Origin of the sequence: Wenyingzhuangia sp. 2_MG-2023 (assembly GCF_030548295.1) — a bacterium.
In the GTDB taxonomy this organism is placed as follows: domain Bacteria; phylum Bacteroidota; class Bacteroidia; order Flavobacteriales; family Flavobacteriaceae; genus Wenyingzhuangia.
The window spans coordinates 1-115,343 of record NZ_JAUOSB010000003.1; the positions used below are offsets into that span (position 1 = coordinate 1).

Consider the following 115,343-nt stretch of genomic DNA (forward strand, 5'->3'; position numbering starts at 1 on the left):
ATATGATGATGGGTATAGAAGTGTTTTGGTAAGAAATTAATAAGTTTTTACTTGTTTTTTACCACAGTACTTTGTTGTACACTGGCTAATTCAGTTTTTTAATGATGAATTTCTTTAGTTTTATTCCATAATTAATTCTCAAAAACATTAATATTTCGAAAATACTAAATATTGAAATTACCCAAAAACCATATATAGGAATCCTTTTCGATTGATTTAATGAGTATAAAACTTTATTGTCGGTTGAAATAATTTTATAAACATAGGGTTCTTTTTCTTCAAGTTCATTGGTATTTATAAAAATAGAGATTTCTTTAATTTTATTTATTTGTCGGTTAATTGTTTCGTAGGTATAACTATAACATTTAGAAGTATTTTTCGGAAATTTCAAAGTAGATTTTTCGTTATAATTTAGTTCATTATACTCAATTTGTTGTGTGCTTTTAAAATCTGAACATTGTCCGATATTTTCTCTCATTGCATAGATTTTATTATCGTTTAAAAGACTAATTATTAAAGTTGCTCTTACTGATTCAGCACCATATTTATCTTTTACTTTTTCATAAAATACTTGTGAATTATTAACTGTTCCTTTTTTTCAATTAATGAGTTTTCTGATGTAAATATTTGAGATCCAAAAAAATAAAATGCAACTAAAGGAAATAAAACTCCAATAAATAAATGCTCTTTTTTTTTTATTTTTTGCTTGTGTACAACGGTCTCGGCTATGAGTGGTTGCGTGGTTTAGCACTTAACTTTGCAAGTACACACCAAGCTGAAAATCCGCGAGGATTTTCAGAAGTAGGCGAGAACAAGCAATTACTTATAGCCATTGTTAGCTTTAGTTTTTTAATTCATATGCATATTTAGCTCCTAATTCTCGTAAGTCAGATATAAGTGAGTTTAATTTTTTTTCAAATTCAGGAGTGACACCTTTATCTATTCTCAACTTAATAAAATCTAAAAGCGTTTCTGGTTTTCCATTTCTAATTTGAACCATATTTAATTCTACAGGATATTCATCATCTGTTAGAAGGTCATAGAAAATTTCAAAATTAATTTGAGAAACAGCCCGTTTGTAAAATTGCTCGTTGTCAAAAAGTGCAGTTGTGTCTGCTTTAGAGCATATTAATATCTCTCCATATTCGTTTAAAAAATCAATAACAATCTTTTCCCAAGGTTTGTAATCTTCAGGGTAACCTTTTAGTTTTAAAACAAATTTAGTCAATTCTTCTAGTGGATCTTTTCCTTGAATAGAAGCACCTCCATAAGCTCTACAAGCGCAGCTCACTATTTCTCTTTCGGATAATTTTGAATAATCAGTTTGTGCGTTTACAGATAAAGAAATTCCTAATATTAAAAGGACTAAAATATTTCTCATAGAACTTGTTTTTTAATTAAAGCTAACTCGTTATATACTCACCAAAAGTTACGTTATCCATTCACATTCACAGACAACATTACTTTATTAGTATTTTTATCAGTTCTAAAAGTATTGTTTTTTAAGGAATTCTAAGTGCTGTTTTAGAATAAAACTGAGGATTGTTATTTTATTTTCATTTTTTAAATGCTACTAAAGACAAGTCATGTGGCAGTTTAGATCCAAAATTCTTTAAAAATGTTGCTGTGTTGGCTATTGATTTTTAGGAATCAAAAAAGTAAAAATGAAAGAAGAATTCTATAGAAAATAGTATCTTTTACTCGTGATAAATCACAAACTATACAAGAATTGTATCAACTGTAAAAAAGAGAAAAAAATGATCATTACAACAACAGAAACCATTCCAAACAAAGAAGTAATAACCATTTTAGGAATTGCAAGAGGAAGCACTGTAAGAGCTAAAAGTGTGGCGAGTGATTTTGTGGCGGGACTGAAAAATTTTGTAGGTGGAGAATTGAATGAATACACCAAACTACAAGCTCAATCTAGAGAGCAAGCAATGCAAAGAATGGTAGACGATGCTGAGAAATTAGGAGCAGATGCAATTCTGAACGTAAGATTAACAACATCTACTATTACACAAGGAGCTTCGGAAATTTTAGCTTACGGAACTGCTGTTAAATTGAATTAAGTATGGAAAAGGGTATCGGTTTTTTTATGCTTTTTGTCTACGGTTCTTTCTTTTTGGTATCCTTAGTTATTGTTATTTATTTAATTGCCAAAAGATTGAAAAACGATGGAAAAGAAGGTTTTGAGGAACGAGACAATTAATTTTTAAGCGCAATACAAAATGACTATTTATCAGGTATATGCTTTTACTCAAGAACTTTTTAAGATTAATCCTGGGGGAGTTATGCTTTTAAAAGTGTTGCATGCAAAATTAAACGGAAATTATGTAGAGATTTCTAGGGAGTGTTGTTGTCTTTTTTAAATCAGAATTCAGTTTGTAACTATTTTTAGAACTAAGAAAATATAACAGATATTTCTGGAAAAATGTTTGTTAACACAGAATTGTGTAACAAAAAAAATACTCTTCATTTTTTTAATGATGAGTTTATACTTGATAAAAGGAATCAAAATAGTTAAATAAGATATAGAGTTATGGATAGAAACGTTATTTTTCCAATTCTAGAAACCGATAGATTGCGTTTAAGACAATTTTCTGAAAAGGATATCGATAATATTTTTAAAGGATTGTCTCATCCAGATGTGATTAAATATTACGGAATTAGTTTTTCTACTTTAGAAGCTACAAAAGAACAATTGGAGTGGTTTCAGAACTTAGAGAATGACCAAACGGGAATTTGGTGGGCAATTGAAATAAAAACTACAGGTGTTTTTTGTGGAGCAGGAGGTTTTAACAATTTAGACAATTTGCATAAAAAAGCTGAAATAGGCTTTTGGTTGCTTCCTGATTTTTGGGGTAGGGGATATATGAAAGAGGCAATGTCAGAAATTTGTGATTTTGGTTTCAAAAAACTCAAACTACATAGAATTGAAGGTTTTGTAGAAACAGAAAACTCCAACTGCAAATCGGGATTGAAAAAACTTGATTTTCAATACGAGGGAACTATGAGAGATTGTGAAATAAAAAAAGGAGGTTATATCAGTTTAGACCTATATTCCAAGCTTAATTTGAGAACGTAATTTTGTGAAATGTATTTATTTTTAGAATAACTCATCAAACAATAATTTATATCTTTCAAGAAAAAAAATGTATGAAGAATTTAATCTTAGCAAGTTCAGGAAGCGTTCATGGTTCTGAGTATTTAGAATATTTGTTGCCAAGTATAGATAAGTTGTACAAAGGAGTAGAAAAAGTATTGTTTATACCGTTTGCTCAACCCGGAGGTATTTCTTACGATGCATATACAGACCAGGTTCAAGCAGCTTTTAACGGTTTGGGAATTCAAGTAAAAGGGATTCATGAATATAAAAATTACCAAGAAGCCATTCAACAATCACAAGGGATTTTTGTAGGGGGAGGAAATACTTTTTTATTGGTTTCTAAGTTGTATGAATTTAAATTGTGGTCATTCTTAAAAACTGCAATTAATGAGGGAATTCCTTATTTGGGAACGAGTGCAGGAACTAATATTGTAGGATTGAATATGAAAACAACCAATGATATGCCCATTGTATTGCCTCCAAGCTTTGAAACTTTAGGAATTGTACCCTTCAATTTTAATGCACATTATATTGAGCCAGAAACAAATAGCAAACACAAAGGAGAAACTAGAGCTACTAGAATTAAAGAATTTCAAGCTTTGAACAATGTTTCTGTTATGGGGTTGAGAGAGGGGAGTTGGTTGCGAATTTATGGAGAAGATATTTTTTTAAGAGGAGGATTGCCTGCTGTTTGGTTTGTAGATGGAACCTCTAGAGTTGTAGATGCAAATACAGATTGTAAAGATTTATAATAGCTACATAAAAAACAAAAAAGACTGCTTTTTCAAGCAGTCTTTTTTGTGATGGGAGTATAGTTTTTTTAGTAGTTGATTCTCTCAATAACTTCCAAACCGTATCCTGTAATTCCTACACGTTTTTTACTAGCAGGAGAATTGGTTAATAATTTTAGTTTGGTAATATCAATATTGTGTAAAATTTGAGCTCCAATTCCAAAATCTTTTTCATCCATAGGAGCAGAAGAATCCTCTTTCGTAGCAATTCCTTTCTGCGTGTTTTTCAAATCTTGCAAACGTTTTGTCAAGTTAAAGGTTAACTGCTCTTGGTTGATAAAAACCACAGCTCCTTTTCCTTCTTCATTTATTTTGTCAAAAATTCTAGTCAACGTATCTCCTGGTTCTTTGGTCAATGTATTCAATACATCGTTTCCAAAGGCATTAGGTGTTACTTTACAAAGCACGGTTTCATCTTTGCTCCAAGATCCTTTGGTAAGTGCAATGTGAATTTGATTGTTGGTGGTTTGGTTGTAAGCTCTCAATCTGAATTTTCCAAAACGAGTATCTACATCAAAATCTTCAATTTTATGAATCAAAGAATCGTGTTGCATGCGGTAAGACACCAAATCTTCAATAGAAATCAATTTCAAATCAAATTTTTTGGCTACTTCGGTTAGCTGAGGCAAACGAGCCATGCTACCATCTTCGTTTAAAATTTCTACTAAAATCCCAGCAGGTTTTAATCCCGCCAAACGTGCTAGATCTACACTTGCTTCTGTGTGTCCAGTTCTTCTTAAAACTCCACCTTTTTTAGCTTTTAGAGGGAATATATGTCCAGGTCTTCCTAAGTCAGAAGGTTTGGTTTCTTTTTGTGTTAAAGAGTAAATGGTTTTAGCTCTATCTTGTGCAGAAATTCCTGTAGTACAACCGTTACCAATCAAATCTACAGAAACTGTAAACTGAGTATTGTGCAACACGGTATTGTTGTTCACCATCATGTTCAATCCTAATTCATCACAACGTTCTTCTATCAACGGAGCACAAATCAATCCACGACCGTATTGTGCCATAAAATTGATCATTTCTGGAGTTACTTTTTCTGCAGCAGCAATAAAATCTCCTTCATTTTCTCTGTCTTCATCATCTACTACAATCACCATTTTACCATTTCTAATGTCCTCAATGGCTTCGGGTATGCTATTCAATTGTATTTTATTTTGTTCTGTACTACTCATCTTTTTTTTTCAATCTGTTGATTAATTTTTTAAATGGGGTTAAAATTACACCAAAATTTAAGAACCCTCTATCTTTTGATGCGCTTATCGTAAAAAAGATCGCTAAAGGACTCATAATAAGTGTTCCTAACCATCCACCCATAATAGCGGTTATACTGCTTTCTTCTGCCATATTTTTCCCAAAGGTGTTGGTAAAATGATAAGCCACATAAATAACAATGGCAATCACCATTGGAAATCCAAAACCTCCTTTTCGAATGATAGATCCTAAAGAAGCTCCTACAAAGAACAACAAAAGACAAGAAATAGAACTGGTCAAGATAAAATGAAATTGATAATCGTGATTGTTGAGTTCTTTACGTTTTCTCTTAAAGTAGTCTTTATAGCTTTGAATGTTAGATAGTTTGCTGTTGGCTGTGTTTTCAGCTTGCTGCAAAATATTTATTTGCATAACAGTTTCAAAGTTTTCTAAAATGTTTGGGTTGATGGTTTTTACAATTGTACTGTCTATAGGTTCTGACATTTTATCGGCTAGAATTTGAGCCTTCATAGACTTGTATTTTAAATCTACATAATTGTCATAAGAAGCTTTCAAACTGTCTGAACTTGCTTGCAATTGTCCCATGTTTTTCATGGTGTAATGGTATTTGTATTTCTCTTCTTCTAAATCTGCACTGGTCAAATCTGAAATGTCAATATTTACCGTATATTTTTCAAACTTAGCCATAGAAGCTGGCATTTGTTCTTTGTCTTTTCTTTTTTGTTTGGCACTAGTATGGTCTTCAAAATAATAGCCATCTTCCAAAATTAAGGTCATGTATTTACTACCTTCTTCGGTGGTGATTTTTCCTCTTTTTGCAGTAATGTTAATGTGGTCATCTTTATTTCCATCGGTGTCAATAATCAAAACATCTTTTAACAAGTTGTTTTCTTCTCCGTATTTTTTAGCAAACTTGATGCTGTATCCTGGAATTTCATCGTTAAAACTACCTTCTATCAAAGCCATCGTAGGCTGTGTTTTTTTGATGTTTAGAATCAAATTCTTTTGTTTCAAACTAGCATAAGGATAGGTGTAGTTGATCAAAAAGAAATTGGCTATAGAAATAATTCCTACAGTAATCATTAAAGGTCTTAAAAATCGGAAAAAAGAGATTCCAGAAGATTTGATAGCAGCCAGTTCATAATTTTCACCAAGATTTCCCATGGTCATAATAGCAGACAATAGTACGGAAATTGGCAAAGCTTGTGGTGTTACAAACAAACACATGTACCACAAGAATTTAAAAATAATGACGATTTCTATTCCTTTACCCGCAATGTCGTCAAACACCAACCATAAAGCTTGCATAACCAATACAAACATTACAATAAGGAAAGAAGCTGAAAAAGGAATTAAGAAACTTTTGACTAAATATTTATCGAGTGTCTTCAAGGAAACGTGGTACTATTCGTTAATAATATAACCCAAAGCTTTGTATTTAGCTTTGTCAAAAACAAATGTATTTGCGGCTAAATCTTGATTGGTTTGGTAAGAAGTAATGGTAAAACTAGTATTGGTACCGTTGTTTCCAACTTCTAACAAAGACGTAATTTGGTATTTATTTGTGTCAATTCCTAACAGTATGTGAGAAACTTCATCAGATTCTTCAGTAGGAATCAATTTGATGTATTGAACAACTCCTTCTTTTTTGTCTAACTGATACGTATATCCTTTTTTGTAAAAAGAAAGCATTTTAGAAGGTGTTAAACTTTCATCATCTATATCTTTTACAGGAGTGATGTTTACTTCTTCATTTTCAGGAGAAATTACATAATTGTTCACTTTGTCAAACAGAATAACATTGTCTAAATAGTTGACCAAATAGTTATCTCCTTGAATAATTGCAGATCCTTTGCTAGATTGTTTGATGTTGACCATCTTGTTTTCTAGAGTATGGGTAAATTCTAAGCGAATGTTCTTTTGCTGTGCTAAGTTCTCGCTTACTTTGTTTAAAATGGTTTCTGCTTTGGCATTGTTTTGACCAAAACTAAAAGAGGTTACTGCCAAAGTAATGGCAAAAATTATTTTTTTCATCATGTTATTTGTTCTTTTCGTTGTCTAACAACTGTTCTAATGAGGTCAAATCGGTAATCAATACTTGTCTTGCTTTGCTTCCTTCAAAAGGTCCTACAATTCCTGCAGCTTCCATTTGATCAATCAATCTACCTGCTCTGTTGTATCCTAATTTTAATTTACGTTGTAATAAAGAAGCAGAACCTTGTTGCGCTATTACAATAGTTTCTGCGGCTTCTTTAAATAATTTATCTCTATCAGCAATGTTGTTATCAAGTTCTGTACCACTTCCATCTTCACCTATGTATTCAGGTAGTTGGTAAGCTTCTGGATACGCTCTTTGTGAGCCAATAAAGTCGGTAATTTTTTCTACTTCTGGAGTGTCTACAAAGGCACATTGTACACGAATCAAATCGTTACCACTAGAGATCAATAAATCTCCACGTCCAATCAATTGATCTGCTCCAGGAGCATCTAAAATGGTACGAGAATCTATTTTAGAGGTTACTCTAAAAGCAATTCTTAATGGGAAATTGGCTTTTATAATTCCCGTAATTACGTTTACGGATGGTCTTTGCGTAGCCACAATTAAGTGAATACCAATAGCACGAGCTAATTGTGCCAAACGTGCAATAGGTGTTTCTACTTCTTTACCCGCAGTCATAATCAAATCTGCAAACTCATCAATTACCAAAACAATGTATGGCAAAAATTTATGACCATCGTTCGGATTCAATTTACGAGCTTTGAATTTTTCGTTGTATTCTTTAATGTTACGAACCATGGCATCTTTTAACAGGTCGTAACGGTTGTCCATTTCTATACACAAAGAGTTTAAGGTATGCACAACTTTGGTGGTATCGGTAATAATGGCTTCGTCTGTATCTGGCAATTTTGCCAAGTAATGACGTTCTATTTTGTTGAACAAAGTCAATTCTACCTTTTTAGGATCGACCAGTACAAATTTTATTTCAGCGGGATGTTTTTTATAAAGTAGAGAAGTCAATATAGCATTCAAACCTACCGATTTTCCTTGTCCTGTAGCACCTGCCATCAATAGGTGAGGAGCTTTAGCCAAATCAAACACAAAGGTTTCGTTAGAAATGGTTTTTCCCATGGCAATAGGCAACTCCATTTTAGATTGTTGAAATCTGTTAGAAGCAATAACGGAATTCATAGAAACAATATTGGCATTCTGATTTGGAACTTCAATACCAATGGTTCCTTTTCCTGGAATAGGAGCAATGATACGAATACCCAAGGCCGACAAAGACAAGGCAATGTCATCTTCTAAATTTTTAATTTTAGAAATTCTAATACCCGCTTCTGGAACAATTTCATACAATGTAATGGTAGGCCCTACAGTTGCTTTTATTTGTGCAATTCCAATTTTGTAATTGTTTAAAGTATCAACAATTCGGTTTTTGTTGGCTTCTAATTCTGCTGAATCTACAGAAATACTCTCATCGTATTCTCTTAATAAGTTTAATGTAGGGAATTTAAAATTACCCAAATCTAATGTAGGATCAAACTCTCCAAAATCTTTGACCAATTTATCGGATAAATTTTGTGTGCTGGTTTCTTCCTTTTTAATTTGTTCAACGGTCAATTCTCCTGATTTTTCACTCTCTTTTATAGTATCTTCCTTAGAAGTTTCTTTTTTAATAGTTGAGTGATTTTTGATCGTAGGAGTTACATTTTTAACTGCCATTTCAAAAGAAGTCAGCGGTTTGTCGGTTTCTTCAAATTCATCCAAAGAAATAATTTTTTCTTCTACCAATTCCCCTTTGTCATCAATCGTGTTTTCTTCTTCAATAGGAGTGTTTTCTTCTATAGTTTTTGCAGTTTCTTTAACTGCCGTTTTAGGAGTAGTGCTTTGCAAATCAGATTGTAGATCTTCAAAAACTTTTTTCTCTGGCAACCAACTTTTTATTTTTTCTGGAGTGATTTTAAAACGGATGACTAAATAAGTTACGTAACCAAACAAGAGTATAATAATCAACCCAAAAGAAGCTAAGTAAGGAATTAAAAATTTGTTGAGTTCTACACCTACTACACCTGCAACAAGAGGATTTTTGTCTGCTAAAAAACCAAAGGATGTAGCGTTCCACAGCAAACCTAGTAATGCCCAATTCCAAGATTTCACTATTTTTTTAATAGGTTTTTTTACGAGTATATAGATTCCTGTAAAAAACAAAAGGATGGGAATGACAATGGCAGAAATTCCAAAACCACGATAAATAAAAAAGTGACTGATATTGGCACCTATTTTACCTAAAATGTTTTTAGCAATAACTGTTTTGTCTCCCAATTGGGAAAGTGTGCTTTGGTCTGCTTTCCAAGTAAAAAAGAAAGATAAAAAAGAGGTGAATAAATAAATACCCAACAAGCAAATAAACAAACCAACAACTGTTTGAGTTTGTCTGTTGTTGATAAACTCTTGTAGTTTCTCTTTTTTAGAAAGTTTCTTTTCGGTGGTTTTTGCGTTACTTTTTCTAGGCATCTAAACATTCAATTGGAGTGACCAAAGATACAGAATTACAGATTGAAGTAAAGTATAATTTTGGGGATATAAATAATTCCGACTACAATAGCTCCAAATACTCCCGAAAACAAAACTGCTCCCGCACTTACATCTTTGATAGTTCCTATTTTTTCATCAAAATTGGGTTGGATAAAATCAGCAATTTTTTCTACAGAAGTGTTCAATGCTTCTATACTAATAACCAAACCAAGGGTTAAGAATTGGAACATCCACTCGGTTGCGTTTAGCTGAAATATAAATCCTATTATGGTTAATAAAATAGTGCTGAATGCGTGTACTTTGATAGCGTTTTCGGTTTGTAATAAAAGCAATAGTCCTTTAATTGCATAGCCTAAACTGTAAATTCTATCAACAACAAGATTGTGTTTTTTTGTTTTCATAAGAAAAAAAGAAGACTTGCTAAGTAATTAGCAAGTCTTTAAGATAAGTTTTATTAAAGAGCATCCAAAGCTGATCCGTAATCAGGTTCATCTGCAGTTTCGCTAACTTGTTCAGTATAGACTACATTTCCTTCGGTATCTACAACAACTATAGCTCTAGACAACAACCCTTTTAAAGGACCGTTTGCAAAGGTAAGTTCGTAGTTTTTTCCAAAATCTCCAGAAATATCAGACAAGCTTAACACGTTTTCAATTCCTTCAGCACCACAAAAGCGTTTGTGGGCAAATGGTAAATCTTTAGAAATACATAAAACTTTTGTGTTGTCTAAAGACGCTGCTTTTTGGTTAAATTTTCTGATTGAAGTAGCACAGGTACTTGTATCTACACTAGGAAAAATATTTAAAATTAAATTGCTTCCTAACAAGTCTGTCGATTTAACTTCAGATAAATCTGTATTTGTCAATGTAAATTCAGGAGCTTTGGTCCCTATTTTAGGTAAATCTCCTATCGTTTCTATAGGATTTCCTTTTAAAGTGATATTTGCCATTTTGTTGTTTTTTTGAAAACTAAATATATAAAAAATGCCTTTAACAAGGTTAAAGGCATTCTAGTTTCTGTATTAAATTTTCTACAATTCTATCAATGAGTTTTCTGCATTTGCAAACTCATTAAAAACCAAAGCTTCAGGTTCTTCGTCGTTCACGTAAGTTCCGTCAGCAATGTATTTGTATTGATATGATTTTTCTATTTCTAAATCTACAACAACCTTAAATAATCCACTTTTTAATTTTTTAAGCGGTGTAGCAGTAGCATCCCACTCATTAAAGTCTCCAACCAAAAACACTTCTGTTGCCTCTGGAGCCATATGTGAAAATGTTACTTTACATACAGGTTTTGTTTTTAATTTTTTTTTCGTGATAGCCATAATTTTATTTATTTATTGTACAAAATTAATAATAATTACAATACAAATCCCTCTTTTTCTTGGGAACAGATTGATTTTTAATAATTTGATAATTTAGGTATGTTGACATTCGTTAATTGTTAAATCTGTATGTCTTTTTTTGGTTAATGAATAGAAATAAATAAGCCTTGAATCTTTATACAATGAACTGTTGTTATTTTTTTATCTTTAAACGACAAAACAGGAGTAAAATCGTGAAAAAAACATAAATGATTGAGGATATTGTAAAAAATTTAGAAAAAGGGAAATATTTATTAAACAACATTACAGACGATAAATATTCCAACAAAAGCATTCCGCCATATTACTCTAGTATTGGAGCTCACACCCGACATGTATTAGATATGTTTCAATGCATTTTTATAGGGGTAGACAAACAATATGTAGATTTTACCAAAAGAGAACGAAATTTAGAAGTAGAAACTTATACTTTAAGCGGTATTGAGTATTTTGATAAGATTATCAATTGTTTGAAAAAGTTGCAAGAAAGTGAATTAAAATTAACATTAGAAGTTGCAGATGATTTAGGAAGTGGAAAAGTAGTAGTGACAAGCACATTAGGAGCAATGTTGTCTCAAGCCCATTGTCATGCTATACATCATTATGCTTCTGTAGGTTACCTTATGCATATTTTAGAGATTTATTTGCCTATTGATGGTTTTGGAATAAACGCTACCACTCCTAAAGAAAAGCCTTGTTTGCATAAAGACAAGTAAAAGAACGTTTCCAAAATTGACTGAAAACGCTCTTTGTGTAATTTATTTTATTCGGATATAATTTTCTTTTTCTTTGGTTTCCATTTGTTTTATTTCACTGTATTTTTTGCCTTTGATGGATGTTTTGTCGTCAATTTCAAAATGCATGTTTTTAGAATTAAAAGTATTGATTCCTTTATTTTTTGATAAGATGGTGTTGTTTCCAAATATTTTAAAATAACCTTTTCCATAACCTACTGAGATAGCAGCATCTACATTTCCGGAGGTTATTGTGTTGTTGTCTAAAGTAATATTTCCTGAACCTGACTCTGTTTTTTCTGCTTCTGTCAAGCGTCTACCTGTTCCGTGACCAATTTTGTCGGTAGCATACAGTAATATTGCAACATCAGCCAAGCATTTTATTTTATTATGTACTACCCATACGTTTTTTGTTCTGTCTTCAAAATGCAAAGCCTGTGAGTAAGGTCCTGTTCCTCCTGCAAAATTACAATTAGAAATAGTAACATTTTGTGTGTTTGCCAAAGCAATGTTAAAACGTGTAGATAGGTTAAAAGTGGTGTTTTTTATCACAATGTTTTCATGCTCTAAATTGGTAGCATGTGGGTTGTCTAAACTGATTTGATGATCTCCTTTGTAGAATATACAGTGATCTACAGTAAAGTTTTTTAATATTCTACAATCCATAGTTTGCAAGCTGAATTTGCAATTTTCAAAAGAGGTGTTTTTAATTTCAGTGTTTTCAAAATTACCTCTAAAATCAACTCCAGTGTATTTTCCGTTTTTAAAATAACAGTTGATTATTTTACTATTTTTAATACTGATTTCTTCTTTTTTTCCAAAAACAACTTGTTGAGTTCCGTTTGTGAAAAGAAGGTTTTCTAAGGTAATATTAGAGCCTGTAATTCGTAAATGAATGTTTTTATTATTGGTTCTTTCTAGTTTGTACTTCCCCTTATTTTTTATCTTTCCTTTAAAGGTAAGGTTTGATTTGTTAATTGTAAGTGGATTGTCACTTTCTTCAAAAATAACATCAATATCAACTAAAATTACATCACCAGATTTAGCTTGATTGTATGCAGTAACTAGTTTTTCTTTGGATGAGTTTGCTTTTTGTTTGGATACATAAATATCTTTAGCAACTAAAGTTTGAATACCTAGAATCATCATTGCAAAAGCAATAGAAAATAGCGTTGTGTTTTTCATGGAGTTTTTTATTTATAGGTTCCATGCATAATTACGTTCTTTTGATTTTTAGTACAAAAAAAGAGGAGATAGTCTAGATTTAAAACACAACACAAATGTTTTAAAAACACTTATGTTTTTTGATTTTAGTTGGTTGTTTTTACTTTGTTGATGGTAAAAGTCAATTCATTAAAGCGTTCTTTGGTTTCGTTAATTCTAGAATTGGTGTAATACAATTCATCTTTGTAAATGCTAAAAGTATCTGCCCATTTTACGTTGTCTCCTTCTACAAAAACTTCTAAAACACGAGTTGAAATATTTAGTTTCATGATGCGATTGTTTTCCAAATCAGCAAAATAAAGATTGCCAAATTTGTCAAAAATCATTCCGTCTGGAGCAGCTGTTTTTTGTATAAATTGCACGTTTTTTTCAATTTCAGCATTAGTACCGTTGATAAGAGTTTTAGTAGGTATTGCGTACAAACTATATCCTGTTAAAGCATGGTAATAAAGCATGTCATTGGTAGTGTCTAATGCAATTCCGTCTGAATGAACGGTTGCATTCCATTTGCTTTCTCCAAAAGTTAGTCCATCTGTTTCAGCAAGGGTCGATGGATGATTGTCCAACACTCTTTTTGAATTTCCAGAATCTAAATCTAACACTAAAAGACCTGCATGTCCAGAATCTGTTAAGTAGGCTTTGTTATTTTTTGAATCAATTCTTAAATCGTTGATGTAAGAGTTGTTGTGATAGCTACTTTCGGAAAAAATATAAATTCTTTTTAAAGTATTTGTAACCAAGTCAAAAACAAAAATTCTAGGAGCATCTTTTACTCCTTTAAATAAAGGGTTTCGGGTGTCTAAAACGTACAAATTATTTTTAAAAGCAACTACAGATTGTACAGCAACAAAAACGGAATCATTAATAGAATTGTTTATTTCCCAAGAATTCCATTTTTCATTAGGATAAGATACTGATTTTCCATTTTCAGACACTTCTACAACAGAGTTTTTTACTCCTTCTCTCCATCTAGGAAAGTTTGCAAAAATTCTTCCATTACTACTAACGCTTACTCCCGTAACTTGCTGTTGATGGAAAGCAGCAACGGTCTTAATTTTTTGTTTGCTAGGAGTACAGCTAGCTATGGTAACGATGCAGAAAAGAGCAAATAGATTGTTCATGATTTGTGTTTGAAAGAGATTGAATTTATGGTTGTGAACAGTTGGTCTACAAGATTTTTTTCTTGCTTTTCATAACAGCGTTACCAATACGTTTGTAGGCTACTTTTTTACCATTTGCACAAAAGTGATACAAACCACGTTCTTTTTGTTCGGAAACAAATAGTAAAATAACCTCTTCTGGATTACAGTTTAGGTCTTTTGCCACACGTTTTTTAATGTAAGGTATGGAAGATTTTCCACGCTTTAGCTGATTCTGAATTTTACCATTCAACGCAGGTTCTTGGTAATTTGCACCCAAGTTGCAAGCATCTGTTTTTATCTCAGGAAGTTGAGATTCTGTTTCAGTTTTTACCTCTTCAAAATTTATATATTCCCAAGTGTGATCTGCTTTTAACAAAATAGATTTTCCATCAGCTGTTTTTATAATGGTGTTTTTTTGTGAAAAACCAACGACAGAAATCATAAAAAAGAAAAACCAAAAATAGTTAAACATAAGAGCAATGTTATTAAGTTCTCTTCAAAAATACAATTTATTTTAAGCAATGTGTGCTTGTGGCTTTTTGATTGTTGGAAGATTTATGAACGGATTGTGGACAAAAAAAAAGAAAAAATTTAATTTTTTAATTTCATCAAACCAAAGCAATAACATCTGGTAATTTGTAAATAGAAACAAAACTATAGGCAAGCACTAAAATCCGTATTAATTTTAGACATATTGGTCGTTTTTTAGAAACTTGAGGCAGTTAATATAGGAATAGAAATAATGACTGAAAACTTCTTTCTAAAAGAGGTATTAAAATAGGGGTCTATTTTACGTGTTATCTTAATCATTTTTATTTAGCAAGATATGGATTGATAACTATTTTTTACTAAGTTTTGGAATTTTTGATAAAATCCAGAACACTTTGAAAAGCCTAAAACCTGCATTAAACTAAATAAGGTGTTGTGTGGCTAATGTCGGTAATTAGATTAAATACTTGTAGAGCAAACCTATTAGTATTGAGAGTCCAAAACTAACTAATGATCCAATAAGCATGTATTCTGTTAATTTTCTGTCTTTTGCTCTAGAAAGATCACCAAATCTAAATACAGATTTAGCGGCAATCAGCAATCCAATAGCACTCCATTGATTTAGAATTATAAAACTAAAAACAAAAAGACGTTCTAAAATTCCAATATACATTCCTGCATTTTGTAGTGAGTCATCAGAATTATCTTCTTCTAGCTCCCACTTACTCATGATCATTTTCATGATGATTGATGATACGAACGTAACAGAGAGTAGTGCTAGTAGCAACAATAAAGACTCTTTAGAATATATCTTCTCTATGTTTATTCTGTACGGATGTTGTAGATAGACGACACTACTTATTATAATTAGGTGTACTATTTGGTCTATTACAAATAGTATTCTGTTATTAATCTTGTCAATAAGATTTAATTTGATCAGATCAATGATTAGATGACTAATAACAATAAATAATACATATGGCCAATAAGACCAATTAAATTTTAGGAATACAATTAGGGCTATAAAGTGAACTAAGCCGTGTATGTATAAAAATTTTGATTTATGTTTTTTCAAATTCTTGTCTGCAACCCATTTGTCTGGTTGTAGTACAAAATCACCAATTATGTGTGCTATTAACAATTGAACAATAAAAATAATCATAACTAAAATAATTGGTTTTTATAATAATTATTCATGTTCATAATCTCATCAAACCCTCCTCTTTTTAGAGCTTCACTAATACTACTTTGCGACTTATTTAGAAGGTGTGCAATTTCTTTTTGCGTAGTGTTAGAGTTTTCAATCATCTTTTTTACTACTTCCGAAACCGTATTGCTCCAATTATTTGCAGATAACAATGCCAAGCTTAGCATTAGATTTAATGTGGTGTCTAGTTCAGAATTGTGTGATTTTATTGCAAGAGTTTGTTTTTTTAACGATTCAAAACATTCTCCTGACCTTATGTAGGCGGAACCATTTGACTCTGTGGTTTTATTGGAGTTGTATTTTATTTTACCAATACCAATTCCCATTCGAACATCTTGTGATTTTGTTTGTTTGATTGCTGATTTAATATGAAAAGCTGCTAATATAGCCTCTTTGGGAGCAATTGATAATTGAAAACTATCACCTCTAAATATTTCCCAGTCTGCGGGTTCTTGTCCGTATTGGTTTAAAACTTCTTTTAGAAGTGGTAGCCATGTTTCAACTTCTCCTTTTCTAGAGTTTATAATGTCTCCTGTTATGATTGCTATCATTTCATCTTTTTAACAAATATATCGTATTTAAACCCGATAATCAATAATATCGGCTCTAAACCCGAATTTGGTTGTTATCGGCTCTATGTCCGAATTATCCTTTTTCACAATATTTCTTCAAATTTATTCTCTTTGCTTATTTCCTAATTCTACTGCTTTTTTAAAATCATTACAAGCTTTATTGGGTTCATTTAATTCAATATATGATTCCTCTGTAATTGTATGCATTAGAATGTTTACATGACAAAGAAATTACTTTAGTTAAATGTTGAACAGCCAAATCTAATCTGCTCATTTTCTTGTAAACAGTTGCTCTATGATAATAGTTAAAATAATAATTTGGCTTAGTTTTTATTAATGAATTCCATTCTTATAATGATTCATCAAGCTTAGTTTTTAGTTTTGAACTCTTGAATCATTTCTAATGCAGAAATGTGTTTTCTTCCAGTTGCTTTTTCAAAATCAGAAGAAATATCATTAGCTCCATTTTTAATTCCTTGATAAATTCCAGCAATTATAGTTCCAATAAAATCACCTAATTCGGTTTTTCTTTCAACTAAATAATCTTTTTCTGAAATTGAATTGAATTTTAATTCAGTACCATATACTTGGTTGATATAATCTGCCAGTTGTGCCTGTGTTATTGGTTTGCCCACTAAATTATAAGTTTGTCCATTGTGTTTATTTTCTATCAATATTTTAGCGTAAGCATAGCCTAATTCTTGACGACTAGTGTAGGTACATTTACCTTCGCCTGCACAATTTCTTATTTCTCCTTCTTTTTTATAAGTATCCAAATATTCTAAATCGGGTTCAATGTAAATTCCATTTCTACCAATAACATAATCTAATCCCGATTCAATAACGTCTCGTTCAGTTTGCCTATTGGTTTGTACTATCGGGCTAAATGCATTGCCTTCTTCAGCTCCCACAATACTAGTATATACAATTTTGGCAACTCCGTTATTTTTTGCTGCTTCTATTACATTTCTGTGTTGTTCAATCCTTTTTTGGGGTTCGTCCATTCCAGAAATCAATAAAACTTTGTCTATGCCTTGTAAAGCTAAATTAAAATCTTCACGACTGTTGTAGTCGCCTTTTCTAATTTCTACACCCAAGAATTGTGCTCGTTCTGGAGTTCGTGCAATTCCAATTACATTTTCTTTTCCAACTTCTTGAATTAAATGCTGTACAATGGAAGCTCCTAATTTTCCGCTTGCTGATGTTACTGCTATTTTCATTGAATGTTTTTGTATTTAATAGTATGTTTTAAAACCGTTTTTACGGCTTCTTTAATTTGTAATTCTACCATGTCTAATACATCTTTTTTGTTAGGTTTAAAGATGGATAATTCTGTACAAGCCAATATTACAGGATAATTTTCTGTGTATTTTTCTATGGTTGAATGGTATTTTTTGATCAATTCATTGGTTTGTTTTTCAGCATACACATCTTTCCTAACTTGATCTATAAATTGCATATCTTCTTCCGAAGGAAGTATTATTTCTATATTATTTTTAGCAAAATTATTTCGAATATAATGAGATTTCATTGTGTGAATAGAACCGAACAGAGTTACCTTGTTCCAGTTGTTTTCTTTCAACTTTGTAAGACAAATATCTAACGGATGAAGTATAGATGTATTCAATTTTAGTCTGTCAATTGTTTCGTGAAGTGTGATGTTTGGAATTAAAATATATTCAATTTCACTGTTTTCAATTTCTGAAATAGAAGCTTGAACGATTTCATTTAATTCTTCCGATACATTTGGTAAAAGGGAATTAATGGTGTCAAAATTGGTGTTTAATAAAACAAACGGACAAGTACTGTAACCACCTTTTATTTCATTAAAAACACGATTCAACTCTTTCAAATAAAAAGCTGTAGTTTGACTACCAAGTCCTAATATGCCAAGTGTTGTTTCTTTCATTGTTTAGTTTCTTTCTAGAATATAATCGGCAAAATATTCTTTTTCATCCGTTATTTTATGTTGCAATACAAAATCTGTGTTTTCAATGATTTTATTCAGAATTGCATCGTTATATTTTCTTGAAATCTCTGTATGAATTTTTTCTCCTTTAGTAAATGTATACGATTTTCCAGTTGCTTTTATAGTGACCGTTATATTGGCTGTACTCACAATATAACTTTTGGCAATTCCTTCTTTTTGGGTGTATTCAGGTTGATGCACAAAATTACTTAGATCAAAATTAGCTCCCAATTCATTGTTAATTCTATCCAGTAAATTTAAATTGAATTTTGCCGTAATTCCTTTGCTATCATTGTAGGCTGGCAATACAATGTCTTGCGTTTTAATCAAATCTACACCCAATAAAATTTTATCACCAGCTTGTAAGTTAACGCCTAAATTGTAAATAAACGTAGAGGCCAAACTATCATTCATATTTCCAATATTAGACCCTAAAAACAAAACCACTTTTGGTTGTTTGCTGTTTTTTAAAGATGCTAATATTTTAAAATAATCACCTTCTTGCGTTTGTACATTTAAATTAGGGATTTCAGTATTTAAATCTTCTTTTAAAAGTGCTAAAGCATTAGCCGAGATATCGATAGGGAAGTAGTCAAAATTGTAATTTTCTTGGTCTAGAACCTTCAGTAATTCTTTGGTTTTTGTGCCATCACCGGCTCCCAATTCTATCAATTCAAAATAGGAGTTTTTTTGTACACCAAAGGATTCAATTAATTCTTGGGTTTTATTCTGAAAAATATCTAACTCGCTACGCGTTAAGTAATATTCGGGTAAATTCATTATTTCTACAAAAAGAGCATCTCCTTTTTTGTCGTAAAAATATTTAGAGGGAAGCGTTTTTGGATCAGACGATAATCCTTGGTGAATTTCATTTTTAAAAGTACTATTCATATTATTTTGTTAATCGAATTCCAGTAAATTGCCATCTTTCTATAGGAGTGAAAAAATTTCTATAGGTGTTTCTACTATGATTTTTTGATGTGGCTACAGAAGCTCCCCGAAGCACCATTCGGTTGCTCATAAATTTGCCATTGTATTCGCCAACCGCTCCATTTTCTTTTTCAAAATTTGGATAAGCTAGATAGGCACTATTTGTCCATTCCCAACGTTTTCCCCAATTAAATTTTTGTGAAGCTACTTCCCATTCAAATTCAGTTGGTAATCTCATTCCTTTCCATTCGGCAAAGGCATTGGCTTCGTAATAATTGATGTGGCTCAATATGGCTGTTCTATCTACTTTTTGCAATCCTGCAAGGGTGTAATAATGCCATTCTCCTTTAATTTTATGCCAGTACATTGGTGCATTTATGTTGTTTTTATTCACCCAATTCCAACCATCATCTAACCAAAGGTTAAAATCTGAATAGCCACCAGCTTCCATAAATTCAAGGTATTCTCCATTAGTTACTAACTGTTTGTTTATTTCAAAATTAGGTACATAAACTTTGTGTACACCTAATTCATTATCGTAACAAAAATCAGTTCCTTGATAGCCAATTTTATATACTCCTTCCGCTATTTTTACGCTATCGGTTTCAGAATTGATAGCACTCACCAAGTTATAATCATGATGAAAAACAGGGAACAGCGGATTGTGTCCCAGCATATATTTCACGTCCGTAATCAGTAATTCTTGATGTTGTTGTTCGTGATTTAAACCTAAAACAACCAAATCTAAAATAGTTTTATCGTTTGTGACCGCTAAGAAATTTTGCATTTTCTCATCCACATATTTTCTGTAGGCAAAAATTTCATCGGTACTAGGACGAGACATATTTCCACGGTTGGCTTGCAGAATTCTATCGCCAACATTATTGTAGTAACTGTTAAACAAAAAGTTGAAATTTGCATCAAACTCCTTATAATTATCATTGTAATTTTTAAGAATAAACGTTTCAAAAAACCAAGTGGTGTGTGCTAAATGCCATTTGGCAGGACTTGCAAATTTCACCACTTGTATGGTATAATCTTCGGGCTGTAAATGTTTGCAAAAAGTAACTGTTTGCTGTCTTATTTGCTGATATTTTATGCTTAATGCCATTATTCTAATCCTTTTTTTAATGGATTCCAAAACGGATTAATTTTTAGTTGTTTTGGACTATAACCTAATACTTTTTTAAGATACTGATTTAAATTTACACAAACTCTGCTATCTCCTGATATGTATATTATTATGGAACCATTAAACTTTGATAATTTTTCTTTTACAATTATTTTTATTTCTTCTGAAGGATGCTCTTGAAATTCATAAAAACTCAACGGTTGCGTGTTATCAATATCATTAAACAAATTCGATGCATTATTACTATAAATGACACTTTCTACAGATTTGTTTTTAGGAAGATTTCTATTAATTACATACAAATGTGATAAGGCGGATAAATCACCAATCATTAGGTAATTGTCTGCAGAATTATCTAGCAAAAAATTACCTTTCTTCCATTTATAATATACCAAATCACCTAGATTGCAATTCATAACCCAATTAGCACCAACACCATTGCTTTCTGTAGCAATTGCTAGATCTAGCCAGCCTTCTTCTTTATTAATATTCCAAACTGAATAACTTCGTACTTTATCTTTAAAATCGAGATCTTCTTGACCAATACCTACACCTAATCTTAAAAAATATCCTGGTATAAATTCGGCTTTTTTAATGCTATCGCCTTTTAATCTAACTTTATAAACAAAAGCTGATAATTGCTCTTTTTTTATAATTGTGGCTTGATCTAAAACTACTTTTTTTAATACGTTTTCTAATAAACTCATACAGCTTTACGGTTTTGTCTCCATTGTAAAATATTATGCTTGATAAATGGAATTCTTATGATAAATCCAATCCCTACTATGATGGCATAAATCAACCAAGTCTTGTCTAAAATAGCAATATGCAATAAGCTCAAGAATATAATTAGGTAGGCAAAGCGTTGTAATTTTTTCCAATTAGTTTTTAAAAAACGCATGGATATTCTATTGGAGGTAAGTAGTAAAGGAATCAATAGCAGTACAGCCACAAAACCGGCTACGTAATTAAATTGTGTAAATGTTTCTAAAAAACCTTCTGCCCAAATAAACAAAATAAAATGTAGTAAACTCCATACGGCTGTGGCAATTCCCATAGCTTGTCTTACAAACAAATTAGTTACACCAAAAAGAATAAAAAATGGTGTACAGGTAAGTACAGCAGTCATCCATCTAATGGAAAATTCCCCTGAAATATGATACAACATATCTATATTTTCTTTACCTCCATCAAAACCAGTTTTTACTAATGGAATTAAAGGTAGTGTTGCTAAAACAGATACAATAAGCCATCCATAATTTTTTTTGAAAAATGCCATTTACGATTTGTTTTTCAATTCGTTCACTTCTTTTTCTAAGGCTTCGGCTTTCTCTTTAAACTTCTCCATCGCTTTTTTTAGTTGACTTACTTTTTTCAAGATTTCATCATCTTGAATGGCTTGGTAACTTATTTCACCATTTGTTTCTTTAATCTTTGATTTTCCGCCACATTTTGGGCAATTTGCTACTTTACTCATTTTATTTTATTTTTAAATGATCAATAACTCCTGTTTGAAATACAGTTTTTAAAGTTCTTTCAGGTTTGTTTTCGTAACCTACGATGATTGAGCTATGTACAATCATTTTTTCGAAATCTACAACAAGAGTTAAATAATCCTTTTTATCTGTCTCATGCCAATTTATTAGGAACAATTTTTTGCCTATTTTACGTGAACGATAGGGGATATCTGAATTGCCTCTACCTTTTCTAGGTCCTAGAATCCATTCGTAATTAGCTTTACCTTTGTCAAACTCCATATGAATGGCTTTACCATCTTGGTATTGAAAGTTGAACGAGTATCCGTCAAGAAAGTGCTCCGCTTCACCAAATTGAAATTTGTTGTTTTCTGCTTGATCTTGTGCAAAAAGATGACCAAGACTTAATAGTCCTAAACAAATAAATGCGATAAATTTTGATTTCATTTTTATTGATTTTTAAAGTCTGTTATTAAAAATTATATTTTCAGTTTTCTTTTTTATTTCTGATGGTTCTATAATGGTAATTCAATACTTATACCTCTTTAATTTTCCACCATATTTTGGGCAATTTGCTACTTTACTCATTATTGTTTTATTTTTATGATGGCTGTTTTTCCGTTAAACTTTGATTCAATTTGATATTTTTCTGTAGAAACAGAGGTTAAAAACTTTTGACTGTCTACAGCATTTGCATTATCTACATAAATAATGGTGTTGTTATTAAAATTAGGTTCAAGTATTTGAAATAAGGGATGGTACAAATCCATCCAGCCATCTAATAGTAATAAATCTATGTGGTTAGAGTGGCTTTTTAAGGTTTCTAAAGCATCACCTATTCTTACATCAATATGATTTTCTACACCAGCTTTTCTAAAGTTTTCGATAGCTATTTTGGCTTTAGACTCCAACAATTCGGTAGTAATGATATGTCCATTTGTTTCTAAAATTCCTTGAGCTAAAAACAGTGTTGAAATTCCGAATGATGTTCCAAATTCCACAATGTTTTTAAGATTGTTTTCTTTAATAATCTGCACCAAATCTTCTCCCTGTTCTTTTGATATAGCAAGATATGCTTCCTCAAAATTTTCGGGTTTAAAAGACTTGAAAAAACTTTTTGCAGCACCCTTTATCATTTTTAATTTGTCATATTTAGCATCTTCATAAAGTGCATGTGTTATTGCAGTAAGTTTCTTTTGTTGCTCAATTATCATTTTAGATTTATTTTATTTCAATACAAATTTGCACTGATTTTAATCTAAACAGGTAATACAAATGAAGTTAAAAATGGTAAATATGGGAATTACTGATTTTGTGTAGTTTTGAAAACCTTAGGACTAACACCCGTTTTCTTTTTAAAAAACTTAGTAAAATTGGTGACCTCGATAAAGCCCATTTCAAATGAAATTTCTTTGATGTTTTGGTTGCTTGTAATAATTCTTCGTTTGGCCTCTAACACCAAATAATTATCAACAAACATTTTGGAGGTGTTCAGGGTAAATTCTTTGACTATTTGGTTTAATAACTTTCTAGAAATAAGTAGCATTTCGGCATAGTCTTTTACATTTCTGGTGTTTGTATAATTTTTTTCTACCAGGTTTTTAAACTTGATAAAGATGTCAAAATGCCTTTGATTGTAATTTTTTAACGTTTTATTCTTAGTTTGTCTTTCTAGCTGTAACAAATAGATATTGATGAGGGAAGCAATGATGTTTTTTTGTGTGATTGTACTCTCTTCCGTCGTTTCTTTTTTTAATTGATTTAAAAATGATTCATTTAGGTCGGTTTCATTAGAAATAGGAGAGGTAAGGTGGTAGTTATACAAATGTGAAATTAAATTGATGGAAGACTTTGAAAAATAATGAATCACAAAATCTTCGGTAAAAATTATCAAATAACCTTCATAAGTTGGATTCTTTTGAAAAGCATGTACTTGACCTTTGGCAATTTTTAATACAGTTCCTGCCTTTAGTTCATAATTTTTTAAATCTATTTGATGGTATCCCGTTCCTTTGATAACAATTAATAATGAGAAAAACGAAATTCTATGAGGTTGAGTAGGGTTGTGGTCTTGTATGTTGGGCAATTTTGCAAATAAAGAACGAAGGTTCAACAACTCAAAATCTTTTGTATTTTCAGTGCTTTGAAACGATATGTTGGGAATGTTTTTCAAATGGTTAATTTGCTTCTCTAGTTTGGTTTCTTTGTTGGGAGTAGCGTTATTCGTCTTCCTCTACAATATCTTCATTTTCATCAATCCATTCTATTGAATTCATTAGAGAATCTATTTCTTTATGAGTTAATGATTCGAGACTTGCTGTTCTACCAGTTGCACAGATTACTACTTCTTCTATTTCAGGAATTTTAGCTTCCATTTTTATTTTTAAATCTTCAGGTAAGGGTTTGTAATTTATGGTATTAGATTTAAAACCCACAAAGTCAAAATGAATAAAGATAGCTGTTATGTTGTGTTTTTTAGTATCAATCTCTAATTTAAAATTACCATTAGAATCACTAGTTGTTGAATAAATAACTTTTTTATTTATTGTTGCTGTCACTTCAACGTGTGCCAGGTTTTTACCAGTTTTATTGTCTATTATTTTTCCTTCAATTGAAGTTGTCTTATTTTGATCAATGATATTTGATTGATTATAAATTTCATTTGGAATTTCAGCTTTTATATCCGTTACTACTAACCCCAGAAAAGCAAGCAACGTTATGGGTTTAGAATAAATGGACGTTTTGTGAATTCTTCTAATGTAGTCTAGTTGGCTCAAATTGTATCTTCCACAACCTGTTTCATTTATGATGTTTTTAGACCTTGTATAATCTTTAACATTTTCGTTGCATTGGGAACAAAATTTCATATCAATTCCTATGTTTGTCATTGAATCAAATGACTCAGAGCAGCAAAATGACAAAGATTTTTTTTTCGTTTTCATAGCAACAAACAACGGTTTTGGCAACTCATGTAAATATATACAAAACTTTGAGTAATAACTAAAATCCGTATTGAGTTTAGTTGTTTTTTCGTGTTATATTTCTGAGGGTAATTTCCCTTTTTTTTAACATTATCCAAATAAAACACTATATTTGCAAGGGTAAATTCTCTTTTATGGAAAATTCTAATATTGATGATATTTTAAAATCTATTTTTTCAGAAAGCAATTCTCTTAATGTACGAGAAATGTTCGATGAAAAATTGAAAACAATAAATGTAAGTAAAACTAAGGTTTTAAACTTATTAAAAATAGATAAAGATGTCTTTGAACAAATTATTAATGGAACTGCTAAACAGCCTAATTTAATTCACGTTATAAAGATAGCTGATTTTTTAAATTTATCTATTGACAGATTTATAGAGGCTGTATTAAAAAATCAAAGCGTAGAGAATATACGTTCAATAGAAAATGCTCAAAATGCTACTTTTTTACTGAATAATTTTGATGTTAAAACGTTAACAAAGTTTGGTTTTTTCGAAAGTAAAGCAGATACAAATGAATTAGTAAATAAAGTATTAACATTTTTTGGATTTGAATCAATACGTGATTATGAATCCGAATTAAATAGTCCTTTGTATAGTAGTTCAAAAAGAAATTTTTCAGATAAGATGAAAGATTTTTGGATTAAATCAGCATATCAAACTTTCAGAATAATTAATAACCCAAATGATTATAATAGGGCTAGATTAAAAGATCTGATAGTTAAAATTAAGCCTTATTCTCAAGATCTTAAAAATGGTCTTTTTACAGTATGTAAAGCTTTGTATAATGTAGGTGTTACTGTTGTTTTTCAAGATTATTTGTCTACAACTCAAGTAAGAGGAGGAACCTTTATAATTGATGATAAACCCTGTATTGTTCTAACAGATTTTAATAAAAGTTATCCTACTTTATGGTTTACATTATTACATGAATTACACCATGTTTTATTCGATTTTGATTTAATAAAAAGCAATAATTTTCATTTAACGGGTGATGCTGATTTATTTTTGATTGAAGAGAATGCTGATTCTTTTGCTAGAGATTTTTTTATGTCAGAAGAAAAATTTAACTACATAAAAATGTACATAAAAAATCCTTTTCTAGTTTCTAAGTTTGCTATTGAAAATGAAATACATGTTTCAATGGTTTATTCTTTTTTTACTTGGTATCAAGATAAATTATATGGTAAAAAATATTATGGAGCTTTTAAAGAGTTTTATCCTGACTACAAAACTTCAGTAAGTAAATTGAGTCCGTTATCGTGGAATGACGATAGTATTAAAACAGCAGGGTTAAGAATTAAGAAAATTTTAGAAATAAATTAAATAATAAAATATGTCTGAGAATAAGAAAATTAAGAAAAGTGTCGAGCTTTCTGAAGCAGATATTGAGAGATTAGAACTTTTGCAAAAGGCTAATGAAAAAGTAGGTAAACAATTATCTATTAATTCTGAGCTGGGAAGTTTAGAAGAGATTGATGAATTAAGAGAGATTGTAGGAAAAGAATTTGAGAATCCTGAAGAAAAATATAATATTTATTATAAAGGAATTAGAAAACTTTTAATGGATTTCTTACCTAAAGGAAAAGAATTTAAAGAAGTAAGAGATATAATATATGATGAAAAAAATATTTTTCTAAATCTAGGTAAACGTAAGTCTGATAATAATGGAATTAGGGGAGGAGATAGTAGAATGACTTTTCAACCTGTAATGAATGAAATATTAGATATAATAATTAAATGGGTTGCTGAGTCTCAAAATCCTTTTGATATTTATAGAGCTTTCTTTGATTTGAATGAAAAATATGGATACGGACATGAGGAATATGATAAATCTGCTTTAAGTATTTCTAAAGCGATGATGGAACTTAGTAAAAAATAATTTCCACAATTTTACTCAGCGGTTTTGACTAGGATTAGTGCAGGTAAAAATCGCCAGGATTTTCGGGCTGTTACTAAGCCGAAGCTTTTTGTTTGGATTTATTTCTTTTAATTTCACAAAACCAAATCAAAAAGGTTTTAGCGACCTAGTAAATATACACAAAACTTTGAGATAGCACAGAACCCGTATGAAGTTTAGCCAACTTAAGTTTACAAAATAATAATTTTAATATATAAACGAGAAAGCACATAAGAGAGGCCTAATTCATATTTGTTTTCAGGTTTTGAGTAAATAAATCTAATAATATTTAATATGTTCTGCTCAGAACTCTCCGTCTTTAATTTTAATATAAAAGTATATTACTCCAACAAGAACAACACCTTGCAAAATAAAATATAAAAAATATTCACCAAAACCATCTACGGATTTACTACCATACCATCTTGGCATGAACATAACAAGTGCTATTATAAAAATTATTAACGCAACAATTCCACAACCTTTATTACTTTTTTCTTTACTCATAGAATTAGACTATTTTTCCCAACTTTTTATCATATGTATTATTTAAATTATAATTTCAATGCTAAAATGTGTTCAATTCGTTTTCCAAAATTACAGTTAACTCGTTATATACTCACCAAAAGTAATGTTCTCCAATTAATCCTTAAGAGCAACACATCTTTAGCTGTTTTTATCAGTTTTAAAAGTATTGTTTTTTAGTCATTTAATAAGCTTGTTTAAATAATAAAAACTGAGTATTGTTATTAAAGAAAAGCAAAAAGAAAATAAACTCAACTAAAATGGAAAGGACATTATCAAAACAGCTATTTGTTTTTGATGACTTTGAGTATTATTTTGTTGAGAAAAAAAACTGTTTTCTCAATCTATATTGATTATAAAAAGGTTTATTTGATTGACCAACTTGGTTTCGTCCAGATCTGCTTGGGTTTTTAATGTACAAAAATCTTCTGTCCATTTAGAAGTTCTAATTCTTAACGGAGGGTTTTCATTTAGAGCTATATGTAAAAAACTCTTCCACTTATAGTCCTGTTTGATAAAATTGTTCATTTCCTTGGCTTGCTCTTTTTTGATTTCCTGTCATATAATTTTCAAAAATTGGTAGGTATTCTTCTGTAGAAAATTGTCCATTTATAGCAGTTTTTCCGATAGCAGAAGTCATAAACTCTGTAGCAATTCCAGCAGGTTCTACAATGAAATCATCATTCCAGATTTTTTGTTTTAAGTCTTAATGGCTTATTTATTAACAAGTTCGTATTGTTTTTCTAAAGGAACTCCATAGAGTCCTTCTAACTCAGACTTGTTCTTTTTGAAGAATTTAGTATCGGGCGGTGAACTCAAAGCTTGCCAAAATTCAGGATGATAAGGCAAGTCTAAAGACCCCATATCTTTATCTATACCATATTCATCGATACGACTTTTCTTTTTATCTGTTTCTACATTCAAAACAAATGCTTCAATTCTATAACTTAGAGTTTCTGCTGGAGTGTTTAAATATTCTTGTGGAATCATGTTTTTTGGATAGCTCCATTCATTTTTAAAATAGCTCAAATGCACTTTTCCACTTTTGTGTTTTTTATAGATGTATAATGTTGGACCACGCTCAATTCTATATATATTGTAACTATCTATACCTACATATAAGATTATTTTTTCCCATTTTTTCTTAGGATTTGCACCTTCCAAAATTAAAACATCTTCCCCTTCGTAAGAAGAGCTTTCTATTTTTTTCCAATCAAATTTTTTCAAATTTACTGCATGTTCAGAATCATTGGGGGTTAATGGGTTTACTTCAATCATATTGTTTATAGAATGTCTCCATTGGGTGTGTTTCCAGTATCTGTAGTCAGCAGATTTTCTCGCTTCTGTAATTTGAATTGTTCCCATCCAGTTTGCAGGACCTCGATCTCTTAGTTTGATGAAATTTTCAACAAAAAATTTTGCTTTTCCTTCTTCAGAGGCTGCTCTTCTGTACAGTATTTCTTTAACATGTGTTTTGCTCAGCGTGTTTTTTCGTAAGTTTTTAATCGCGTTTTCTACATAATCATTGGGACTTAAAAGGACCAATTCGTTTAGACTTACTACATTTTCTATCAATACAATTTTCCTGTTCTTTTTAGCTAAAAAATCTTGAATTTTTATTTTATAGGTATCAAAACCTAAGGAAGATACATAAAGCGTGTCTTGTAGCTCTTGTTGGGTAATGTAAAAAGAAAATTCACCATCTTCTGTACTAGCTGTACCAATGGTCTTGTTAACAACTCCTACGGTTACAAATGGTATGGTTTCGTTTGTTTCATCAATAACAACTCCTGAAACTTCTTTTCTTTGCTGTGCAACTAATGATATAGAAAGAAATAAGGAAAATAATACAATGTGTAGATTTTGAGCCTTAATAAGATTAAACAACATATGTTTTGTTTTAAATTTAATAATAAGAGTAAAACTATGTGTAAACGTTTTATTTTTGGAGCAAAATAAGACAGATTAGTATAACAAAAGGTGATGTATTGATTTATTGATAATTTTAAATATGCGTTAAAACAGAAACAATTAAAAGGATTATTGGTCTAGAAACAGGCTAGTAGTTGTCTATCTATTTTCAGAAGTTTCTTGAATACCTTCAGCAATTAATGTGTTGGTTTCTTTTAGAGTATCAGAATTTATAGAGTTGTTTTTAGAGTTACTTTTATTAGTTATAAAAAACTCAATATACAATGGTAAATGATCAGAACCTATAGGTTTTAATGTTTTAAGACAGCTAATGTTAATGTCTTTTGAGTGGTAAACAAGGTCTATAGGAATTCTAAAAATAGGATAATTGGCAGGAAATGTAGAAATAAATCCACGTCCAATTCGTCCGTCTTTTAAGCCAGATACTTTCGCAAATAATTTGGTAATTCTAGACCAAGCAACACTATTAAAATCACCCACAACAATAGTTGTTTTGTTTTGCTTACTGCTTTTTTTGGCTATTGACATCAATTCCCCATCTTGTTCCTTAGAATTTGGTTCTTCGGTTGGAGTAGCAGGAGGTGGATGAATTCCGTACAATACAAAATCATTTCCGTTGGCAGTTGTAAGATGTACTTCTATAGAAGGAATGTCATCAGCTACAAAAAAATGTGTCTTTAGATTGCTAACCTCTATGTTGGAATAAAAATGCATTCCGTACGTATTTTCTAAAGCTATTTTTTGATGGTATTTGTATTCATTGTCTAAAACAGAAAGTGCATCTTCCCAATCTTTATTACTTTCTATAGTTAAAAAAATATTAGGTTTTACGTTGTTTACAAGTGCAATTAGTTTTTGATATTGTTGGTTGTATTGATATACATTTACGGATAAAATTGAAATGGTTTCTTTTTTTTGAGTAGCAGTTTTTTTAGATTCAAAGTTGATATAAGGAAAAAGAAAAATTGCTTGATATATTGTAGAAGCAAGCAGAAAAAATAATAGTAAAATGGTTGCAGAGGTAAAGCTATAACTCAATATATAAATCAAAAAAGGAAGCGTTAGCAATTGAAGAGCGATGATTTGCAACCGACCAAAATCTGGAATTCTAAAAAACCAATGTTGGTGTTTGACCAATGGTAAAAAAGTTAGCGCACTAAGCAAAATAACCCAGATAAAAACAATAAATTCCATTGTGTAAGTTTATAAAATAAAAATACAGGTATCGTTATATGTTTTACCTGTATTTTTTTATTTCTTTTTATGTTTTAATACCAACGTTTTTTCTTGGCTTTAGAAGCTTCAGATTTACGTCCTTTTTTGTATTTACTACCTTGTTTCTTATGAACTTCAGGTTTTGCTTTAGGGTCTAACGGATAAGGATGATTTTCTTCTACAGGAATTAATTTTCCTATCAATTGTTGAATATCCTTTAAGTAAGGTTTTTCATCTGCAGAACAAAAAGACAAGGCTCTCCCTTCTTTTCCTGCACGTCCTGTACGTCCAATTCGGTGTACATATCCTTCTGGAATGTTTGGCAAGTCAAAATTGATAACAATGTCTAAATTTGGAATGTCTATTCCACGAGCAGCCACATCGGTAGCAATTAAAATATTAACATCGTTATTTTTAAATTTGTTCAATGCTTTGGTTCTTGCTGCTTGTGTTTTGTCTCCATGAATGGTATCTACTTTGTATTTGTTTTTCAACAACGTTTCTTCCAATTTATCCACACCAAATTTGGTACGTCTAAAAATAATGATGTTTCCACGCAAATCGTTACGCAACAAATGCAAACACAATTCTATTTTTTTAGGTTTGGGTACTAAATACAATTCCTGACTAATGGTTTTGGCCGCAGAAGAAATAACAGATACCGAAACTCTTTCAGGTTCATTCAACAATTCATTTGCCAAGCTTTCTATTTTTGGAGGCATGGTAGCCGAAAACAGTAAAGTTTGTCTTTGAGAAGGACACAATTTGGCTATTTTTTTTACATCGTCTATAAACCCCATGTCCAACATCATGTCAGCTTCATCTAACACTAAAACTTGAATAAAATCTAGATTGATAAGATCTCTTTTATGCAAATCTAACAAACGTCCAGGTGTAGCCACCAAAACATCAACACCTTTGGTCAAAATATCTATTTGAGGATCCATAGCCATTCCACCATAAATAGAAGTTGTTCTTAAATTGGTGTAGGTACTATACGTTTTAAAATTTTCTTCTATTTGTATGGCCAGTTCTCTTGTAGGACTGACAATCAACGCTTTTATTTTTTTATTTCCTTTTAAAGCATTTTGTTGTGGAATCAATCTGTTTAAAATAGGCAAAGCAAAAGCAGCTGTTTTTCCTGTTCCTGTTTGTGCACAACCTATCACATCTATACCGTCAACCACCAAGGGAATGGTTTTTTCTTGAATAGGAGTGGGAGTGGTGTAATTTTGTTCTGCTACTGCTTTTAATATTTTAGCGTCTAAATGTAAGTCTTTAAAGGTCATATAGGATATTTACTTATAATGGCAAAGATACGGAAAGTATAGGTTTGATAATTACATAATTTAGACTTCAAGAAATTACACTATTTATCTCTAGATAAAAAATAGATTTTATGTTCAACTTTATTGTTTGTTATTTTCTACATTTTATCAAAAACATAGGCTGGTCTTCTTGTATTTGAATCTTTTCAAAAAGACCAAATTTTTCAAATTCCGTTAATATAGATTCATCATCATAATAAAATATAGGAACCCCTTTATGAAATTCATAACAGTCTTTATAAATAAGAGTTCCTTTTCCGTAATTAGACGCTTGTTTACTAATAGCAGTAAAAAATAGATAGCCGTTTTTGTTTAATTGCTGATAACAATTTTGAATGAGTTTAGCTCTTTCCTCTTTGTTTAGAAGATGAATTAAAGCATGGCAAAAAACGCCATCATATGTAGCATTATCATAAGGCATGTTGTTTACAGAGCCTTGGTAAATGTTTGTTTTGTTTCCATAATGCTTTTTTGCCAACTTAACAGCTGTTTTAGAAATTTCAATTCCTGTTACTTTCATTCCTTGATTTATAAAAACTTGAGCATTTCTGCCATAACCAATTCCTGGAATCAATATTTTTTTAAGACCTTTTTCTGTAAAAAAATCTTTTGTGATTATAGCCGATTTTGAGGGTTTTAATCCCCACATTTCTTGTTTTTGGTTAAAATTAGTTTCCCAAAACTCTGTCATTAGCTACAAATTTTATCTTTCATGATTTTACAAACAATACCTTGGTTTTGAATGATATTTATTATTTGTTGTACGTTTACAGCTATAGTCTCAACTCTAATCACGGTATGACCGCAAGGAAAATCTAAATCAGATTCATTCATGTCATAATCAATAACTAAATTTTTAAATTTCTTTTTAAGTTGATTTGTTATTTTTTTTGCTTCCTGTTCACTTTTTATATTGGTGATAAAAACTTCGATCATTTTATTTTAAAATTTTTCATCTACTAATTCTTTATTTAACATTGCTCCAGATATGGTTCCACTATTGATTGCGTTAGATACGGAGCGCATCATAATAGAATTGTCTCCGCATGCAAAAATTCCATCAACGGTAGTTTTTTGAAAATCAGTTACATTGATATGACCACTATCAGTAAGTTCGCAACCTAGTGATTCAGGAATGTTTGAATGTTGAGTAAATGGTACAACTCCGTAGGCCGCCTTAAAACTTTCTTTACTACCATCTTTAAAAATCACGTTTTTCATAACTCCCTTTTCGTGCACAATTTCTGAGATTTCTTTTTCAATAATTTTTATATTATTTTTTTTAAGTTTTAATATCTGTTCAGCATCTAATTCCGATGTTCCGTTTGTTAGCACCGTAATATCATCGGTAAGATTGTTCACAAGTGAAGCCAAATGGATGGCATGTGCACCATTGCCAATAATTCCTGTTTTTTGATTTCTAATTTCATAACCATGACAGTAAGGGCAATGTATTACCGATATTCCCCAACAATCAGAAAACCCTTTTATACTAGGCATGGTATCTTTTATTCCTGTAGCAAAAATCAATTTTTTAGCGTTAATTTTTTTTCCAGATTTAGTGATGATGTGAAAGTTATTATTGGTTCCATATCCCTCAATAGCTACATCTTCTAAAAATTGTACAGTGCTATATTTTAAAACTTGAAGTTTTGATTTTAACGTAATTTCACTGGGTTTTACTCCATCAAGAGTAATTACATTATGAGATTTTGGTGTTTGTTTGTTACAAGGCAAGCCGCTATCAATAATTAATACTTTTCTTAAAGAACGACCCAAAGCCATTGCAGCAGAAAGTCCTGCATAACTACCACCAATAATGACGACTTCATAATTTTCTTTATTATCCATAAACAGATTCATTTAAATGCGTTTTTGTCGCATTATATTTATTTACAAATATAATATCTTTTTATTTAATGCAACTTTGTTGCGTTAATATTTTTAATGTAAATGAAATGAGTATAAGTGAATTAAATTGTTTTTGTGCGTTAAAACCCATAACTCAACAATTCATTTAAAACAATTCTATTATGAAAAAACAATTACTTACAATTTTAGCATGTACATTCTTTGCTTTCTTTTCTAAAGCAGAAGCACAAACAGATTACAAATTAGCTTTTAACAGCGCAGACGAACAACGATTAAGATATCTTACTACAGAAGATGATATTTTAGAAACTAAATTAAATGGTGCTACAGATTATACCATTGAAATTTGGATAAAACCAACAAGTGAAACTTTTCATAATTCTGTAATTCTTAAAAGATGGAATCAGTTTGCATTGACCTTGTATCAAGATGACAACAAACGTATTTACTTTACACACTACGGAGCTTCAAGCACTTATGTAAATAGTGTCAACAATGCTTTTATTCTTAATGAATGGAACCATATTGTGGTTATCTGTAATTCAGCTACTAATAGTGTAAAACTATACGCTAATGGAGTAGATGTTACTTTAGGAACACAAACGGCTTTAACTTTAGCAGCATCACCTTCAGGAGCAAATTTCTATTTAGGAACTACTGGTTCTGGAGGTGGATATTTTACTGGTCAAATGGATAAAGTAAGAATAAAAAATACTGCTGAAAATATTGCAAGTTTACAAGATGATATTACAGATGCAGACTACGTTACCGATGCAAATACAGCATTATTGTATAATTTTGAAGAGGGTAGCGGTATAGTAACCAAAAATGAAGCAGATAATGAAAATGGAACATTACAATGTTCAAATGGAACTTGTACTACTCAAGTTTGGTGGGTAAATGACGAATCATTATCAAATACCATAGCAGAAACAATAGATTTTAAAATCTATCCAAATCCAGTGATAGATGATGTATTTACAGTACAAACAAGTAGTGACGAAAGCCTATTGAAAATTGAAATATTTGATGTTTTAAGCAAACAAATAAACTCAATTACTTACACTGAAAATACAACTTCAGCTAGTGTTAATATAGCAGATTTACAAACAGGTGTTTATTATGTAAAAGTTCATACTAGTAAAGGAATGGGTATAAAAAGTATAATTATTAAGTAACATTTTTAATGTTTTATCTATCTAAATAATTTTGTAAAAAAGGCCTTTCATTCGTTTGAAAGGCTTTTTGTTTTTCAAGTATATAGTAAAAGGCCATGTTTTATATAAACTTTTTATAAGAGATTTTATTCCTAATAAAGACATTATAAATTAATTAAGTTGTTGGAATACAGAAAGATATGGCTATGGGTTCATGATTAGCTCTCCTTCAATTAAAAAAATTAAACAAAACAATTATTATATTATTGTTTGGAGAGTGGTAAAGGATTTTTATTAGGTGTTTATATATTTTTTGAATGAGAAATAGTTATTCATTCCTAATACTGAGCAAATCAAATGCTTCTTCTTGCCAAATTTTCTCGTATTTGGTGTAGTCTTTTAGGTTGATATCAAATTTATCAGAAAGAATTTTTAAGATCAATTGGTTGTTTACATGATTCACAATTTGCAAGTACATCATACTTGTTTTGGAATCAATCATTTTATTTTCTAAATCTTCTAGTTTCATTAATTTCTATTTTTAGGTTTTATTAAAACTATAAAAAATAAGCCTTAAATAAAATTTTGAGACTTAATTATAATTGAATGCTGTTTTTTAGGTATCATTATTTAGAAATAATCTTCTTGTAACCAATGTTACTGTACAAAGAATAAATAGATTGTAATTTTATATCTTCTGAGAAGAATAAAGAATGATTGAAACAATTAATAACAAAAAGAGAATGTAAAAAGTTCTTGTTAAAAAATGAAAAAAACAGAAAAAAAACTTCATGATTTTTGGGATGAACGATACAGACAAGAGTATTTTGTCTATGGAGAACAGCCTAATGAATATTTAAAAACAAAATTGTCTAACATTCCCGTAGGAAAAGCATTATTCCCAGCTGAAGGAGAAGGGAGGAATGCTGTTTTTGCATCGGAATTAGGATTTATAGTTTCTGCTTTTGATCAAAGCGAAGTTGGGAAGAAAAAAGCTGAATTATTAGCTAAAAAGAAAAGAATAGAAATAAATTACATAGTTTCTGATGTTGAAAACGTTCATTATTTAGAAAATTCTTTTGATGTTTTGGTTTTAATATATGCTCATTTTCATACCAATCATAGAAGAGATTATCATAGAAAGTTAAGTTCGTTTTTAAAAAAGGGAGGAGTTCTTATTATGGAGGCATTTAGCAAGTTTCAGATAAAAAATCAACAAGAAAATCCAAATTCTGGAGGACCTAAAGACATCAATATGCTTTATGATTTAGAAGAAATAAAGTTAGATTTTAATGAGTTTGAATTTAAAGAGGTAAAAGAAAGCACTATCGAATTAAACGAAGGTAATTACCATTTTGGAAAAGCATCAGTTACAAGAATTGTAGCAATTAAAAAATAAAAAGGAGTAGAGCAAATAGTATTGAAAAATAATAAATAAAACATTATAATATGAAAACCCTTTTAAAAAGAAATATTTTAACCTTTATTGGAGTTGGAATTGGTGCCTTAGCAGGGTACCTTTATTGGTTCTATGTGGGTTGTAATAGTGGAACTTGTGCTATTACTTCTAATTCTGTAAACAGTACTATTTATGGTTCTGTAATGGGGGGCTTATTATTTTCAATGATTAAAATACCTAAAAAAACAAATAATGACATTTCAAGAAATCATCCATCAGAATAAACCCGTTCTTGTAGATTTTTATGCAGAATGGTGTGGCCCTTGCAAAATGCAAACTCCCATTTTAGAAGATCTTAAAAAACGCATGGGAAATACAGCAGCTATTATTAAAATTAATATTGATAAAAACCCTCAAGTGGCTGCTCAATATCAGGTAAGAAGTGTTCCTACACTTATTATTTTTAAAGAAGGTGTACTCAAATGGAAACAGTCTGGAGTATTTCTAGCAAATGAACTAGAACGTTTGATGAAGGAGAATCAATAAAAAAATCTCAAAGGATTCAAGTCCTTCGAGATTTTTGTTTTATAATGGTGGCTTTGAATACCAATAATGTGAGAGTCTCAGACACCGTATATAGAAACTACTTCCCGATACAGTAAGTGTTAAGTAGTTGATAGTTAGTTGTTAGTATTGTTTATATTGTAGTATAGGTGTAATTTTTTTGATGGTTTATTAGACGAATTAAAATAGGTGGAAATGATATCAAACTTATTTGTTTTGAAAGTAACCTATCGGCTAATCATATTTGTAGAGATCTTAATAACCATTATATTGGTTCTTTTTATTGATTATATTGTATATTTACCAATATAATGGTTGAATATATGTTAGAAATTATTACAATAAAAGATATCAAAGTAAAAATAGGTAAATCTTGTGTTCTTCATAGAAAATTAAATGGAGTGTCTAGAGAACAGCTTGCTGAGGCATTGGGAGTATCTAGCACAACGATACAAAATATAGAAAATGGTAAGAATACTACATTAGATAATTTATTAAAAGTAGCCAATCATTTTAGTTTATTAGGTTCAATTTCAAAAGAACTAGATAAGTCTATCAATCAACTTAATAATAAATCATTATACTAAATTATGTCTTTTTATATTACAAAATAAACATGCATTTACCACAAGAACAAAATATATCAATTTCTAAGCTTACATCTGTATTTAAAAACACTAGTGCAACATATAAATTTTACTGGTTTTGGGCAATATTAGAATGTGTTGACGAAGGAAAGATTGAAATCAATAAGAAGGAAATTTTTGCTAGAATGCTAACTTTATCTTGGTATACTGTGAATTATTTTCATGTCTCATTTGGTAAACAGGATTTAATACAAGATGCTGTTCGTACAATAAAGGATATTGAGGATCTTAATATTGATTCTAAGAAAAGTACGATTTTGGAGAAACTCTTAAAGTCGAAAAATACGACTACTAATTCAATACTACATCATTTTGACAAAAACGTACCTCATAAATTTTTAAGCCCATGGCTTGGTACAGGATCCAAAGCAGAGGTATATTATAGATCCTTGGATAAAAACATAAATGCTCCATATGTTCTCTTGAAAGACTCAATAATTATATTAGATAGTTGGTTAGAATATTTTAGGGGAAATAGTGGTATATTAAAGACATTCTGTTATTGGAATTTAACTTTGTTTTTACAAGCTAGAAATCCTAATGTACCTGATATTCCAAATAAAATACAAAGACCAATTATAAGAGGAAGTCTAAATAATCACAAAAAAATGTTTTGGGACTTGGTTATAAATGAATTAGGTTATATAAATTGTATTTATACTGGGGAAAAATTAGTATTAGGAGGTTATATTATTGAACATTTTATACCACACCAATTTGTTGCACATGATTTAATGTGGAATTTAATACCTGCTGAGTCTAGTTTTAATTCTAGTAAAAGTGATAAACTGCCCAGTTTTGAAACTTACTTTGATGATTTTTATAAGCTTCAAAAAGAAGGTTACGATATTATTAAAACAATTAGACCTAAAAATAAATTTCTTCAAGATTACTTATCCATATTTCCTAATCAACAGTTTAGTAAATTGAAATATGAAGAACTAATAAAACCAATGCTTACTATTGCTCATAATAATGGTTTTCAATATATGAACTCATGAAAAATTTCTTAAATATTCCTGAAACTGCAATCATTTTTAAAAATAAATACTTTTTTATCATAAAAGATACTTTTCCTGTTTCTCCTGGACATCTTTTAATTATTTCTAATGAGCTACGAAAAGATTATTTTGATTTGACTAAAGATGAAATAGATAGCTTACCAGAAGTTATAAGCCAAGCAAGATTGTTAATTGATAAGAATAATTCTCCAGACGGCTATAATATTGGAATGAATTGTGGAAAATATGCTGGACAAACCATTTACCACTTCCATTGTCATGTTATTCCAAGATACAAAGGAGATATTGAATATCCTGAAGGAGGGGTTAGAGGTGTGATACCTAGTAAGATGAAATATTAAGTTATTCTTTTATTTATCTTAATTCTATTAATAACTCTAAATATAAAAAGATATTTAATGTTTAATAATTATACCCAATAGGGTATTTATTGGTTTGTATATTATCTAAATATACCCTTTTGGGTGTATTTATGTTTTATTTTAGTATATTGCACCCATAAAGGTATAAATATGGAGGAGCGAAATAGAAATAATGACATTGCTTTGTTTGTAAGAGAGAGCCGTAAAAAAGCAAACTTAACTCAAGTTGAATTAGTAGATATAACAGGAGTCGGTTTACGTTTTTTACGAGAACTAGAACAAGGAAAACCTAATTTAATGACTGATAAAATCAATCAAGTATTATTGTTTTTTGGTCACACATTAACTATCAAACCTATAAGCGATGAGACAAGGAGAAGTATGGGTTCATGATCAGTTTGCAGGGCTGTTAACTGAAAACGAAGAAGGTTATGTATTTTGTTATGATACAGATTATCTAAAAAATGACTCAGCAAAAGCTGTTAGTCTAACACTTCCTTTGCAATCTAAACCTTTTGAAAGTAGATATATGTTTTCTTTTTTTGATGGACTAATACCGGAAGGTTGGTTATTAGAAATTGCTCATAAAAATTGGAAATTAAACCCTAGAGATAGAATGGGGTTGTTATTAACCACTTGTAGAGACTGTATAGGTAATATAAGTATAATTCCTGTAGACTTATGATTTGTTTAGCTTGTTTAAAGAAAATAGAACCAAATACTGGAATTGCTAATTACCATAAAAATTGTTTGAAAGAGTTTTGGCAAGAAGATGAACCAGTATTTAATTTAGATTATGAAGTTTCAGAGATTGAGGATTTAGCCAAACAAAATATAGCTCAAAGAGTAATTGTAACGGGGGTACAGCCTAAATTATCTTTAGGGTTTACAGAGGGGCAAAAAGAATCTAGATTGACTATCGTAGGAGCATTGAATGGAAAATATATTTTAAAACCACCTTTCCAGTTGTATCCACAAATGCCTGAAATAGAGGCTTTATCTATGTTGTTAGCTAAAGCTTGTGGTATTGCTACAGTTCCATTTTTATTGATTCCTTTAAAAGATGGTACGTTGGCTTATTTAACAAAAAGGATTGATAGAGGATTAGGAGATGTTAAGTTTCCTATGGAAGATGCTTGTCAGTTTACTGATAGGCTTACAGAGCATAAGTATAAAGGATCTTACGAACAAATAGCAAAAGGGATTATAGCTTTTACACAAAACCCATTAATTCATGTAGTTAAGTTTTATGAGCAAGTATTAGTTTCTTTTTTAATAGGGAATAATGATATGCATTTAAAGAATTTTTCTGTAATAGCTTTAGATCATCAAAATTATCAATTAACACCTGTATATGATATGGTAGCTGTAAATCTTCTAATTCCTGAAGATGAAGAAGAATTAGCTTTAAACTTAAATGGAAAGAAAAGGAAATTAAAAAGAAGTGATTTTGAAATTGCGATGAACAAAGCTCATATTCCCACTAAAGCTATCAGTAACTTGTTTAAGCGTATAGAAAAAGGGATGGAAAAAAGGAGTGAGTTAATCGATGCTAGTTTTTTAACAAAAACTAAAAAAGACCAGCTAAAAAGTATCATAGCAGAGAGAGCTAAACAGATAGAAATAGATCTATTGTAGGTTTTAACTGGATAAAAAATGAAAACAGATGATAAATATTACCTATTGAATGAAAAGTTTAAGGGCTTTATGTTTTATATTTACTTTTTATGTTGAATGCTATTAATAAAAAAGACCTGTCTGAAAGAGACATATGTACCAAATATATCAATCCTGCTATTGAAAAATCAGGATGGAATATGCGTACACAAGTAAGAGAAGAAGTGACTTTTACAGATGGTAGAATCATTGTCCAAGGAAACTTATATACAAGAGGTAGAAACAAGCGAGCCGATTATATTTTATATTATAAATCGAACATTCCATTAGCAATTATTGAAGCTAAGGACAATAAAAAAGCGGTAGGACATGGAATGCAGCAAGCATTAGAATATTCTGAAATCTTACAAATACCATTTGTGTTTACTTCTAATGGTGATTCTTTTGTATTTCATGATAAAACTACAACTGATAGTGTTTTAGAACAAGAGTTAAGTTTAGACAACTTTCCTTCCCCTGAAGTTTTATGGAAAAAATATTTAAAACATCAAAACCTAGATACTCCACAAGCGCAAGAAATAGTTGAGAAAGATTACTATACCGATGATAGTGGAATGAGTCCTAGATACTATCAGCAAAATGCAGTTAATAGAACTCTAGAAGCCATTGCAAAAGAGCAAAATCGAATTATTTTGGTAATGGCAACGGGGACAGGAAAAACCTATACAGCATTTAATATTATCTGGAGACTTTGGAAAACAGGAGTTAAGAAACGTATTTTGTTTTTAGCCGATAGAAATGCCTTGTTAACTCAAACCAAAAACGGTGATTTTTCTCCCTTTGGGAATGATATCATGCATATCATAAAAAACAGAAAGATAGATAAATCCTATCAAATTTACTTTGCCTTGTACCAGGGGTTAACAAGTAATGATGAAGCCAAAAATGCTTACAAAGAGTTTAGCCAAGATTTCTTTGATTTAGTGGTGATTGATGAATGTCATAGGGGTTCAGCATCTGAAGCTTCTGCATGGAGAGAAGTATTAGATTATTTTTCTTCAGCTACCCAAATTGGATTGACAGCAACACCTAAAGAAACCAAAGATGTTTCTAATATGGAATATTTTGGAGAACCTGTATATACGTATTCTTTAAAGCAAGGGATTGATGATGGTTTTTTAGCACCGTACAAAGTAGTTAGAATTACCACAAATATTGATGAAGGTTGGAGACCCACAGCAGGGTTAGTAGACAAATATGGTAACGAGGTAGAAGACCGTATTTACAATCTAAAAGATTATGATAGAACTTTAGCGATTGATGAAAGAACCGAAACCATTGCTAAAAAAATCACAGAATATTTAAAAGCTACAGATCGTTTTGCTAAAACCATTGTATTCTGTACAGATATTGACCATGCCAACAGAATGAGACAAGCATTGATCAATGAAAATGCAGATTTAGTGGCCAAGCATTGGAATTATTGTGTGAAAATTACGGGAGATGATGAAGTAGGAAAACAAGAACTAGACAATTTTACTGATGTAGAAGAACGTTTTCCTGTCATAGCAACAACGTCTAAAATGTTAACTACGGGAATTGATACCAAAATGGTCAAGGTGATTGTGTTAGAATCAAACATTCAATCGGTTACAGAATTTAAACAAATTATAGGTAGAGGAACTAGAATACGTGAAGCGGAAGGAAAAGTATACTTCACTATCATGGACTTTAGAAAAGCGACAAATATTTTTGCTAGACCTGATTTTGATGGAGATCCGGTACAGATTTATGAACCACAACCTGAGGATCCTATCACTCCTCCAGACGAAGCAACATCGTCACAAACAGAGGAAGGTGAAGAACCCGCTCCAAAAGATTTTAAATCTACAAAACCTAATGTTGATATTGTCGAAAATCCAAATGAGGTAAAAAAATATTACGTCAATCAAATTCCTGTTTCTGTGGTACATGAGCGTGTTCAATATTATGGGAAAGATGGAAAGTTAATTACGGAATCGTTAAAAGACTATTCTAAAAAGAACATAGAAAAAGAGTTTTCTTCTCTAGATGAATTTATTCAAAGATGGAATACCTCAGAAAAAAAAGAAGAACTCATAAAAGAGCTTACGGAACATGGAGTATTATTAGAAGTACTCCGTGAAGAAGTAGGTCAAAATTTAGATGATTTTGATTTAATCTGTCACATTGCCTTTGACCAACCTGTTTTAACCAGACAAGAACGTGCGAACAATGTTCGTAAACGTAATTATTTCACAAAATATAGTGATACGGCTCAAAAGGTGTTAAATAGCTTATTAGACAAATACGAGCATGAAGGGATAACTTCTATAGAACAAGGTGCCATTCTTAAAATAAAACCATTGAATGAAATGGGATCTCCTGTTGAATTGGTTAGAGCCTTTGGTAAAAAGAAAGACTTTGATGATGCCATCAAAGAATTAGAGAACGAAATTTATACTATTGCATAATGTTTAGATACACTGATATACAATGGATTCGTAATGTTAAGCATGAAGGTGGTGAAAACGGAGCTTATTTCGATGATGATAAAGATGAAATGATTTTGCATTGGTCATCTTCATATGTAAATCAACCAACACATGCAATGAAACCAAAAGTTGGTGATATTGTTGTCTTGTTTCAGAAATTTAATAATGACGACCAAGTTTACTTCACACATTTATTAACTCCAAAAGATTCTGTTGAGAAAGACTGTTTAGAAACAAGTCCAAAGCATCGTTGGGGTAGAAAAATGATAGTTTTGGCAAGAACAAAAAAAATAATAAAACCATTAAACTTTAATCTTAAAAGCGTTAATCAAGGACATACATACCCTATTGGATTATGTAATAAAAATGCTACAAAAGAAGATGTCCAAAAAATCATTTGGGATGCTTTTAATCCATTTTTTAGAAAAGATGTTTCAAGTAGATTTATTGAAGAATTATCTAGTAACTTTTTAGTAAATACTTTAGATGAATTTGAAGGTGAAGAAGGGAAATGGAATTTTGCAATGCATCGATATAGAGAAAGAGATAATAGTTTAATCAGAAAAAAGAAAGTATCTGTTAAAAATCCAATATGTGAATGTTGTAATTTTGATTTTTCTAAATTTTATCCAAATCATGGAAATGGTTTTATTGAATGCCACCATAAAACCCCAATAAGTAAAGGAGAAAGAATAACGAAATTAGAAGATTTAGCTTTGGTTTATGCCAATTGTCACAGAATGCTACATAGAAAAAACAATCAACAGAACTATTATACAGTTGAAGAACTTAAAGAAATTATAAGTAATGAGTAACATAACAACCAACATAAAAGGAATACGCGATATCATGCGTAAAGATACAGGAGTAGATGGAGATGCACAACGTATTTCACAAATGGTCTGGATGCTTTTTATGAAAATATTTGCTGATAAGGAAGAAGAATGGGAAATCACCATAGACAATTATGTATCCCCTATTCCAGAAAAATTAAAATGGCAAAATTGGGCTGCTGATGAGGAAGGATTAACGGGAGATGCCTTAATGGAGTTTATAGAAACAGAATTATTTCCTACTTTAAAAGACTTAGACATTACCATCAGTCCTCAAGCAAAAATTATACGTGCTGTATTTGATGATACCTATAACTTTATGAAAAACGGAACACTCTTCCGTCAAGTCATCAATGTCATCAACCAAATAGATTTTAATAGTACTTCAGAACGTCATGTGTTTAATGATATTTACGAAACCATTTTAAAAGACTTGCAGTCTGCGGGTTCATCTGGAGAGTATTACACTCCAAGAGCTGTAACGCAGTTTATGGTAGACATGATCAACCCACAATTGGGTGAAAGTGTTCTAGACCCTGCCTGTGGAACAGGTGGTTTTTTAACTTGTACAATTGATGGAGTCCGTAACCAAGTAAAAACACCAAAAGATAGAGAAATACTACAAAATTCCATTCGTGGTATAGAGAAAAAACCATTACCCCATTTATTGTGTACTACCAATTTAATGTTGCACGGTTTTGATGTACCGGTAGTTCGTAGAGATAATTTATTAAGCAAACCTTATGCGGATTGGGGTGCAAAAGATAAGTTAGACATCATTTTGTCGAATCCACCTTTTGGAGGAGTGGAAGAAGATGGTACCGAAACTAATTTCCCTCAAAAATTTAGAACCAAAGAAACGGCCGATTTATTCCTAGCCTTAATCATTAAATTGTTAAAAGACAAAGGTCGTTGTGCCATTGTATTGCCTGACGGTACGTTGTTTGGTGAAGGTATGAAAACCCGTTTAAAGGAAGAATTACTAACCAAATGTAATCTACATACCATTGTACGTTTGCCTAATGGGGTGTTTAATCCTTATACAGGTATAAAAACTAATTTATTGTTTTTTGAAAAAGGAACACCAACCAAAGAAATTTGGTATTATGAACATCCGTATCCGGAAGGAGTAAAAAGTTACAACAAAGGAAAACCCATCCACATTAACGAGTTTGAGACTGAAAAAGCATGGTGGAAAAACCGTGTAGAAAACAAACAAGCTTGGAAAGTTTCTATTGATGAGATAAAAAAACGAGGTTATAATTTAGATATTAAAAACCCACACCAAGAAGCAGATACCTTGGCAAGTCCAGAAGTATTGTTAGAAAAATTTAGAACTACCGAAGCTAAAATTTCCACCATACAAGACAAAATTATAAACGTATTAACCGAAGCTTTAAAATAGAAATTCACAACTGATTGCTGTCAGTTCGAGCACAGTCGAGAACAAAGCAAGCAATCTCTTAATTACATATGAAACTACTACAACATTTTAAAGAACTTACGGTAAACCCCAAAAATGCCCAAGAATTAAAAGGATTGATTTTGAAATTGGCAGTTCAAGGTAAGTTAACTGCAAATTGGAGAAAAGAAAACTCAGATATTGAGCCTGCTTCGGAATTATTGAAGAAAATAAAGAAAGATAAAGCAAAGGGAAATTATGAATTAAGTGAAAAAGAAAAACCGTTTAATTTACCTAACACTTGGGTTTGGAGTTTGCTCGGGAAATTATGCTCAGTTCAAACAGGGAAAAAGGATGCAAATTACGGTACTGACAATGGACAATTTAATTTTTATACCTGTGCCCAAAAACCAATAAAAAGCCCGACTTATACTTTTGAAGGTGAGTCAATAATTCTTCCGGGAAATGGTGCAAATGTTGGTTTAGTAACATTTGTAAATGAAAAATTCGAAGCATATCAGAGAACATATGTCTTAAATAAATTTAATCATTTATATCCTCTGTATATAAAAACAGCTTTAGAAGCTTTATGGAAAGATAATTTAGGTAGACAATATGGTTCTGCAATTAATTATATAAAAATGGGAAACATTACAGAGTTTAAGTTTCCCATTCCACCACTAGAAGAACAAAAAGAAATCGTAAACGTAGTAGAAACCCTTTTTAAAGAAGTAGAACAATTAGAGCAATTAACAGTAGAGCGTATCAACTTAAAAGAAGACTTTGTAACATCTGCATTAAAACAACTCACCACAAATAACACAAACAAAGAATGGTCTTTTTTAGAAGCCCATTTTAAAAGTTTCTTTAATGAAACTACCAACATTAAAAAGTTACGAGAAACCGTTTTACAATTAGCCGTTCAAGGAAAACTAACTGAAGATTGGAGAAATAGTAATCCTGAACTCGTTTCAGGATCTAATCATGCCAACCAACTCCTAAAAAACATTCAAGAAGAAAAAGCACAGCTTATTGCAGACAAAAAAATAAAAAAGGAAAAAGCATTACCACCAATATCCAAAGAGGAAATTCCTTATGACTTACCTGAAGGTTGGGTTTGGTGTAGGATAGGAGAGATTTCAAGTGTTAGGGTTGGTGCAACACCCAAAAGAGATATTCAAGAATATTGGAATGGTGAAATTCCATGGGTATCAAGTGGAGAGGTGGCTAATAATTTTATTCTAGATACAGAAGAGAAAATTACTGAGAAAGGATTATCTGAGTCATCAGTAACAATTTACCCAATTGGAACAGTTTTAGTAGCTATGATTGGTCAAGGTAAAACACGTGGTCAAACTTCAATACTTAAAATTAATGCAGGAACAAATCAAAATGTAGGTGGAATAATAATTTTTCATGATTATTTGATTTCAGAATATTTATGGCAGTTTTTTTTAGGTAGGTATGAGAAAACTAGGTCAAATGCAGTTGGTGGCAATCAGCCTGCTATAAACGGTACTAAATTAAAAATGTCTGTATTTGGGTTGCCACCGTTAAAAGAACAAAAAGCCATAGTAAAAAAAGTAAATGCTTTAATGGGGTTATGTGACAGTTTAGAACAAGAAATACAACAAAGCCAACAACATAATGAGCAGTTAATGCAAAGTGTGTTACGTGAGGTTTTTGAGAACTAAAAAGTATGTCAAAAAAGTTAAAACCTATAACTGCATTAGCAGGAACTATAGATATTCCAGAAGCTCTATACAAGTCTCAATTCGATGCTATTGGTGACAAACTATTAGACGTGAATATGGTACATACTATTGAGCATGATTTTAAAGATTTAAAGAACTGTTTAATAAATAATGAAGCGTTACTTGTTTCAGTAAGTTCAAAGGATATCGTTTATTGTATTTGGCAGACAAATGCAAATGGTAGTTTTGAGAAAACTTATATAGGTCAATCAAAAGCCAAAGGAGCTAGAGCTAGAATAAGAAATCACTTGTTTAAGCAAACAGGTAAAACCAAATCCAAATTAGAGCATGTCAAAAAAGCTATTGGTGAAAAAAAACAAATAGGGTTTACTTTTATAGAAATAAACCCTCCATTTTTTAGAGCTGCTATAGAGGAGTATTTAATCAAAAAATATTCAGACAGTTTACCTTGGAATGAAATAGGGAAAAATAAATAACAAAGATGTATTTAAGAAATACATCAAAAGAACACTGTGACCTGTTAATGTAAAGTTATTTGCAGGTGGTTTTTATTGGAGCAAGTAAAAAAAAAGATTTGAAAGAACAAGAAAAAACAATACATGCCGAAATTAAAAAGGTAAAAGAGGTATTAAATCAAGATTTGCAAATCCCTGATTACCAACGGCCATATCGTTGGACTGAAAAGAATGTATTTCAATTATTAGAAGATATTTATGGTAGTTGGAAACAAGTAAAAAGTGCTTACAGAATAGGGAGTGTTATTTTGTATAACGATATTAAAAAACCAGAAAGTGGGTTTCAAATTATAGATGGGCAGCAACGTATTACTACATTAATTCTAATATTACGTCAATTAGAATCTCCCCAGGCAATAAAATTATCAGAAAAGCTAAAATTTAATCATAGTGATTCCGAAAATTGCATCAGAAGAAATAATGAATATATTACCTATTGGTTAGCTGAAAATGTAGCTCAAGAAAAAGCAGATTTTTTAAACTATATACATAAGTTTTGTGAGTTTGTAGAAGTTAGAGTTACAAATCTATCGGAAGCTTTTCAAATGTTCGATTCACAAAATAGCCGTGGTAAAAGCTTAGAAGCCTATAATCTTTTAAAAGCGTATCACATTAGAGCAATGGAAGAGGAGCAAGCTCCAGAAATAGCTAAAATGAATAGTGATCGTAAATGGGAAAATGCCACACGATTTGTGGTCAATCCATTAAATGCTAACGAACATCCTCAAGATATTTTAAGACAATTATTTAACGAGCAATTGTACAGAACTAGAATTTGGAGCAAAAAACAAGCAGCATACCCATTTCATAAAAACACAATAGATGAATTTAAAGGACATACCCTTAAATCTAATGAAGAAATGGAGTTTCCTTTTTACAATAGTCATTTATTACATTCAGTTGCTTTAAATTATTTTAATAATTTACAAGTGCAGGTTAAAGGAATGAAATCTCGTTTTAACCAAAAACAAATGTCTAATATAAACGATTTTGTTACGATCAATCAACCCATTTTAAATGGAACTTCCTTTTTTGACTATATAGAATCTTATGTAGAAATTTACAAACAGCTTTTTATTATAAAGGATGATTCCTTTTTAAAAGAATTTAAAACTTTTTATGAAGATCACTGTCATTACCCAAAAAGTTATAGAGCAGGAGATCAGTATTTAAGAGAGCTTTATAAGTCACTCATCATGTTGCTTTTCGATAAATATGGAGAAAAAGGTGTTAATAAATTTTATAAAGAATTGTATGCGGTAGTATATCGTTTACGTCTAGAAAAACAACAAGTAAAATACTCTGCTGTTGCCAAGTATCCTTCAGAAATAGAGATTTTCGCGATCATAGAACAAAGTAAAAATTATTTTGATCTAAGAGCGATATCAGAACTTGCCAAAAAAGAAATTATTTGTACAAAAGTAGAAGAAGTGATTATTCGTTTCTTTTTAGATTTTGGAGTGAATATTCAGGAAGGAAAAAGTGATATAAAAATTTCAGAATTTAAGAAAGAAGTGTGATGGAAGTAAAAGATTTAAATAAAAGTATTCGTGAAATTTTTCAGTCTAACTATGTGGTGCCTTTGTATCAAAGAAACTACGCTTGGACAGATGTAGAAATACACCAACTGCTAAGAGATATTTACGAGAATTATATCAAAGACTCAAATAGCTTTTACTTTATAGGAACTTTAGTCGTATTAAAAAGAAAAAATGGAGATTTTGAAGTCATTGATGGACAACAACGGTTAACAACACTTTCATTAATTGCTAAAAAATTAGACCCAACACTTAATACCTCAAAATTACAATACGATTCTAGACCAGAAGTTGAGAGTTTTTTAAATACCTATTACCAAATAGGAGAAGTAGCTACCACCACCACAAATCATTTAGTATCTCATTTTAATGAAGCTATTGAATTTATTGAAAACGTAGATTTAAAAGCAAAAGATCCAAATGAAACATTACGTTTGATTGATTTTATTTCAACCAATGATATAAATGGTTTTAAAGAATATTTTTTCAATCAGGTACAATTGGTAAAAGTGGAGATTCCCTCAGATATAGATGTTGCTCATTATTTTGAAGTAATGAATAATAGAGGTGAACAATTAGAAGAACACGAAATAATTAAAGCAAGACTCTTAGATAAAATAAAAGATTATAAAAAGGGTTCACATCAATTTGCTTTAGTTTGGGATGCTTGTTCACAAATGAACAAGCCTATACAACGTTTGTTTAAAAAAGACAGAAGTCAGTATTTTGGAGTAAATTACGATAGTTATGATTTTAAAATTAAAGAAGAACAATCAGGTGAAAAAAGTGACGAAGCTTCAATTAGCATGAGTGATATTCTTTCGGGGAAATCCATCCTGGAAGAAGATGAAAATATAGTCTTTGATAAAAATGAAGATTTTGAAGCTATCATTGATTTTCCAAATTTTTTAATGCATGTTTTAAAACTATACTTTTTAGATAAAGAGAAAGATATTCCTTTAAATGGTGATGAATTATTAAAGTGGTTTGAAGATGTAGAAGATGAAATTGAGCCGCTAAAGTTTATTGATTTTCTGTTGTATAATAGAGTGGTTTTTGATCGTTTTATAGTTACTGTAGTTGAAGATGAAAAATCTGAGGATAATTCTAAATGGGTATTACATCAGCCTACGATGTACTTCAATAAAAAGAATAATAAAAATTATAAAAGGCTCCAATACAATAATACATTTGATAAGCTACAAGAGCCCATTATTAAATGTCTTTCTATGTTACAAGTCACCTTTAGAACTAAAAAATACAAAAACTACTTACATGAGATTTTAAGTTGGTTTAATACAGTAGAGGATTTAAATATTAAAGAAGAAGATTACTTAAAAAAATTAAATGCTTTAGTGATTAAAATATTTAATGAAAATAGAAATTACGATAAACTAATAAAAGAGCCACATTATAACGAAGGTACAAGTACTCCACATTTTTTATTCAATTTTATAGATTATTTATATTGGTCAGAGAATAAAGATAAGTTCAAGTTTGAGTTTAAATACAGAAATTCTGTTGAGCATCATTTACCACAATCATACGAACAAGATAAAGATGTTTTAGACTGTTTAGGGAATTTATGCTTAGTAAGTAAAAGTGGAAACTCAAAAATGAACAATGAATCTCCAATAGGTAAAGCCGATACTTCAGGTAAGTATTACAAAGAAGAGTTACCAGCTAAACAACTGGTTATGTATAACAAAACGAATGATAAAAAGATATGGGGTAAAGAAGAAATATTAAGTCATTATAATGATGTGCTAGAACTATTGGAAAGAAAGAATGAAATATTGAATATCCCTTTGGATTAATTTGAGTTTAAGTAGATAAATGATAAAATATACAAGACAATTAAAATCGAAAATTTTCAAAATAATCAATTCTCAACCGGTTGCATTTAATGCAAAGGATGGTGATTGGGATAATGACGGAATCATAAGGTTTTTAAATAATATTTGGGATTTAAAAACGATGCCAATAGTATCAGGCGATACACGTTGGTCAAATGCTTACGAGGATGCTGTTCAACATTTAGTAAATAATCCTGATGATTGGTCTTATGAGCAAACTTTTTTAGATTATTTTAAATTATTAGAAAAAGATGAAGATTTTACTAAGTTTTTGGAAACAGTCGTTCACCCTAATTTTAGAAATGATTTAGAAGAAATAAATTTACATGTCTCACTAATTAACCTTGAGTTATCTGCTATTAATTATACAATGGCAGTTTCGGATTATCAGGAGGATTTACCTATTTATACCTTAAGAGAAAGAAAACAAAATGATAGAGTAGATCTATTAATAAACACAATACCTTTTGTAGTTGATGAGAATAACTCTGAATATCCTTATTTTTATCTGTTTTCGAATGATTGGGATGATTACGGGAGTAAAACGAAATTTAAGCTATTATATCATGAAGGTGTTAACAATGTTAAAGAAATAGGTTATGTTAAAATCACTGATGGTGTAAATGACAAAACTATAGATGTTATTGATAAAAAGTTTACTAACCTGAAGGATTCATTTTGTTCATTGGGTACCAATGAGGAGTATTATACAAATCTTCAAAGTATATTTAAGCACAATTTTCAAAGTGTTTTATTTGCTTTAAAAGATTCAGCTTTTTTTATTGATATTAATGATAAATTTAGCTCGAATAGTATATATCAAAATTCATTAACCAGAGATGATAGTACAGAACAGTTTTCAAGAAATATCAAGCATATATTAGAAGGAAGAAGTCTTGACGATAAATATAAGTTTAAATATAGTTTTATTCCTAACTACTCTGAAACTCCTGTAGAAATAGATTTAAATTTTAAAAACACTCTAGAGTTTTCTGATAGAATATTTGCAGTAATTGGTAGGAATGGAGCTGGTAAAACACAATTAATAACTAGTTTGCCAATTGATATATCGGAGCAGAATTTAGGTTCTTTTTCACCTGAAATACCTATTTTCAGTAAAGTGATAGCAGTTTCTTACAGTGTATTTGATAGTTTTAAAAAACCAAATCAGCACAATGACTTTAACTATGTGTTTTGTGGCTTATTGAATGAAGATAATAATATCCCTAATAAAAGGGAGAAAACACAAAGTTTTCTTGAAGCTTATAAGATTATTAAACGTCACAATAGAGTTGATAAATGGAAAAATGTTTTGATGTCTTTTATAATGAATGACGAATTAGATGATGTTTTTATTAGAAATTTCAATAATGATGCTAGTGATTACAATACATTCAAAATAATTGAGTCTGAATTTATTAAACTTATTGATAAACTTAGTTCTGGTCAAAGTATTATGTTAGAAATAATGACTAAAATCATAGCTAATATTAGATATGATTCATTAATACTTTTTGATGAACCAGAAACACATTTACATCCAAATGCAATTTCTCAACTCATAAGTTCAATTTATGAATTAGTAGAACAATTTGATTCATATTGCTTAATCACAACACATTCACCAATAATCATTCAAAATATTTTTGGGAAAAATGTTTATGTAATGGAAAAAGATGAAAACCATCCAATTTTAAGAAAAATAGGAATTGAGTGCTTCGGTGAAAACCTAAGTGTCCTTACTGAGGATGTTTTTGGAAACAGAGACATGCAAAAACAATACAAAGTAATTTTAGACAGAATGATTAAACAATATGGTGACTATAGTCAAATTGTAGAATTAATTGAAACACACAATCTTCCACTGAGTTTAAATGCTAAAGTATATCTAAAGAGTAAAACATTTTGAAAAACATAAAATCATATACTGGTAGTGATATTGGCTTTCACAATGATATAGTTAATAATAGTTTGAAGAAAGGTGATGTAAAAGACAATCTAATTAGCAACAAACATATTATCGAGGCATCTTTTGCTGACTATAAAATTAGATTTGAAAACAAGAATTTATTTGATGTTTCTGCACATGGATTTATAGGAGAAAACAAATCAAACTTATTAAAGCTATATTCTTCACAAAGGAAAGCGATCGTAGAATTAAAAACTGAATTAACAACTGACGATAATAACAGAAGGAACAATATCTGCCCTAATTGTACCATAGAAACAGTTAGTTCTCTTGATCACTTTATTCCAAAAGAAGAATTCCCTGAGTTTTCCGTAAATCCAATTAACCTGATCCCTTGTTGTACTACATGTAACTCAAAGAAAAAGGAATTCTGGAAAAACGATGAGCAAATGTTTTTTTTGAATTTGTACTCTGATATCATCCCAAATGAACAATTTTTGTTTGTTACTATTTATTCTAATATTGACTTTAGTTTTGAGATAAAAAATGTTCACAATATAGATGATGACTTATTTAATGTAATTGAAAGTCATTATGATAAGTTGGAATTACTTCAGCGCTTCAAAGAGAATGCGGATAATGAAATTTCTGAACTAGAATATTTGATAGATAGCTGTGACGATAAGACTCAAGACGAGTTAGCTAGATTTCTTCTTGCTCATTATAAAAACAAGGAAGCTAAGTTTGGTATGAATAATTGGAAGATAGTACTTGTTAAAGCTATGATTGAAAGTGGTCTTTATTTTAGAGATGAGATGATAAATAATTAAAAAGTGTCGAATAATTTTGAACTAAAACTATTCTATATATTTATTTCATCCAATTTAACATATTAGCTTGAAGTCTTATAGATTCATTAATAGTTAGTAAATTTAATCTTGAGTTAGGTGCAGTTTTAACTTTCTTTAAATGAGGAGCTGTAAATATTAAAATACTTTCTTTTGAACTTTTATCATTAGATTTTAGCTTTCTTAATGTGTTTTCAAATACTAAAGCAAGATTATGTTCCATTTCTTTTCTTGTTTTTAGTGGTGGCATACCACCTAAATTTTTATTTTTCATATTCTTGAGTATCTTTTTGGTTTGAGACCATCATAGCTGTGACTCTAACTAATTCATTTATTGTGTTTAAGTCTATTCTTTGATTTGGACTATATCTCACTTTTTTTATTGCATCAATACTCTTTGAAGATTCTTTTGTAAAACGAATTTTCCCATCGATTAATACTTCATGTAGGAGATTTAAATCTCTTTCAAAATCATATCTACTATCTCTATAATTTTTTTTGTTCTCAATCATGTTCTTTAAAATCATTTTGATTTGAAGCCATCATAGCCATATTTCTAACCATTTCATTAACTGTATTCAAGTCTATTCTTTTGTTAGGTGAATATCTAACCTTAGTAATTCCATCTACAGAGTGTCTTAAACCCTCAGCTATGGTTAATTTACCCTGCTCCATTAATTCTGCTAAAAGGTTCAAGTGTCTTTCAAATTCTAGTCTAGAATCTCTGTAGTTCTTTCTACTTTCAATCATTGTTTAAAATTTCAAAAATTGTTTTCAGGTTATTCTTATTTACTACGGAGGTAATAGCTGTATTTAAAGCGTGGTTTAATATATCATCGTATCTACCTCTATATTGTGTTTCATCGTAAAAACTCCTGCGAAGATATTTGTCTGACTTTATAAGGTCAATAGGTTTTAAAGGATAACAATATTCTTTCACTTTTGAGGTTAGTATTTCACAAAACTTCCCGTTTAAAAGTTCTTCATTATTTAATTCTTCTAAAGTGTCATCAATAGGTCTTAGGAAATCTTCTTCTAAGAAAATGTCACCTGTTTTAATAGGTGAATCTAGAATTGTTTTATTTATCTCATTTTCTAGTTTTTTATAACCTATCTTTTGAATATTATTTGCTAATACGATGTAATTGTACTTAATTGTGAAATGAGAGAGCTTAGCTATTTGACTCACAAAACCAGGTTCTGTTTCTAGTGTTTTTATTATTATTTCTGGGTTTATCTCCGAAACCCTTTTTAGTATATGAGAACTTATCTCAGTTGATAATAAAGGGGCTTCAGATAGAGTAGACTCTATTAGCTTCATTATTATTTCTTCTCCTAAATATGTCGCTAATTCTACTAAAGTATTAAATGTTTTTTCTCTAACATTAGTGAAAGGGTGATTAAGTAGCCATATTAAAAAATCAATGATTTGAGAATTGCTACTGAGTTTTTCATTTTCGTTATCTAACCAAGAGTACTTTTCTTTCACAGCGTCATCAGGACGAATAATGTAATGAAAATGGTTATTAACAATTTTATAGATATCTTCTATTTGTGGTTTTGCTATTTTACCTTCTAAAAACCATATTACTTCTTTACAGACTGACCAAGGAGTTTCATTGAATTTTAATATGTCATAACATAAAGTCTCTGTTATTTCTGTATCGGTTTCTAATAGTTTTTTTATATTTCTTTTCGATTTACTATGTTCTCCAGACCAGTTGTTATACCATATGCTTATTTTCTCTTTTTCAAAAGAATTAATCCCAGATTCTACTAATTGTAACCTATTTGTGGTTGAGTTTACAGAGTTATTGAACTTTTCGAATTCTGAAACCTTTTTGTTTTTTTCTAGTGGTTGGCTTTCTATCGTTTTCTCTTCTTCATTTTCTGAACCCCAAGAAATACCTCTGTTAATTAAATGCGATTTTAAACGAATTATGTTCGAGGATGTTAAATCAATGTATAGTTTATTTAAAAGAGCTGCTGTGTCATCTTTATTTAGTTCTTGGTCTTCAATAATTTCGGAGAGGCTTTCAGTTATATTTTCAATGTAAGAATTATCTAAAGCTTCTATTTTATTTAATACTTTAGCAATTTCCTCTCCATAAGAAATTATATATCTAAAGTTATCATCATTAATAGTGAATACTTTACATAACGCCCATTTTAAATAGGGAGATAAATCTTCAATATTTTTTAAGATTTTTAGTATACCACTTTGTTCAACAAAATTTCTTGCACCTAGATTATAACCATTTCCTATTGTTGGAGCATCAAACGCACTTTTCTCAGCATTGTCTATTAATAATGATGGAGAAGGAAGAATTTCTTGTCTAAAGTATTCTAGTGCAGAATCTAGTCTACCGTTTATAATCAGACTACTAATAAAACCTTCTTTTTCATACCTTACATATCTCTGAAAAGTCATTTCTCCTGAAGCATAATCTAGTAAAGAAGCATAGTCTTTAATATATTTGTTAATACTAGTACTATCGTTTTTTAAATAAGAAAGTGTAGAATTCAATAAGTCTAATTGAGCTTCTTTGTACCAAGTAGGTCCCATGGATGTGTTTAAAACTTCTTGAAACGTATCGTCAAATTCTGATGTTTTACCCAAAAGGGCATATATCTCAGTTATTTTTAATAATTCTTCGGTACGTTCCCATCTGTTTTGTACTCCATTTAGGATATGTTGTTTCCATAATTGTGCTAAAGATTCTATTTTTGATGTTTCATAATTTAGAAGTAACAACTGCTTGATTATTTCATATAATACTTCTCTATAGCCTTCTGAAAAAAGTCCCAATTGATCAGTGGTATTTTGCTTAATATCTTCAAGAAAGGAGTCTAATTCATCATTATTGAAGTTATAATATAAGTTGACTAGTTCTTTATATAGTAAAGGAAATACAGCTTCTGGTAACTGATAGCTTCTGTTCCAATGACTTCTTTCTTCGAATGAAAAATTTAAAGAAGATCTAATCAATTGAAGCTGTACTTTGATAGCTTTAAAACCTTCTGAATCATCTTTAGATTTTAAATTATAAGCTTTCCCTTCAATAAAATGAAGGAGAACAATTAGACTCTCTAAATAGTATTCCCAACCATTTTCTCCCCATCTATCTTTGACTTTTGGAAATATTCCGTCTTCATTTATATAGCCTTTACATTTGGATTCGAATTCAATATTTATAAAATCCGGAAAATTAAAATCTACTCCATTTTTGTCTCTTATACTACTTGTGTTTATTTCAAAATCAAAATATTTATTAATAAGCTCCCTAACTAGAGAAATATTCTTACTATCTTCTAAAAGAGATTTAATTAGGATTGTAATTTCTGCTTTATCATTAATATAACCGTGATTAGAAATTAGATATTCAATATCATTCACGATTTTAAAGCAATTGTCATTTTCGTCATAATAATTAGTATTGTATTGATTAATTTCGTCATAATGAAGTCTTGCAAGAGCTATCATTTTTGCCCATTTGCTATCTATGGATACGCCTGACATTTCTGAAGCTTCTATAGATGAAACATGAATATCTCTTGATCTGAGCATGTATGCTTTATTCCAAGATGCACAGAATTCTCTTATTAAATAAAGGTTAGATGTATTATTGTTTTCAGTATCTGCTTCACTTTCAGTCTGCATCATTTTTAACAATGATTTAAACTTCATAAAATTCCCATACCCTATTTCAAAATCTTCAAACGAAGACAATGTAAGAGCATTGGCTTGCATTATGAAAATATCCATAGGAATTCCTTCTTCATTTCCTTGATCACTGCCTATTTCCTTTCTAAACCTTGCATCGATAGCTTCTAGTAATACATTTGCTTCTTTAAAAGCCTCAGCTTCATACAATAATTGCAAAAAGATTATGGCTTGATGATTGTCAACTAATAAAATATTTCTCCTTACGATATATTTTAAAGCGTGTTTATATTTTTTATTAGCTATTAAAGCTAACGCTATATTTTCTGCATATTCATATAATACATAATCGTATCTAAACTCTATACGTTGTAAAAGTAATAAAAGCCTAATCAGTTCTGTTGTTTGTTTTAATTTTAGAGATAAGCTGATTGTATTTTTTATATCTAATAAAACTAGATCTGGTTCAATATGATTCAGGGCTAGTTTATCTGCCCATTCTTGATTACAATTTTGTAATGCATTTTCAGGGGTATTACTTAACGTATAGTGATGTAATCCATTTTCTATTGAGTATTCATTGTCTATATTATTTTCACAGAAAGTAACTATGTTATCATTACAGTCTTTAATAAAAAACTCTACTTTTTTTGTTATGAATTCTTTAAAAGAGTTGTGGAATATTTCAATTTTATTGTGTTGTTCAGTAAATAAATATTTTATACTTGGAAATGATGAATAGAAAGAAGCTTTTACGTCTGTTGGTAAAATATGTATAATATTTTCTTTCTCTAAAGGACTTCTTAATTGAGAAATACTTAGACTTATCCAAAGTTTGTTTTTATCTTCATACAATAAATCCCAAATACTGTTGTAATAGTTTTCTATATCCCCTTCAATAACAGGGATTTTCTCTATCCATTCTTCGAAATTATCTTGCCCCTCTTTTAATTCATTATTATTTTTAACAAAATTTATTAAATACCTTAAGTATAGTGGGTGTCCTTCAGATTTTAGTGCTAGTTGTTGTACGTTTTCAATTTTTAATACTCCACTTCCTATTTCTCTTATAATTAAATGTTCACACTTTGTCAGATTAATAGGAGTAACCTTTATTAATTGCTCTTCAGTATTTATATAATTTTTTATTTCTCTAGGCAATATTTCTTTAGAGGTACAAGAAAGTATAACCTTTATGTTCTTAGGTAGTGTAAAGTTTATAATACCTATGAATTCTTTTAATCCTTCTATTTCATCAAGTCCATCAATACATAAAACTCCTGTTTGTTTATTTTTACTATAATAAACACTTAAATCTTGAACTAAACTTGGTAGCCTTTCTATCCTTTCGTCTATACTTTTAGTCTCTTTAGGAAGTGTACTTCCGTGAACTGTAAAGACGATGAGCTCTTCTAACCATTTCAGAAAAAAAGCTCTAGATGTTCTTAAACTTTTAGGTTTGTCGTCGTTAGGTATTTTAACAAAGTATTTACCTATAATAGAAATAGTATCATTTTGTGGCTTAAATAAAGCTATATTTAAAGATTTACCTGAACCAGGAGTTCCAGTCATTAAAATCCAGTTTCCTTTTTTTAAAGTAGCATTTTCAAGACTATCTAATACAGTTTTGTTTTTTACCGAGCGTTGTATTTCGTTGGTGAATTGTGATGGTAAATCAGTATGGTTTTCTTCTATTTCAAAATCTATGTCGTTTACCGCTAAATAGTCTTTGATTTCATCAATAGAAATAGCTCCTAATTTATCGTCAATTTGTTTTAAGATTATTCCGATTACTTTTTCGTTGCTTACTACCGGAGCTCCTGAAAGTCCTCCATAATCATAAGTACTCTCTACTTGTTCTGAATTTAATATGAAATCGTATTTTTCTTTAGTTTCTTTATGACTAATGGTTCCAAAAAATTTCATAGCATCCTGTTCTCCTTTATTAGGAAATCCGAAGGTTTGCCAATCTTCTTTTATTTTAATACCAGTTGATTGAGAAGGAAGATAGCTATTAAAGGATTCTTCTGTTTTAATTAAACAAATATCAAGTTCATCATCATATGACAATACTTTTCCTATAATAACCTCATTATTTTTTAATATGACTATTTTAGAATTATCAATTTCTGCTTCAAGAAAAATATGAAAAGCTGTTAAAATAACATTTTGAGATACAAAAAAACCTGTACCTTGATTTCCTTTGTATTCAATCTTAATAATACTGTTCTGAATTTGTGAGGGGTCAATTATATTACTCATATTATAAATCAAATTTTATAGGTTTCGAACCATTCATTTCAGTTATCTGATAGTTATATTTTTGCTTTAATTCATCATTTTTAAAAGCTTCAATAGATTCTAATGGATATGTAAAAAACAACTCTTTAACGTTTGTTGTTTTTTGGTGAATTATTCTAGCTATAGTTTCTTTATCTGGATGATTATGTGTTTTTCCATTGGTTGAAAATATATACTTTTGAGACGTAATCATTTTTAATAATTCTAAATTTGTATTATTTTGACTTCCATGATGTGAAACTTTTATTAAATCAAAATATATAGGGAAATCTTCTTCGTTATAATGTGATTTAAGACTATTAATAATAATTGAGGGATGAGAATCTGCTAAAAACAGTAGCTTCTTTTTTTTGTATTCTATAACAAATGCTATTGAGCTTCCGTTGGCGGATCTATCGTCTTCATAGAAAGTAGATTTAGCTAATTCGTCTATATTTAAACCAGTGGTTGATATGTTTTTCTTTTTTAATAATTTTTGCTCTTTTTGAAGTGCCACTAAAGATTCAAAAGCTATTTCACTAAACCCTTCTAAATCTTCTGTAGTGGAGTATCCTTTTTGATATAACTCTTTTTTCCAATCTTTATTTAGAGTAGAAAGCTTTTCATTAGAAGGAGATAATAATTTTAATGTAATTTCGTCTGTTAACTTGATAGTTGTTTTAATGTCTATAGAAATAGCTTTACCATTAAATTCAGCATTCCAATTATATTTATTTTCAAATAAAATTGAAGCTAATGTTGAGCCTTGAACAGAAGAAATATCTTTTGTAGTTTCAGTTTGCTCTTCTTTTAAATTATAATTAACCTGCAATTCTTTTACTGATTTTCCTTTGAATTTTATATTGGGATTAAACTCCTTTATGTGTTTGAATGAATTGTGCCATATATTTTCAATTTGAATAAAAGAAGTACTATTGTTTTCTTTTAGAAGTTTAATAATCCCTGAAATATGATCTCCATCAATGTGAGTAACAACTAGATGATTTAATGACAAATCTAAAGAACTTAAATTAAGAAGTTCAGGCTTAATAAAATTATTAAAAGTGTCTACATAACCACCATCTATAAGCATTGTATAGTCATCGATTTTAATAAAAATAGAATCTCCATTTAAGGAGGGTAAAATACTCACAGAAGAACACATTTGGGAAGCAGTTTAGTACAAGGTATAATATATATAATTCTAGCGAAATTATAAACACCATAAGATAAAGTTATTATTCTATTTAAAGTTTAAGAACTGAAAGTAAGTTTGATATGTGTGCTGTATCTGCATTTTTACTTTGTAATTAGCTTTTAAACCAATGATAAAACAATGAATAAAATCATTATTTTATTTTAAGTGTCTGTTTTATAGTTTAATAAATAATGATTTTCAATGATTAAATCATTAAAAATTTTTGAGTCCAAATCTTGTCATTTATTTGTATCCGTTAACAACTATTACAAGTGCACTTGTTCATTTATAAATTATTAAACGATTATTATGAACAGAAATGAATTTAATTTTGAAGAGAGATTTGAAAGACTTGAAAAACTACTATTACTAAATCAAAGAGTCATTAATTTTGAATTAGCCTGTTTGCTTACTGGTTTTAGTAAATCTAAGATGTATAAACTCACATCTAATCAAGAAGAGAGTGGTATTCCTGCAAAGAGACCCACAGGAGGAGCTATACTTTTTGATAAAAAAGAGTTAGAAGATTGGTGTTTAAGGGATGATGCCTCAAATAGCCCTAAGCAAAAAGCTTTAGACTATGTGTTTAACTCTAAAAGATAGTCGAAAATGAGTTTAAACAAAAAATCCCCCATTACTTCAGAAAGTAATAAAGGAAATCTTTGTAAGTCAGATAACAAAGATATCGAAAAAAGACAATTTACTAATATAAATGATCAAAAATCAGATTTATTTCATAGTGAAAACTCACCTTCTTATTTTGCAATATTACCCGCTAATATAAGATATGACAAAAAGGTAATTCCCTCGGCCAAATTACTTTTTGCAGAAATTTCTGCATTAAGTAATCTACATGGATTTTGTTATTGTAGCAACAATTATTTCATGAATTTATATAATGTTTCAATCCAGACCATAAATAATTGGTTAAAAAACTTAGAAGATAGAAACTATATAAAAAGACATAGATTTTACAAGAAAGGTACTAAACAAATTTTGAATAGGTATATCACAATAATTGGAATACCCTGTGAAATTAATCTTGATAGGCCTATTAAAGAAATTTTGAATGATAATATTAAAACTAATAATAAAAAAAATATTAATTCTAATATTTTTTTTAAAAACAAAAAAGAAAGAGGATGTCTGATTTAAAAGAATTTAAGAAAATATTAAATATTGAATCTAAAGATTATTTTTTACAATTAAATAGAGAGTTTACAGTAGATAATGATAATAGAGAGTTTTTACATAAAATATCTCTTTACTGTACAAACAATTTAGAATTTGAAAAAGGTGATGGTCAATTGCAAAAAGGACTTTTAATACTAGGTAATTGCGGTACAGGAAAATCTTCAATTTTTGATATTATTCAAAATATTAGTAAAAAACACAAAATATCTGAATTGTGGTACAAAAATGTATCTGTTAATGAAATTGTTTCAAAATTTGAAAAGGAAGGTGAATATGTCGTTCAATATCATCAAAAAGGTTGTATTCATTTTGATGATTTAGGAACAGAAAAATTAGCGAACTCATGGGGAGTAAAAGAAAATTTAATGGCTAGGATTTTTGAACTTCGTTATGAAAATTTTAAGGCTTATGGTTTGAAAACTCATGTGACAACGAATCTGACTAAATATGAATTACATAAAAAATATGGGGATCGTGTTATGGATAGATTTTTTGAAATGTTTAATTTTTTGGAATTAGAAGGTGATTCAAGAAGGTTTTAATAATTTATAAGAGATGTGAGTAGAGCAAGATGGATGCACGTACGTACAAATCTTGCTTTTGCTCATTGAAATTCGCAAAAGATGAAAAATTATAGAATAGAAATTAGAGTTTCTCTATATGAGAGAAAACTCATTAAAAAAAATGCAGAATTATGTGGATTATCAGTTAGTGAATTTTGCAGAAGAAGTGTAAATAATCAAAAGATAATAGAGCGCTTTACTGATGAACAAATAGAGTTGTATAAATCTCTTTTACAATACCATCATCACTTTCAGAGGATTGGTAATATGTTCTCAAAAAATAATCCAAGTTTAAGTTTAGAAGTAAGAGAGTTGGCTAATCAATTTAAAGAACATTTAAAAGGATTTAACTAATGATAGCTAAAGGAACGTGTCTCTCAAATACCAAAGCAGCATTGCTTTATGGAGACGACATAAATAAAGATGCAAAAATTATTTTTAGTAACTACTTACATAGTCAAAAACCTAGTGAAATAGCTAAAGAGTTTAAGTTGTTTCAGGATCAAAATACCTATTGTAAGAAGAATACTTTTAGTTTCATTATTAGTCCAACAATAGAAGATGGTAAAAAAATGAATGAAGCTGATTTAAAAAAAATGTGTAAACTTTTTTTAAAAGAGTTAAAACTAGATGAACACCAAGCAGTAGGGTATGTACATCGTGATAAAGAACATTTACATGCTCATTTGTATGTAAATCGAGTGAATTTTTCAGGAGAAGCATTTGATGCCTGGAGGATAGGTAAAAGAGCTCAATTAGCAGCAAAAAATGTGGCTTTACAAATGGGATTAACCACTGTAGAACAAGTTAAAGAACAAAAACAAGAAAACACAAAATTAATAAGAGGAGAAATTAAATCTATTCATGATTCAATGATGAAACAAAGACCAAAATCATTAAAAGATTACATTAAAAAAATGAAAAATAATAATGTGATTGTAAAACCAGTAATTAATAAGCAGAATAAGCTCCAAGGATTTAGGTATGAATACAAAAAACATAGTTTTAAAGGCTCAGAAGTCCATAGAGATATGTCTATCAATAAATTGAATTTTGAAATCCCTAAAGAGCAGAAAAAAGAGTTAAGTAATAATAAAGGACTATTTAACTACAATAATTTATTATTTGACTATTCAGGAGAGTATGAACCAAACAGAAATAAAAAAAGAAAAAACAGATGGCGAAGATAGAAACCATAACAGAAATGATTGTAGATGAAATCAATCATATGGAAGCTTTAGTAAAAGAGTTTAAACAAGAAAAAGAAGATTTAAAGCAAATTAAAATAGAGCCTAATCTTAATAATTTAGGAAAACTTTTAGAAGCTAATATACAATATTTAAATACTCAAAATAAGGAGCATAAAGAGGTAATAAAAGGGACTCTAGTTGAATTAAAAAAACAGAATAAGAAATTTTTATTGTATTTAATACTGATGTCTTTATCAATTGTGATGTTGATGATAGAATTATTTGTTTTTAAAATTTAATATTTTTTCTTGTTTATAATCTTGTAGTCAAGATATAAAGTTTCTATTTTAGCGAATAGAAAATATTAAAATACAAAGCGTTTAGCTTGATTTAGGAACTGTAAAATCGCCAATTTTAATTCCCCATAAATCAATGTTGAGACGCCCACGTTTTGCGTGGGCTGTTTCTCATTTGGGGGAAGGTGTTTGGCGATACCTACAGTCCAATGAGTTCAGTTCCACGCTTTTTTATACGTGAAAAATGAAAAATAATCGCCAATTTAACCTCAAAGAAATTCTTGCCAAAGAGTTTGGGTTCACATCTACAGATCTTGATAGATACCATGAAACTATCCATGATTTAACTAAAACTGAAATACTAAAAGATTCAGTTCTTTACGTTAAATCCAATCCTCAAATTTTTAAAACAAAAGAGCACAAGCGTAATACACTACTTAAAAAGTGTAGAGAATTAGCTTATGAAGTTAACACGCACAATACCACAACTATTAAAGATTTTATTAACAAAAACTTCAATAAATAATTAATTAAAAACCAATATGATGAAAAAAAAGATACTAAGTATTTTTATTACCTCAATGATGTTAATCAGCTGTGGTAAAGATGAATCTATTAAAGAAGAAACAAATAATGCTGAAAAACATAATTATGAGGTAATATTTACTCAGGAAGGAGATCTGAATGAATCAATAGTTGTACTCTCATTAACTTCTATTAATGATGGTATGGTTGCTTCTAAAATTATAGATGTTTCAAGTAATGAAAACCTTGGAAACCCTGTGCTTTTAAACATGCAAGAAAAAGAAGAAGGTCAATTTTCATATACCAATGAAGAAGACACAAATTCTATCCATGTTGTTGTAACTGTAACTGTAGATAAAGATGCTGAAAGAGATTATGAGTATGATTTAATGATTTTAAAAGATGGTGCTGAAGTTTATCATAAAAAACATGTCAAGACTCCTGGTACTTCTATAGAACAGCTATCATTATCATATTAGGGATTAAAACAATGAGAATAGTTTTAAAACTTTATTCTCTTTAGTAATGTATAACTCATATAAGCATTTTAGCTATCGTAGCTGTGTTTGATTCCTAAGTATAATTTTACTTATATGAGCTACACATTTATCAATTATTACAAAAACAATATGAAAACATTTATATTATTAATAGTGACTATAATGTTATTAAACAATGATTTAATAGCTCAGTCAAAAGAAAAAGAAACCGTTAAAAAGCAACTTGAGACCATAGATGGTGTTAGATACGATTTTAAAATAAAATTTACTCTTTTTGAAGTAGAGGATATTACAGTTGGTGACAGTCTTAAAATTTTGAAGGAAAATTTTAAAAAGAATAAAACCTCCAAGATTGAAGCATTCAATAAATCAATTGCATCTTATAATAAAAAGATTCTTGAGCAAGATCAAAAGACAGGAATTAGAGCTATTAGTGCAAAAGCCTTGAAAGAATTGTTTACCAAAGAAAAAACAAAGTACGAAACTAAATTACAAGAAGTAGAATCATGGCAATACCAAGTATATAAACCTTATACGGTAAAAGATACTACTGAAATCTTGAACAAATATGTAAAAACCCATTTTACAGCATTAAAACCAGGAGAAAAAACGGAATCTCTTTATAAAGGAGAGTTTATTTTGGATAAGCTATCAGAAAAATGTTTAAAATCTAGAAATCTTAAAAAGGTTAAGGTTTCATTTTAAAATAATAAGCGCATCTTTATAAGATGAAAAATGTTAACGAGTCTATTATATTTAAATAATAAAAAATTATGAGTAGATCTTATAGAAAAACAAAAATTCAAGGAAACACAGTGGCTAAATCAGAAAAAGTAGATAAGCAAAAAGCCAACCGAAAATTTAGAAGAGTTGTGAAAGAAAAAGTAAACCAACTTGACAATGAGTTACCAGCTCGTAGAGAAGTCTCTAACGTTTGGGATTTTGCCAAAGATGGTAAACGTTATGTTGCTGGAGGTAATACAAAGTATATTCGAAAATAAAGTAAGCTCCTTTAAAAGATTGTCGATTTCATATCGATAATCTTTTAAAGGAAAACTTTGGAGTGTCTATTGAATTATCGTTTTTGATTATTAACTTATTGATTGTTAGTTGATAACTTTATTTTTTTTTGAAATGTTAATAGACTTAATGTTGTTCCTTATTATTAACTCTAAATCGGATTCAAGATTTTTATAGGTATCTTTTTTATGTTTAGTAATAAAATTTTCTAATTTAAATTCTGAAAAATATTTTTGTAAATTATCTTGTCCTATTTCCCTTTTACCTTTAATAATGGAGTATATATCCAAAGCTTCATTCTTTTTAAGAATAGAGTTTTTGTTTAAAATATATAAGATAAAACAAAACTGTTTATGATTTTTGTAAAGTTTTATGTCGTTTTTAATTGCATTTTTATTTAATAAAAATAAGTTTATTATGTCTTCTTCATTTGAATTTGTTTTTTGAAAGAAATTTTGAAACTTATCAGCTATTTGCTCAATTATTTTAGATTTAATTTCAAAAGGTACTACTTCTTCTTTTATGGTTTTTTCTTTCTCTTCATAAAAAGAGTTATAAGTGTTATTCGTTTCTTTTAAATTGTGATTATTATTAATCTCTTTGAATGAAGTATGAATGTTATTATTAATAATTTCTTCTTTGTTTTCTTTATAAGAGTTATAGGTATTGTTTATTTCTGTTAATTGACTATTATTGTTTACTTCTTTAAAAAAAGAATTGTTATTATTTTGAATGTTTAAATTTAAAGTAGTCTCAAAATTGTTGTTCTTTATTAATTTATTTAATTGTTTTTCACTATTTGTTGTTTGTTTTGTCTCATTATACTTTGAAATATCAGCAGGTTTAATTTTTAATAAAACATTAAAAAACATTAGCATAGCAATAAAAATAATGAAAACATAAAAAAAAGGAATTATAAGGTTTATTTGAGTTAAGATTAAATTATTATTTATTGAAAACAAATAATTTATAAATGGTACAGATATCCTACATATATATTCTAACAGAGTAAAAACACCTATAGTAGCCCCTAAAAGAGGTATGATTAAATTTTTATATTTTTTTAATATTAATCCTGGTTTAATAATTAATGAAAAACATATTTTATCTATTTTAATAACAAAAGACCGTAGTTTATTTAATTTCATTATAATGTCAATTCTGGTATTAAGTTAGCAGCTTCTTTCATCTTAGAATCTATGATTTTTGCGTAGATCTCAGTGGTTCTTAACTCTTTATGTCCTAGTCTTTTAGATACTGTGTATATATCAGCTCCATTTTCTAATAATAGGACAGCATTTGAGTGTCTGGCACTGTGAAATGTGATGTGTTTTGTAATACCTGCTCTCATACACCATCTTAAAATTTCAGCATTAAAATGAGCACCATATTTTAAGCCTTTAAAAACTTTGTCACTTGCACTTCTTCTATCACCTAATAACTTTCTTGCTTGATCAGAAATGTATAAATATTCAAGACCATCAGTTTTTTTCTGTTTAAAAATAACTCTAAATGTTTCATCTTCATCTCTAACCTCTGACCATACCATTTTATCAATATCACTCCAACGAATTCCTGTCAAACAACTGAATATGAATGCTTTTTTTAATATTGGATATTTACATTCTGCATCTGTAAGACTCTGTAGTTCTTTATAAGTAAGATATTCTCTTGTTGACTCCGCCATAGCAAAGCTTTTAACTCCTTTAAGAATATTTGTATCTATATAACCTTCTTCATAAGCATTTCTTATAGCTGCTTTAAATTTATTGAAATAAGTGTATTTTGAATTTTGAGATAATGGAGTTCCGCCTTTAGTTAAAGCATCTTTATCTAAGTATTTTCTAAATCCTTTGGCAAATTTCTCATCTACGTTGTCAAAAGTTAGAGAAGGAGTACAATATCTAGAGATATGTTTTTCAGCAGCATCCCAGTTATCGTAGTTACTTTTGCTATCGTAACGATCTTCTTTTAACTGATTATAGTAATTAAGAAAGCTTCTATTGCTTTTGTGAGAATTTTTTAAATTAAATTTACCTTGAAAATATTCAGCTTTTCTAATGGCTAATATTTGTTCAGCTGTTTCAAGTGTTTCTTTATTATCTTTTTTTTCTTTTTGAGTTTTGGGGTCTAAAGTCAAGTACAGCTCTAAGTGTTCGTATTTACGATCATGTTTTTGTTTGCCATGTTCATCGGTAATAGTCCCATTGTAATACTCAATTGAAAGACTTTCTCTTCCTTTAAGTTTTTTTCTTCTTAAGTGTATTTTCATTTTTCTGCTTTTACAGGTGTAAAAATTACCCCTATAAAATTAAACAGGTGTAATTTAAGAGCAGTAAAAGTAATAATAAATGAAAAAACATGAAAGTAAATAATAGATGCTTTCACTTAAATTGTTGATTATAATAATTTTAATTTCATTTATTTGTTTTTGTTTTCATTCATTTTCATAAGTTATTTACCGATACAAAAATTAGCAAAAATATTCCCTAACAATTCGTCGTTGGTAACTTCACCGGTAATGAGTCCAAAATAATATAAAGTTTCCCGAATATCTATAGCCATTAAATCGCTAGACACATTGTTGATGATCGCTTCATCTACTTTGTTAATTTCTCTCAAGGCTTTTAACAAAGCATCGTAATGGCGGGAGTTGGTTACAATAGTATCATTGTTGTTCAATGCACCAATGTTTACCATTTTAGTTAGTTCGTTGGTCAAAGATTCAATCCCCGATTTTTCTTTGGCAGAAATGGTTATAAGTTCAGGAATTTCTGTTTTTAGATAAGCAGTTTGCTCAGGGCTAATGGTGTCTGCTTTATTTCCGATGACAATCAATTGTTTTTGTGGATATTTGTTTTTGATGACACTGATTTCTAATTTTAATACAGAACTCTGAGTTTTGAATTTCTGAGCATCAAATAAATAAATAACCACTTGCGCTTGATTGATTTTTTCAAACGTTTTTTTAATACCAATGCTTTCTACCACGTCTTTAGTTTCTCTAATTCCAGCAGTATCTATAAATCGATAAGTAACACCATCAATAATCATTTCATCTTCAATAGTGTCACGTGTAGTTCCAGCAATTTCAGATACAATGGCACGTTCTTCGTTTAACAAAGCGTTGAGTAAGGTAGATTTCCCCACATTAGGTTCTCCTACAATAGCCACAGGAATTCCATTTTTGATTACGTTTCCAACCGCAAAAGAATCAATCAATCTTTTTAACACCAATTGAATTTTAGCGACTAAATTTTTAAATTCAGTTCTGTCTGCAAATTCCACATCTTCTTCGGCAAAATCCAATTCCAATTCTATCAAAGAAGCAAAGTTGATCAGCTGGTCTCTTAGTAGTTGAATTTCATTAGAAAAACCACCACGCATTTGTTGCATGGCTATTTGGTGCGAAGCTTCAGAATCTGAAGAAATTAAATCTGCAACTGCTTCTGCTTGAGATAAGTCCAATTTACCATTAATGAAAGCACGTAGGGTAAATTCACCCGCATCAGCCATTCTAACTCCTTTTTGCAATAAAATTTGGATAATTTCTTGCTGAATGTATTGAGATCCATGACAAGAAATTTCAATAGTATCTTCACCCGTGTACGAATGTGGATTTTTAAAAACAGACACTAAAACTTGATCAATTACACGTTGTCCGTCTAAAAAATGTCCTAAATGTAAGGTGTGAGATTTTTGATTGCAGAGAGATTTTTGTTTGTGTATAGATTGAAAACAAGCATCAGCTATAGCAATAGCTTCAGGTCCTGACAAACGAATTACAGCAATGGCTCCCACTCCAGAAGCTGTTGCCAAAGCAACGATGGTATCTTTTAAAATCATGTGGCAAAAATACTTATTGTTATCAAGGTTGCAAACTTTTAATTCACAACGTTTGTAGAAGAATGAAAATCAATGTTGTGTTGTTGTTTTTGGTTATTTATTAGTAAAATACTTTGTTCTTTGAATTATTCATGTGTTTAATAGGCTGTTTGTAGTCAATATAGTATTTGTATCATTCCTGAATAGTGTCTTAATTTTGCATTAGATTTAGACAAGTAAATAGCTTGTCAGATAATCCAAATTAAAACATTAAAATAAATGAATAGAATTCAAACTTTATTAGTAGTTCTTTTTTGTTCTTTAGGACAAATAATTGGACAAACAAAAGGAACAAGGCCTAATGTTATTATAATTTTAGCAGATGATTTAGGTTATGGAGATGTAGGTTTTAATAGAGGGGGAGATTATCCTGCTGATAGAGGAATTATTCCTACACCAAATATTGACAAATTAGCCAACAGCGGAATTATATGTAGCAACGCACACGTAGCACACCCTTTTTGTGGACCGAGTAGAGCAGCTTTGTTAACAGGAGTAATGCCTCATAGAATTGGAGCGCAATACAATTTACCTAATGATATTACTTCTCCTTTAGGAATACCAACAGACGAGACTTTCTTTTCTAAAATATTGCAAGACGAAAAGTATAATACAGCTGCATTTGGTAAATGGCATTTGGGTTTTACAGAAGGTTCTTATCAGCCATTGGATAGAGGATTTGATTATTTTTTCGGTTTTTTAGGTGGGGGTAAAAACTATTTTGAAAGTGAGTATGAAGATTCTTTTTATAGAAGACAAGGAACTAGCAACCCCGTCATTAATGAATATCAAGATCCTTTGCAAAGAGACAGGGCATATGTTTCAAAAGAAGAGTTTGAGCAAGATGAATATTTAACAGACATTCTTACAGATGATGCTATTTCTTATGTAACCAAAAACAAAGACAAATCAGATCCTTTTATGATGTATTTGGCATACAACGCTCCACATACTCCGTTACAGGCTCCTGCGGATGAAATTGCTCAATTCAAAATTGACAATCCAAATTTTGAGGATTTGATTAGAAATAGTCCTTACATTACAGAATCTACTCCTGTAAATAAAGAGTCTGACGCTACAAAAAAAGAAGAATTAATTGAGAAATTTGTGCAAGCACGTATTACTTATGCTACTATGGTAACCAATTTAGATAAGAATGTAGGTCGATTGGTTGCTGAATTGAAAAAAGATATGAATGTATATAACAATACAGCCATTGTTTTTTTGAGTGACAATGGAGGATATACTTACAGTAAAGGTGCAGTGAACTATCCTTTATACGCTTTAAAAGGAAGTGTTTACGAAGGTGGACATAGAGTTCCTATGTTTGTGCATTGGCCTAATAAAATAAAATCATCGGGAAGTTATAAGTATCAAATTAGCTCTTTGGATTTGTATCCTACTCTAGTAGATTTGGCTGGTGGAAGTATACCTGAGGGGAAAATTTTAGATGGAAAAAGTTTTATGGATAAGTTGATATCTAACGAGGAATTAAGACCTAATGAACCGTTGATTATTATGAGACCACAAAATGGATTTCACAATGCATCACTTTTTAGCAACCCTTGGAAAATTGTAAAAACTGGTGGAAATGGAAAATGGAAATTATTTGATATAGAAAACGATCCAGGAGAAACGAATGACCAAAGTAATTCTGAGCCAAATGCAGATGAAATCATTCAAGGTTTGATCAACAAAGGAATAGAAGTAACCAAACAATTTAAAGATGTAAAACCAGGGTGGTTTGATCACGAACGAGGAGACGGACATCCACACAGAGCGTTGTGGTTTGCCACAGAAGAATTGCCACAATATGATAAACTATTTGGTACAGAAGAATTGTCTACATCGTTATCCGTAAAAAAAAAATTAAAAAATAATAAGTTGAAAGTGTATCCAAATCCATCAGCAGGTCTTTATCATATTGATTTTGATGCTGATTACGATAAGTTGAAAGTAGATGTAATTTCTATGACAGGACAGTGGATAGACACTATAGAATTAAACAAAGAAACTCCTTTGTTAAATATGACAAAATTGTCTAAAGGGAGTTACATTTTAAAATTTGATACAGGAAAAGAAGCTTCGGTGGAGCAAATTGTAAAGTTATAATAGGTTAAAGTTAGTTTTTGTAAAAGGGTAGTTGTAATTAGTTACTACTACTCTTTTTTTAGTGATTTTAGAAATAAAAAGGGAGAGACTCAATTTGAGCCTCTCCCTTTTTTTAAATTAAGGGATTACCATAGAACTAACTTAAAATTTTGTTGATTTTGTCTAATTCCTCAGAACTAAAAATAGTATTGTCTAGTGCTTTTACATTTTCTTCTAGCTGCAGAGGGCTACTTGCTCCTACTAAAACTGTAGTGATGGCAGGTTGAGTTAAAATCCAAGAAATAGCCATTTGAGACAGTTTTTGACCACGATTTTGAGCAATTTTATTTAGTTTTTGAATAGTTTCTATTGTTTTAGGAACTTCATCAGCTTGCAAATAAGTATTGTCTTTAGAGGCTCTAGATCCTTCTGGAATTCCTTTAAGATATTTGTCTGTTAATAAACCTTGAGCTAATGGAGAAAATACAATACTCCCAATTTTTTCATCTAGTAAGGTGGGCAACAGCTTAGGTTCTACGGAACGTTCTAACATAGAGTATTTAGATTGGTGAATCAAAACAGGGGTTCCCAAGTCAGACAATATTTTTTGAGCTTTGATAGTTTCTTCTGGACTGTAACGAGACAAACCAATGTACAATGCTTTTCCTTGTTTTACCAACAAATCTAAGGCATGCATGGTTTCTTCCAAAGGTGTTTCTGCATCAGGTCTGTGATGGTAAAAAACATCTACATAGTCTAAGCCCATTCTTTGTAAACTCTGATCTATGCTAGCTACTAAATATTTTTTAGAACCGTTGTCTCCATAAGGACCAGGCCACATATCAAAACCAGCTTTAGAAGCAATAAACAATTCATCTCTATGCCCTTTAAAATCTTTGTGTAAAATTCGTCCAAAATTTTCCTCTGCGCTTCCATAAGGAGGTCCGTAATTATTGGCTAAATCTAAGTGTGTAATTCCCAAATCAAATGCTTTTTTTAAAATGTTTCTTGCATTTTCAAAAGAATCATAAAAACCAAAATTGTGCCATAATCCTAGAGATATTTGAGGTAATAAAACTCCACTATTCCCACAACGGTTGTATTTCATAGTTTTGTATCTATCTGGACTAGGTACATAGAATTTTGGATTCGATTTGTCATTGATATTCATAAAAGATGATTTTAGAAGACTAAAATACAAAGAGATTTTTTGAATCAACTTTTTCTTCAGAAAGAAATTATTCAAAAAAGACCAAGTATGATTAGCTCTACATTAAGGGAGTTTGAAATGAAGGCATTAAAATCATAAGAAAATCAATTTTGAACAGGAAATATACGTTTTGAAAATCAGTATATTAACTTAATGTGTTTTGGCAGAAACTTATACGTTAAAAAAGTGTATTCATTGTAATTATTGTTAGCTTTGTAGCATAATTTTCACTAAATTATTTAAACCAAGAAAGGGATAAAGATATGAATGCACTATTTACAGATGCTAGTTTTCAGAACATCATCAATGTAGCAAATCGTTATGGAATAAGTGTAGATGCTGTTACCAACCTAACGCACGCACTAATGAGAAGTAATGGAACAATGGCACAATTTAATATTCCTGAATTAGGTGGTGGAGGCCAATGGATGCAGGGAGGAATGACAATGGTAGGTGATATGTTTAACAATCAATTGAAAGCTACTGTTGATGGACTTTGTATACAGTTGTCAAATTTGATCAATCAAGGGGGAATTCAATACAAACCATTGCCTAAAATAGAAAATCAAAATGGTTCTCAATCTGGTAACTGGTGGGGAGATTTAGGATATCCTAATTCAACAGGAAGTCAAAATGGAACTAGTTATGCTATCTTTTCAAACATAGGACGTTTGGCCATTCAACAAAATGGAAAAGTTACTATTTTTAATACTTTAGATCATCAAATAGGAGGAGTAGGGCAACAGCAAGGAGGAAATTATTCGGTAACATTTACCAGCCAATACGGTACGGTAAATTTAAGTTCTTTACCTATTGTTTCAGGTGTACAAGAAGAATCTAATTCTCAACAAGTCAATAATAATAATCAATTACAGGCTCCACAAGCTCCAGTGGTTTCAGAACCTGCTCAAATTATTGAAAACAATAATAACAATAGTGAGGCAGAAGGAGATATTTTTGGTAAAATTGAAAAATTGGCAAATCTAAAAGATAAAAACATAATTTCTGTAGAAGAGTTTGAAAGTAAAAAATCAGATTTGTTAAGCAGATTGTAAAACAGTATAAATACAAGTCAAAGCCCAACTACAATATTGTGGTTGGGCTTTTTGTTTAAGAAATCTAAGAAATAAGATGAGAAGCATTTTCTATATGTAAGAAAGCTTTACCTAAATACGCTACAAGCTCACTTGCTACTAGAGATGCCTTTCCCATTTCTTTTACTGCTAAATCTCCAGACAATCCGTGTATGTAAACTCCTAAAATTGCCGCATTTTTAGGACTGTATTGTTGAGCGAGCAAACCTGTAATAATTCCAGTCAAAACATCACCACTACCGCCTGTAGCCATTCCTGCATTTCCTGTACTGTTGATGTATATAGTTTCGTTAGGAATTGCAATTGCTGTATGCGCACCTTTCAAAATCACAATACAATTGTGTGTGTTTGCAAATTTTTTTAGTTTCTCTAGTTTATCAGTATCATTGTTGAAATTGCCTACCAAACGTGAAAATTCTTTAGGGTGTGGAGTTAGAATACTTTGTTGAGGAATTTCGGACATCCAATCTAAATTCGCTGCTAAAATATTAAGAGCATCTGCATCTATCACCATTGGTTTTGTTGTGTTTTTGAGCACCTGTTGTAAAAAATAAGCTGTCTCAGTTTGTGTACCCATACCAGGTCCAATCCCAATCGTTTTTTGTGTAGAAATATAATCTCCCCTTAAAAAATGATCTGAGTCTGAATTGTTTGTCCACATAGCTTCTGGCACTGTTATTTGTAGAATTTGCATACCACAATTAGGGGTGTAAGCTGTAGCCAATCCTGCTCCAGATTTTAAAATTGCTTTGGTTGCCAGCACCACAGCTCCCATTTTTCCATAACTGCCCCCAAGCATTTCTGCATGACCATAGGTTCCTTTGTGTGAAAAAACATCTCTAGAAATCAGTAGATTGTGAATTGTTTTTTCAGTAACAAATGTAAAATCACATGGAGTAATTTCTTGATAATGAGAAGATAATTGTATGTCTAACAAGTGCCAATTACCAACGTAATGAGCTGTTTGAGGTAGTAAAAAAGAAAGTTTAGGATAATTAAAAGTCAATGTGTAATTTGCTTTTAAAATACTTTGTGTTTCAACATGTTGATTGTTTTCATACTGCAAACCAGAGGGAATATCTATTGATATTTTAATGTTTTGACAATTGTTGAGATGCGTAATCAAAGTTTTAGAAATTCCTGTTAAAGGTCGATTCAAACCAGCACCAAAAATTGCATCAACCACAATGCTTTTTTTGTCTATTTGAGGAATTTCATATTCAGAATGGATGATTTTTATGGAGGTTAATTTTATCAACATTGTAAAATTTTCATCAAAATCATTACTCGTTTTCGTGCTGTACTTTACAACAAATACCGAAATATTATAGTTTAAATAATACAGCATTCTTGCTATGGCCAAACCATCACCTCCGTTGTTTCCCAAACCACAAAAAAGAACAAAAGGTGTTGTGTTTGCATATTGTTTTGTTAGCCAAGCAGTACATTGTTCTGCAGCACGTTCCATAAGTTGTAGTGAGTTGATGTGCTGCTCTTTTTGTGTGTATACATCTAAATTCTTACTTTGTATAGCATTGAATATTTTCATGGTTGGTAAGCTTTAACTTAAAATTAAGTATTTGTTTTAAAAGAAAAGATTGAATGTTCTTTGATTTTACAATTTATCAATCAATCTTAAAATTATTATAACATTGAATCCAAGAAATAAACTAAGAAAAGAAGATAATAAAAACGGAAATATTAAGTTATAGATTATAACTCGTTGTGCATTTGGGAATTTAAAAAAACTAAATGTCAGTTCGAGTGCTTTTGAGGTACGAAAAAGTGTATCGAGAACTATTTTTGATATTAAAATTCTCGTTCTCGATACAATTTTTCTTCATTTCATTCCGAAAAACCACTCGAAAAGACAGAATTTCACCCAAATGCACAACGGGTAAATTATAACCTTATTTCTAGAAATAAATGTAGGCTTGTTGTTTTTTAGGTTTTAGAAGCTACAGGAAAATAGATAAAGATTAAACTGTTTCAATTCTATTTAAATGTAAAACGGACCATATAAAACCACTATAAATTAAGAATGTTATTATATTTGACTCCATGATAGGTCAATCCAACGTAAAAATCATTGAATGTCCCAGAGATGCCATGCAAGGCATCAAAGAATTTATTCCTACAAATTTAAAAGCAAAATTCATCAATGCTATTTTACAGTGTGGTTTTGATACCGTTGACTTTGGTAGTTTTGTATCTCCCAAAGCCATTCCTCAAATGTCAGACACTGCAAAATTATTATCTCAGTTAGATTTGTCAGAAACAAATAGCAAATTGTTAGCTATTGTGGCCAATGCCAGAGGAGCAAGTGATGCTTGTCAGTTTGATGAGATTCGTTATCTAGGATATCCTTTTTCTATTTCTGAAATTTTTCAAGTACGTAATACACACAAAACAATTGCAGAAAGTTTTCAAATTTTGCAAGATATTTTAGAGTTGGCACAAAAACATAACAAAGAAGTTGTTACTTATTTGTCTATGGGATTTGGAAATCCATACGGTGATCCATGGAATTTGGAAATAGTAGGGAAGTGGGTAGAAAAATTATCATCTATTGGTGTACGTATTTTGTCTTTGTCTGATACCGTAGGAACTTCTACACCAGAAAGTATTGAGCATTTGTTTTCTAATTTAATTCCTGCTTATCCTAAAATTGAATTTGGTGCACACTTGCATACTACTCCAGACAAATGGCACGAAAAAATAGATGCTGCTTACAAAAGTGGATGTCTTAGATTTGACGGGGCAATTAAAGGGTATGGAGGTTGTCCTATGGCTACCGATGCGTTAACAGGGAACATGCCTACAGAAAAAATGTTGTCTTACTTTACGCAACATCAAGCAACTACAGGAGTCAATTCTCTACGTTTTGAAAGTGCTTACAACGTTGCTTTGCAGGTTTTTTCATAAGAATTCCCATGTTGGTTTATTTATAATAAATTAAAATAATGTTTGCTTATTTAGAATAGGTCATTATATTTGCACGGTTATTAAAATAAATTGAAACAAGTCTAAATAAAAAGCAATGAAAATTACAAAGTTAACATTAGCTGTATTAGTAGCAGTAGGAGTAATGTTTACATCATGTTCTAGTGATGATAAGATTGAAGAAATCGTTGATAAATTAACCGAATATAAATTTACTAGAGATGGAGTATCTACGGTAGATTATTCTGAACAAACTATTTTATTAAAACAAGCATTTGAAATTGGTGCAAAATTATCGGCTCCAGAGGATCCTGCTATTACAGTAGACGATATTAATAATCGTTTTAAAGAAGGAACAAATTTTAGTGATTCAAGTTTAAATGGATCTAAATTAGTTGAGTTTGTGGCAACATCTTCTCATACAGATTTTGATACTTATATCTCTGGTCAAATAAATGATGTATTTGCTAGTAGTGAAACAGCATCCGAAGGAGTTGCAGGATCATATACATCTAATGGTAAAACTCGTTATTTTAATGAGAAAGGATTGGAATATTCACAAGCTTATTACAAAGGATTGATTGGAGCTTTTACCTTAGATCAAATTGTAAATGTAATTCTTAGCGATGTTAAAACAGCTAGCAATACTGTTATAGAAGGTAAAAACTATACAGAGCAAGAACATTTATGGGATCAAGCATATGGATTTTTATATGGAATATCTGAAGATGATACTACGTATAGCGATCGTTTTTTAGGACATTATTTAGAAGAAATTCAAGGACAAGAAAACTTTAAAAAAGTAAAATCTGTTGTAGATGCAGCACTTATTTCAGGAAGACAAGCTATTGTAGCAAATAATGAAACAGCATTAGATGCTGCAATTAACACCTTAAGAACACAATTGTCTATAGTACCTGTGGTTAGAGGGTTGTATTATTTACAAAATGCTAGAGCTACAGCAGGAGACAAAGAAAGTTTTCACGCTTTATCAGAAGGATATGGATTTATTCATTCTTTACAGTACACTTATAATGTAGCTACTAACAAGCCCTATTTTACGGCTCAAGAGGTAGCTAGCTATATTGCTATATTAGAAGAAGGAAATGGATTTTATGACTTAACTACAGACGATTTGGTAACTGATTTAATGACTCCAATTTATGATAAAATTGCTGGAGACTTAGGAGTTAGTACTTTAGCAGATGTAGTAGAAAAAGCTGTAGAATAATTTTTTAAGCAACTTAAAAAATAGATAAAGAAGATAAATTTGTAAACCAAATTTATCTTCTTTTTTAGGTTAACGTTTATAAAAACCTAACAATATACATAGTATGAAAAAATGGATCGCCTTAGTAGTTATAGTTAGCACATTATTCTCTTGTGTTAAAGAAAATACAAACGGAAATATAGATAATTATAATCGACAAAAATTATTAAGTAATTGGGTAGAGCATAGTATTATACCTTCTTTTATTGCTTTAGAGACTGAGGTACAAGCAATGCAAACTATTAAAAATAGTTTTGCAAATTCTGCTACCCAAGACGACTTAAACAAGTTGAAAAATAATTTATTTGAAGCACAAAAAGCATGGCAATACACTGCTATGTTTGATTTAGGTCAGAATTTTGAAGACCTTGCATCCTTTCGTTTGTTTACAGGGAATTACCCTGTAGATCCTGTATTAATTAAGGAACAAATATCTAATATAAATACAACTGTTGATGTTAATTTTAACTCATCAGCCTCTATTCATTATCAAGGATTGAATGCCATTGATTATTTAGTAAATAGTGACACCTTTACTAGTTTTGAAAATAAAGAGAATTATCAATTATTTTTAAGCAAGGTGATTGATGCTCTTTTAACAAGAATTAGTCAAAGAAAAACGTATTGGGAAACCAACAAAGAAACTATTATTAATAACACTAATAAGACAGCTACGGGTTCTTTTAGTGTTATGATTAATGATTATATTTCATATGCAGAACAAGAACTAAGGACTGCTAAAATAGGAAATCCATCGGGAATATTTCCTACTTTTACGACCTCAAAAAATCCACAAAATGTTGAATCTTATTACAGTTCTGAAAATTCAAAAGCTTTATTTATAGAAAATTTAAAAGCTTTAAAAAACTTATTTTATGGTGCTTCTTACGATGGAAGTATTGTTAGTGGGAGTGGAATACAAGAATATTTAATTTTTTTAAATTCAGATATTACTATTGGGAATCAAACAGTTTTGTTATCTAAGTATATAGAAAAAAACTTTGATGATATTGATGTGGCTGTTACTATTTTAGATGATGATTTTGCTAAACAAGTAGAAACAGATAATGCTAAAATGATAGCACTTTATAATGTATTACAAGATTTTATTCCTTTGTTAAAAACAAATATGATGCAAGTCTTAAATATAAATATAGATTATGTAGATTCTGATGGAGATTAATTTATGAAACTTTTACAAACATACATATCTACACATAAAACAAAAGCAGCTACTTTAGCTGCTTTTCGTGTACTATTTGGAGTGTTAATGTTGGTTAGTCTCCTCCGTTTTATTTCTATGGATTGGGTGGAACAATTTTACATAGCTCCCCAATGGCATTTTACTTATTACGGTTTTGAATGGGTACAAACTTTAGGAGTCTATACCTATGGACTATTTGCCTTAGCACTATTCTCTTGTGTGGGAATTATTTTAGGTTATCAATACAGAATTTCTATGTTGTTGTTCTTTTTAAGTTTTACGTATATAGAACTGATTGATAAAACCACCTATTTAAATCACTATTACTTTGTTAGCTGTCTTAGTTTTTTATTGTGTTTTTTACCCTTACATGCTACTTTTTCTTTAGATGCTCGTAAAAAAGGAGTACAATATACCTTTGTACCTAGTTGGACAGTAGACAGTATTAAACTGCTATTGGCTATGGTTTATTTTTATGCCGGTTTGGCCAAACTAAATTCCGACTGGTTGTTTAGAGCTCAGCCTTTAAAAATATGGTTGTCTACCAAAACAGACTTGCCTTTGGTAGGAAGTTTTATGAATCAATCTTGGTTTCATTATACCATGAGTTGGAGTGGTGCTTTGTACGATTTGACCATTCCTTTTTTATTACTTATGCGCAAAACCAGACCCTATGCTTTTGTATTGGTAGTGGTGTTTCATGTATTTACCAGAATCCTTTTTAACATAGGAATGTTTCCTTATATCATGATATGTGCTACGCTTATTTTCTTTGATAGTTCTCTACATGAAAGGTTTATTTATATGCTTAAAAAAATCATCAATAAGCCCTTAAAAGCAACCGTTTTAACTCGTGAATTTTACACCGTTAAAAGCGCTAAAAATATCTTATTTATAATTAGTCTATTTTTTGTATTTCAACTATTTTTACCGTTCAGAAATTTGTGTTATCCTGGTGAGTTGCTTTGGACAGAGCAGGGGTTTCGTTTTTCTTGGCGAGTAATGTTGATGGAGAAAGTTGGCTATACTACTTTTACAGTAAGAGATAGCGTATCGGGAAAGCAGTTTCATGTTAAAAACTCCGATTTTTTAACTTCTTTTCAAATCAAGCAAATGAGTTTTCAGCCCGATTTTATATTGGAATATGCCCATTTGTTAGGAGATCATTTTAAAAGTCAAGGACATCAAAATATACAAGTTTTTGTAGAGAGTTATGTAGCCCTAAATGGACGATTGAATCAACTTTATATAGACCCTAAAGTTGATTTGTACCGAGAAGAAGAAGGTTTTCATAACAAAAAATGGATTTTACCCTTAAACGATGAAATTAAAGGATTTTAATATACTTGTTGTCTGTTTGTTATTTGTGCAACTTACGTTTGCTTATGAAATAACATTTAAAATACAAAATACTCAAACGCAACAAGCTTTAGAAGGAGTACAGGTGGTACAAGGTAGCAACACATTTGTGGGGCTTACCAATCATCAAGGAGTCTTACAAGCTAATTTTAAAAGTTCTAAAGTACATCTAATGTTCTTTTACTATGGTTATGCTGTGGTAGAACAAGATTTTGTTTTTACAGGAAACCAGCATATTACGGTAAATTTAACCCCGCTACAAGAAGAATTGTCTGCCGTTGTTTTAAATGCTACCAAAAGAATTAATTATGGGTTGACTACTTTAAAACCTGTAGAAGGAACTCATATTTATGCTGGTAAAAAAACAGAGGTTGTGAATTTGGATTTGGTGAGTGGAAACAAAGCCAACAATAACCCGAGACAAATTTTTGCCAAAGTAGCAGGTTTGAATATTTACGATAGTAATGACGGTGGCTTGCAATTAAATATTGGAGGTAGAGGCTTAGATCCTAATAGAACAGCCAATTTTAACACTCGTCAAAATGATTATGATATTAGTGCGGATGTTTTAGGCTATCCAGAAAGTTATTATACACCTCCTACAGAAGGTTTGGGACAAATTCAAGTGATTCGTGGAGCCGCTTCTTTGCAATACGGAACTCAGTTTGGTGGTTTGGTTAATTTTATCACTAAAAAACCTGTAGACAAACCTATAGAAGTTATTACTCGAAACACGGTGGCTTCTTTTGGAACTTTGGCCAATTTTACTTCTGTATCTGGAACTTATAATAAGTTGAGTTATTATGCTTACTACAACGGAAAACAAGGAGATGGTTTTAGACCCAATTCAGACTACGATTCTACCAATTTTTTTGCGCATTTAGGGTATCAATTTACAGACAATACCAAAGCTAGTTTAGAAGTTACATCTTTTAAGTATTTAGCACATCAACCAGGAGGTTTGTCTGATGTTCAATTTTTAGAAGATCCTACCCAAAGTTATTTGAACCGAAATTGGTTTGGAGTAGATTGGAAATTGTACAATTTAAAATTAGAACAACAATTGACCGATGTTTCTAAATTAACAGTAAGTGTGTTTGCTTTGGATGCTTCTAGAAAAGCACTTGGATTTAGAGGAAATCCTAGTAATATTGGTAGTATTGTTTTTAATCCTGTTGGAGATGAACAGGATGCTAATGGTAATTACGTATTTAATAGAGATTTGATTGTAGGTAATTTTAAAAATTACGGAATAGAAACTCGTTTCTTATCTAGTTATTCCCTAGGAAACAATACCAATTATTATTTATTAGGAGGAAAGCTGTACAAAGCAAACAATAGCCAAAGACAAGGGGCAGGAAGTAAAGGTATCGATGCTAATTTTTCATTTGATGAAAGTGCTTCACAGTATCCCAATCAAAATGAATTTAAATTTCCAAACTTTAACGCTTCGTTGTTTGGAGAACATATTTTTAACCTAAATCAGCACTTAAGTATTACTCCAGGATTTCGATTTGAACATATTAATACACAATCTGATGGGAATTATTTTGTATATAATTTTAACCGACCTTCTTTAAGTTTTAATGTGGATGACAATAATGAGTTTGTCCGTAATTTTGTGTTGTTAGGCTTAGGAGTTAGTTACAAACCTAGTCAGGTTTTTGAATTGTATGGTAATTTTTCTCAGAATTATCGATCAGTCACTTTTTCTGATATTAGAACAGTAAATCCTACGTTTAAAATTGATCCAAATATTACCGATGAAACGGGTTACACTGGAGATATTGGTGTAAGAGGTAAGATTGATAAAAAATTCTCTTATGATGCTAGTGTGTTTACCATGGTTTATGGAAATAGAATAGGACAAGTGTTGAACAATAGAGCACAATGGATTCGTAAAAACATTGGTACTGCTTTTATTTATGGATTGGAATCTTTGTTGCAATGGAATCTTAAAGAAACTTATTTTAAAGATTATAAAAATTTAAAGTTAGATGTGTTTAGCAATGTTGCTATTACCCGATCTGTGTACTTAGAATCTGAAGAAAATGGAGTTGCTGGAAACCAGGTTGAATTTATTCCGTTGATTAACTTAAAAACAGGAGCTAGTTTTGGTTGGAAAAATTTATTAACGAGTATTCAGTACACATTTATTAGCGAACAATTTACAGACGTAACAAATTCACCTTATAATGCCGATAATCAATCTACCATTATAGGAGCCATTCCTAGTTATGCTATTTTAGACTTTTCACTTTCGTATAAGTTTTCTAAAAACTTTCAGTTAGAAACAGGAGTTAGTAATCTTTTAGATAATAGTTATTTTACCCGTAGAGCTACAGGATATCCTGGTCCGGGAATTATACCCGCTGCCCCAAGATCTTATTATGCCACCTTACAAATAAAGATAAATTAATACAAAAAAGCCTCATCAGGATATGATGAGGCTTTTTTAGTGATTATATTCTATAGGCTTTTAATCCCCATCATTATCAGTAGGCAATACGGTTACAGATAATAAACTAGCTCCATCTACAGAAAAGTGATTGTTTAATGTAGTAAAAGAATTGTATAATGTTTCTACTTTTGTAGGTTCATTCTCAATAGCTGTATACAAACTTATTTCAATAGCTTCTATATTGGTGTTTACTTCTGAAAAATTAAGGGAAATTTGTTTAGACAATTTTTTACTGCTATCAATCCCATCTATAATACTGGCAAAATTAACATCGCTACCGCTATAAACATATGCTACTTCTTCTAGACTTGCTTTAATCAAAGCCAAAGAGTTTTGACTTCTATAAGCTTCTAATAATGTTGGGTTAATATTGTCAGATTTTTCTAAGCCAGCAGGCTTTCCAATTTTAGTTACTTTGTTTACATCCAAAACATTAATGATTTGATTAAAGGCTAAACAACGAGCATTTTCCAAACAATTATTTCCACTAGAATTTGAAAATTCAGTCTTATATCCACTTTCCCAAAAATTAATTAATGCATTTATTTGATTCAACACTTCTTTACTAACGGCTAATAAATAATCTGTTCTGTAAGAATTTTCTTCTAAAAGTTCTAATGCTTTTGTAGTGTCTTGATTATTGAATAACAAATACTCCATAGTTCCTAAGCCAACAACAGTACTTGATTTAGTACTTAAGTCATTAAGAATTGTTGGATCTTGATTCTGGATAAGAGTTTCAATATTTGTGGTATTCACAGGAAAGTTATAAATTTTCACATCGTAAAAGTTGTCTTTTACAAGACCAAAATTATACACTCTAGTTTTTGCATAATTAGTAGCAGTAATTTTCCATTGATTTTGTAGCGTTTCTAAATTAGACAAGGTTTTATCTTTTTGAAACGTTTCTGTATAGTCTATTTGAGTTTCAATTTGTGCTTTAAAATTAGTTAGCGCAGGAAGTATGTTAGCTTCATAGTAATTTTGATAAAAAGTGTCTAAGGGTTTATTTTCGTCTTTTTCACAAGCAATAACTACGATTGCTAAACTTAAAAAAGAAAGTATTATTTTTTTCATATTATAAAGAGTTTAAGAATTGTATCAATTGATTTCGTTGTTCTACGGTTAAATCCATGTAATTGTTTTTAGAAACTTCAGCTTCACCACCATGCCATAAAATAGCTTCTTCAATGTTTCTAGCTCTACCATCATGTAATAAATAAGTATGATCGTTTACCATTTCTATTAGTCCCAACCCCCATAAAGGTTGTGTTCTCCATTCGTTACCATTTGCTAAATAATCACCTCTATTGTCTGCCAAATCATCTCCCATATCATGCAATAAAAAATCAGAATAAGGTCTTATCGTTATATTTTCTATTTGTGGTAAAAAAGAATATTCTCCTGTTGTATAATGATCTACATGACATTTTACACAAGCCAAATCATTGAATAATTTTTTTCCATTCAGTACATTGATGTCTTTATAATCTCTACGGATTGGCACTGAAATAGCAGCTTGGTAAGTCATAATTCTACTAAATTGTGTGTCTGGAACTTCTACCAAATCTCCTTCATTGTTTCCATTGTATAACTGAGAACAATCTATACCATGTGGGCAATTTTCATCAGGAAAAATAGTAGTTGTCAAACCCATATCTCCACTCATAGCACCAGCTACTTGTTGTTCTAACGTAGGTTGATTGGCTTTCCATCCAAATTTACCAATGGTATTCTTCTCCTTTTTTACATTCCACACATAGTTGGCTTTTCCAGAAATTCCATCACCATCAGCATCGTCTATGTCTTGGTATTTTAAAATACTTTCTTCGGTCAATGCATCGATAAAACCCAAACCAATTACTTGGGGTCCAACCCTTGGAGATTGTTTTGCACCAGACAGGCTTCCATAATTTCCATCGACCAATGTGTATGTTGGTTTTCTAAGCTCGTAAGCAGTACCATCTGGATACGTTCCATTGATCAATTCAAAATCCACATGAATATTTCCTTCTGGATTGATGTTTAAATTGGAAGCATCTTGAAATTGTCCTCCGTAATTAGGAAAAGGAATGGGACCCTCTGTAGGACTGTTTCCTGCACTTAATCTTATTAAAAAACCGTTGGAACCCGCTTCGTTTTCTAGTAAAGGTTTTCCTCTACCATCTCTTAAATGACATGCACTACAAGCTCTAGCATTGAACATAGGCCCCAATCCATCTCTAGAAGTAGTGGTGGCAGGAGCAGAGACCCAACTCTGATCAAACATGGCATTACCAACACCAAAAAAAGAAGCTTCTAATTCTGACAGATTTGGAATTCCTCTACCAAATGCTTTGTCAGCCGTAAAAGCTTCTATGGATAATTCTGATACCAAATTTTCTTCACCTTCTGTATAATTTAGTTGAATGTATTCATTGTCTTCATCTATAGGATTTGTTTCAGAAGAACAGGCCACCAAACCAAAACACAAAAGGATTTTACTTATTTTATTCATCTTATTTTTTTAAACTCAAAAAACTGAAGCTATCCTTAGATAACTTCAGTTTAAAATAAATTGTTAAACTCTGTGTACAATAATTAGTTGATGCTAATGCTAATACCTAAAGCTGTTGAAGCTTCTGCAATTGCGGTTCCTTGAGTTTTTAAAGCAGAAGACAATTGTCCAGCAGGTCCGTTAGAACCTAATGTTTCTTCGCTAATAATTTCATCAAAATTCTTGTTCAATGCTAACAATGCATCTAATTTCTCGATAGTAATGTCAGCTTTTTCTTCTAAATTGGTAGAAATTTCAGAATTAGATTTAGCAACCAATTCAATCAATGAAGTTCCAGAAACAATAGTTCCATTTTTAGCAGTATAAGTTCCCTCAATTACATTGTTGATTCCGTGTACATTTGCCCACATATCTTGGTTGGTATTGTCAGAAAAACAAGAATGTTCATTTTCTTGATCTTCATCAATAGCAGCATCTAATCTTTCCAAAGCAACTTCTCCATTAGAAATAAATCCAATTCCGTTTAAAATGTTTGTCAAAGCTGTTTCAGTATCCATAGTTTCAAAAGTTGTTCTATAAGAACCACCATCAGCCCAAGTATCACGTAAATCTTTCAAATCATTGACCAATAAATTGGTTACAATTTGTAAATACTCTTTTCTTCTAGTTGCGTTTTCTTCTGTTGTGTAGTCTGTGTAATCTCTGTTTCCACCATCGGTAAAAATTCCATTCGCATTTAAGTCTTGTCCCCAAAGTAAAAACTCAATAGCGTGCCAACCTACAGAAATAGAATCATCATTTGGAGTTTCGTTGTTGTTGATTAAATTTTCTTCTGTTAATTCAAAAGTATCATCTCCAATAAGACCGTTTTGAACCTTTGTGGTTCCATCAGATACATAGTCTATATAACCTTCATCTAAAGGCCAAGCATTGATCTGTCCTTCTGTAGCTAATAAACTTTCATTGTCTATTGGTCCATTTGCTTCTCTAAAAGCTTCTGTCTGACCGTAAAAATCACGAGCATACAACCATGCATCTTGTGCTTCTGTTAATGTAGCTGCAGATGGTGAAGTAATAAAATCTTCTATTGCAGTTTGCATTGTTGCTGCAGTTGTGTACGCATCATCGTAATTAGTTGCTGCAATAGTAGCATAGTTAGAAACAAATAAATTTGTGGTATTAGACGTATTATCGTCATCACTACTACAACTGGTAATAACCAATGTAGCAGCTATCATAGATTTGGTTAGAATGGTAGATAAATTTCTTTTCATCTTAATTGGATTTATTATAAATAATTTTCTTGGCAAACATATAGTTTATTTAGACTTTATAAAAATTATTTTATAAAATTTTAAATTTATTTAACACAGTCTCTAAAGACAATTTAAATTCAGTTCCCTTTAATAGATCTTTTAAATAGAATAATTGATTGTAACTTAACAACATCCTTATTTCTATTTGTTTTGCTTGGTATACTACCATTTTGTTTTCTAAATCCGGAGGACAAGTGCATTGTGAGTGATGGTTAATAATGATTTCTGTTGATTTCACAAAGGCTTCAAGTTCACTTTTGTTTATGTAAAAGGATATTTCATTAACTTCTAAAACTAAAAATTTTTCATTTGAACCAAATTCGGATAGTTCATAACTCGTACCTAAATTGTTACTGTATATTTCTGTAAATGTTTTCATATGTTTTTTTTATACCACAAAAATATAATTTATTTTTATTTAGAATTAATAAAAATAAATTATATTTGTAGATAAGATTAACTTTTTAGAATTTTGGTCGGATTCTGAAAAATAGATATTATTTGTTTTTTGTTCTTTAAACTAAACCTTCTTTTTGTAGAGGGTTTGGTTTTTTTAGTTTTTCAAATGCTTTGAGTCTTTTAAATAAGCAATTAATTATTTTAAATAAATCTAAATAGTTTGTATGTTTGCACCTTATTTTATGCACCTTATTTTAACAATACTTGGTATTTAAGGTTTGGGATTTGTTTTTTAAGCATTCCAAAAAGATAAAATATAGATATTGAAATTTGTAGTGTTTAGTAGACTGATTTAGATGTTAAAGAAGTTAGATTTTACAAAATTTCATGTAATTAAGAAATTGAATGAAAGCAAATACAATTGCAGATTTACAGAGAGGGGAGAGAGCTATTATCAAATCATTTATGGAAATTGATGTTCCTTTAAAATTGATTGAAATGGGATGTATAGAAGGAAATTATGTAGAAGTTTTGCAAAGAGCTCCCATGCAAGATCCTATTTATTTAAATATTAGTGGTACTTATTTGGCAATTCGTTTAGAAATAGCTTCCAAAGTCTTAGTAGAAAAATTATGAGTAATATAAAGGTTGCGTTGGTCGGAAATCCTAACACAGGGAAAACATCTTTGTTTAACCGATTGACGGGATTGAACCAAAAAGTTGGAAACTATCCAGGAATTACGGTTGATAAAAAAATAGGATTTACAAAGCTTACATCAGATAAAGGTGCAGAAATCATAGATTTACCAGGAACTTATAGTTTAAATGCAAGTTCTTTAGATGAAGATGTAGCCGTAAAAGTACTTTCTGACAAAAACAATGAAAATTATCCTGATGTTGTTGTGGTGGTGGTAGATATTGAAAATTTAAAAAGAAATCTTTTTATTTTTACGCAAATCAAAGACTTAGGCATTCCTACTATTTTGGCCATCAACATGGCAGATCAAATGACAGTACGAGGAATTGATATTGACATTCCTAAACTAGAAAGTGTTTTAGAAACAAAAATTGCCTTAGTCAGTTCTAAACAAAATAAAGGAATTTCACATCTAAAAAAATTAATTACATCTTATAAATTATTGAGTGTTTTGCCGTGTTTTGTAGAGCAAGATTCAGTCTTTTCTCAATACGCTAAAGACGACAAAAAGAAACATCATTTAGAAACTGTAAGACGTTATCAATTTTTAAAATCAACACTTGAAGAAACCTACACGCAAGACCCTCAAAATGCGAAAGATATACGCACGCTCTTAGACCGAATTCTAATACACAAAGTATACGGTTATTTGATTTTTTTCACGATATTATTTACAGTCTTTCAAGCCCTTTTTTCATGGTCTGCAATACCAATGGATTTTATAGACAGTACATTTGCTACTTTGTCTGAAAAAACAAGAGAGTATTTGCCTTCTGGAGTTTTTACAAATTTATTGGCAGAAGGAATTATTCCTGGAATAGGAGGGGTCGTGATTTTTATCCCTCAAATTGCTTTTTTGTTTTTGTTCACTTCTTTTCTAGAAGAGAGTGGTTATATGAGTCGTGTGGTATTTTTGATGGATCGAATAATGAGACGTTTTGGGCTGAGTGGAAAAAGTATTGTTCCATTAATTTCTGGAACAGCTTGTGCCATTCCAGCAATTATGGCAGCTAGAAATATTGAAAATTGGAAAGAAAGATTGATTACCATTTTAGTAACTCCATTTACAACATGTTCTGCGCGTTTGCCTGTCTATGCAATAATCATAAGTCTAATAATTCCTACAGAAGCAACATTCTTATCTTTCAATGTACAGGGGTTGTTGTTGATGAGCCTGTATTTACTAGGTTTTTCTACAGCAATTCTCGCGGCTGCTTTTTTGGATAAAATGTTAAAAATTTCTTCAAAATCGTATTTTGTGATAGAAATGCCTAATTACAAATTGCCTTTGTTTAAAAATGTTGCTTATAATGTTATTGAAAAAACAAAAGCTTTTGTCTTTGAAGCTGGTAAAATTATTTTAGCTATATCTATATTGTTATGGGTTTTAGCTTCTTACGGACCTGGAGATCATTTAAAAAATGCTTCTGAAATTGTCCAAAAACAACACCCTACACACCAAGGAGATTTGTTGCAAACAGAAATAGCTTCCTACAAGTTAGAACATTCTTATATTGGAGTAATGGGTAAATTGATTGAACCTGCAATTAAACCTTTAGGTTACGATTGGAAAATTGGAGTTGCTGTAATTACCTCTTTTGCTGCCAGAGAAGTTTTTGTAGGGACACTGGCAACTATATATAGTGTTGGAAATGAGCAAGAATCTACCATTAAGGATAGAATGAGAAATGAAGTATACCAAGATTCTAAAAAACCGGTATATTCTTTTGCAACAGGAATTTCAATTTTATTATTTTATGCTTTTGCGATGCAGTGTATGAGTACAATTGCAATTGTAAAAAGAGAAACCAATGGTTGGAAATGGCCCATGATTCAGATGTTTGTAATGTCTGGAATGGCTTATGTTACTGCTTTTATTGCTTACCAAACATTGAGTTGATATGGAGTGGATTCAGAAAATATTAGTGATTATTACGGTGGTACTAGCTGTTAGATTCTTGTATAACAAATTTTTAAGAAAATCCTCTGAAAAATCTTGCGGAGGAGACAGTTGTAACTGCTAATACGCACTTTTTATTATTTTAGTTTGCCTACTTTTATGGCTTTTAATTTAGATAAGTGTATATGAAAAAAATAGAGTTACATTGGAAAATTATTATTGGACTTGTTTTAGGAGTTGTCATTGGGCTGTTGTTGAGTCAAGTGCCATCCGGAAAGTCGTTCACTGTTAATTGGATCAAGCCTTTTGGAACTATTTTCGTGAATTTACTAAAGTTGATAGCAATTCCTTTAATTATGGGATCTCTTATCAAAGGGGTTTCAGATTTAAAAGACATTTCTAAATTCAAAACCATGGGAATTAAAACCGTGGTTATCTATATTGGAACTACGGTTGTGGCTATTGTAATAGGTTTGTCTTTGGTAAACTTTTTTAAGCCAGGTGAGGGGATTTCTCCTGAAACTGTTCTAAAACTGAAAGAAACATATTTAACAAACGGTTCTTTACAAAGTAAATTAACCGAAGCTCAGTTTAGAAGATCTCAAGGACCTTTACAATTTATAGTAGATGTTGTTCCTAGCAACATTATACAAGCAATGGGAGATAATAAAAGTATGTTACAAGTAATTGCTTTCACATTATTTTTGGGAGTTTGTTTGTTGTTGATTGACGAAAAAAAAGCAAAACCTTTGAAAGATTTTTTTGATTCTCTTAATGAAGTCATTTTAAAAATGATAGACATCATTATGCTGTTTGCACCCTACGCTGTTTTTTCTCTTTTAGCAACAGTTGTGGTAACGTCTGATGATATGGATGTGCTTATTGCTTTGTTAAAATATGCTTCTGTAGTTGTTATAGGTCTTGTTTTAATGATTGTATTTTACTGTTTCTGTATTTCTGTATTTGTTAAAAAATCTCCTTTTTGGTTTTTAAAAAATATATCACCAGCACAATTGTTGGCTTTCTCTACAAGTTCTAGTGCTGCAACACTACCTGTTACTATGGAGCGTGTAGAAGAGCATTTGGGAGTTAAAAAAGAAGTATCTAGTTTTGTGTTGCCAGTAGGTGCAACTATTAATATGGATGGTACTAGTTTGTACCAAGCAATAGCAGCAGTATTTATCATGCAGGTTTTATGGCCAGAAGGATTAAATTTTCAAAATCAATTGATCATTATTGTTACGGCTCTGTTGGCTTCTGTAGGATCTGCAGCTGTTCCTGGTGCGGGAATGGTAATGTTGCTAATTGTTTTGGATAGTATTGGTTTTCCTAAAGATTTGTTACCAATAGGGTTGGCATTGATCTTTGCTGTGGATAGACCTTTAGATATGTTAAGAACTACTGTAAATGTTACTGGTGATGCAACAGTGGCAATGTTGATAAATAAAAGTGAGAAGTAATTACTTATAAATTACTTCTCACTTTTAAAATTTGTTTATGTCTTAAAGTTAAATCAACAAAGTCAAAACTGGTTTTTTCAAATGGTTTGCAATATCTAACGAAATACTGTGGTTAAAGAATTTAGAAAGTGATGATTTTCCATGTGTAGCTATAGAGACTAAAGAGATGTCATTCTTTTCTACAAAGTAATTCACACCTTCTAATACGGTGTAATCGTCGTAGTTTTCAAAGTACTCTAAATTGTCTAAATTTCCGTGAGCTTCCATTAAAAAATCCTCAAATCTAGATTCCATTTCTCTACTAGAAACAAATCCACCATCTGATTTGTTAACAAATAATAAAGTAGGTTTTACATCAATCATGTTAAAAAATGCTTGTGCTTTTAAGTAAGCTTCTATAGATTCTAGCTTAAAATCACTTACGTATACACTATTGGTAAATTCAATATCGTGAAGTTCTTCTTTAATTACTAAAACTGGAATTTTAGAAGTTTTTACCACTTTTTCAGTGTTAGAACCTAAAAAATAATCATTGTGGTTACTAACACCATGAGATCCCATTACAATTAAATCGGCATTTTGCTCTTCTGCCAAAGTTCCAATTTCTGGAAACAAAGCATAGTGTTTGATAATGATGTTAACTTCTAAATCTTCTAGGTAATCTTTGTCTACAAATGTTTCAAACTTTTTTTCAGCGAATTTTAACATAAAAACCATCGCTTTGTTATGGTCTCCTCCATTGTCAGAATAACCAGTAGGCATTTCTAGCATGTGAACTAAGGTCAAATTACCTGAATGCTTTTTGGCAAGCATGGCAGCTGCTTTTACTGCGTATTCAGAATATTTAGAGAAATCAACAGGAATTATAATATTTTTCATGATTTTAGTAGTTGTATTGGTCAATATAGATTAAGTTTTTGCACATATTAAATTTAATGAAAAAGTGCTGTTTGTGCAAAAAATCAAGGTTATAAAATTCTTTAATTTATAGAGATACGTTTCTTTTTATATTTTGTATATTTGCATGCAATTAAATTATATCTAATTGCAAATGTCTACAAACAAAGTTATTTCTGAAGGACTTACTTACGATGATGTATTATTAGTCCCAGCCTATTCAGAAGTGTTACCCAACACCGTCTCCATAAAATCAATGTTTACGAGAAATATTTCGTTAAATACTCCTATAGTGTCTGCTGCTATGGATACTGTAACTGAGTTTAGAATGGCTATTGCTATTGCTCGTGAAGGTGGAATAGGGGTGATTCACAAAAACATGTCAATCAAAGAACAAGCAAAACAGGTCAAAAAAGTAAAACGTTCTGAAGCTGGAATGATTTTAGAGCCTGTTACCATTTCTGCAAGTCAAACTGTGTTGGATGCTAATAAGTTGATGAATGAACACAAAATTGGAGGTATTCCTGTTGTAGATTCAGACAATGTTTTAAAAGGAATTGTAACCAATAGAGATTTGCGTTTTGAAAAAGATAGTGAAAGAAAAATTCAAGAAGTAATGACTTCTGAAGGTTTGGTAACTGTATCTTCGGGAACATCACTAAAAGAAGCGGAAGTAATTTTACAAGATAACAAAGTAGAAAAACTACCTATTGTAGATGAAAACTTCAAATTGGTAGGATTGATTACTTTTAGAGATATTGTAAAAGTAAGAGAAAATCCAGAAGCTAACAAAGACGAATATGGTAGGTTGCGCGTTGCTGCAGCTATTGGAGTAACTGATGATTGTTTGGATAGAGTTGCGGCTTTGGTAAAAGAAGGTGTAGATGCTGTGGTTTTAGATTCAGCTCATGGACATTCTGTAAATATTTTAAACAAATTAAGAGAAGTAAAAGCTGCATATCCAAATGTTGATGTTGTTGCAGGTAATATTGTAACTGCAAAAGCTGCTTTGGATTTAGTTGCTGCAGGTGCTGATGGTGTAAAAGTAGGAATTGGACCTGGATCTATTTGTACAACACGTGTTGTTGCAGGTGTTGGTTATCCACAATTGTCAGCAGTCATGCAAGTTTCAGAAGCATTGGCAGGAACTGGTGTTCCGGTAATTGCAGATGGTGGTGTACGTTATACAGGAGATATTCCTAAAGCTATTGCAGCTGGTGCAGATTCTGTAATGTTAGGTTCTTTATTAGCAGGAACCAGAGAAGCTCCAGGAGAAGTAATCTTATTCAATGGAAGAAGGTTCAAATCTTACCGTGGTATGGGGTCTGTAGAAGCAATGAAAAAAGGATCAAAAGACAGATATTTTCAAGGAGAAGAAGACAATAGTAAAAAATTAGTTCCAGAAGGAATTGAAGGTAGAGTTCCTTACAAAGGAGAATTGTACGAAACCATGCATCAATTTATTGGAGGGTTAAGAGCAGGAATGGGATATTGTGGTGCAGCTACCATTGCTGATCAAAAAGGATCAGAATTTGTAAGAATTACTGCTTCTGGAATTGCAGAAAGTCATCCACATGATGTAACCATTACCAAAGAAGCTCCAAATTATTCTAGATAAGACTTAGCTTTAACATATTTAAAACCATCTAACACATGCTTTATGTTAGGTGGTTTTTTTATATCTTTTTAGCAAGGAATAAATGATACTCAAAACATACTAAAATATGAATTACATTCTTTACGATGGTTCTTTTAGAGAGGCACTTTTACCGTTTACTTACACAAGACCCGTTGCAGATATTAGGATTGGAATTTTAACCATTCGAGAAAAATGGGAACATTATTTAAGGTTGACAACCACTACATTGACAGAAGAATATTTAGAAGATAAATATCCAATATTAGAGTTGGAGCAGAATATTTTTATCAACGCAGGCTACATTCCAAATACAAGTTTTGTTGAAGCCGTGAAAAATTTAAAACCAAATCAAAAAATAACATTTCAGGAAGATACAATTGCTTTTTACACAACAGATGATCAAGAGGAAGTTGATTTTGAAACGTATGAAACTATTGATTTAGAATTAGTTGAAGCCATTGAGTACAAATGGGATTTATTTCTTAAAAATGAGTACGCATTAAAACAAGATTTTGATTTGCTTACTGCCGATGAAATTTCTGAACCAATTCCAGAAGGCGTTCAAGCAATTGAGAAGGAGAATATTTTTATTGAAGAGGGAGCCAAAATTAGCCCTTGCATTTTAAATGCTTCATCGGGTCCAATTTATATTGGTAAAAATGCAGTGGTTTTAGACGGAGCTATGATTAGAGGTCCTTTTGCACTCGGAGAAAATGCCGTGGTAAAAATGGGAGCAAAAATTTATGGAGCTACCACAGTTGGACCGAATTGTAAAGTTGGTGGTGAAATAAAAAACAGCATTCTTTTTGGTTTTTCTAACAAAGGACACGAAGGTTATTTGGGGAATTCTGTAGTAGGTGAGTGGTGTAATTTTGGTGCAGACACCAATGTTTCCAATTTAAAAAACAACTACAGTGATGTAAAGGTTTGGAGTTATGAAGAAGATGATTATGAAAATACAGGTCAAACTTTTTGCGGTTTGATGATGGGAGATCATTCCAAAACGGGAATCAATAGTATGCTAAATACTGGTACAGTTGTTGGTGTGAACGCAAATATATTTGGCTCTACCATGCCCGAAAAATTTGTGCCTTCATTTAGTTGGGGAGGAATCAAAGAAAAAGAAGAGTATAATTTTGACAAGGCTATGGAAACTGCGACAAAAGTAATGAACCGTGCTTCGCAAGAATTTACAGCTCAGGATAAAGCCATTTTAGAAGAAGTTTTTAAACAAACCCAAAAATACAGAGACTTATAATATGTTTAGTGATTTAGAAAATAAAATAAAATCAGCAATTAGAGACGTTCCTAATTTTCCAAAACCAGGAATTTTATTCAAAGACATTACTCCAATTATGTTGGATGCTGTTTTGATGGATGAAATAGCGGAAGCAATTGTACTTCAATTCAAAGAAGCTAAAATTGATGCCGTTGCAGGTATTGAATCTAGAGGATATTTGTTTGGAGTTTTGATTGCTCAAAAATTAAAAGTTCCTTTTATCATGATTCGTAAAGAAGGAAAACTACCGGCAAAGACCATCAAACAATCCTACGATTTGGAATACGGTACTGCAACCATAGAAGTTCATGACGATGCCATTGTTACAAATAGCAATGTTTTGATTCACGATGATTTGTTGGCAACAGGCGGAACAGCAGTTGCAGCAGCCAAATTGATTCAACAAAAAGCCAACGTTGTTGGGTTTAGTTTTGTGATTGAACTTGCCTTTTTAAACGGGGCAAATCTATTGCAAAATATCAACAAGAATGTTCAATCTTTAATTACATATTCATGAAAATAAAACACTTTTCATTTCTATTCCTATTTGTTTTTATATCGATATCTACAAATGCACAACGCTTGTATCGATTTAATGACAACGGAAAAACAAGTACCAAAGAATTTGATTTGATCGATACTAAATTAAATCTGAGTTTTGACTTTAGCGATCAAACAGTAAACGGTGAAGCATGGTTAACTTTAAAACCTCATTTTGACAGTACAGACAAATTGCAATTGGATGCAAAAAAAATGAACATCTATGAAGTGTCTCAAAATGGAAAAGCTTTAAAATTTTACAATTCTAAAGAAAAGTTAAACATCGATTTGCCAAAAATTTATACCCAAAATGATACGGTAAAATTGTACATCAAGTACAAAGGAAATCCCAATAAGGTTGAAAATAAAGGGGGAGTTGCTATTACTGATGACAAAGGTTTGTACTTTATAAATCCTAATGGATTGGATAAAAACAAGCCAACACAGATTTGGTCTCAAGGAGAACCTGAGCAAAATAGCGTTTGGTTTCCTACGATAGACAAACCAAATCAGAAATCTACTGAGCAAATTACCATGACGGTTCCTTCTAAATACAAGACCCTGTCTAATGGATTGCTTATTTCTCAAAAAGAAAATGAAGATGGAACTAGAACTGATGTTTGGAAACAAACGTTGCCACATGCTCCGTATTTGTTTTTTGTAGGTGTGGGAGATTTTGAAATCATCAAACACGAATGGAGAGGAAAAGAAGTGAGCTATTATGTAGAACCTGCTTACAAAGACAATGCAGAAGAGTTGTTTAAAAACACAAGTGAAATGCTAACGTTCTTTTCAGACCTGACAGGTGTAGAGTATGTTTGGGACAAGTACAGCCAGATTATTGTAAGAGATTATGTAAGTGGTGCTATGGAAAATACTGGAGCTGTAGTTCACGGAGAAAGTGCAATGTTGTCTAAAGGAGAATTGTTAGAAGATAATTCTTGGGAACCTGTAATTGCTCATGAATTGTTTCACCATTGGTTTGGAGATTTGGTAACCACCGAGAGTTGGGCAAATCTTACAGTGAATGAATCTTTTGCAAACTATTCAGAGTTTTTGTGGATAGAACACAAATACGGAGCAGACAAAGCTAATGAATACATGATCAAAACTAGAAGTAGGTATTTGGATAAAAATGCTTTGGCAGAAAATTATGGTAAACATTTGGTTCGTTACAATTACAGCAAAAAAGATGACATGTTTGATGTGATTAGTTACAACAAAGGAGGAATGATCCTTCACATGCTTAGAAAATATTTAGGAGATGAAAAGTTTTTTGCAGGAATTAAAACTTATTTAAAAGCAAACAAATTTAAAGCTGCAGAAGCACACCAATTGCGTTTGGCTTTTGAAGAAGTGTCTGGAGAAGATTTGATGTGGTTTTTTAGCCAATGGTACTATAGCAATGGACATCCTAAGTTGAATGTTACTTTTCAAAAAGATTTGTTGACGAATAAGTTGAAAGTAAAAGTGACACAATCAGACAAAGAATTTGATTTTCCTTTAAAAATATCAGTTTACAAAAGTAAACTCATAGAAGAGTATCCTGTTTTTGTGGATGGTAAGGAAAAAATATTTGAGTTTTCTTTTGATAATGAGAAAGATATCAAGTTGATCAAAGTGAATTCAGATCATTCTTTGTTGGCAGAAATCACGGTTCCAGACTTAACCACAGAGGAATTGATTTACCAATATGAACATGTAAAGCATTTTGAAGATAGAAAAGATGCTTTGGAACAATTAAAAGACAAACAAGAAGATAAAGATGTATTGAAAGTTTTTGAAGCAGCCTTAGAAGATCCTTATGCGGGTATTCAAATTTTTGCGTTAGAAAACATCAATCTTGCTGAAAAGCACAAAAAGAAGAAGATTATTCGTGAAATAGAGAAGCTTTCAGGTCATAAAAACCCAAATGTAGCTGCAGCAGCTATCTCTACGTTAGGAAAGTTGGTCAATCATGACTATATATCTATTTTCAAAAAAGGTTTGGAAAGTGAATCTCCTAAAGTAAAAGGAAACAGCTTGTTAGCCATGTTTTACGTAGACAAAGATCTTGCTAAGTCTTATGCAGATGGTTTGTCTAATGAGATTAAGGATGTTATTTATGTACCTCTTTTAAAAATGTACTTAGAAGACCGTAAAGACATTCATGTGAGCTTTGTAGCTAAGTATTTATTAACGGGTATGTACTTTATTCAAGACGAAAAATTGAAAGAAAGCTTTAAAGATGCTTTTGACTGGGTAGCGGCTACAGATAATGAAGAAGCTATCAAAGTTTTGGTAGATGATTTTGTTAAAAATGGAAATAAATATAGAAAATACAACTTTAATTTTGAGTGTATTAGACTTTTAAGACAGATTATAGACGTTCAAAATAAAACCAACAATGCGAATAAAGCTACTATTATAAGCTTGTTAGAGCAAGGTATTAGCGAATTGGCTAGTGAATAGTAGTATCTTATATAAATAGTCCTTTAAGGGTTTGTGTACTCCTTAAAAGTACCATTCTTATAAAAAATAACAATCCTTTCTATTGATGAAGGGGTTGTTATTTTTTTGTCTTCATCCCAAACAGTCTCTTTTTGCTGTACACTTTGTTCTGCGGCTGGTTCTGTACTGCTAAAAAGGTTTTGTGGATTCTTTTTAGGAGGTAGATCAGCAATTACTTCATTTTCTTTCTTAGGAAAACTTCCTTTCCCATATAGCAACCAGTCTAAAGTGATTTCTTTATAGGTATTTGCCATTTTTAAGACAAACTCTAAGCTAGGTTTGTTTCTACCTGACAGTAAATGTGAAATACTAGAACGCTGTACTTTGATCTCATCCGCAAATGTAGCAGCAGTCAAATTGTAATAATCAAAGACTTTGTGGAGCCTCGTAATAAAGTCATCATTGTTTAACATTGTAAATTAAGGTTTTAGAATGGATTAGAACAATACTAGTTACAAATGTAATCAATCTGTAATTAAGATACAATAGATAGGAGTAATTCGGTTGATTATGGCTCTATTTAACACTAATTAACATACTGTAATATACTGTTATATAACTTATTAAAGATTGTTAACTGTATAATTATATAGTCTTGTGTTTTGCAGTCAATTCGTGTAATCCTATGTCTAAACCAGTAAACACGTAATATACTTTTGTAAGAAATAATTCAACCCAATGGTTACTTATGTAAATTACATTTGTAAACAAAAGGTTGATTACTTTTGTAACATGAATGCAATTGAATTGAATACTATAGAAAATTGGTACGGTACTAATTTAGAAGACAAATTAAAAGGCCGTAGAATTGTTTTGGAAGACATTGAACCGATTCTGAAACAATTAAAGACTCCTTTTGAACTTTCAAAAATTGGAACGTCAGAAAGAGGAAAAAATATTTATCAAGTAAAAATTGGTACAGGACCCAAAAAAATTCTTTTATGGTCTCAGATGCACGGAAACGAAAGCACTGGAACCAAAGCTTTGTTTGACTTGTTTAAATACTTAGAACAACATCTTAATAATAAAGACTCTTTTGTGGATGATTTGTTAAGTACATGTACGTTGGTTTTTATTCCGATGTTGAATCCTGATGGGTCTGAAGCTTTTACTAGAGTCAACGCTAATGATGTAGATTTAAATCGTGATGCTGTAGCTTTAGAAGCTAAGGAAAGTCTTTTGCTACGTAATGTATTAGACACCTTTGCACCTGAGTTTTGTTTCAACCTACACGACCAACGAACCATTTTTAATGTTGAGGGGTTTAAAAATCCTGCTACTGTTTCCTTTTTAGCTCCTTCTATAGATGTAGAAAGAACGCTTACAGAAGGGAGAAAAGAAACCATGTCAGTTATCGTAGCAATGAACCAAATTCTGCAGAAATTGATCCCTAATCACGTAGGAAGGTACACAGATGAGTTTTATCCAACGGCAACAGGAGATAATTTCCAAAAGCTTGGTTACAACACCATTTTAATAGAGGCTGGACATTATTTGAATGATTATGATAGAGAAATCGTAAGGAAATATAACTTTTATTCGATTTTAAGCGGTTTAAACTACCTAACCTACACTCAAAAACATACCAATTATGAGCCTTATTTTGACATTCCAAACAATGGAAAACAAAATTTTGACGTAATTTTAAGAAATTTTAAAGTTGACACAAATCAACATGAAGACGTTGCTTTTCAATATGATTATGAGGTAGTTAACCATAAGTTAATTACAAAATTAGTAGAGTATAAAAGAGGAGATTTATCAAAATATAATGGATATAATGAGTTTTAGTTTAAATTTTCATTAAGAATAGCTATATTTAAATTGTAAATACACAATAAACTTTGAAATTATTGTAATTTTGTAAATTGAAAACAAAGTAGTAAGCATCCCAAGCCATGAAAAAACATCATTTAGACGAAATAGATCATCAGATATTAGATATGCTAATTGACAATGCAAGAACTCCATTTACGGACATTGCGAAAAAATTATTAGTATCCGCAGGAACCATACACGTTCGTGTGAAGAAAATGGAAGAAGAAGGAATCATTAAAGGTTCTACTTTAACCTTAGATTATGAAAAAATGGAATACAATTTTATAGCTCACGTTGGGTTGTATTTAAATAGTAGTTCCAAAATTAGAGAGGTGTTAAATGCTTTGGAACAAATTCCAAATGTAACTGTAGCTTATATTACAGCAGGTAAATACAATATTTTCTGTAAAATTAGAGCAAAAGATACCAACCAAGCAAAAGATATTATTTTCTCTATAGATGCTATTGACGGTGTGAATAGAACCGAAACAATGATTTCTATGGAAGAAAGCATCAATGATAAAAAACGTATGATGCACGCAATTTTTAAAGATTATTAAAATTCGGCACAAACTGTAAGAAACACCTTGGCAATACTACTAAGGTGTTTTTTTATGTCGTATTTTAATAAAAATGAGTAAAGAAGATCCTACAAACATTCAAGTTAGTGCTAATCTCTCCTTTTGCTATTCTTTTGGGTTGTCCAAAATAGAGCAAGACTGGAGCAAGGCTTGTGGTCACAATACATATTTGTCCGTTTCTTATCTAAAAGCTTTGCAAGAGAGTGCTATTTCTTATACAGAACATCTATATGTTGTGTGTTATCAAGATCAGCAGCCCATTGGTGTTGCTTATTTTCAACGAATAGAAGTTAAGGATACCTTTTTCTCACAAAAAAAATTCCCTCATAAAATCAACGCTAGAATGCGTTCTCTTATTTTGAAAAAAATGAAAGGGAATTTGTTGTTGTGCGGAAATTTTTTTGCGACAGGTGTCAATGGTTTTTATTTTAAAGAAACTAAATTATCGGAATTATTGCCCAAAGTGGTTGACAAACTGATAGCGCATCTTCAACAAAACAACCAAAAGGTCAACTTTGTGATGTACAAAGAATTTTGGATGGATAAAAACACCTCATTCCAAAAATTTCTAAACAAAAAACACGAACGTTTTCAGATTGATGTAAACATGATTCTTTCCATCAATCCTTCTTGGACTTCTTTTGAGGATTATTTAAATTCTATGACCACCAAATACAGAACACGTGCCAAGGGAATTTATAAAAAAACCAATCATATTCTTTATAGAGATTTTTCTGCTTTAGAAATTTTACAGTATCAACTAGAAATAAATGAACTGTTTGCTTCCGTACTAAAAACGTCTAGTTTTAATATGGTACAGCCCAATGTCAGGAGTTTTTACGAACTAAAATTAGCGTTAAAAGAAGCCTTTGTTTTTAGAGGTTATTTTGAGCAAGATACAATGGTGGCTTTTAGCATTGCTTGTAAAAATCTGAATTATATAGATGCCAGTTATGTTGGAATTGACTACAGTGTAAATAACAAAACACCAATTTACCAAAGACTGCTGTACGATTATGTAGTTTTGGCAATAGAAAATAGAGTAGAGGAGTTGCGTTTGGGTAGAACCGCAGAAATTATGAAAAGTAGTTTGGGAGCGTTGCCTGTACCTATGAATCTCTACGCAAAACACACAAATCCGTGGTTGCATGCAATTCTAAAACCTTTGTTGGTATATGTACAGCCCAGCACCTTTGAAATTAGAAGACCCTTTAAAAATTAAAACTTCAATTTTTAAAATTGTGTAGACTATTGATAATAAGATTTTTAAGTTCGTGTACATTTGATGTTCTTTTGCCTAACTAACTTTAAAAATATTTTTTGTAATACCAAATAAAGCAGTTGAACAAGAGAACCAATACAGAAATTAGACAGGTCATAAAATAGAAAGACATGTTTATTTAACGCAAAAACTTGTCTTTATAGAGGTAATATTATTCGTTCATAAATTCAAATCAATTCTAAATACAACATTTGTTTGTTAAAAGTTGCTCAATAATTTCGTGAAACTTCAAAAACTGCGTAATTTTGCAAAACTCAAAAACAGTATATGGAATTGGATGTAACCAAGAAAACCCCCAAAAAGAAAGAGCTATACGATTATCAAAAAGAAAATATTGATAAGGTTTTTGAAAAAATCGAAACAAAAGATTCCAATTATAATTTAGTCTTTCAGTTGCCTACAGGTGGTGGAAAAACAGTTATATTTTCGGAAATTGCCAGACGATTTATCAAAGAAAAAGCAAAGAAAGTTCTGATATTGACCCATAGAATTGAGTTGAGTAGTCAAACCTCTAAAATGCTGAATGAGTTTGGAGTTGCCAACAAGGTGATTACTAGTGATGTAAAGTCATTAGACGATCAGTCTGAGTTCAATTGTTTTGTGGCGATGGTTGAAACTTTGAAAAACCGATTGAATGATGATTTGCTAGACATGAAAGATGTTAGTATGGTTATTATTGATGAGGCTCACTACAATTCTTTCCGTAAATTATTCAAATACTTTCAAGATTGTTTTATTCTTGGAGTTACCGCTACACCTCTGAGTTCAAACATCAAATTGCCGATGAATGAAATATACAATGAGTTGTTGGTGGGAGAACCTATTTCTACATTGATAGATCGTGGTTTTTTAGCAAAAGCAACTACCTATACGTATGATGTGGCTCTTGGTGGTTTGAAAGTGGGAATTAATGGAGATTATACTGTAAAATCTTCGGACGATTTGTACACCAGTAACATTATGCAAGACAAGTTGTTGAGTGCTTATCTTGAACAATCTTTGGGAAAGAAAACGTTGATTTTCAACAACGGTATCAATACTTCTTGGCATGTGTACGATACTTTTAAAGCCGCTGGTTATGACAATGTTCGTCATTTAGACAACACCTTTTCTAAGCAGGAGAGGAGCGACATTCTAAAATGGTTTAAGCACACACCTGATGCCATTTTAACTTCTGTAAGTATTTTGACTACTGGTTTTGATGAACCTAGTGTGGATACCATTATTTTGAACAGAGCAACCAAATCCATCACGTTGTATTACCAAATGATTGGTCGTGGATCTCGTGTGTTTAAAGACAAAAAGAACTTTAGTGTGATTGATTTAGGAAACAATGCTGCTCGTTTTGGTCTGTGGAGTGCTCCAATCAACTGGAAACGTATTTTTAAATCTCCGGATTATTATTTAGACAATCTGATCAATGACGAAGAAATAGAACGTCAGTTTGTGTACGATATGCCTAAAGAAATTAGAGAAAAGTTTAAAAACTCTAAAGACATTTCTTTCAAAGTAAAAGAAGAATACGACAAAGCAATCAAGAGAGGAATCAAATCTAAAATTGTGTTGGACAAGTCTGTAGAGCAACACGCACAAATGTGTTTTGAAAACGCAGAAGATGTTTTTGATGCTAGAGATTTGGCTATTTTGTTGGAAGAAGACATTAAGGATAGAATTAAAAAATACTCTCACTACATGATCAAAAGTACCAAAAACTACATCATGTGGCTAGAAGAAGATTACAAGCGAAAGCTGAACACAGCTATCAATATGAAGTTTAAAGAATAATCTTCATATTTTTCTAATATAATTGAGAGAAAGAAATTTTTATACACCGAATCTTATTAATTTTATAAGACATAAAAACAAAATAAAAATGAGAAATTTTTTTAGAAATACACTATTGGTGTGTTTGAGTGCTAGTATGTTTGTAGGTTGTTCTAGTATGAACAGCACAACCAAAGGAGGATTGTTAGGTACAGGTGCAGGTGCTGCTATTGGTGCCGGAATTGGAGCTTTGATTGGTGGTAAAAAAGGGGCTGCTATTGGAGCTATTGGTGGTGCTGCTGTAGGTGGAACTACAGGTGTTATTATTGGAAAAAAAATGGACAAACAAGCTGAGGAATTAAGAAACTCTATTCCTGGTGCTCAAGTTTATAGAGTTGGTGAAGGAATTGACGTTGTTTTTGATGAAGGAGCTGGAATTTATTTTGCTTCTAACGGAACAGTTATTAACCAAGACACCAAAAACACTTTGACAAAATTAGCTGAAGTATTGACCAAATATCCTGAAACAAATTTATTTGTAACTGGACATACTGATGCTGATGGTGCGGAAGCTTACAATTTAACATTGTCTAAAAAAAGAGCACAATCTGTAGCTTCTTACTTACAAACTTTAGGAGTTCCTGCTGATAGATTTACTGTAAAAGGTGAAGGTGAATTGTTACCAATTGCTGACAATTCTACTGCTGTAGGTAAAGCTAAAAACAGAAGAGTTGAATTGGCTATTATTGCGAACGAAACCATGATCAAACAAGCTGAAGAAGAAGCTAAAAAATAACATACAAAGGACTGTGATTTTTGCAGTCCTTTTCTTTAATAAATTCTATTTAACATAATATAAATTATAATACATATGTTGTCATTGTTATTTTATAAGAGAATTCCATTTGGTAGCTATAATAATGTAAAATTATCCTCTTGCTAAAATCACTCGTATTATTTTTAAACACAATTTTCCAACGCTTGCAACCGAACAAAAGCTCACTTCTTTAATTTTAACTTCTATTTAATATAATATTAAACATCAATAGGTATTGTTACTTTTATCTGATTTAAAACGTCATTATATATATCAATATCGGCTTCATTTGTTTCAATCGAGATAATCAAGCTATACCTAACTGATGAATCATAACGATTAAGCTTCTTTCTGTTTTTCCACCAACCACCAACAGGATAAATTGCTATTTTGTTTCTTAATGCTAAATCCGCAGCTGCACCAACCCAAATATCTTTGTGTATACTTCCTTTGTCTCTAACTTGACTTCCCAATATCCAATTCTCACTGCCTTCAGCTACATAATCACCTTGTTCTTCTTTTATGGCTTTACTAACTCGAGCTTGAAAAGCTTTTATACTTTCATTTTTATCAATCATCTTAAACCTTAAACCATGTGATTTATATGATTGGTCACTGGCATATCTTTTATTTCCAGGATTTGGTTCTATAAAATATGATAATGTCACTATTAATTTCACATCTAGTTCAGCCAAATCGGATAAAATATCAGTTGGCCACGGTAAATCAAATAAATGAAAAATATTAGTTTTAACTCTACTTTCTTCAAACTTGAAAGGCTTCAAAGTTCTTTCAGCAATAATACTTAAAGAATTTTCAGCACTGTATTTAGCTTTATTTAAATTTGGAACTCCATAACCCACTCTTGCTAAAAGTTTAGATTTATCTTCTGAAGACAAACTACTTAAACTCCTATTATTAAGCATTATATTATTCCAATCTGCTGAATGAATTATTAAAGCTCTAATAGTTTCAGGTAAGTAACTTGGATATTTTTGATATAATTCAGCAGCAAATCTTGCAGCTAAGGCTGTAGCAGCACTTGTATCTGCTATCGTTGAAAGCCAAGACCTTCCAATACCTCCTACTCCAGTTGATAATAATTTTAATGATTCTTCATCTAATATACCTGTATTAAATATACCATCATTTCCTCCTTCAAAAACAACATCTGGTTTCTTTGGCCATGTTTTATTCCAACTAATAGAAGTTGTATTACATGGAGACATCTGACCTCTTTGTGCTAGTAGTTCAGCTCCTGGATAAGTCGTAACATCTAATCTATCTTTATTAGTATAAGCACCTATAGTGATAGCATTAAATGCTTGAGCAGGATCTTCTATTGATAGGTCATCGTTAGCAATAGGATAGCTCAACCTATCTGCGTAAGATAAATTTCCGCTTGAAACTAAAATAATAGTATTATCGTTTCTTTCTTCAATTGAGCCAAACATTTTTTGATCAATTGCTGCTGACCAAGAGGATGGTCTTCCTAAATATTTATTATCTGGAGAAGTAACGGCTAAACAAACAATTCTTTTGTTATCAGGATTCATAATCTCTCCAATAGATATTGCTTCAAGAGTTATCTGTCCATATAAATCTGGATCATTAGCTGTGCGATCAATAATTTTAATACTCTCTATATTGTTAGAAACATTAATTTGTGTACTAGAACTCAATGGCTCATTTAAATCTCCATATATAATAAGACCAGCCATTGGAGTTCCATGTCCATGTCTATATGAATCAGAGTTTGTCCAAGTTGGATTTACTGAATCTAAGTTTCTTTCTGGAATTAAATCTATTAATAATGGATTGACTCGATTGACTCCAGAGTCTAATAAACATACTGAAACATTATTTTGTTCTATTTGATTATTAATTCTATCACGTAAATCATTTATAAAATCACCTTCCCAATCTTTATCAAGGTTTGTGAAAAAATTAGAAGTTTCAACTGGTTTCCTAATTTCTGCTAAATTATTAATATAAAGCAATTTTTCTGATAGTTCTTCAGGAGTAGCTTTAATTAAACCTACTATGTTTTCAGGAAAAACCAGGAGTCTATTACTAGTTTTAACACTATCTGAGACTAGAGAGTTTAAGGTTCCTTGTACAACTTCTTTATTAGAATCACTAAACCAAACTTCCCACCATACACTTACATTTGAGCTTGGAAAATCTATTTCTGGTTCTTGCCAAAAGCTTTCCAAAGTAGCTGCTCTAATATTTTCAATATTAGCAATTAAATTCTGGTTTTTTGGTTTACCTGTTATTGTTTCTTCTGTTAAATATTTTTCAACTTTGTTTAAAAAAATTGAAACGGCTTTTTTATTTAGATAAACCGCAATTTTATATACAATTTGTTGATTGTTATCAAAGTCTGTAATGAATTCGGCTCTGCAGGACGCTAGTCTATAATTACCAGCTACATCTTCAAAACTATCGAAAGCTAGTTCAAAATTTAATGCAGATTCAAACTCAATATAGACAAATTCATATTCTTCATTTCCATCAGTAAACTCAGAAACTGCAGACCTAAAGGAACTTTTTATACTCGATCCGTGTCCTCTTCTATCTCTGTCATCTTTATGATGAAATTTTCCGCCACCATAGGTGCTATATGGTAAAGAAGAATTATTTCCATTAAGAAAAATGTGATTTAAGTCAGACATACACTGTTAGAAAGGTCTTTTTCTAGAATTAATAGTTTCAATTAAAAATTCTAAATTGGACTTTTCCTTTCCATAGATAATAATATTCTTTAAAAAATCTTGACATATTTTTTCTAGGTCAGAAAAATTTAGTCCAATAGATTTTTTAGAAAGTTCTAATAAGACATTATCACCTATTAAATCACTTTTTAAAAGCTCTCTTTTATAATATTTAAATATTTGTTCTTCTGTTGGTATAGGATAAGTTATAATATCATCGAATCGTCTAAATAAAGCTTCATCCAAATTTTCAGGCATATTTGTTGCTGCAATTATTAAACTATTTGAATCATCTTTTTCAATTTGAAGTAAAAAACTATTAAGAACTCTTTTTATTTCTCCAACCTCGTTTCCCTGATTTCTAGTTGTACCAATACTATCAAATTCATCAAATAAATAAACTGCTCTAAATTCTTTCATTGTATCAAAAACTAAACAAAGTTTAGCTATTGATTCTCCCATATATCTACTTATCAGACCATCAAGTCTTATTACAAATAAAGGGATACTTAATTCACTTGATATTACTCTAGCTGTCATTGTTTTACCACAACCTGGAGGCCCTGTTAATAATAATTTTTTTCTAGGAAATAAATTATGCTGTCTTAATTTTTCTATTTGGCGTTGCTCATCTAAAATTCTTTGAATTGACTTTTTTAAATGAACAGATAAAACCATATCTTTTAATTTATCATCAGGTCTTGTAAATTCTAATAAATCATTTAATTCTTTATGAGCAGAATTTATAGGAAGACGTTTTAAAGCACCTTCATTAATTTTTGATTTTTTTGAATCTTGAATTATTTTTTTTAATTCCTCAGCAAGTGCTTGATGCCCCTTTCTCGCTTCTGCAGCAGCAATTTGCATAGCAGTTGCATAGAACCGAGAATCATCTCCTTCACTAAAAGATTTTATTAAGCTTTTTATTTGTTCAGCTGCTGCCATTATAATTCTTAAAACTATTTTTCCGTAAAAATATACAAAAGTATTCTCAATTAGTTAAGTAAAATCATAATTTTAAAAAGAAACTCTAAACTATTTCCCACTCCATACACATTACCACTTCTTTCCTATCGTCGTTTCGGACAAAGTGTATTCCATTACATTATTAGAGAAACTTTTAGGAAGAAAAATAAAGAAAAAATAATAATCTCTCTTTTTTCTAAGTGTTTAAACAGAAACTTTTTTTAAAAATTCACGAGAATTTAATATTCTGTACAATTGTACAAGTATTTTTAAATACAAGATTCTTAGTAACCCTTATAATTGATAAACTTGTTACTAAAATTAAACATAGAGTTTATAACTGAGCTTTGCCTTAGTAATACAATCTAAAATCCAATAGTTTACAAGCTTTGTAATGTCTTTGATGCAATTCTTCAACAACATCTAACATATTTTCATCTTCTTTAAATAAGTTAAAGAATACGATATCTAGATTTGTACTCGTGATTCCATTAAATTCATGACCGTACCCAGAAACACCTTTTGCACCTGTGATATCCAAAAAATATTGTGCTTCTTCTTCATCTAAGTCTAGCACTTTTGAATTTGAAAAATGCAAATACTTTCCTTTTAGTCTTCCTTCAAAAATTTCTGCAATTTCTTGAAGACTGTAATAGTAACCATTTAAACAAATACTATTTGCTTCACCTGTCATAATCAAGTAGATGATTTCATAATCTTTAAAATAATGATCATCCAAGACCAATGCGTTTAGGCTAGCTTCTAAACCTTCAATGGTATCGCAAGTTTTATAAATACTGGCTACCCCATATTGCAGGGTCAATTGTTGTAAGTTTTTTTGTGCTTCGGTAACTTCTTCCGTTTCTATATCATGTACCGCTTCTAAACAGTAAATAAAATAATCTGGATCTATAAATGGTTCTTCGGAGGTTGGTGGTCTTTTCTCTAACAAAATTCAGAATTTATGCAAAGTGTATAAAACATAAAAATAGTAAACAATTTTAAAATCAAATCAACAAAATTCAATGTTCCACTCCTCCCCTTTTTTCTATGTTTAAATTACACTAAAATAGTTGTTCCTGTGGATGTTTTATGATTGTGTTCATCAAAGTAAAAATCTACTCTTCCTAGGTTTATTCCGTAAGCCCCTACTTGATTTACAAGTGTATTTTTTCCAACTATATTTTTTACAATGGTTGGTTTTGGTAAAAACGTATGTGTATGGCCACCTATAATTAAGTCTATATTTTTGGTGATTTTGGCTAAATTTAAATCGGATATTTTATCAGGGTTATTTTTATAATAATACCCCAGGTGAGACAAACAAATAATCAAATCACACTGTTCTTCTTCTTTTAGTTTGGTAGTAATATCTTGCGTAATTTCTACAGGATCTAAATAGCCGGTTTCTTTGTACATTTTTTTATTTACCAAGCCTTCAAGTTCAATACCCAAACCAAAAACACCAATTTTAATTCCGTCTTTAAAAATAATTCGATAAGGTTTTACATGTGTATCTAAAACAGTGTTTTTAAAATCGTAATTAGCCGAAACAAAATCAAAATTAGCATTGGGCAATTGCTTGTACAACCCTTCTATAGAATTGTCAAAATCATGATTTCCAATAGTAGCCACATCGTATTTTAGCATGCTCATCAACTTAAATTCCAGCTCGCCTCCAAAATAATTAAAGTAGGGAGTTCCCTGAAAAATATCGCCAGCATCTAACAACAAGGTGTTTTCATTTTCTTTTCTAATCTGTTCAATTAAAGTAGCACGTTTTGCAACACCGCCTTTGTTGGCATATTTATAATGATTGGGATCAAAAGATTCAATATGGCTATGCGTGTCGTTGGTGTGTAAAATGGTGATATGACGTTGTTGTTTACCTATAAATGAAGGCAAAGTAAGTCCGCCAACCACAGTTAATGTAGAGGCAGTTCCTAATTGTTTTATAAAATTTCTTCTCTTCATTACTTAATAATTATACGATTGTCTATATGGGCTTTTAGCGTATCTGTTTTTTTGAAATAATCAATAATGGCATCTCTTAATTTGTAATCTAATTTTGTAAGTTTTTTAGGATTTTTAAAGAAATTCATACTGTCTCCACCACCTTGCAGATAATCGGATGTCAACACAGCGTAGGTTTTGTTTTTGTCAAATGCTTTGCCGTTAATTTTTAGAGCATATCCGTTTTCTTTAAGGGTCAATTCTATGTTTTTAGACAATGGATGGGCTTTTTTATTTTGAACAAAATAATCAACTAATTCTAAAATTTTTGTACCACTAAGGCTCGTTACCACAAGTTCATTTTCAAAAGGCATCAACTCAAAAGCATGCTCTGTTGTAATGGCTCCAGCAGGCATATTGGCTCTAATTCCACCATGATTGAACATTACAAAATCAATAGCTTCATTTGTTTTTTCTTTGTAAATAGAATTCCCCATTTCATAACACATATCAGCCATTAAGTTTCCTAAAGAACTTTGTAAGTTTCCATCGCTTTTCACTATTTCTGTTGGAGAAAAACAAAGCACTTGTTCCATTTCAACAGTAAGTTTTTCTTTGTAAGGATTTATCACACGATCTATTTTTTCAGAAGAGGCAATCGTACGATCAATAGCAATGTTTTTTGCTGTTATTTTGCTAAGGTGTTTTTCTGTTTTTTGACAAGAACCAATAGCCAGAAAAAGGATAAGTAAATAGGATAATTTCATTGTTGTACTATTTTTTAACGGTTGATGATGTTTGATAACACGAGTGTTTTACTTCACTAATTCTCCCTTACATTCTGTAAAAATATAATTAAAATGTTCAACATCATCTTTGTTTAGTTTTAATGTTCCTGTTACCCTTACAATGTTGTCGGTTTCAAAGTTTTTTGTATTTGAAAATTGAAGTTCTATTGCTGTTTCAGGACCTCCTTGTCCACAAAAAAAACAAGCAGACATTGGGCCTTTGGATAAAATGTATAATTTTTCTTTAGGATCAACACTTAAAAAATAGCCAGATATGGTGATTTGTTTTCCCTCTAGATTTTTTACAAATGCTGAAAATTCTGGATACATAAAATATTCATCATAAGTTGGGAAAAACTTTTCTGTGTAAGTCACTTTGGCTAAATCGTCCCAAGTTATTTGTTGTTGGGTATAGCCTAGTGAATATGTTAAAAGAGTAATTGCGATTAAAATTTTATTTTTCATTGCTTAAAATTGTAGAGATGTCCATCTTTAAAATTGGATAGATAGCTAGTAAAATAGATGTTGTTGTTATGGTAAAAACAGAAACTCCAATAGTTAGGAGGTCTTGATAAGGAAGTTCTTGAAGCATGTACATTTTATCGTCTGCATTCATCATTTTAAAAATGAGTTTGAAACCTATTTTCACGAACAAAAAACCAAAACCAAAAGCGCACAATGCTACTGTAAAACCTTCATAAGCAACTATTTTTATCAATTGAAAATTACTTGCTCCATAGGTACGTAAAATGGCCAAATCAAAACTACGTTCTTTTACCATTTTGTACAAACTAGTAAATATGATAATTCCTGAAATAGCAAGTATCAAGTAAGCAATAGCTGTAATTGTTTGAAATCCAACACCTGTATATTTATACAATCGGTCCAATTCAAACTTAGGTAAAGCCGCTTGCATATTGGTTGTTTGGTTGATTTTTCTTGGAATTGTTAAAAAGGCTGCGGGGCTTCTAAAGGAAATTAATAACGATGTAATTTCTTTGTCTTTATCCTTGTGTTCATGTTCGTGATTATGAGAATCGTTATGATCTGCATCATGGTTATGAACATCCCAAATACTTTGTAAATGGGTGATAATTAAACGATCTATGACTTTTTGTGTTGGCTTTAAAATTCCCACAACAGTCAATTTATCAGAATGGACATCTATATTATTTTCTATCAATCCATGAGAACTGATAAGCGTATCCCCTATTTTAAGATGTAATTGTTGCGCAACAGCATTTCCTAAAACAACTTCCATAGGTTTTTCATTACTACGTCCCTGCTCTATTTGGGCATTGTAAAATTTGGCAAAGGTATTGGTTGTTCCTATTATTCTAAATCCTTTATAATTATCTCCATACGAAATCGGTACTGCGGATTCAATCAAAGGATTTTTGCTTATTTTTTTAGCTTCATTGTATGAAATATTTCCTGTTGGATTGTCTAAATGTAGCACCGAAGCTAAAACCAATTGCAACGGACTTCCTTTAGCTCCTATAACCAGATCAATTTCACCCAAGTTATGTTCCATTTGGTATTCAAAAGATTTTTTTATTTGTTGAATACCTAAAAGAAGGATACTACTTAAGGATAAAATAAAGACACTCAAAAAAGTATAAAGTGGCTTAGATTTGATGTTTTCGATGCTAATTTTCCAAATTTTCATAAAGTAATGGTGTTTTGGAAGAAAGGTTTGATTCTAGAATCGTGAGTGATTACAATTAAGTTTGCCTTGGTTTTTTGAGCTTGTTCAATTAGAAGTTTCATCACAATTTTGCAATTTTCATCATCTAAACTTGAGGTAGGCTCATCGGCTAAAATAACTTTAGGTTGATGTATTACGGCAGATGCAATGCTTAACCTTTGCAATTGACCTTCACTGAGTTTGTTTACTTTATTGTGTTTAAACTCGTTTAAATCTAGTTGTTTCAATACGGTTTCAATGGCTGTGTTTTCAATCTTTTTTTTACTAAAATAAAGTCTAGCTTGTAAATTTTCTAAAACATTTAAAGATTGTATGGCATGTTTTTTTTGAAAGACCAAACCAATATTTTCTCCTCTAAATTTGTCTAATTGTTTTGTAACTAATTTGTTGATAACAACATGATCAATCATTACTGTTCCGTTGGTAGGCTTTAACAAACCTGCTAAAAGATGCAAAAGTGTTGTTTTTCCAATACCCGATTTTCCTAAAACAAGTAAGTTTTCTTGCTGATTTAATGTGATGTTCGGAAAACTAAAAACATTTTCCTTTTTCTTATATTGAAATGTAAGATGTTCTGTGTGTATCATCTTTTAATTATTTAAATGAAGCTACGGCTATACTTTTTTTGATTGCATTTTTAAGTACAGAAGGTTCACTACCTGGACCAATGCTTAGTAATTTAGAACCCGTTATAGGAACACCATTAAACGGACGTATGAACACTTCACCATCCGGAGTACGTTCAAAATAAGTGTGATTGATGTCTTTACCAATTATAGTACAACCTTTTATTCTAAGAATGCTTTTGGACAATGCGGAACAAATAGTATGTATGCAAGTTGAGTTTGGTAAATTTGGCAAATCTACAGAGCACGAAGCCCAATGTGCTTTCTGATGGTCTAATTTTACAGCTGTGTTTTTAGAAGGAAGCAATTCTGGAAGTAATAAAACATCCAAACAATCCATTGGTATTATTTTAGCAGTTGGGTTCAGTTGTTTTAGTTGATGGATGACTTGATTTTTTCGGTTTTCATTAACGTTTTCAAGATGTGTTAAAACCAACAACGATGAAACCTGAATCTGGTTTGCTTCCAATTCATTATGTTCACCGCGTTGTTGCCAATTTTTAACATCCACTACCGAAATTTGAATTGGAGGTAAAAATCTATCGTTTAGACCTACACCCAAAAATTCCATTAACGAGCAAGCATCAGATGTTCCGTTGGCTTCAATAAGTGTAATTCCATTTTTTCTTTCAGGAATTCTATTTACCGTATTTCTAAGCTCCATAATACCGCTACAACAAATACAACTACCGCTTACAGGTTTGATACAGTTCATTCCAATTTGCTTGGAAAATTGCTGGGCATCCAAATTGGCATTTTCATAATCGTTAAGAATCACAAATGGATTCCAATCGTTATTGTTAAAGTTTTCTAACAAGTACTTTAGCAATGTTGTTTTACCTGCTCCTAAAAATCCAACAACGGTGATAATAGCTTCCATGATTTTCTATACAATATTTTGTGATGATGCATTTTGAAACAAGCACAACTAAATTCATTTCTTAGGTCTGAATGGTTTCATAACAGCTTCATTACATTCTAAACAGGGCCCGTCCATAAGGTCAATACAGTAAGGAACTGCAGGAAAAACAGCATCTAGACATTCTCTGATAGATTTTGGTTTTCCTGGTAGATTGATGATCAAACTACGACCTCTAAGTCCTGCTGTTTGCCTTGACAAAATAGCTGTAGGAACAAATTTTAAAGATTCTGCTCTCATAAGTTCTCCAAAACCTGGCATCATGCGGTCACAAACAGCTTCAGTTGCTTCTGGTGTAACGTCCCTTTTAGCCGGACCTGTACCACCTGTGGTCACCACCAAGCAACATTTATCTTTATCAACCAATTCAATTATTATTTTTTCAATAATGTCTTGTTCATCAGGCACAATTTTATAAATTTCTTTCCATTCTGAAATTAAATAATCGTTTAATGTACTTACAATTGCTTTACCACTAAGGTCTTCATAAACACCTGCGTATGCTCTATCACTAACTGCTATGATTCCTATTTTAATCATTTAGGATTCAATTTTATGAAGAAAATTCATTTTTTCAATCAAATCTCCAGTAATGGCAACTACAGCAGGTTTTGGAATGTTGTCCTCATCAAAAGGCCATTTGCTTGTTAGATTTTTTAAGTCTGTAGACTGTTCACCTGGATGTTGCACACTTAAAAACAGTGTTTTTCCGTCTGGAGAAAACCAAGGTCCTGTAAGCTCAGCATCTTTTGGAGCTGTAACAACACGAATTACTTTACCTGCGTCTTTACCATAC

At 30.7% G+C, this 115,343-nt stretch carries 116 protein-coding genes and 1 pseudogene (1 of these 117 running past the window's edge); 55 read left to right on the top strand and 62 right to left on the bottom strand.

Annotated elements, in window-relative coordinates; all coding sequences use genetic code 11:
• Positions 1 to 85: 85 nt before the first annotated feature.
• Positions 86 to 478: a hypothetical protein gene (locus Q4548_RS05555; protein WP_303452409.1), complete on the bottom strand. Its 393-nt coding sequence runs from the start codon at positions 476 to 478 to the stop codon at positions 86 to 88.
• Between the two features lie 363 nt (positions 479 to 841).
• Positions 842 to 1,381, bottom strand: coding sequence for a hypothetical protein (locus Q4548_RS05560; protein ID WP_303452411.1), 540 nt, complete (start codon positions 1,379 to 1,381; stop codon positions 842 to 844).
• 376 nt (positions 1,382 to 1,757) lie between these two features.
• Here Q4548_RS05560 and Q4548_RS05565 point away from each other — a divergent pair, with 376 nt between their 5' ends.
• The 4 genes from Q4548_RS05565 to pepE all read left to right on the top strand — a co-directional run bounded on the left by Q4548_RS05565 (position 1,758) and on the right by pepE (position 3,861).
• Entirely contained in the window at positions 1,758 to 2,072 is a 315-nt protein-coding gene (locus tag Q4548_RS05565) for a YbjQ family protein (protein WP_303452413.1), read from the top strand.
• A gap of 2 nt (positions 2,073 to 2,074) precedes the next feature.
• Positions 2,075 to 2,212 carry a hypothetical protein gene (locus tag Q4548_RS05570; RefSeq protein ID WP_303452415.1) on the top strand — a complete coding sequence of 46 codons (138 nt, stop codon included), beginning with the start codon at positions 2,075 to 2,077 and terminating at the stop codon, positions 2,210 to 2,212.
• 330 nt (positions 2,213 to 2,542) lie between these two features.
• Complete coding sequence (locus Q4548_RS05575) at positions 2,543 to 3,088, top strand: GNAT family N-acetyltransferase (RefSeq protein ID WP_303452417.1); 546 nt, start codon at positions 2,543 to 2,545, stop codon at positions 3,086 to 3,088.
• Between the two features lie 71 nt (positions 3,089 to 3,159).
• Entirely contained in the window at positions 3,160 to 3,861 is a 702-nt protein-coding gene (gene pepE / locus Q4548_RS05580; protein ID WP_303452419.1) for a dipeptidase PepE, read from the top strand.
• A gap of 68 nt (positions 3,862 to 3,929) precedes the next feature.
• On the opposite strand, the gene ribB is transcribed toward pepE, so the two are convergent.
• From ribB to Q4548_RS05615, 7 genes are all read right to left on the bottom strand, one after another.
• Positions 3,930 to 5,078, bottom strand: coding sequence for a 3,4-dihydroxy-2-butanone-4-phosphate synthase (ribB, locus tag Q4548_RS05585; RefSeq protein WP_303452421.1), 1,149 nt, complete (start codon positions 5,076 to 5,078; stop codon positions 3,930 to 3,932).
• Positions 5,071 to 6,510, bottom strand: coding sequence for an LptF/LptG family permease (locus Q4548_RS05590; protein ID WP_303452423.1), 1,440 nt, complete (start codon positions 6,508 to 6,510; stop codon positions 5,071 to 5,073). The genes ribB and Q4548_RS05590 overlap by 8 nt, the downstream gene beginning before the upstream one ends.
• 12 nt (positions 6,511 to 6,522) lie before the next feature.
• On the bottom strand, positions 6,523 to 7,155 hold the full coding sequence (locus Q4548_RS05595) for an outer membrane lipoprotein carrier protein LolA (protein ID WP_303452425.1): 633 nt from the start codon (positions 7,153 to 7,155) through the stop codon (positions 6,523 to 6,525).
• Position 7,156: 1 nt separating this feature from the next.
• Positions 7,157 to 9,634, bottom strand: a complete 2,478-nt coding sequence (locus Q4548_RS05600) for a DNA translocase FtsK (RefSeq protein ID WP_303452427.1) — start codon at positions 9,632 to 9,634, stop codon at positions 7,157 to 7,159.
• A gap of 35 nt (positions 9,635 to 9,669) precedes the next feature.
• The gene (locus Q4548_RS05605; protein WP_303452429.1) at positions 9,670 to 10,056 is read right to left on the bottom strand and encodes a diacylglycerol kinase; all 387 of its coding nucleotides are present in this window, start codon (positions 10,054 to 10,056) and stop codon (positions 9,670 to 9,672) included.
• 53 nt (positions 10,057 to 10,109) lie between these two features.
• Positions 10,110 to 10,604, bottom strand: a complete 495-nt coding sequence (tpx, locus tag Q4548_RS05610) for a thiol peroxidase (RefSeq protein ID WP_303452431.1) — start codon at positions 10,602 to 10,604, stop codon at positions 10,110 to 10,112.
• An 81-nt stretch (positions 10,605 to 10,685) separates the two neighbouring features.
• On the bottom strand, positions 10,686 to 10,982 hold the full coding sequence (locus Q4548_RS05615; protein ID WP_303452433.1) for an isoamylase early set domain-containing protein: 297 nt from the start codon (positions 10,980 to 10,982) through the stop codon (positions 10,686 to 10,688).
• 248 nt (positions 10,983 to 11,230) lie between these two features.
• Here Q4548_RS05615 and Q4548_RS05620 point away from each other — a divergent pair, with 248 nt between their 5' ends.
• A complete protein-coding gene (locus Q4548_RS05620) occupies positions 11,231 to 11,737 on the top strand; it encodes a DinB family protein (RefSeq protein WP_303452435.1) in 507 nt (168 codons plus the stop codon).
• 42 nt (positions 11,738 to 11,779) lie between these two features.
• Here the strand turns inward: Q4548_RS05620 and Q4548_RS05625 are convergent, their stop codons facing one another.
• The 17 genes and pseudogenes from Q4548_RS05625 to Q4548_RS05700 form a co-directional block, all read right to left on the bottom strand.
• Positions 11,780 to 12,940 carry a right-handed parallel beta-helix repeat-containing protein gene (locus tag Q4548_RS05625; RefSeq protein WP_303452436.1) on the bottom strand — a complete coding sequence of 387 codons (1,161 nt, stop codon included), beginning with the start codon at positions 12,938 to 12,940 and terminating at the stop codon, positions 11,780 to 11,782.
• A 125-nt stretch (positions 12,941 to 13,065) separates the two neighbouring features.
• On the bottom strand, positions 13,066 to 14,100 hold the full coding sequence (locus Q4548_RS05630; RefSeq protein WP_303452438.1) for an L-dopachrome tautomerase-related protein: 1,035 nt from the start codon (positions 14,098 to 14,100) through the stop codon (positions 13,066 to 13,068).
• Between the two features lie 46 nt (positions 14,101 to 14,146).
• Entirely contained in the window at positions 14,147 to 14,593 is a 447-nt protein-coding gene (locus Q4548_RS05635; RefSeq protein WP_303452440.1) for a DUF3157 domain-containing protein, read from the bottom strand.
• A 471-nt stretch (positions 14,594 to 15,064) separates the two neighbouring features.
• Complete coding sequence (locus tag Q4548_RS17175) at positions 15,065 to 15,340, bottom strand: hypothetical protein (protein ID WP_336622731.1); 276 nt, start codon at positions 15,338 to 15,340, stop codon at positions 15,065 to 15,067.
• 75 nt (positions 15,341 to 15,415) lie between these two features.
• Positions 15,416 to 15,772, bottom strand: a pseudogene (locus Q4548_RS17180) (DUF3307 domain-containing protein); the annotation flags it as partial.
• Between the two features lie 2 nt (positions 15,773 to 15,774).
• Positions 15,775 to 16,368 carry a SatD family protein gene (locus Q4548_RS05645; protein ID WP_303452444.1) on the bottom strand — a complete coding sequence of 198 codons (594 nt, stop codon included), beginning with the start codon at positions 16,366 to 16,368 and terminating at the stop codon, positions 15,775 to 15,777.
• A 389-nt stretch (positions 16,369 to 16,757) separates the two neighbouring features.
• The gene (locus Q4548_RS05650) at positions 16,758 to 17,609 is read right to left on the bottom strand and encodes an SDR family oxidoreductase (protein WP_303452446.1); all 852 of its coding nucleotides are present in this window, start codon (positions 17,607 to 17,609) and stop codon (positions 16,758 to 16,760) included.
• Positions 17,606 to 18,298 (bottom strand): aspartate/glutamate racemase family protein, encoded by a 693-nt coding sequence (locus tag Q4548_RS05655; RefSeq protein WP_303452447.1) that lies wholly within the window; start codon positions 18,296 to 18,298, stop codon positions 17,606 to 17,608. Before Q4548_RS05655 ends, Q4548_RS05650 begins: the two co-directional genes overlap by 4 nt.
• A 3-nt stretch (positions 18,299 to 18,301) precedes the next feature.
• Entirely contained in the window at positions 18,302 to 19,249 is a 948-nt protein-coding gene (locus tag Q4548_RS05660; RefSeq protein ID WP_303452449.1) for an L-histidine N(alpha)-methyltransferase, read from the bottom strand.
• 1 nt (position 19,250) lies between these two features.
• A complete protein-coding gene (egtB, locus tag Q4548_RS05665) occupies positions 19,251 to 20,399 on the bottom strand; it encodes an ergothioneine biosynthesis protein EgtB (RefSeq protein ID WP_303452451.1) in 1,149 nt (382 codons plus the stop codon).
• Positions 20,399 to 21,127 carry an SIP domain-containing protein gene (locus tag Q4548_RS05670; RefSeq protein ID WP_303452453.1) on the bottom strand — a complete coding sequence of 243 codons (729 nt, stop codon included), beginning with the start codon at positions 21,125 to 21,127 and terminating at the stop codon, positions 20,399 to 20,401. The genes egtB and Q4548_RS05670 overlap by 1 nt, the downstream gene beginning before the upstream one ends.
• On the bottom strand, positions 21,124 to 21,699 hold the full coding sequence (locus Q4548_RS05675; protein ID WP_303452455.1) for a ferric reductase: 576 nt from the start codon (positions 21,697 to 21,699) through the stop codon (positions 21,124 to 21,126). The genes Q4548_RS05670 and Q4548_RS05675 overlap by 4 nt, the downstream gene beginning before the upstream one ends.
• Complete coding sequence (locus Q4548_RS05680; protein ID WP_303452457.1) at positions 21,700 to 21,897, bottom strand: hypothetical protein; 198 nt, start codon at positions 21,895 to 21,897, stop codon at positions 21,700 to 21,702.
• Position 21,898: 1 nt separating this feature from the next.
• Positions 21,899 to 22,342, bottom strand: a complete 444-nt coding sequence (locus Q4548_RS05685) for a MoaF-related domain-containing protein (protein ID WP_303452459.1) — start codon at positions 22,340 to 22,342, stop codon at positions 21,899 to 21,901.
• 140 nt (positions 22,343 to 22,482) lie between these two features.
• Complete coding sequence (locus Q4548_RS05690; RefSeq protein WP_303452461.1) at positions 22,483 to 23,109, bottom strand: O-methyltransferase; 627 nt, start codon at positions 23,107 to 23,109, stop codon at positions 22,483 to 22,485.
• 89 nt (positions 23,110 to 23,198) lie between these two features.
• Positions 23,199 to 24,068 (bottom strand): AraC family transcriptional regulator, encoded by an 870-nt coding sequence (locus Q4548_RS05695; RefSeq protein WP_303452463.1) that lies wholly within the window; start codon positions 24,066 to 24,068, stop codon positions 23,199 to 23,201.
• A 46-nt stretch (positions 24,069 to 24,114) separates the two neighbouring features.
• Positions 24,115 to 24,837 carry a carboxypeptidase-like regulatory domain-containing protein gene (locus Q4548_RS05700; RefSeq protein WP_303452465.1) on the bottom strand — a complete coding sequence of 241 codons (723 nt, stop codon included), beginning with the start codon at positions 24,835 to 24,837 and terminating at the stop codon, positions 24,115 to 24,117.
• Positions 24,838 to 25,010: 173 nt separating this feature from the next.
• Between Q4548_RS05700 and Q4548_RS05705 the strand changes: the two genes are divergently transcribed.
• Both Q4548_RS05705 and Q4548_RS05710 read left to right on the top strand, forming a co-directional pair.
• Entirely contained in the window at positions 25,011 to 26,204 is a 1,194-nt protein-coding gene (locus Q4548_RS05705) for an ImmA/IrrE family metallo-endopeptidase (RefSeq protein ID WP_303452467.1), read from the top strand.
• Positions 26,205 to 26,214: 10 nt separating this feature from the next.
• Positions 26,215 to 26,760, top strand: coding sequence for a hypothetical protein (locus Q4548_RS05710; RefSeq protein ID WP_303452469.1), 546 nt, complete (start codon positions 26,215 to 26,217; stop codon positions 26,758 to 26,760).
• Positions 26,761 to 27,081: 321 nt separating this feature from the next.
• Here the strand turns inward: Q4548_RS05710 and Q4548_RS05715 are convergent, their stop codons facing one another.
• From Q4548_RS05715 to Q4548_RS05750, 8 genes are all read right to left on the bottom strand, one after another.
• Positions 27,082 to 27,285 (bottom strand): hypothetical protein, encoded by a 204-nt coding sequence (locus Q4548_RS05715; RefSeq protein ID WP_303452471.1) that lies wholly within the window; start codon positions 27,283 to 27,285, stop codon positions 27,082 to 27,084.
• A 517-nt stretch (positions 27,286 to 27,802) separates the two neighbouring features.
• Positions 27,803 to 27,943, bottom strand: coding sequence for a hypothetical protein (locus tag Q4548_RS05720; RefSeq protein WP_303452473.1), 141 nt, complete (start codon positions 27,941 to 27,943; stop codon positions 27,803 to 27,805).
• A 74-nt stretch (positions 27,944 to 28,017) separates the two neighbouring features.
• Positions 28,018 to 29,193: a carboxypeptidase-like regulatory domain-containing protein gene (locus Q4548_RS05725; RefSeq protein ID WP_303452475.1), complete on the bottom strand. Its 1,176-nt coding sequence runs from the start codon at positions 29,191 to 29,193 to the stop codon at positions 28,018 to 28,020.
• Between the two features lie 180 nt (positions 29,194 to 29,373).
• Positions 29,374 to 30,429, bottom strand: coding sequence for an endonuclease/exonuclease/phosphatase family protein (locus Q4548_RS05730; protein ID WP_303452477.1), 1,056 nt, complete (start codon positions 30,427 to 30,429; stop codon positions 29,374 to 29,376).
• 74 nt (positions 30,430 to 30,503) lie between these two features.
• Positions 30,504 to 31,739 (bottom strand): DEAD/DEAH box helicase, encoded by a 1,236-nt coding sequence (locus Q4548_RS05735; RefSeq protein ID WP_303452479.1) that lies wholly within the window; start codon positions 31,737 to 31,739, stop codon positions 30,504 to 30,506.
• 130 nt (positions 31,740 to 31,869) lie between these two features.
• The gene (locus tag Q4548_RS05740) at positions 31,870 to 32,469 is read right to left on the bottom strand and encodes a bifunctional 2-polyprenyl-6-hydroxyphenol methylase/3-demethylubiquinol 3-O-methyltransferase UbiG (RefSeq protein WP_303452481.1); all 600 of its coding nucleotides are present in this window, start codon (positions 32,467 to 32,469) and stop codon (positions 31,870 to 31,872) included.
• Positions 32,469 to 32,714: a hypothetical protein gene (locus Q4548_RS05745; protein WP_303452483.1), complete on the bottom strand. Its 246-nt coding sequence runs from the start codon at positions 32,712 to 32,714 to the stop codon at positions 32,469 to 32,471. Before Q4548_RS05745 ends, Q4548_RS05740 begins: the two co-directional genes overlap by 1 nt.
• A gap of 6 nt (positions 32,715 to 32,720) precedes the next feature.
• The gene (locus Q4548_RS05750) at positions 32,721 to 33,629 is read right to left on the bottom strand and encodes an NAD(P)/FAD-dependent oxidoreductase (protein ID WP_303452484.1); all 909 of its coding nucleotides are present in this window, start codon (positions 33,627 to 33,629) and stop codon (positions 32,721 to 32,723) included.
• A 182-nt stretch (positions 33,630 to 33,811) separates the two neighbouring features.
• Between Q4548_RS05750 and Q4548_RS05755 the strand changes: the two genes are divergently transcribed.
• Positions 33,812 to 34,828, top strand: a complete 1,017-nt coding sequence (locus Q4548_RS05755) for a LamG-like jellyroll fold domain-containing protein (RefSeq protein WP_303452486.1) — start codon at positions 33,812 to 33,814, stop codon at positions 34,826 to 34,828.
• Between the two features lie 307 nt (positions 34,829 to 35,135).
• Here the strand turns inward: Q4548_RS05755 and Q4548_RS05760 are convergent, their stop codons facing one another.
• Entirely contained in the window at positions 35,136 to 35,336 is a 201-nt protein-coding gene (locus Q4548_RS05760) for a hypothetical protein (RefSeq protein WP_303452488.1), read from the bottom strand.
• Positions 35,337 to 35,573: 237 nt separating this feature from the next.
• Between Q4548_RS05760 and Q4548_RS05765 the strand changes: the two genes are divergently transcribed.
• From Q4548_RS05765 to Q4548_RS05850, 18 genes are all read left to right on the top strand, one after another.
• Complete coding sequence (locus Q4548_RS05765; RefSeq protein ID WP_303452490.1) at positions 35,574 to 36,206, top strand: bifunctional 2-polyprenyl-6-hydroxyphenol methylase/3-demethylubiquinol 3-O-methyltransferase UbiG; 633 nt, start codon at positions 35,574 to 35,576, stop codon at positions 36,204 to 36,206.
• Positions 36,207 to 36,256: 50 nt separating this feature from the next.
• A complete protein-coding gene (locus tag Q4548_RS05770) occupies positions 36,257 to 36,490 on the top strand; it encodes a DUF6132 family protein (RefSeq protein WP_303452492.1) in 234 nt (77 codons plus the stop codon).
• Complete coding sequence (gene trxA, locus Q4548_RS05775; RefSeq protein WP_303452494.1) at positions 36,459 to 36,752, top strand: thioredoxin; 294 nt, start codon at positions 36,459 to 36,461, stop codon at positions 36,750 to 36,752. Before Q4548_RS05770 ends, trxA begins: the two co-directional genes overlap by 32 nt.
• Positions 36,753 to 37,093: 341 nt before the next feature.
• Complete coding sequence (locus tag Q4548_RS05780) at positions 37,094 to 37,357, top strand: helix-turn-helix domain-containing protein (protein WP_303452496.1); 264 nt, start codon at positions 37,094 to 37,096, stop codon at positions 37,355 to 37,357.
• A 29-nt stretch (positions 37,358 to 37,386) separates the two neighbouring features.
• Positions 37,387 to 38,418, top strand: coding sequence for an HNH endonuclease domain-containing protein (locus tag Q4548_RS05785; protein ID WP_303452498.1), 1,032 nt, complete (start codon positions 37,387 to 37,389; stop codon positions 38,416 to 38,418).
• Positions 38,415 to 38,780 carry an HIT family protein gene (locus tag Q4548_RS05790; protein WP_303452500.1) on the top strand — a complete coding sequence of 122 codons (366 nt, stop codon included), beginning with the start codon at positions 38,415 to 38,417 and terminating at the stop codon, positions 38,778 to 38,780. Before Q4548_RS05785 ends, Q4548_RS05790 begins: the two co-directional genes overlap by 4 nt.
• Positions 38,781 to 38,951: 171 nt before the next feature.
• A complete protein-coding gene (locus Q4548_RS05795) occupies positions 38,952 to 39,194 on the top strand; it encodes a transcriptional regulator (protein WP_303452502.1) in 243 nt (80 codons plus the stop codon).
• Positions 39,166 to 39,486: a HipA N-terminal domain-containing protein gene (locus Q4548_RS05800; protein WP_303452504.1), complete on the top strand. Its 321-nt coding sequence runs from the start codon at positions 39,166 to 39,168 to the stop codon at positions 39,484 to 39,486. Before Q4548_RS05795 ends, Q4548_RS05800 begins: the two co-directional genes overlap by 29 nt.
• On the top strand, positions 39,483 to 40,439 hold the full coding sequence (locus tag Q4548_RS05805; RefSeq protein WP_303452506.1) for a HipA domain-containing protein: 957 nt from the start codon (positions 39,483 to 39,485) through the stop codon (positions 40,437 to 40,439). Before Q4548_RS05800 ends, Q4548_RS05805 begins: the two co-directional genes overlap by 4 nt.
• A gap of 101 nt (positions 40,440 to 40,540) precedes the next feature.
• Complete coding sequence (gene hsdR, locus Q4548_RS05810) at positions 40,541 to 42,910, top strand: EcoAI/FtnUII family type I restriction enzme subunit R (RefSeq protein ID WP_369281295.1); 2,370 nt, start codon at positions 40,541 to 40,543, stop codon at positions 42,908 to 42,910.
• The gene (locus tag Q4548_RS05815; RefSeq protein WP_303452510.1) at positions 42,910 to 43,746 is read left to right on the top strand and encodes an HNH endonuclease; all 837 of its coding nucleotides are present in this window, start codon (positions 42,910 to 42,912) and stop codon (positions 43,744 to 43,746) included. Before hsdR ends, Q4548_RS05815 begins: the two co-directional genes overlap by 1 nt.
• Complete coding sequence (locus Q4548_RS05820) at positions 43,739 to 45,169, top strand: class I SAM-dependent DNA methyltransferase (RefSeq protein WP_303452512.1); 1,431 nt, start codon at positions 43,739 to 43,741, stop codon at positions 45,167 to 45,169. Before Q4548_RS05815 ends, Q4548_RS05820 begins: the two co-directional genes overlap by 8 nt.
• Before the next feature lie 68 nt (positions 45,170 to 45,237).
• Positions 45,238 to 46,860 carry a restriction endonuclease subunit S gene (locus Q4548_RS05825; RefSeq protein ID WP_303452513.1) on the top strand — a complete coding sequence of 541 codons (1,623 nt, stop codon included), beginning with the start codon at positions 45,238 to 45,240 and terminating at the stop codon, positions 46,858 to 46,860.
• A gap of 5 nt (positions 46,861 to 46,865) precedes the next feature.
• Positions 46,866 to 47,357: a GIY-YIG nuclease family protein gene (locus Q4548_RS05830; RefSeq protein ID WP_303452515.1), complete on the top strand. Its 492-nt coding sequence runs from the start codon at positions 46,866 to 46,868 to the stop codon at positions 47,355 to 47,357.
• A gap of 98 nt (positions 47,358 to 47,455) precedes the next feature.
• Positions 47,456 to 48,916, top strand: coding sequence for a DUF262 domain-containing protein (locus Q4548_RS05835; RefSeq protein ID WP_303452517.1), 1,461 nt, complete (start codon positions 47,456 to 47,458; stop codon positions 48,914 to 48,916).
• Entirely contained in the window at positions 48,916 to 50,751 is a 1,836-nt protein-coding gene (locus Q4548_RS05840; protein WP_303452519.1) for a DUF262 domain-containing protein, read from the top strand. The genes Q4548_RS05835 and Q4548_RS05840 overlap by 1 nt, the downstream gene beginning before the upstream one ends.
• Before the next feature lie 19 nt (positions 50,752 to 50,770).
• A complete protein-coding gene (locus Q4548_RS05845; protein WP_303452521.1) occupies positions 50,771 to 52,699 on the top strand; it encodes an AAA family ATPase in 1,929 nt (642 codons plus the stop codon).
• Entirely contained in the window at positions 52,696 to 53,529 is an 834-nt protein-coding gene (locus Q4548_RS05850; RefSeq protein ID WP_303452523.1) for an HNH endonuclease, read from the top strand. The genes Q4548_RS05845 and Q4548_RS05850 overlap by 4 nt, the downstream gene beginning before the upstream one ends.
• Before the next feature lie 40 nt (positions 53,530 to 53,569).
• On the opposite strand, the gene Q4548_RS05855 is transcribed toward Q4548_RS05850, so the two are convergent.
• The 5 genes from Q4548_RS05855 to Q4548_RS05875 are packed head-to-tail and all read right to left on the bottom strand — an operon-like array spanning position 53,570 to position 60,644.
• Positions 53,570 to 53,821 (bottom strand): hypothetical protein, encoded by a 252-nt coding sequence (locus Q4548_RS05855; RefSeq protein ID WP_303452525.1) that lies wholly within the window; start codon positions 53,819 to 53,821, stop codon positions 53,570 to 53,572.
• A complete protein-coding gene (locus Q4548_RS05860) occupies positions 53,811 to 54,059 on the bottom strand; it encodes a hypothetical protein (protein WP_303452526.1) in 249 nt (82 codons plus the stop codon). Before Q4548_RS05860 ends, Q4548_RS05855 begins: the two co-directional genes overlap by 11 nt.
• Positions 54,052 to 54,297, bottom strand: coding sequence for an AVAST type 1 anti-phage system protein Avs1c (gene avs1c / locus Q4548_RS05865; protein ID WP_303452528.1), 246 nt, complete (start codon positions 54,295 to 54,297; stop codon positions 54,052 to 54,054). Before avs1c ends, Q4548_RS05860 begins: the two co-directional genes overlap by 8 nt.
• Positions 54,290 to 59,473, bottom strand: a complete 5,184-nt coding sequence (locus Q4548_RS05870) for a serine protease (protein WP_303452529.1) — start codon at positions 59,471 to 59,473, stop codon at positions 54,290 to 54,292. The genes avs1c and Q4548_RS05870 overlap by 8 nt, the downstream gene beginning before the upstream one ends.
• A gap of 1 nt (position 59,474) precedes the next feature.
• Entirely contained in the window at positions 59,475 to 60,644 is a 1,170-nt protein-coding gene (locus Q4548_RS05875) for an MBL fold metallo-hydrolase (protein ID WP_303452531.1), read from the bottom strand.
• A 354-nt stretch (positions 60,645 to 60,998) separates the two neighbouring features.
• On the opposite strand from Q4548_RS05875, the gene Q4548_RS05880 reads away from it, so the two are divergent.
• From Q4548_RS05880 to Q4548_RS05925, 10 genes are all read left to right on the top strand, one after another.
• Entirely contained in the window at positions 60,999 to 61,292 is a 294-nt protein-coding gene (locus Q4548_RS05880) for a DNA-binding protein (RefSeq protein ID WP_303452533.1), read from the top strand.
• A 6-nt stretch (positions 61,293 to 61,298) separates the two neighbouring features.
• A complete protein-coding gene (locus tag Q4548_RS05885) occupies positions 61,299 to 61,844 on the top strand; it encodes a helix-turn-helix domain-containing protein (RefSeq protein ID WP_303452535.1) in 546 nt (181 codons plus the stop codon).
• Positions 61,832 to 62,425 carry a hypothetical protein gene (locus Q4548_RS05890; RefSeq protein ID WP_303452537.1) on the top strand — a complete coding sequence of 198 codons (594 nt, stop codon included), beginning with the start codon at positions 61,832 to 61,834 and terminating at the stop codon, positions 62,423 to 62,425. The genes Q4548_RS05885 and Q4548_RS05890 overlap by 13 nt, the downstream gene beginning before the upstream one ends.
• Positions 62,426 to 62,506: 81 nt before the next feature.
• Positions 62,507 to 62,800 carry a mobilization protein MbpA gene (gene mbpA, locus Q4548_RS05895; protein ID WP_303452539.1) on the top strand — a complete coding sequence of 98 codons (294 nt, stop codon included), beginning with the start codon at positions 62,507 to 62,509 and terminating at the stop codon, positions 62,798 to 62,800.
• Positions 62,800 to 63,636, top strand: a complete 837-nt coding sequence (locus Q4548_RS05900; protein ID WP_303452541.1) for a relaxase/mobilization nuclease domain-containing protein — start codon at positions 62,800 to 62,802, stop codon at positions 63,634 to 63,636. The genes mbpA and Q4548_RS05900 overlap by 1 nt, the downstream gene beginning before the upstream one ends.
• Positions 63,624 to 63,935 (top strand): DUF6730 family protein, encoded by a 312-nt coding sequence (locus Q4548_RS05905; protein WP_303452543.1) that lies wholly within the window; start codon positions 63,624 to 63,626, stop codon positions 63,933 to 63,935. Before Q4548_RS05900 ends, Q4548_RS05905 begins: the two co-directional genes overlap by 13 nt.
• A gap of 241 nt (positions 63,936 to 64,176) precedes the next feature.
• Positions 64,177 to 64,458 carry a hypothetical protein gene (locus tag Q4548_RS05910; protein WP_303452545.1) on the top strand — a complete coding sequence of 94 codons (282 nt, stop codon included), beginning with the start codon at positions 64,177 to 64,179 and terminating at the stop codon, positions 64,456 to 64,458.
• Positions 64,459 to 64,477: 19 nt separating this feature from the next.
• Positions 64,478 to 64,936: a hypothetical protein gene (locus tag Q4548_RS05915; RefSeq protein WP_303452547.1), complete on the top strand. Its 459-nt coding sequence runs from the start codon at positions 64,478 to 64,480 to the stop codon at positions 64,934 to 64,936.
• A gap of 150 nt (positions 64,937 to 65,086) precedes the next feature.
• Positions 65,087 to 65,662, top strand: coding sequence for a hypothetical protein (locus Q4548_RS05920; protein ID WP_303452549.1), 576 nt, complete (start codon positions 65,087 to 65,089; stop codon positions 65,660 to 65,662).
• 68 nt (positions 65,663 to 65,730) lie between these two features.
• Entirely contained in the window at positions 65,731 to 65,958 is a 228-nt protein-coding gene (locus Q4548_RS05925; protein ID WP_303452550.1) for a hypothetical protein, read from the top strand.
• Between the two features lie 105 nt (positions 65,959 to 66,063).
• Here Q4548_RS05925 and Q4548_RS05930 read toward each other — a convergent pair whose 3' ends face one another.
• The 3 genes from Q4548_RS05930 to mnmE form a co-directional block, all read right to left on the bottom strand.
• Complete coding sequence (locus Q4548_RS05930; RefSeq protein WP_303452552.1) at positions 66,064 to 67,125, bottom strand: hypothetical protein; 1,062 nt, start codon at positions 67,123 to 67,125, stop codon at positions 66,064 to 66,066.
• Positions 67,125 to 68,249: a site-specific integrase gene (locus Q4548_RS05935; RefSeq protein ID WP_303452555.1), complete on the bottom strand. Its 1,125-nt coding sequence runs from the start codon at positions 68,247 to 68,249 to the stop codon at positions 67,125 to 67,127. The genes Q4548_RS05930 and Q4548_RS05935 overlap by 1 nt, the downstream gene beginning before the upstream one ends.
• A gap of 182 nt (positions 68,250 to 68,431) precedes the next feature.
• Positions 68,432 to 69,823 (bottom strand): tRNA uridine-5-carboxymethylaminomethyl(34) synthesis GTPase MnmE, encoded by a 1,392-nt coding sequence (gene mnmE, locus Q4548_RS05940; protein ID WP_303452557.1) that lies wholly within the window; start codon positions 69,821 to 69,823, stop codon positions 68,432 to 68,434.
• A 258-nt stretch (positions 69,824 to 70,081) separates the two neighbouring features.
• Between mnmE and Q4548_RS05945 the strand changes: the two genes are divergently transcribed.
• Entirely contained in the window at positions 70,082 to 71,974 is a 1,893-nt protein-coding gene (locus Q4548_RS05945) for a sulfatase-like hydrolase/transferase (protein WP_303452559.1), read from the top strand.
• A gap of 136 nt (positions 71,975 to 72,110) precedes the next feature.
• Here the strand turns inward: Q4548_RS05945 and Q4548_RS05950 are convergent, their stop codons facing one another.
• Complete coding sequence (locus tag Q4548_RS05950) at positions 72,111 to 73,124, bottom strand: aldo/keto reductase (RefSeq protein ID WP_303452561.1); 1,014 nt, start codon at positions 73,122 to 73,124, stop codon at positions 72,111 to 72,113.
• A 302-nt stretch (positions 73,125 to 73,426) separates the two neighbouring features.
• On the opposite strand from Q4548_RS05950, the gene Q4548_RS05955 reads away from it, so the two are divergent.
• Complete coding sequence (locus Q4548_RS05955; protein WP_303452562.1) at positions 73,427 to 74,218, top strand: SHOCT domain-containing protein; 792 nt, start codon at positions 73,427 to 73,429, stop codon at positions 74,216 to 74,218.
• Between the two features lie 64 nt (positions 74,219 to 74,282).
• Here Q4548_RS05955 and Q4548_RS05960 read toward each other — a convergent pair whose 3' ends face one another.
• On the bottom strand, positions 74,283 to 75,806 hold the full coding sequence (locus Q4548_RS05960; RefSeq protein ID WP_303452564.1) for an NAD(P)H-hydrate dehydratase: 1,524 nt from the start codon (positions 75,804 to 75,806) through the stop codon (positions 74,283 to 74,285).
• A 512-nt stretch (positions 75,807 to 76,318) separates the two neighbouring features.
• On the opposite strand from Q4548_RS05960, the gene Q4548_RS05965 reads away from it, so the two are divergent.
• From Q4548_RS05965 to Q4548_RS05985, 5 genes are all read left to right on the top strand, one after another.
• The gene (locus Q4548_RS05965) at positions 76,319 to 77,182 is read left to right on the top strand and encodes a hydroxymethylglutaryl-CoA lyase (protein WP_303452566.1); all 864 of its coding nucleotides are present in this window, start codon (positions 76,319 to 76,321) and stop codon (positions 77,180 to 77,182) included.
• 115 nt (positions 77,183 to 77,297) lie between these two features.
• Complete coding sequence (locus tag Q4548_RS05970; RefSeq protein WP_303452568.1) at positions 77,298 to 78,431, top strand: DUF4856 domain-containing protein; 1,134 nt, start codon at positions 77,298 to 77,300, stop codon at positions 78,429 to 78,431.
• A 103-nt stretch (positions 78,432 to 78,534) separates the two neighbouring features.
• The gene (locus tag Q4548_RS05975; protein WP_303452570.1) at positions 78,535 to 79,653 is read left to right on the top strand and encodes an imelysin family protein; all 1,119 of its coding nucleotides are present in this window, start codon (positions 78,535 to 78,537) and stop codon (positions 79,651 to 79,653) included.
• Positions 79,654 to 79,656: 3 nt separating this feature from the next.
• Complete coding sequence (locus Q4548_RS05980) at positions 79,657 to 81,015, top strand: HTTM domain-containing protein (RefSeq protein ID WP_303452572.1); 1,359 nt, start codon at positions 79,657 to 79,659, stop codon at positions 81,013 to 81,015.
• Positions 80,996 to 83,452 (top strand): TonB-dependent receptor domain-containing protein, encoded by a 2,457-nt coding sequence (locus tag Q4548_RS05985; RefSeq protein ID WP_303452574.1) that lies wholly within the window; start codon positions 80,996 to 80,998, stop codon positions 83,450 to 83,452. The genes Q4548_RS05980 and Q4548_RS05985 overlap by 20 nt, the downstream gene beginning before the upstream one ends.
• Before the next feature lie 60 nt (positions 83,453 to 83,512).
• On the opposite strand, the gene Q4548_RS05990 is transcribed toward Q4548_RS05985, so the two are convergent.
• From Q4548_RS05990 to Q4548_RS06005, 4 genes are all read right to left on the bottom strand, one after another.
• A complete protein-coding gene (locus tag Q4548_RS05990; RefSeq protein ID WP_303452576.1) occupies positions 83,513 to 84,571 on the bottom strand; it encodes an imelysin family protein in 1,059 nt (352 codons plus the stop codon).
• 1 nt (position 84,572) lies between these two features.
• Complete coding sequence (locus Q4548_RS05995; protein ID WP_303452578.1) at positions 84,573 to 85,991, bottom strand: di-heme oxidoredictase family protein; 1,419 nt, start codon at positions 85,989 to 85,991, stop codon at positions 84,573 to 84,575.
• A gap of 83 nt (positions 85,992 to 86,074) precedes the next feature.
• A complete protein-coding gene (locus Q4548_RS06000; protein WP_303452580.1) occupies positions 86,075 to 87,265 on the bottom strand; it encodes an imelysin family protein in 1,191 nt (396 codons plus the stop codon).
• Positions 87,266 to 87,335: 70 nt separating this feature from the next.
• Positions 87,336 to 87,686, bottom strand: a complete 351-nt coding sequence (locus Q4548_RS06005) for a hypothetical protein (RefSeq protein WP_303452583.1) — start codon at positions 87,684 to 87,686, stop codon at positions 87,336 to 87,338.
• Positions 87,687 to 88,111: 425 nt separating this feature from the next.
• On the opposite strand from Q4548_RS06005, the gene Q4548_RS06010 reads away from it, so the two are divergent.
• The 3 genes from Q4548_RS06010 (at position 88,112) to Q4548_RS06020 (ending at position 91,763) form a co-directional block, all read left to right on the top strand.
• Positions 88,112 to 88,342, top strand: coding sequence for a FeoA family protein (locus Q4548_RS06010; RefSeq protein ID WP_303452585.1), 231 nt, complete (start codon positions 88,112 to 88,114; stop codon positions 88,340 to 88,342).
• On the top strand, positions 88,339 to 90,303 hold the full coding sequence (gene feoB, locus Q4548_RS06015) for a ferrous iron transport protein B (RefSeq protein WP_303452587.1): 1,965 nt from the start codon (positions 88,339 to 88,341) through the stop codon (positions 90,301 to 90,303). Before Q4548_RS06010 ends, feoB begins: the two co-directional genes overlap by 4 nt.
• A gap of 185 nt (positions 90,304 to 90,488) precedes the next feature.
• Positions 90,489 to 91,763, top strand: coding sequence for a dicarboxylate/amino acid:cation symporter (locus tag Q4548_RS06020; protein ID WP_303452588.1), 1,275 nt, complete (start codon positions 90,489 to 90,491; stop codon positions 91,761 to 91,763).
• A gap of 48 nt (positions 91,764 to 91,811) precedes the next feature.
• Here Q4548_RS06020 and Q4548_RS06025 read toward each other — a convergent pair whose 3' ends face one another.
• On the bottom strand, positions 91,812 to 92,642 hold the full coding sequence (locus Q4548_RS06025; RefSeq protein ID WP_303452590.1) for a universal stress protein: 831 nt from the start codon (positions 92,640 to 92,642) through the stop codon (positions 91,812 to 91,814).
• A 172-nt stretch (positions 92,643 to 92,814) separates the two neighbouring features.
• On the opposite strand from Q4548_RS06025, the gene guaB reads away from it, so the two are divergent.
• The 4 genes from guaB (at position 92,815) to Q4548_RS06045 (ending at position 98,569) form a co-directional block, all read left to right on the top strand.
• On the top strand, positions 92,815 to 94,278 hold the full coding sequence (guaB, locus tag Q4548_RS06030) for an IMP dehydrogenase (protein WP_303452592.1): 1,464 nt from the start codon (positions 92,815 to 92,817) through the stop codon (positions 94,276 to 94,278).
• A gap of 106 nt (positions 94,279 to 94,384) precedes the next feature.
• Positions 94,385 to 95,557 carry a GlmU family protein gene (locus Q4548_RS06035; protein ID WP_303452594.1) on the top strand — a complete coding sequence of 391 codons (1,173 nt, stop codon included), beginning with the start codon at positions 94,385 to 94,387 and terminating at the stop codon, positions 95,555 to 95,557.
• A gap of 1 nt (position 95,558) precedes the next feature.
• Positions 95,559 to 96,095 carry an adenine phosphoribosyltransferase gene (locus Q4548_RS06040; RefSeq protein ID WP_303452596.1) on the top strand — a complete coding sequence of 179 codons (537 nt, stop codon included), beginning with the start codon at positions 95,559 to 95,561 and terminating at the stop codon, positions 96,093 to 96,095.
• On the top strand, positions 96,092 to 98,569 hold the full coding sequence (locus Q4548_RS06045) for a M1 family aminopeptidase (RefSeq protein WP_303452599.1): 2,478 nt from the start codon (positions 96,092 to 96,094) through the stop codon (positions 98,567 to 98,569). Before Q4548_RS06040 ends, Q4548_RS06045 begins: the two co-directional genes overlap by 4 nt.
• 23 nt (positions 98,570 to 98,592) lie before the next feature.
• Here Q4548_RS06045 and Q4548_RS06050 read toward each other — a convergent pair whose 3' ends face one another.
• Positions 98,593 to 99,021 (bottom strand): helix-turn-helix transcriptional regulator, encoded by a 429-nt coding sequence (locus Q4548_RS06050; RefSeq protein WP_303452601.1) that lies wholly within the window; start codon positions 99,019 to 99,021, stop codon positions 98,593 to 98,595.
• Positions 99,022 to 99,340: 319 nt separating this feature from the next.
• On the opposite strand from Q4548_RS06050, the gene Q4548_RS06055 reads away from it, so the two are divergent.
• The 5 genes from Q4548_RS06055 to Q4548_RS06075 all read left to right on the top strand — a co-directional run bounded on the left by Q4548_RS06055 (position 99,341) and on the right by Q4548_RS06075 (position 104,849).
• Positions 99,341 to 100,399 (top strand): M14 family zinc carboxypeptidase, encoded by a 1,059-nt coding sequence (locus Q4548_RS06055; RefSeq protein WP_303452603.1) that lies wholly within the window; start codon positions 99,341 to 99,343, stop codon positions 100,397 to 100,399.
• Between the two features lie 107 nt (positions 100,400 to 100,506).
• Positions 100,507 to 100,986 (top strand): Lrp/AsnC family transcriptional regulator, encoded by a 480-nt coding sequence (locus tag Q4548_RS06060; RefSeq protein ID WP_303452605.1) that lies wholly within the window; start codon positions 100,507 to 100,509, stop codon positions 100,984 to 100,986.
• A 73-nt stretch (positions 100,987 to 101,059) separates the two neighbouring features.
• A complete protein-coding gene (locus Q4548_RS06065; protein ID WP_303452607.1) occupies positions 101,060 to 102,229 on the top strand; it encodes a hypothetical protein in 1,170 nt (389 codons plus the stop codon).
• Positions 102,230 to 102,556: 327 nt separating this feature from the next.
• Complete coding sequence (locus Q4548_RS06070; protein WP_303452609.1) at positions 102,557 to 104,074, top strand: DEAD/DEAH box helicase; 1,518 nt, start codon at positions 102,557 to 102,559, stop codon at positions 104,072 to 104,074.
• An 88-nt stretch (positions 104,075 to 104,162) separates the two neighbouring features.
• Positions 104,163 to 104,849 (top strand): OmpA family protein, encoded by a 687-nt coding sequence (locus Q4548_RS06075; protein WP_303452611.1) that lies wholly within the window; start codon positions 104,163 to 104,165, stop codon positions 104,847 to 104,849.
• 239 nt (positions 104,850 to 105,088) lie between these two features.
• Here the strand turns inward: Q4548_RS06075 and Q4548_RS06080 are convergent, their stop codons facing one another.
• The 11 genes from Q4548_RS06080 to Q4548_RS06130 form a co-directional block, all read right to left on the bottom strand.
• On the bottom strand, positions 105,089 to 107,548 hold the full coding sequence (locus Q4548_RS06080) for a S8 family peptidase (RefSeq protein ID WP_303452613.1): 2,460 nt from the start codon (positions 107,546 to 107,548) through the stop codon (positions 105,089 to 105,091).
• A 6-nt stretch (positions 107,549 to 107,554) separates the two neighbouring features.
• A complete protein-coding gene (locus tag Q4548_RS06085; protein ID WP_303452615.1) occupies positions 107,555 to 108,532 on the bottom strand; it encodes an AAA family ATPase in 978 nt (325 codons plus the stop codon).
• A 373-nt stretch (positions 108,533 to 108,905) separates the two neighbouring features.
• Positions 108,906 to 109,505 carry a DUF6642 family protein gene (locus Q4548_RS06090; RefSeq protein WP_303452617.1) on the bottom strand — a complete coding sequence of 200 codons (600 nt, stop codon included), beginning with the start codon at positions 109,503 to 109,505 and terminating at the stop codon, positions 108,906 to 108,908.
• 107 nt (positions 109,506 to 109,612) lie between these two features.
• A complete protein-coding gene (locus Q4548_RS06095) occupies positions 109,613 to 110,527 on the bottom strand; it encodes a bifunctional UDP-sugar hydrolase/5'-nucleotidase (RefSeq protein ID WP_303452619.1) in 915 nt (304 codons plus the stop codon).
• Positions 110,527 to 111,273, bottom strand: a complete 747-nt coding sequence (locus Q4548_RS06100) for a 5'-nucleotidase C-terminal domain-containing protein (protein ID WP_303452621.1) — start codon at positions 111,271 to 111,273, stop codon at positions 110,527 to 110,529. Before Q4548_RS06100 ends, Q4548_RS06095 begins: the two co-directional genes overlap by 1 nt.
• 48 nt (positions 111,274 to 111,321) lie before the next feature.
• The gene (locus tag Q4548_RS06105) at positions 111,322 to 111,759 is read right to left on the bottom strand and encodes a hypothetical protein (protein ID WP_303452623.1); all 438 of its coding nucleotides are present in this window, start codon (positions 111,757 to 111,759) and stop codon (positions 111,322 to 111,324) included.
• Positions 111,749 to 112,963 (bottom strand): ABC transporter permease, encoded by a 1,215-nt coding sequence (locus Q4548_RS06110; RefSeq protein WP_303452625.1) that lies wholly within the window; start codon positions 112,961 to 112,963, stop codon positions 111,749 to 111,751. The genes Q4548_RS06105 and Q4548_RS06110 overlap by 11 nt, the downstream gene beginning before the upstream one ends.
• Positions 112,960 to 113,589, bottom strand: a complete 630-nt coding sequence (locus Q4548_RS06115; protein ID WP_303452627.1) for an ABC transporter ATP-binding protein — start codon at positions 113,587 to 113,589, stop codon at positions 112,960 to 112,962. The genes Q4548_RS06110 and Q4548_RS06115 overlap by 4 nt, the downstream gene beginning before the upstream one ends.
• Positions 113,590 to 113,596: 7 nt before the next feature.
• On the bottom strand, positions 113,597 to 114,508 hold the full coding sequence (locus tag Q4548_RS06120; protein ID WP_303452629.1) for a GTP-binding protein: 912 nt from the start codon (positions 114,506 to 114,508) through the stop codon (positions 113,597 to 113,599).
• A 54-nt stretch (positions 114,509 to 114,562) separates the two neighbouring features.
• Positions 114,563 to 115,087: a molybdopterin adenylyltransferase gene (gene mog / locus Q4548_RS06125; RefSeq protein WP_303452631.1), complete on the bottom strand. Its 525-nt coding sequence runs from the start codon at positions 115,085 to 115,087 to the stop codon at positions 114,563 to 114,565.
• Positions 115,088 to 115,343, bottom strand: the 3' portion of a protein-coding gene (locus tag Q4548_RS06130) for a PhoX family phosphatase (protein ID WP_303452633.1). 1,421 nt of this gene lie beyond the right edge of the window; 256 of the gene's 1,677 nt are visible here — the last part of the coding sequence; its start codon lies off the right edge, out of view; the stop codon is at positions 115,088 to 115,090.

What these genes read in the sequence shown, in the direction of transcription:
- Q4548_RS05700 (WP_303452465.1), bottom strand. Translation starts at nt 24,837, where the DNA reads ATGAAAACGAAAAAAAAATCTTTGTCATTTTGCTGCTCTGAGTCATTT.
- Q4548_RS05970 (WP_303452568.1), top strand. Translation starts at nt 77,298, where the DNA reads ATGAAAATTACAAAGTTAACATTAGCTGTATTAGTAGCAGTAGGAGTA.
- Q4548_RS05965 (WP_303452566.1), top strand. Translation starts at nt 76,319, where the DNA reads ATGATAGGTCAATCCAACGTAAAAATCATTGAATGTCCCAGAGATGCC.
- Q4548_RS05690 (WP_303452461.1), bottom strand. Translation starts at nt 23,109, where the DNA reads ATGATAATTGAGCAACAAAAGAAACTTACTGCAATAACACATGCACTT.
- avs1c (WP_303452528.1), bottom strand. Translation starts at nt 54,297, where the DNA reads ATGATTGAAAGTAGAAAGAACTACAGAGATTCTAGACTAGAATTTGAA.
- Q4548_RS05995 (WP_303452578.1), bottom strand. Translation starts at nt 85,991, where the DNA reads ATGAATAAAATAAGTAAAATCCTTTTGTGTTTTGGTTTGGTGGCCTGT.
- Q4548_RS05575 (WP_303452417.1), top strand. Translation starts at nt 2,543, where the DNA reads ATGGATAGAAACGTTATTTTTCCAATTCTAGAAACCGATAGATTGCGT.
- mbpA (WP_303452539.1), top strand. Translation starts at nt 62,507, where the DNA reads ATGAAAAATTATAGAATAGAAATTAGAGTTTCTCTATATGAGAGAAAA.
- Q4548_RS06095 (WP_303452619.1), bottom strand. Translation starts at nt 110,527, where the DNA reads ATGAAGAGAAGAAATTTTATAAAACAATTAGGAACTGCCTCTACATTA.
- Q4548_RS05715 (WP_303452471.1), bottom strand. Translation starts at nt 27,285, where the DNA reads ATGAGTAAAGAAAAAAGTAATAAAGGTTGTGGAATTGTTGCGTTAATA.
- Q4548_RS05985 (WP_303452574.1), top strand. Translation starts at nt 80,996, where the DNA reads ATGAAATTAAAGGATTTTAATATACTTGTTGTCTGTTTGTTATTTGTG.
- Q4548_RS06025 (WP_303452590.1), bottom strand. Translation starts at nt 92,642, where the DNA reads ATGAAAAATATTATAATTCCTGTTGATTTCTCTAAATATTCTGAATAC.
- Q4548_RS06085 (WP_303452615.1), bottom strand. Translation starts at nt 108,532, where the DNA reads ATGGCAGCAGCTGAACAAATAAAAAGCTTAATAAAATCTTTTAGTGAA.
- Q4548_RS05900 (WP_303452541.1), top strand. Translation starts at nt 62,800, where the DNA reads ATGATAGCTAAAGGAACGTGTCTCTCAAATACCAAAGCAGCATTGCTT.
- Q4548_RS05980 (WP_303452572.1), top strand. Translation starts at nt 79,657, where the DNA reads ATGAAACTTTTACAAACATACATATCTACACATAAAACAAAAGCAGCT.
- Q4548_RS05845 (WP_303452521.1), top strand. Translation starts at nt 50,771, where the DNA reads ATGATAAAATATACAAGACAATTAAAATCGAAAATTTTCAAAATAATC.
- Q4548_RS05655 (WP_303452447.1), bottom strand. Translation starts at nt 18,298, where the DNA reads ATGAAAGAAACAACACTTGGCATATTAGGACTTGGTAGTCAAACTACA.
- Q4548_RS06035 (WP_303452594.1), top strand. Translation starts at nt 94,385, where the DNA reads ATGAATTACATTCTTTACGATGGTTCTTTTAGAGAGGCACTTTTACCG.
- Q4548_RS05650 (WP_303452446.1), bottom strand. Translation starts at nt 17,609, where the DNA reads ATGAAAATAGCAGTAACATCAGCAAGCGGAAAATTAGGAGCTTCCATT.
- Q4548_RS05615 (WP_303452433.1), bottom strand. Translation starts at nt 10,982, where the DNA reads ATGGCTATCACGAAAAAAAAATTAAAAACAAAACCTGTATGTAAAGTA.
- Q4548_RS05555 (WP_303452409.1), bottom strand. Translation starts at nt 478, where the DNA reads ATGAGAGAAAATATCGGACAATGTTCAGATTTTAAAAGCACACAACAA.
- Q4548_RS05820 (WP_303452512.1), top strand. Translation starts at nt 43,739, where the DNA reads ATGAGTAACATAACAACCAACATAAAAGGAATACGCGATATCATGCGT.
- Q4548_RS05705 (WP_303452467.1), top strand. Translation starts at nt 25,011, where the DNA reads ATGGAAAATTCTAATATTGATGATATTTTAAAATCTATTTTTTCAGAA.
- Q4548_RS06115 (WP_303452627.1), bottom strand. Translation starts at nt 113,589, where the DNA reads ATGATACACACAGAACATCTTACATTTCAATATAAGAAAAAGGAAAAT.
- Q4548_RS05840 (WP_303452519.1), top strand. Translation starts at nt 48,916, where the DNA reads ATGGAAGTAAAAGATTTAAATAAAAGTATTCGTGAAATTTTTCAGTCT.
- Q4548_RS05600 (WP_303452427.1), bottom strand. Translation starts at nt 9,634, where the DNA reads ATGCCTAGAAAAAGTAACGCAAAAACCACCGAAAAGAAACTTTCTAAA.
- Q4548_RS06110 (WP_303452625.1), bottom strand. Translation starts at nt 112,963, where the DNA reads ATGAAAATTTGGAAAATTAGCATCGAAAACATCAAATCTAAGCCACTT.
- Q4548_RS05930 (WP_303452552.1), bottom strand. Translation starts at nt 67,125, where the DNA reads ATGAAATTAAATAAACTACGGTCTTTTGTTATTAAAATAGATAAAATA.
- Q4548_RS05825 (WP_303452513.1), top strand. Translation starts at nt 45,238, where the DNA reads ATGAAACTACTACAACATTTTAAAGAACTTACGGTAAACCCCAAAAAT.
- Q4548_RS05645 (WP_303452444.1), bottom strand. Translation starts at nt 16,368, where the DNA reads ATGATAGCAATCATAACAGGAGACATTATAAACTCTAGAAAAGGAGAA.
- Q4548_RS06050 (WP_303452601.1), bottom strand. Translation starts at nt 99,021, where the DNA reads ATGTTAAACAATGATGACTTTATTACGAGGCTCCACAAAGTCTTTGAT.
- egtB (WP_303452451.1), bottom strand. Translation starts at nt 20,399, where the DNA reads ATGGCATTAAGCATAAAATATCAGCAAATAAGACAGCAAACAGTTACT.
- Q4548_RS05945 (WP_303452559.1), top strand. Translation starts at nt 70,082, where the DNA reads ATGAATAGAATTCAAACTTTATTAGTAGTTCTTTTTTGTTCTTTAGGA.
- Q4548_RS05805 (WP_303452506.1), top strand. Translation starts at nt 39,483, where the DNA reads ATGATTTGTTTAGCTTGTTTAAAGAAAATAGAACCAAATACTGGAATT.
- Q4548_RS06005 (WP_303452583.1), bottom strand. Translation starts at nt 87,686, where the DNA reads ATGAAAACATTTACAGAAATATACAGTAACAATTTAGGTACGAGTTAT.
- Q4548_RS06060 (WP_303452605.1), top strand. Translation starts at nt 100,507, where the DNA reads ATGAAAAAACATCATTTAGACGAAATAGATCATCAGATATTAGATATG.
- Q4548_RS05920 (WP_303452549.1), top strand. Translation starts at nt 65,087, where the DNA reads ATGAAAACATTTATATTATTAATAGTGACTATAATGTTATTAAACAAT.
- trxA (WP_303452494.1), top strand. Translation starts at nt 36,459, where the DNA reads ATGACATTTCAAGAAATCATCCATCAGAATAAACCCGTTCTTGTAGAT.
- Q4548_RS05660 (WP_303452449.1), bottom strand. Translation starts at nt 19,249, where the DNA reads ATGAATAGTACTTTTAAAAATGAAATTCACCAAGGATTATCGTCTGAT.
- Q4548_RS05730 (WP_303452477.1), bottom strand. Translation starts at nt 30,429, where the DNA reads ATGGAATTTATTGTTTTTATCTGGGTTATTTTGCTTAGTGCGCTAACT.
- Q4548_RS06120 (WP_303452629.1), bottom strand. Translation starts at nt 114,508, where the DNA reads ATGGAAGCTATTATCACCGTTGTTGGATTTTTAGGAGCAGGTAAAACA.
- Q4548_RS05990 (WP_303452576.1), bottom strand. Translation starts at nt 84,571, where the DNA reads ATGAAAAAAATAATACTTTCTTTTTTAAGTTTAGCAATCGTAGTTATT.
- Q4548_RS05830 (WP_303452515.1), top strand. Translation starts at nt 46,866, where the DNA reads ATGTCAAAAAAGTTAAAACCTATAACTGCATTAGCAGGAACTATAGAT.
- Q4548_RS05885 (WP_303452535.1), top strand. Translation starts at nt 61,299, where the DNA reads ATGAGTTTAAACAAAAAATCCCCCATTACTTCAGAAAGTAATAAAGGA.
- Q4548_RS06070 (WP_303452609.1), top strand. Translation starts at nt 102,557, where the DNA reads ATGGAATTGGATGTAACCAAGAAAACCCCCAAAAAGAAAGAGCTATAC.
- Q4548_RS05710 (WP_303452469.1), top strand. Translation starts at nt 26,215, where the DNA reads ATGTCTGAGAATAAGAAAATTAAGAAAAGTGTCGAGCTTTCTGAAGCA.
- Q4548_RS05635 (WP_303452440.1), bottom strand. Translation starts at nt 14,593, where the DNA reads ATGTTTAACTATTTTTGGTTTTTCTTTTTTATGATTTCTGTCGTTGGT.
- Q4548_RS05935 (WP_303452555.1), bottom strand. Translation starts at nt 68,249, where the DNA reads ATGAAAATACACTTAAGAAGAAAAAAACTTAAAGGAAGAGAAAGTCTT.
- Q4548_RS05750 (WP_303452484.1), bottom strand. Translation starts at nt 33,629, where the DNA reads ATGGATAATAAAGAAAATTATGAAGTCGTCATTATTGGTGGTAGTTAT.
- Q4548_RS06020 (WP_303452588.1), top strand. Translation starts at nt 90,489, where the DNA reads ATGAAAAAAATAGAGTTACATTGGAAAATTATTATTGGACTTGTTTTA.
- Q4548_RS06040 (WP_303452596.1), top strand. Translation starts at nt 95,559, where the DNA reads ATGTTTAGTGATTTAGAAAATAAAATAAAATCAGCAATTAGAGACGTT.
- Q4548_RS05765 (WP_303452490.1), top strand. Translation starts at nt 35,574, where the DNA reads ATGAAAAAAACAGAAAAAAAACTTCATGATTTTTGGGATGAACGATAC.
- Q4548_RS05790 (WP_303452500.1), top strand. Translation starts at nt 38,415, where the DNA reads ATGAAAAATTTCTTAAATATTCCTGAAACTGCAATCATTTTTAAAAAT.
- Q4548_RS05870 (WP_303452529.1), bottom strand. Translation starts at nt 59,473, where the DNA reads ATGAGTAATATAATTGACCCCTCACAAATTCAGAACAGTATTATTAAG.
- Q4548_RS05720 (WP_303452473.1), bottom strand. Translation starts at nt 27,943, where the DNA reads ATGACTTCTGCTATCGGAAAAACTGCTATAAATGGACAATTTTCTACA.
- Q4548_RS06045 (WP_303452599.1), top strand. Translation starts at nt 96,092, where the DNA reads ATGAAAATAAAACACTTTTCATTTCTATTCCTATTTGTTTTTATATCG.
- Q4548_RS05795 (WP_303452502.1), top strand. Translation starts at nt 38,952, where the DNA reads ATGGAGGAGCGAAATAGAAATAATGACATTGCTTTGTTTGTAAGAGAG.
- Q4548_RS05855 (WP_303452525.1), bottom strand. Translation starts at nt 53,821, where the DNA reads ATGAAAAATAAAAATTTAGGTGGTATGCCACCACTAAAAACAAGAAAA.
- Q4548_RS05675 (WP_303452455.1), bottom strand. Translation starts at nt 21,699, where the DNA reads ATGGCATTTTTCAAAAAAAATTATGGATGGCTTATTGTATCTGTTTTA.
- Q4548_RS05735 (WP_303452479.1), bottom strand. Translation starts at nt 31,739, where the DNA reads ATGACCTTTAAAGACTTACATTTAGACGCTAAAATATTAAAAGCAGTA.
- Q4548_RS06105 (WP_303452623.1), bottom strand. Translation starts at nt 111,759, where the DNA reads ATGAAAAATAAAATTTTAATCGCAATTACTCTTTTAACATATTCACTA.
- mog (WP_303452631.1), bottom strand. Translation starts at nt 115,087, where the DNA reads ATGATTAAAATAGGAATCATAGCAGTTAGTGATAGAGCATACGCAGGT.
- Q4548_RS06010 (WP_303452585.1), top strand. Translation starts at nt 88,112, where the DNA reads ATGAAAGCAAATACAATTGCAGATTTACAGAGAGGGGAGAGAGCTATT.
- Q4548_RS05785 (WP_303452498.1), top strand. Translation starts at nt 37,387, where the DNA reads ATGCATTTACCACAAGAACAAAATATATCAATTTCTAAGCTTACATCT.
- Q4548_RS05880 (WP_303452533.1), top strand. Translation starts at nt 60,999, where the DNA reads ATGAACAGAAATGAATTTAATTTTGAAGAGAGATTTGAAAGACTTGAA.
- Q4548_RS05905 (WP_303452543.1), top strand. Translation starts at nt 63,624, where the DNA reads ATGGCGAAGATAGAAACCATAACAGAAATGATTGTAGATGAAATCAAT.
- Q4548_RS06000 (WP_303452580.1), bottom strand. Translation starts at nt 87,265, where the DNA reads ATGAAAAGAAATTTATCTACCATTCTAACCAAATCTATGATAGCTGCT.
- mnmE (WP_303452557.1), bottom strand. Translation starts at nt 69,823, where the DNA reads ATGATTTTAAAAGATACCATCGTTGCTTTGGCAACAGCTTCTGGAGTG.
- guaB (WP_303452592.1), top strand. Translation starts at nt 92,815, where the DNA reads ATGTCTACAAACAAAGTTATTTCTGAAGGACTTACTTACGATGATGTA.
- Q4548_RS05630 (WP_303452438.1), bottom strand. Translation starts at nt 14,100, where the DNA reads ATGAACAATCTATTTGCTCTTTTCTGCATCGTTACCATAGCTAGCTGT.
- Q4548_RS05570 (WP_303452415.1), top strand. Translation starts at nt 2,075, where the DNA reads ATGGAAAAGGGTATCGGTTTTTTTATGCTTTTTGTCTACGGTTCTTTC.
- Q4548_RS06100 (WP_303452621.1), bottom strand. Translation starts at nt 111,273, where the DNA reads ATGAAATTATCCTATTTACTTATCCTTTTTCTGGCTATTGGTTCTTGT.
- feoB (WP_303452587.1), top strand. Translation starts at nt 88,339, where the DNA reads ATGAGTAATATAAAGGTTGCGTTGGTCGGAAATCCTAACACAGGGAAA.
- Q4548_RS05560 (WP_303452411.1), bottom strand. Translation starts at nt 1,381, where the DNA reads ATGAGAAATATTTTAGTCCTTTTAATATTAGGAATTTCTTTATCTGTA.
- Q4548_RS05725 (WP_303452475.1), bottom strand. Translation starts at nt 29,193, where the DNA reads ATGTTGTTTAATCTTATTAAGGCTCAAAATCTACACATTGTATTATTT.
- Q4548_RS06055 (WP_303452603.1), top strand. Translation starts at nt 99,341, where the DNA reads ATGAATGCAATTGAATTGAATACTATAGAAAATTGGTACGGTACTAAT.
- Q4548_RS05955 (WP_303452562.1), top strand. Translation starts at nt 73,427, where the DNA reads ATGAATGCACTATTTACAGATGCTAGTTTTCAGAACATCATCAATGTA.
- Q4548_RS05620 (WP_303452435.1), top strand. Translation starts at nt 11,231, where the DNA reads ATGATTGAGGATATTGTAAAAAATTTAGAAAAAGGGAAATATTTATTA.
- Q4548_RS05910 (WP_303452545.1), top strand. Translation starts at nt 64,177, where the DNA reads ATGAAAAATAATCGCCAATTTAACCTCAAAGAAATTCTTGCCAAAGAG.
- Q4548_RS06075 (WP_303452611.1), top strand. Translation starts at nt 104,163, where the DNA reads ATGAGAAATTTTTTTAGAAATACACTATTGGTGTGTTTGAGTGCTAGT.
- Q4548_RS05595 (WP_303452425.1), bottom strand. Translation starts at nt 7,155, where the DNA reads ATGATGAAAAAAATAATTTTTGCCATTACTTTGGCAGTAACCTCTTTT.
- Q4548_RS05670 (WP_303452453.1), bottom strand. Translation starts at nt 21,127, where the DNA reads ATGAGTTTATTAGAAAACGTATTAAAAAAAGTAGTTTTAGATCAAGCC.
- Q4548_RS05890 (WP_303452537.1), top strand. Translation starts at nt 61,832, where the DNA reads ATGTCTGATTTAAAAGAATTTAAGAAAATATTAAATATTGAATCTAAA.
- Q4548_RS05685 (WP_303452459.1), bottom strand. Translation starts at nt 22,342, where the DNA reads ATGAAATCAAAATTTATCGCATTTATTTGTTTAGGACTATTAAGTCTT.
- Q4548_RS05760 (WP_303452488.1), bottom strand. Translation starts at nt 35,336, where the DNA reads ATGAAACTAGAAGATTTAGAAAATAAAATGATTGATTCCAAAACAAGT.
- Q4548_RS05860 (WP_303452526.1), bottom strand. Translation starts at nt 54,059, where the DNA reads ATGATTGAGAACAAAAAAAATTATAGAGATAGTAGATATGATTTTGAA.
- Q4548_RS05950 (WP_303452561.1), bottom strand. Translation starts at nt 73,124, where the DNA reads ATGAATATCAATGACAAATCGAATCCAAAATTCTATGTACCTAGTCCA.
- Q4548_RS05975 (WP_303452570.1), top strand. Translation starts at nt 78,535, where the DNA reads ATGAAAAAATGGATCGCCTTAGTAGTTATAGTTAGCACATTATTCTCT.
- Q4548_RS05565 (WP_303452413.1), top strand. Translation starts at nt 1,758, where the DNA reads ATGATCATTACAACAACAGAAACCATTCCAAACAAAGAAGTAATAACC.
- Q4548_RS05770 (WP_303452492.1), top strand. Translation starts at nt 36,257, where the DNA reads ATGAAAACCCTTTTAAAAAGAAATATTTTAACCTTTATTGGAGTTGGA.
- Q4548_RS06065 (WP_303452607.1), top strand. Translation starts at nt 101,060, where the DNA reads ATGAGTAAAGAAGATCCTACAAACATTCAAGTTAGTGCTAATCTCTCC.
- pepE (WP_303452419.1), top strand. Translation starts at nt 3,160, where the DNA reads ATGAAGAATTTAATCTTAGCAAGTTCAGGAAGCGTTCATGGTTCTGAG.
- Q4548_RS05740 (WP_303452481.1), bottom strand. Translation starts at nt 32,469, where the DNA reads ATGACAGAGTTTTGGGAAACTAATTTTAACCAAAAACAAGAAATGTGG.
- Q4548_RS05815 (WP_303452510.1), top strand. Translation starts at nt 42,910, where the DNA reads ATGTTTAGATACACTGATATACAATGGATTCGTAATGTTAAGCATGAA.
- tpx (WP_303452431.1), bottom strand. Translation starts at nt 10,604, where the DNA reads ATGGCAAATATCACTTTAAAAGGAAATCCTATAGAAACGATAGGAGAT.
- Q4548_RS05680 (WP_303452457.1), bottom strand. Translation starts at nt 21,897, where the DNA reads ATGAGTAAAGTAGCAAATTGCCCAAAATGTGGCGGAAAATCAAAGATT.
- ribB (WP_303452421.1), bottom strand. Translation starts at nt 5,078, where the DNA reads ATGAGTAGTACAGAACAAAATAAAATACAATTGAATAGCATACCCGAA.
- Q4548_RS05625 (WP_303452436.1), bottom strand. Translation starts at nt 12,940, where the DNA reads ATGAAAAACACAACGCTATTTTCTATTGCTTTTGCAATGATGATTCTA.
- Q4548_RS05960 (WP_303452564.1), bottom strand. Translation starts at nt 75,806, where the DNA reads ATGAAAATATTCAATGCTATACAAAGTAAGAATTTAGATGTATACACA.
- Q4548_RS05745 (WP_303452483.1), bottom strand. Translation starts at nt 32,714, where the DNA reads ATGATCGAAGTTTTTATCACCAATATAAAAAGTGAACAGGAAGCAAAA.
- Q4548_RS05755 (WP_303452486.1), top strand. Translation starts at nt 33,812, where the DNA reads ATGAAAAAACAATTACTTACAATTTTAGCATGTACATTCTTTGCTTTC.
- Q4548_RS05915 (WP_303452547.1), top strand. Translation starts at nt 64,478, where the DNA reads ATGAAAAAAAAGATACTAAGTATTTTTATTACCTCAATGATGTTAATC.
- Q4548_RS05925 (WP_303452550.1), top strand. Translation starts at nt 65,731, where the DNA reads ATGAGTAGATCTTATAGAAAAACAAAAATTCAAGGAAACACAGTGGCT.
- Q4548_RS05800 (WP_303452504.1), top strand. Translation starts at nt 39,166, where the DNA reads ATGAGACAAGGAGAAGTATGGGTTCATGATCAGTTTGCAGGGCTGTTA.
- Q4548_RS05605 (WP_303452429.1), bottom strand. Translation starts at nt 10,056, where the DNA reads ATGAAAACAAAAAAACACAATCTTGTTGTTGATAGAATTTACAGTTTA.
- Q4548_RS05780 (WP_303452496.1), top strand. Translation starts at nt 37,094, where the DNA reads ATGTTAGAAATTATTACAATAAAAGATATCAAAGTAAAAATAGGTAAA.
- Q4548_RS17175 (WP_336622731.1), bottom strand. Translation starts at nt 15,340, where the DNA reads ATGAGTAAGTGGGAGCTAGAAGAAGATAATTCTGATGACTCACTACAA.
- Q4548_RS06080 (WP_303452613.1), bottom strand. Translation starts at nt 107,548, where the DNA reads ATGTCTGACTTAAATCACATTTTTCTTAATGGAAATAATTCTTCTTTA.